We start from the raw sequence: 98,365 nt of genomic DNA on the forward strand, positions 1-98,365 counted from the left end.
AATTATCGTTTGTTGGCTAGTGGCTAATTAATAATGGCTAAGCACGATTAAAAAGAGCCGCTTTTATACAATGTATAAATACCCTCAGCCTACCTCACCATCCAGCCAGTGAGGACGCACTGTTTTGAGTAATAAATCCATCTGGCGTTTGACCATTATCTGCTTGCCAACGCTGGAATGCCATACGAGTATTGGTACCCACGATACCATCAGCGCCTTTGGTATCGTAACCCATACTAGTCAAACGACGTTGTAGGTTAGTCACTTGCGTGGTCGATAATGGACGCTCATAACGAGGCCAAGACTTTTGCAACCCGCTTTGTCCATTAATCGTTTTGCCTAGCAGACTAACACCCAACGCATAACTTGATGAGTTGTTATAGACTTTAATCACATCAAAGTTTGGGCTCAGCAATAATACTGGACCGTCTTTACCAGCAGGTAACCATAGCTCCATCTGAGTATTGGCATCTAAGTAAACGTCCGCTATCGTATCGACGCCCATCGCCGCCCATCTAGCCGCAGGTTGTTTGCTACCAACCACTGAGTAATCAAACGAGGCTGGCACCGTTGCCTCGTAAAATGGCGCTAAGCCACGAACCCAACCTGAGTTACTCAGATAGTTGGCTGTCGAGGCTAGTGCATCACCAGTCGCCCAAGGATTGCGATGTCCATTGCCATCACCATCGACCCCTTGTTTGAGCCAAGTCTCAGGGATAAACTGGGTTTGTCCCATACCACCTGCCCAAGAACCGTCCAACTGTGACCATGATACATCACCGCGTTGTAGCAGTGTCGCTAACGATAGCAACTGCGTTTCAGCAAACTCTTGACGACGACCATCATAGGCAAGGCTGGCAAGCGAACTTGGCAAATCACTATTACCGGTCACAGCGCCATACGATGACTCCATGCCCCATATCGCAGCGATAATCTCTGCATTGACCCCATACTGAGACTCTAGCTGAGACAAATAAGCACGCTGTTCGGCAAATTTACGCTTCCCTACACTGACGCGTCCACTTGATACCGCAGAATCTACGTATTCCCACGGCATCTTGGAAAACTCGGGCTGACCTGAATCTAATGAGATGACTTGCTGGTTTAGATAAGCAGAATCAAGCAATCGACCAATCACTTGGGCATCATAGCCTGACGATATGGCCCGCATAGAAAAGTCTGACTTCCAATCAGAAAAGCTACTATAGCTAGGCTTTGGCGCAGGCTGCGGTTTTACGACTGGTGCAGGTGTTGGTTTGACCTGAACGGTTTGGGTTTGAGTAATCTCAACGCCGCCTTGACGAACAGGCTTACTTTGCATTGCCTGCTGGCTTGTACACCCAACCATCACTAATGCTGGCATAAGGGTGAGGTATTGCTTTTTTAATCTCATAAAAAATCTCAAACATGAATAAATAAAATGGCTCACAGTGGCCAAGCTATCCGTAGCTATTATTTAAGTCTAACGCCCAAGTACGCTACGTGGGTCAATAGGATTACCATTTAAGCGAACTTGAAACTCTAAGCCTACCTCATTGGTCTGACCACTGCTGCCCATACTGGCAATACGTTGACCACGCTGTACTGTATCGCCCTCTTGCACCAATAATTGGCTATTGTGCGCGTAGGCTGTGATGTAGTTATCACTATGACGAATCATAATTAGATTGCCATACTCTGGCAGACCGTTGCCTGAGTAAAGCACAGTTCCTGATTGGCTGGCAAGTACTGGATCACCAACTTTGCCTGCAAACCACATTCCCATATTGCCCGCAGCAGGGTCAATGTTACGAGTTACTGGGTTGCGCGTAGGGTAATCATAACCAGAGGTCGAGTTGGCAGTGGCTTCATAGGCTGGTATTTGAGATTGGGTCACAGGTGGCGTATAAGTTGGTTGCGTTTGAACTGGAGCACTGTAGCTATTGTTACTTGCAGTGGTTGCCACATTGCCTTGCCATAGTTTGAGCCATTGGCCACTATAGATGGTGTATTTACTATCTAGATTGTTCATCGCTCCGATTTGGCGGTAGTTCAGACGATAGCGCGCTGCAATCTGGCTGACCGTATCGCCGCGTTGTACACGGTGATAGTTAGGGACGCCTTGCGCGTTAGTAATAATCTTAGGACCTGCTTGGTTTGCTGATTGATAGGTAGGCTTCGTTGCACAGCCGACGACAGATAGAGTAGCGACTGCCATAGTACCAATCAACGCGGCTTTAACAAGGTGCGATCCAGCTATGATTTTTTTCATACAAGGTTCCTATTCTTTGTGTTGCTCATTCATTGTTTAATCATTCAAAAGATCTTAATGCCATACAAGAGTCTTCTGATATTCTCATAACACGTCAGTGTTTAATAAGCCGGTATGGATTATATCTTATAGAATTTATAGCGCGAGTGTTGATAATCTATCCAGCGCTGCCGTTGGCGTATGATGTAGGCGTACTGGTGACAAACTGACATACCCTGCCGCTACAGCTTGATAATCTATCATCATATCCTGCTTTGCTTGTACCGCATTGATTGATGTTTCTAATGGTCGCTCATTTTTACCTTTTCGTAGAGACAACCAATACGCATCTCGACCGCGTGGGTCTATCATATGGCGTACTGGCTGAGCAGCCTGCTTATGGCCTAGCGAGGTTATTTTTCGACCCTTGATATCATCGGCATGCTGCACATCAGGAATATTAACGTTTAATACATGATAGGGCAAACTTTTGAGCATCTCTAAAACCGAAGTTTCAGTAAGCAGCTTGACGATTTCATGTGCGGCCACTTGATAATCACTGGCTGATTCTTGCCCGCCGTTTTTGACACCTCCGCCTACCAAAGACGTTGCTATAGCAGGAATACCAGATAGTTGCGCAGTCAATGCAGCACCGAACGTACCAGAGAACATCACATCCTGTCCCAAGTTAGCCCCTGAGTTAATGCCTGTAATCACGCAGTCAAAGTCAGTATCACGATACAACTCATGGATTGCTAGATAAACACAATCAGCTGGTGAACCATTTACCGCTACAAATCCAGAAGGCAACTGATGCGTGTGCAGTGGTCTTGAAACACTTAACGCACTGGCATAACCGCTTTGTTCATCGTTCGGGGCGACGACCATCACTTCACCAATAGTCGATAATGCTTGAGATAGTGCCAATAATCCTGGCGCATATACACCGTCATCATTACTAATTAAAAATCTCATTTCTGCTCAGTATGTGGTTAATATTTTATTGCCGATTTTTCTACATCTCTATTTGATCATTCTGCTATCGTGCCATGTCTGTTCAAGATAGCCATCAAAGAACGATGCTCATATTTAAAATGAAAACATGATACTCTAATTCTTCAATGACATGACATCTCAGTCTAACGAAAAAGTATCATTTTGATAGCATGGGCGATTATAACTGAATAATATATAGACACGAACCCTGTCATTAGCAAAGTATCATGTTCTTCTTATGCTAATGATTATATGAGAAAAATAACGTGACCAATATTTGTATAGAGCGGATGACAACCAGTAGATTCAGCATCGCGTTACAATACGCAACACCCCACAACAATACAAACTGATGTACTGATACTGAAGTAACGTCATTAGGGTATGCTACTGATATGTTGCTAAAAAATGGTTTTGGCTCACAAGATATCTACACATAAATCAATATTTTATGTGACTTTTGTTTTTTTACCGATTAACATATGACCATTAAATAAAGACGAGCGAGTGTAATACTGAATGAATAAACAATCGATATTATCTATAGCTTCTGTGATAGCAAATACTGCCTCAAAAGTTGGGATTGCAGGACTGATAACGTCTGTTGCTATGCTGTCTCAAGCTTCTAATGCTGCGAATAACTCTGGCACTACCATTCCGCTAGACATGTCTGGCATCAATATCACTAAGCACGAAATTGCGGTGATGCAGGTACTATCAGAGATATGCCCACCAATGCTAAATGGTAAGCAAAAACAGCGGTTCTATAAGTCGTACACCGTACAGCTACATGAGCTAATGCCTTCTCTAGAAGATCCAAAAGCGGCTATTCAATACTTATCTACACAGCAAGACTACCGCCAGATACTACAAGGTATTCGTAGTTGGACGATGGGATTCTCAAAGCAAGAAAACAAAGCACTATGTGAAGATTTGGCAAACGCGGATTATTAGACAACTAGCTAGTTTAATTCAATAACTAGCGTCCTCTGCTTAATGTGTTAATAATATTGGTATCAATGATAATAAAATAAAAGCTATGTACTCTTTATAACATCAATTAAGCAAATATTATCAACTGATTGTCTAGATATCTGTAGCATCAAAGCTTGCTGTCACTTTACTTGTTATTCACAAGCAGTGGAGCAGGCTTTTTTGTGAGCGTTAAATTTTTATTACAGAGACTGGTCAGATGATAGACACGACAAATATATGATAGGCCTTCATTTTTCTTTTCAAACTTGCCTTATTTTTGCATTTATCGATTCCCCATCGGTAGTCATTTTGCTAAGATAAGGCGTTAATTTTATGTCTATTGTGTAGGCGTTACTATTTTCATCGATACATTATTTTAAACACTGCATTTAAGACATGCTGCTTAAAATAATGTATGGAAATAGGTACAAAACATAAGCGATAGATACATTTGGTTCCATGATGCGGTGTAATGATATATGACAGTAAAGCGTGTAAAAAATCAGCTGATACAGCTGGTAGTTGGTGTAAGTATCTCGATGAGTGCAGTAGTGGCAAACGCAGCCATTCAACCACCTGAAATGGACAATACTGCCTATGTGTTGATGGACTATAACACTGGCGAAATTTTGGCTCAAAAGAACGCCAATGAGGCGCTGCCGCCAGCATCTCTGACTAAGATGATGACCAGTTATATCATTGAGCAACGCTTAGCATCAGGCGACCTGAAAGAAGATGAACAGGTATTGATGAGTCCAAACGCATGGTGCCGTGGTAGCAGCAGCCAATCTTGTATGTATGTGCCTGTGAACAAAACCGCCAGCGTCATCGATATGCTACGCGGTATTATTATTCAATCAGGTAATGATGCATCGAAAGCCATGGCTGAACATATTGCTGGTAGCGAAGCCTCATTTGCAATATTGATGAACGAACAAGCACAAAAGATTGGCATGGAGAACTCTAACTTTGTCAATGCTACGGGTATGCCTGATGAAGGTCATTTAGCGTCTGCTTTAGATTTGTCTAAACTTGCTCGCGCTATTATCAAAAACAGCGGCGACTACTATAGTATCTACGCAGAAAAAGAGTTCACTTATAACGGTATTACCCAAGGTAACCGTAATGCTCTGCTGATTACCGACCCTACTGTTGATGGCCTGAAAACTGGCCACACTGATGCGGCAGGCTACTGCTTGGTTGCATCAAGCAACCGTGAAGGCATGCGTCTAATCTCTGTCATTATGGGTACCAAGAGCCAACAGGCTCGCGCTGATCAGTCACGCGAACTACTTAACTGGGGTTTCGGTCACTTTACAACGGTTACCAAGGCGCCTGCTGGGCAGTTCGTTAGTAAGCTTCCAGTATGGTTTGGAGAAGCTGACGAGGTAGAGCTTGCAACTGGCGACAACTTGCAAATCCTAACCAGTAAAACCCAGAAAAACAAAATTACCACAGTGGTGGATATTCCTGAGAGTTTAGAAGCACCGATTAAAAAAGGTCAGGAAGTTGGTAAAATGATGGCTGTCATTGATGGTAAAGCGGTAGCCTCAGTTCCTATCATTGCAACCAACGATATCGAACAGTCAGGCTTTATGAGCCGTACTTGGGAACATATCGTACGCTGGGTAAAGAATCTTCTCTAAGAGAAACCTTTAAAAAGCAATTCCAGCTAAAAACTGTTTAAAAAAAGACGCCTCAAAATGGGCGTCTTTTTTCTTTTTATGCTTACTTTAATTCAACAGTGCTTCGATAGTAAAAAATATGAAAAATGCTACCTAGTAAATTAAATAAGCCTAACTAGGAACACCGATTTAATAGAACCGTACTACGTCCAAACCAACCATTGTTTTAATAAGTCGCTTAACGCTTTGTCCTTATAAGTAGCAATATGACAATAGTCAATACCAGCTGCTTTTAAACCATACTCAAAGCTGCCTACATAGCGCGCCCGATGCTGTGGATACCAATATACCAATAACGCACGATGCTCGCTCTTACTGCCCTCATCGCTTTCATGCTTACGGATACGTTTGGCTACCATCGCAGCTTTTTCCGGGAAAACATCTTCACCAAACATCACCATGTCAACTTTCTGCTTACGCATCTCCTCTATGACGAGTTGGTTACCTTGGCAACAAATAATCGTAGCCCCTAGATATTCCAGTTCATTTAATAAGGAGCCTGTCTCATGATAGTAATAATAAATAATCGTTAGACCAGACAATAAGCGCTGCTGTTTTGATTGCTGTTGATTGGGCATCGCTATGGTCAGCGTAAACTGTGTACCTACACCAAGCACACTATCAACATCAATCGTAGCACCCATAAGCTGCGCCATTTGTCTAACAATCGGTAAGCCAACCCCTGAGCCTTCGTACTGGCGAGTTTGCGACGAATCTACCTGAAAGAACGGATTAAATATATCGTCTAGGTGCTCATTATTGATACCAATACCCGTATCTTTCACGCTAATCTGCCAACGATTACTTTTATTAAAATGTGTCAGTTGCGACGTAATCGTAACTTTCCCGACAGGCGTGAACTTAATCGCATTATTGAGCAGTATCGATAGTATCTGATATATTTTTTCTGAATCACCATATAGGCTATAGTCTATATGATGAATATTACTGATTAACTCTAACCCTTTTTGCGTAGCCATATTTTCAAACTTAGCTAACAGATCAGCGATTAGCTGTAATGGGTTAAACTCATTTTTATGAATTCTTATCTGGCCTTTTTGGATCTGGTTCAACTGTATAATATGATCTAACGACAATACCAATTTATCACTACCACTACTGATAATCTCTACCGCGTCTTTTTGCTCTCTGCTGAGAGTCTCATAATCTAACAGTTGTAAACCGCCTACAATTGCATTCAACGACGTTTTTAACTCATGAGAAATCATGCTTTGAAAATTGTGCAATTGCACATCAAGTGACATATCTTTATTGTGCAATTGCTGTTCAAAAGCTGCAAGGGTTTCATAACCTTGCCGTGCTTCTTGTAAACGATTGAATAAAACAATTAATGCTTTTTTGATTTGGGTCAGTTCTTGAAAATTGAATTGCTGCGGAATGACGGGTAGTTGCTCTAGATTTGTGTTGTTTATGACAATATCACAAACATCAGTTAACACTTCAATATCTTTAACTGGCCAATTAAGTTTTCGGAAAATGTAAAAAGCAAAAATAATAATCAGCACAACTGTTGTTAGCCATAACCACAGGATATTTTGGAACCACTGTAAACGTAGCAACTTTACATCTATCGTAATATTAATATAACCAATCAATGTGCTATTTTCGGTAACTGTATCAGTCACCTCATCTGGCGCTGACGATTCGCTCATAATGTTTGATAAAGTCAGTGCTAACTGTTGATTGGAATCGGACTTATTGGACGCGATACTACTGGCATCAAGGTCTTTACTAATCACTGGATAGTTGAAACTGACCGTATGCGCAAATAAAGCATTTTTCCAATCAGCAAGCGACTGGTCTATATCTTCAATTGGCTCAGAAGTTGAATAGAAAACAATACTCTGAATAGTCGGCTCATTCTCTAACAAGATATTGACTTGTTCAGCCACAACATCTGCCCCATCTGCAGTCGATGCGCTAGTCGTTAGTAGCGATGCCAATTGCTGAATATGCTGTTCTTTTTCTTGATAGTGATGCACTAAACCATAAAGAAAAGGCAACAAAAAACCTGCCAGCACTGCCAATACGACAGCTTGTATGACAGAACGCCAGATAAGTACGGGGATGGTTTGAGACGAACGGTTGTTCATATCACTCTACTGAGTCGCGTGCAGCTTTCATTTATAGTACAGGTATTTTAAAGATGTGATAAGTAAGACATTTGAGTATTTTTTGAAACTAAGATAGCTATTTATAAGCCCAAACTATAGCGTATTAATAGAAAAATGTCATCGCGCTATCGAACGCGATGACATTAATCATAAAGCTAAAGATATAACGCCTAAAATACGAGAATTAACGAGGCTTTTTATCTTTGGTAGTAAATTTCTGTGATCTATTACGCTCACGTTGACGCAATTGCTGAGCTTTAGCTTTAGTCGGCGTGTCGCTCTTGTTAGCATATGGATTGTCGTTTTGCTTCAAGATAACGTTAAGCGGTGTGCCTTCTAGCTTAAATACCTGACGGAACTGATTCTCCAGATAACGCTGATAGCTCTTAGGAAGCGCACTGGTTTGGTTACCATGAATAACAATAACAGGTGGATTGTGGCCACCAATATGCGCATAACGCAACTTGATACGACGACCAGCAACGGTCGGTGGCGGATTGGCCGTTACCGCATCTTGCAAAATCTGAGTCAAACGGTTGGTTGATACTTCAAACATCGAAGATTTATACGCACGTAAGATAGACGGATATAAATTACCGACGCCTGTACCATGCAATGCTGAAATCAAATGTATTTTTACATAAGGAATAAAGCTAAAACGGCGATCCATTTCAAGCTTGATATAGTCTCTTTGATCTTGCGTTAGACCATCCCATTTATTGATCGCAACGACTAACGCTCGTCCAGCGTCAAGTGCATAACCAATCATATGCAAATCTTGGTCCACGATACCTTCATGAGCATCAATGACAATCACGGTTACGTTAGAATCTTCAATCGCTTGCAAGGTCTTGATGACAGAGAACTTTTCTACTTTTTCATCGATTTTACCGCGGCGACGTACACCAGCGGTGTCAATCAAGACATAGTCTCTGCCTTCACGCTGATAAGGAATATAAATACTGTCGCGTGTCGTGCCTGGCATATCGAATACCACTACTCGATCTTCGCCAAGCAGGCGGTTCACGAGCGTTGATTTACCAACATTTGGGCGACCGATAATGGCAAGCTTTAAGCCTCTTGGCTCTACTATGTTTTCTTGCTCAGGCATATCAGCCGTTAGCACTTCAAGCAAGTTGCCCACACCGCGACCATGACTGGCTGCCATCGGATACGGCTCGCCCAATCCTAATGCATAAAACTCAGCAGGCGCTGCATCATGTACACCGTCGACTTTATTGGCGACAACATACACAGGCTTGCCTAACGTATGCAAAAATTTACCAATTTCAGCGTCTGCGCCAATCATACCGGCACGAGCGTCAACGACGAATACGATGATGTCTGCTTCATGAATTGCTGTATGCGACTGCTCAGACATATAGTCATCGATATTGCCGCTACCGTCGTCAGCTTCACCGATACCACCCGTATCTACAACGATAAAGGATTTGTCTTCATAAGTTGCATCACCGTACTGACGGTCACGAGTCAATCCCGAAAGGTCAGCGACCAATGCCTGCCGACTTTTTGTGAACTGATTAAATAAGGTGGATTTACCGACGTTTGGACGACCAATTAAGGCGACCACAGGCTTGATACTCATGGGTTACTCTCAGTGAAAGGCACAATGACGGGCAGTACAGTTAGTCTTATAACCAGTGACATAACAATAGTAATAGATATGCTGCAATTGACCGTGAATTAAAATGAATGATAGAACAATAGCAAAAATAATAGATGGCTATTTTACGATTAAAAATAGTATATAGGATGGCTTCATTATACCTATTATACATAAATAAATAGTATATATGGATAGCACATCGGTCGCATAGAGTACGCGAAAGCCTGTGTTTAAACAAGCAATTTACACAAGGCACTAAACGCTGACTAAGCAGCGTTTGTGTTTTATAAATGACAATCAAGAATAGGCTTAAGGGCTATAGTGAAATATTACACTTCATTAGTCATCGATAAGCACCTATCTACATAGTTATTAGCGAACTAACTGCCAAATAGCAACTTGTCCTGACGTACTTTGAGTCATTAAACGGCTACCTTGAACTTGCAAGTTGGTCAACGCACCTTTTGTCTCTACACGACTAACGATGCTACCCGTAGCAGGGTTAAACAAATGCACTACGCCATCGAAATCACCAATGGCGATATAGTTGCCAATCATCACAGGATTGGTAAGATCACGATAAGCCAATTCGTCACTTTCCCAGAGTGTCTCGCCACTGTTGCGATCATAAGCAACTACTTTGCCATCTAGACTGGTAGCGATAACTTGCTGAGTATTTACCGCCAATGATTTGAGACTCGCAATTTCATTGACGAACATCACCTGACGTGAGGCCAAATCAATACCTAATAGCTGACCACTATAGCTGATCGCAAATAACTGATTTTTATCTACGATAGGTTTGCCATCGACATCACTCATGCGCTCAACTTCACTACTACCAGCGCCTACGCCAACACGTCTTGACCATAGCGGAAGACCGTTATCGACAGTAATTGCGTGCAAACGACCATCAGCTGTCGCCAAAAGTGCCGTCTCATTGTCTAATAAAGTCGGCGCAGCGCTACCGCGAACGCTGATAGCAGGTACTTGAGTGGCGAACTGCCATACTGACTGTCCAGTTTGCAGCGACAGACCATGTAAGAAACCATCATTCGCTGATAATACCACACGATTATTGGTAATCAGTGCTGGCGTCAAAACTGAGCCTGATAACTGCTGCTGCCAACGCTTTGCCCCAGTCGTGCTATCAAACGCCATGACCTTGCCACCACGAGTACTAACGATAGCTGTCTGGCTCAATGCATCTACTGCAACACCGCCAGTAATTTGATCGTCAACATTGATGGACCATACGCGCTCGCCTGCGCTATTAAACCCTGACAGCTCACCACCGCGTGATGCAGTAACGATTTGACCATTAGCATAGCCAACTTGCAAATCTAGCGGATCCTTTTTGCTGGCTTTTTTGTTGCCAACATCGGTAATAAATACAGGCTGTAGTACGCTAATCGGCTGAGCGATTTGTACCAATTTTACCGGATCATTAACGACAGGCTTAATACCGCGATTACATCCAATCACTGCCGTGCTCATTACTGCCAGTACGGCCACATGCATGACTGTCTTTTTGATAATCTTGGTGTTTAACATTTTGCTAGAGCGAATAGATTGAGTCATTGTATGTTCTCATTACAGATAAATTATTATTAATTGGTAAATTGGCCAACGGCAAATTAGTAATCATTAGGTTATATTAAAAAAGAGCTTTGGATGATTACCAACTTTCAATACTATCCTACTGACTTACTGCCCTGCTTCGACAGCGACTTCATTCGAGGTATCCATCACTAACGATGGCTCAGGAGCAGATGGCTCTTGAATAAGACTGGTTTGCTCAGCAATCGGCTCAGCCGTGATACCTAAGCTTTCCATCTTTAATGCCAATACTGCACGCGTTTCTTGACGGCTACGTAATAGCTCCCACGCATTGCTATAAGATTTAATCGCTGAATCTTTATTGTCTTGTGCTAAATAAATATCTCCTAGCAGCTCCTGCTGACTTGCTTCAAACGAGCTTGGCATGTCATTGTTTGCTTCTGATAGTGCAGCATCTGTATCACCTGCGGCCAACAGCGTTTTTGCATAGCGTAAACGAGTAATCGCTTCTAGACCAGCATCACCCAAATCAATGGCCAATGCTTTTTTGAATGTCTCAGTCGCTGCTGCAAAGTCATCATTGTCTACTTGTTGACGTGCCTTTATCATTAGCGCTTGCCATGCATAAACCGACTCACCGTGCGTACTGACCAAAGTATCAATATCTTTGTCTAGCTGGCTACGACTTTGGGTAAGTGCTTCTTGAGCCTCTGCCTCTAAATCTGGGTTTTGCGAGGCCAATTTAACCTCTTCGTTTAGCTGCTGAATATCAGCATATTGATCGGCGGCAACGGTATCTACTCGCGCATGGTTGTTTTGCCAGTACGTCCAACCAAAGTAGGCGGCCAGTGCTAACAAAATCGCAGTGACGATATAACTACCATATTGCTTTAGCGCTTGCATGGAGTTATCTGCATTCGGCGAATTAGGTGTCAGAGCCATATATATTTACCTGATAAAATTTACATTAAATTGCTAGTGCCACAAACAAAGCTGATTAGTCAAAGTCGGTTAGCGACGAGAGAAGTTATCTTTATTTGATAGCCAATCTTGGACGACCGTCTTTTGCTCACCTGTCTGCATATCTTTAATACTAATCGTATTATCATCTAGCTCTTGCTGGGCGATGATGACTGTCAATGCCGCGCCTGACTTGTCTGCCTTCTTCATTTGCGCTTTTAGACTCGTGGCACTGGCCATCTTTACTCGTACATCTGGACGACTGTGACGTAAGTTCTGTGCATAGCTTATACCAGCACTATATACCTCAGGATGAGCCACAACGAATACATCACAAGCAGGTATATCAGCAATCGGCGCAACCGCTTCTATCAGTAGCAATAAACGCTCAAGCCCCATTGCAAAACCAACACCAGGCTCAGATTTGACTGGTTTACTGCCACCTGTACCGATTGATTTTAATTGCCCTACTAGCCCATCATAACGACCACCTGCACAAACAGTGGCTTGGCTTCCAAGCTTATCCGTTACCCACTCAAATACCGTTTTATTGTAATAATCGAGGCCACGTACTAAGTGCGGATTGATTTCAAAATCGATATTAAGCGCAGTCAGATAGGCTTTGACCTGCTCAAAATGCGCCACACTCTCTTCACCCAAGAAGTCAGCAAGCTTTGGCGCATCTGCTAATACTGCTTGCGTACTCGCCTCTTTGCTGTCCAAGATACGTAAAGGGTTAGTCGTTAGACGGCGTTTGCTATCTTCGTCTAGCTGGTCTTTTTTATCAGTTAAATAGGCAACCAATGCTTCGCGATAAGCATAGCGCTCATCCAGCTCACCCAAACTGTTTAATTGCAAACGCATCTCATTGTTGAGACCTAGCTCTTGCCACATCAGATGAGTCATCGCAATCAGCTCAGCATCAGCATCTGGTAATGCACTACCGAAGCTCTCGACACCTAACTGATGAAACTGGCGATAGCGGCCTTTTTGCGGGCGCTCGTAGCGGAACATTGGACCGATGTACCAAAGCTTGGGCGTGTCACCGCGTAGCAAGTTGTGCTCGATAACTGCGCGCACTGCTCCAGCTGTGCCTTCAGGACGTAACGCTAACGGCGTTGGCGGCTCAGATTTATCCGTAAAGCTATACATCTCTTTTTCGACAATGTCAGTCGCGCCGCCAATAGCACGCGCAAATAGATCCGTTTGTTCAACGATAGGCAAGCGAATATGCTCGTAACCGTACCTACCAAGTACATCAGCCAATATCGCTTCTAAATGCAGCCACTTTGCTGATTGGTCAGGCAAAATATCATTAAAACCTTTGATAGCTTTGATCATGGTACGGTCGTATCCTTAAATGTTTAACAGGTATTCTATTATTGTTTTCTATGTACTTAAATAAGCGTTGTATGTGATTAATACTGTGACGGTATAGCCTAACGTATCAATCTATTCTATGGCTTATTTTACGCGAATGATTTCATTCTCACGTTTTTTTGCCAAATCTTCTGCATGGGCGCGAACCATACCTTCTATTTCATCAACCAGATTGTCTGTGTCGATAAGGTGGCTTTTCTCACCCATACGATAGACCAGTGATCGAGGGGCAGCACCAACGATGCCAATATCGGCCTCTTTTGCCTCTCCTGGACCATTCACCTTACAGCCGATCACAGATAGATTCATCGGTTCACGAATATCTTCTAGGCGCGACTCTAACGCTGTCATTACCTTAATCACATCAAACTCTTGACGCGAGCAGCTTGGACAGGCGATAAAGTTTACACCGTTCGAACGAATATTAAGCGACTTTAAGATATCAAAACCAATCTTAATCTCTTCTTCAGGCTCAGCTGCTAACGAGATACGAATGGTATCGCCAATACCATCTAGCAATAATCCACCTAATGCAATAGCAGATTTGACAGCGCCCGTACGGTAGACACCCGCTTCCGTCACGCCCAAATGTAATGGATTATCAATTTGCGCTGATATTAAGCGATAAGCATCCAATGTCAAAAACACGTTGCTGGCTTTGACAGATACTTTATATTGGTCAAAATTAAGACGCTCTAAAATATCAATATGGCGCATTGCCGATTCTAGCATTGCCTCGCCAGTTGGCTCAGTATACTTACGCTGTATGTCTTTTTCTAAAGAGCCAGCGTTGACGCCAATACGAATCGGAATATTATGATACTTGGCACAAGCGACTACTTCACGTACTTTGGCATCGCTACCAATGTTACCGGGATTGATACGTAAGCAGTCAGCGCCCGCTTCAGCAACGGCCAAAGCGATTTTATGATCAAAATGCACATCAGCGATCAAAGGCACGCTTACCAGTTTGCGAATTTCACCAAAGGCTTTGACCGTATCCATCGTTGGCGTTGATACGCGCATCAAATCTGCACCTGCTTCGACACAACGCTCGATTTGAGCGACCGTTGCTGCTACATCACAGGTGTCAGTGTTGGTCATGCTCTGTACGCTAATTGGTGCATCACCACCAACCGCGACATCACCGACATAGATTTTTTTGGTCAGACGACGATTAATAGGCGATGGCATTGACATACATAAATCCTTGAATCAAAAATAGAAAAGCCCTAGGCCTTTGTACATATAATATAAACCAGCTAAATCAGCCTACACATATTCGCTTTATTCAAACACATGGATGCTTCATCCAAACATATGAGTGCTTTATTTAAATTTGGCGCTTATGCAACTGACTATGGTGCCAATTCAAAAGTAGCTTGCTTATCTGTTGCATACGTATCTAACGCAACTGGTTGTTGATTGAGCATCAAGCTAACATTGTCGATATTATCAATTTGCACATTAAACGGTGGCATACCTGACAAGTCATAGTTACCTGCAGACTGAGAACCGTTTATTAAGCTGTTTCCAGAAGCATCCGTGATACTAACCACAGCGTCGCTTGTCAATACAAGGTTTAAGGTAGCAGTCGTTGCAGCAGTACCTAAATTCAATGCAGAGCCAGAAGCACCCACGCCACTTGCATCACTATTGATGGCGGCACCTTGGGCTTGCTCTATCGCTGACATGTCTTCAACAGCTGATACAGGCTCTTGCGTGTTTTCTTTGCTAGCGTTACTCACCATACGGAATAGGAACACCGCCAAGATAATCAATCCGATAACGCCTATGATCAATAGCGGGTTAAAGCGGATACGGTTATGAGTATCACGCTGCAAAGTCCCCATTGGACGCAGTGGCGTATCGATATTGCTGGCTGATTTGGCCTTTAGCTCATTAGGATAGGCGGCATCGAAGCTACTAGCGATTTTTGCTGAATCTAAGCCCAAATATTTGGCATAGTTAATCGCAAAACCACGAGCAAATGCAGCCTGTGGTAGCTCAGCGAAGTTTTCGCTTTCTAAGGCCTCCAAATGACGCTTTAGAATGAACAGCTCAGCCGCCGCTGCTTCTAAAGTTACTTGCTTGTTTTTACGGGCTTGCTGCAACACGGCACCAAATGATCCCTGAGCGTTAGATTGAGTGTTAGATGATGGGGTGATCATTTCCATGGTGCCTCTGGATTGTTAAGCCAAGTCTTAAGTTGTTTTGCTTCATCACTTAGCGGATAAGCGGATAAAAGCTGCTGTGCCAATTGCTGGCGCGTTGTTATATTATTTTGTGCTGCTGCAAGCTTGATACCTTGTAAGAGCAAGCGCGGGCTAATACCCTGCCCCTGCACCAATATCAGCGTCTCATCATACAGTCTCTGTGCCTGCGGTACACGCTGTTGGTCGAGCAGCAAATCTACCAGTTCAATATGAGCAATAATACTATTACGATTGCCATCGAGTGCCCGTAAAAATGCTTTTGAAGCGGCACTATTATCGCCTAACTGCAGATAAGTACGACCTAGGTTTTCTAGCGCGCCAATACGGCCTTCATAGCCTAGCGTCGCCCCTGCAATCTCAAACTGTTCTGCTGCTTCACGATAGCGCTTTGTCTGTGACAGATACACGCCATAATTATTGTGTGCTTGTACAAAGTCTTTATCTAGTGCGATTGCTTTTTTGAAGTACTCATCAGCTTTGGCTAGATTGATACGGCTGCCTTCTTGCTGCAACAAAACGCCCATCATATCATAGGCTGGCGCATAACGGCTATCGGCAGCAAAGGCTTTTTCGAGCTGCTGCTGCGCGGTATCAAGCTCATTTTTTCGGATGTATTGCGCGGCAAGTGAGGTACGTACACGGGCGATTTCCTGCTGATCTAAATTTCGATCATTGCTAGCGCGCGTAGATGTTTGGTAAGGAGAGTTACCTAGCAAATCATTAGTCGGGGTAGTCTGACAGCCACTTAATACAAGAACGCCAAATACTGCCAACAGGACTGCACGCTTTGGCAAAGCGGTTTGGGCAGCACTGATACTCGACTGCTTATAAAATTTAGAAAATGATTTTTGATATTTGAACTGACAAGAATTTTTAGAAGTCATCATGGCCGCCATCATAAAACTGGGATTCAATGCGTTCGATCTTCGAGGCCTCAGTTTAATAGATTTAACCCCTATAAGTACAATTTAGTTGTTATTAATTGCCACGTTCTGCAATCTTGACAGTCATTGCTACATTTTCTTACCATTGCGACAGACAAAAGACAGCTAAAACGCTATACCAGTCGAATATAACGTTTATCTTCTAGAGAACGTGCTAAACGCTTTCACGATCTTTAATGCTCTGCTGCCACGCGGCTGAGCGTCTGGTACGATCGGCAACTTGTCCAACCAACTGACCACAAGCGGCATCGATGTCATCACCACGTGTTTGACGAATCGTACAAACAAAACCCGCTTCGCTCAATATATTACTAAACGCATGGATGCGGTTGTTGCTTGATTTATCATACGGTGCATGTGGGAATGGGTTGAACGGAATAAGGTTAATCTTACTTGGTAACCCTTCTAATAAAGCAACTAACTGATGGGCATGCTCATTACTGTCATTGACGCCATCAAGCATCACATATTCAATCGTAACGTGCTTCTTATGACGTGGATTGACATCATAGACATAGTTTTTTGCCGCTGCAATCAGCTCTTCTAACGGATATTTCTTGTTAATTGGTACTAACTCATTACGCAGCTCATCATTTGGCGCATGCAGTGAAATGGCCAATGCCACATCGATGTCTTGTGCTAGCTGATACATTTTCGGGACGACACCAGAAGTTGATAACGTGACGCGGCGCTTTGATAATCCATAAGCATGATCGCTTAGCATCAGCTCCATTGAGCCTACTACAGGCTTGTAGTTCAATAGCGGCTCACCCATGCCCATCATCACCACGTTGGTGACGTTATTTTCCCATAGGCTATGGTCGACGTTTTCTAAACTTTCATTTTCATCTGTCATATATGACGCATTAGCGACCCATAACTGACCGATAATCTCAGCCGCACTCAAGTCACGCTCAAACCCTTGCTTACCTGTACTACAGAAGCTACAGTCTAGTGCACAGCCTACTTGCGAAGACACGCATAATGTCTTACGGCCATTTAACTTGCTATCATCTGCAGGGATAAGCACCGTCTCAACCAACGAGCCGCCAGTGACTTCAAATACCCACTTACGCGTACCATCATCACTATATTGACGATGAATCACTTTGGGCGGTACCACACAAGCATTAAGCGATAATTTGTCTCGCAATGACTTACTCAAATTGGTCATTTGCTCAAAATCTGTCACGCCATGCTGATAAATCCACTTAATCACCTGAGTAGATCGAAATGGCTTTTCACCAATACTCTTGAAGTAATCAGCCAGTTGCGCTTGCGTCATACCCAATAGATTGGTTTTGGCATGTGCCTCATCTACTAGCTTGATGCTATCAGTAATCTTAGCAGGTACGTGCTGAGTAGGTGCTTGAACAGTTGACATAATAGGTAACCTTTTTGCAGGAGCTTAGATAAGCGGTGCAATTATTTATATGGGCTTTGCCATACATACGTGAGTGCATGAGCAATCCGCTATGAGCGCAGTTCTTCGAATTAACAAAAACATGCTGATAAGGGATTGATAACGCTAAGTAAAATCAATAATGAGGCAAGTCATTAAGAATTTCAATGAATAATATAATTACAGAACTCTAAAGCAGATACAAGGCTGCAGATTGTACAAATAGTACATCTGATGAGGGTAATACCGTCGCAGTTTAGTAATTCTTGGACTATAGGATTATTATAATAGCTAAAACGGCCTATACCCATAAGATATAAGCCGTCTCGCAAACCAATTATAAACAATCAATGTTGTAAATAATTCGTCCATAGTCCATCAAGTATAAAACTCATACAGGTAAGATCAGTTTAAATCGTAGCTGTCTTATTATAGCAGTTACCTCAAACAAATCGAATGCCCTAAAAGCTTATAGCTGGTTTACTATATTAGCGTGTACGTGCACAAACTTCATCATCGCTGAAGAAGTAGCTGATTTCACGTGCTGCTGATTCAGCTGAATCTGAACCATGTACTGCGTTTTCGTCGATGCTGCTAGCGAAGTCAGCACGGATAGTGCCTTCAGCAGCTTCTTTTGGGTTAGTTGCACCCATGATTTCACGATGCTGAGCGATAGCGTTTTCGCCTTCTAGTACTGATACCAATACTGGACCTGACATCATGAAAGATTTTAGGTCGTTGTAAAATGGACGCTCAGCGTGCTCAGCGTAAAAACCGCCTGCTTTTTCATCATCAAGTTGTAGCATTTTAGCTGCAACGATTTTTAGACCAGCTTGTTCAAAACGGCTATAGATAGCGCCAATGTGGTTGCCAGCAACTGCGTCAGGTTTGATGATAGATAAAGTACGTTCGTTAGCCATGAGAAGCTCCTAATAAATGATAAATTCAATAAAATATGAAAAATTAATGCGTTGTTTTAGCTTTAGCCACAATGTTGACTTGGACTGTTTTACACAACTCATGGTATATCAGTGTATAACCATAAGCGCCAACATCGGATTGCTGCCTATTATAATGATTAAGGCCATAAATGATAGGGTTAATTTATGACCATACCTTGCATAAAAGTAAATTTATAACAGTATCTTACTTACATCCAAGTTAAGTACTCATCAACAACAGATGCATGAGCTATCGACTTACTTACCTTATCGCTACTCATATTTATCACTTATAGCTACCAGACTGATTTTATAGAGTATTTATATCATTATTAATGATTAGAAAACCCTCAACACACCTTGCTAAGAGTTTTGCTAATACATACTACCAATCAAAACATTTAATCATCTAAGCGACTGTCTCGACAACTACCTGCATTGCATTCACGCACACGTTCATTCAAAAAATTAACTCGATTAGCTGTCTTATTGGTGGCACAGCTCATATTGACAAAGAAACCATCACCATCGTTATAACTACATTGGTCGTTGCGCTCGCGCATCCACGCTAATTGTCCGCGTTTAAGCGTGGCTTTTTGCTGTTTGTTTAGGAGTTTACTCAATTTACTGTAAGAGTTGTTAAGCTCTTTATCTGCTTCTAAGTATACTTTCGTCAGGCAATATAGCCCATCAAAGTCATTGTTTGGTTTGTCACAGTTTTCTGCACCCCAAGCAAACATAGGCAACATGAAAGCTGCGGATGTAACTATTGCTATAGAGGTATTGCGAATCGTGGATTTAAGCGTATTCGTTGTCATAGCAAATTCCTTTTTGTATGTTGATAAAACCAAATCCGTCTATAATATCTTACACTTAATTAAGCCAAAATAATGTCAGTATATCCATTATTTATGATATTTTTAGATGATATTATAGCTAGTAGCCCTACTCTTACACTGTTGAAATTCAAGGTAATCAATCAATTTCTTGAAGTAGCACACACAAAAAACCCCAACGCTTAGCGTTGAGGTTTTTTATTAATACTAAAAACTATTTAATCAAGTTTGTAGTAAAAACTAAGCGTCGTACGGATCACGCAATACGATAGTCTCTTCGCGATCAGGACCAGTTGAGATAATATCAACTGGGCAACCGATCAATGCTTCGATACGTTTGATGTATTTTTTAGCGTTTTCTGGAAGCTCATCATAGTTCGTAATGCCAACGGTAGACTCGCTCCAGCCTTGCATTGTTTCGTACTTAGGTGTGACTGACTCGTAGAATTCAGCATCATGCGCGCCTGCACACTCAGTTTCAGGTAGGTTGTAACCTACACCGATTAGCAACTCTTCAAGACCATCTAGTACGTCAAGCTTGGTCAAGCAGATACCTGACATAGAGTTAAGTACTACTGCACGGCGTAATGCTTCTGCATCGAACCAACCACAGCGACGGGCACGGCCAGTCGTCGCACCAAATTCATGACCGACTTTGGCTAAGTGAGCACCAACATCATCGAACAATTCAGTTGGGAACGGACCACTACCAACGCGCGTAGTATACGCTTTGGTGATACCAAGTACATAGTCTAAATACAATGGACCGATACCTGTACCCGTTGATACACCGCCAGCCGTTACACTTGAGCTGGTTACAAACGGATAAGTACCGTGGTCGATATCAAGTAGCGTACCTTGAGCACCTTCAAACATTAGGTTTTTGCCAGCTAGACGTAATTGATTTAGGTCTTCAGTTACATCAGTAACCATACCTTTAATCTCTTCTTTCCACTCTTTACAAAGCTTAAGTGTCTCATCAAAATCAATCGCTTCAACTTTATAATACTCAGTCAGTTGGAAGTTGTGATATTCGATTAGGTTACGTAGTTTTTCTTCTAGATCTTCACGGAACAAATCAGCAAGTTTAATCGCACGGCGTGCTACTTTATCTTCGTATGCAGGACCAATGCCGCGACCTGTTGTACCGATTTTACCAGAACCACGCTTGGCTTCACGAGCTTGATCAAGTGCCACGTGATAAGGCATGATAAGTGGGCAATTAGGAGAGATACGTAGACGCTCACGTACTGGTACGTTGTTATCTTCTAGCTCTTTCATTTCCTTTAGTAGTGCATCAGGCGCTAACACCACGCCATTACCGATAAAGCAAGTGACGCCTTCACGCAAGATACCTGATGGAATCAAATGCAAGACAGTGGTTTTGCCATCGACAACCAACGTGTGACCAGCATTATGACCGCCTTGGAAGCGGGCTACTGCTGAGGCTTTTTCGGTAAGTAAATCAACGATTTTACCCTTACCTTCGTCGCCCCATTGGCTACCCAAAACTACAACATTCTTACCCATGATCAATCCTTACCTTTATGTATTGAGGTGTGTGCAATAAAAGCTGAAAATTAAAATGATTTTCTTAGCTATATCTTTTTATCTCAGTGATTTATGAAATAGAAACACTGAGATATCTAACGAATAATTTTGCGTTCTCATAATTTGTACTGAACACTTTTGGCTGCGTGAGCCATTCAATAGCCTACTATTAGACAATTAAACAGTTTGTAGCTGCCATTGGCTGTCATCAGCCATGCTCAAACGATGCGTAACATCATCTGGACTGTCCTGTGCATCTAACGGCATAGTGACGCGATAGCCTTGCTGACGTAGACTTTCTACTTGTTGCAGTAGCGTCTGCATCTCATCTGTATTTGCATTAGACAAAGCGGCAAAATCAACCAAGACAACGGTTGGCGCATCTAACTGTGTATGAGCCAGCAATCGGCTGACATCCATACTAAACCCCGTAGCCGCACGTAACGCTTGCGTCTGACTTTGCATACCATCAAAACGACCACCACGTACGAGTGGCTGCGTTTCACTATTGATATAACCATTGAAGACGATGCCAGTGTGATAGTGGTAACCTGATAGCTCAGTCACATCAATACTCACTGGGCACTGCCATTGGTCTTGTAGATAGTTTTTCAGACGCTGTAGCTCATCAATTGCCGTTGCGATTTGGCTGTCTTGTTGTGCTGCATCTGATAATTTGGCTAATAGGTTTGCAATATCATGACCAAAGCGTGCCAACACATAAAAATCATCCCCCATTGGCAAAGCACGGCAAACACGCTTGAGCTCTGGTAGATTTTTATTGGCATATAAGTACATCAATTGCTCAGTATCATTGTCTGATAACTCAGCCAACTCAGCCAAACGTTTGAATATCGCTACGTGACCCAAATCGATATGGAGCGCTGCACTCATATTGAGTTTATTCACCATCGTAAACAGCACATCTATCAGCTCAATATCTGCCGCTAGTGACGCACAGCCAAATATCTCAGCACCCAACTGTAGCGGCGTACGTGAACCAAACAGACCTGATGGCAAGGTATGAATCACATCGCCCACATAGCAATAACGCGCAATACCCGTACCGCCATGATGCGCATCTATACGCAAAATCTGCGGGGTAATGTCAGCGCGTACGCCCATTAAGCGACCAGTCAACTGATCGATAATCTTAAAGGTTTGGCGTTTTAGATCTTCTGATGCATCACTTAGCAAAGACTCAGTAAACTCGATCATCGGTGGACAAACCAGCTGATAACCATGAGTAATAAGCTGCTCGATTAACTGATGTCTAAGCACTTCTTGCTTATGCGCATCTTCAAACAGGACATCAACCACCCCATCAGGCAATAGCCAACTATTGGCAACATCACTGCCAAAGTTACTCAAATATGGCATGCGATTGGGTGCAGCATTATTTTCAGCAGGCTGAGACACTGTTTCGTTGGTAGAATTTGGCTGGGCAGGTTTTGCAGAATCAGAACTAACAGACACAATAAATCCTTGTTTGGCGTATCGCTTACCAAAAACGCGGTACTGATGCGGTACTTAAAGGGTGATTTGCCGGGTATTGACGCTGTGTGTGTTTATTTTTAACGCGCAACATCATTGACCCAATTATTTATAAACAAACCAGGTAACCGCAAAAGGGTGAATAATAAGTATAATTTAGAATGATAAGACGAGTATCTTTATGCGCTAAAAAATTGCGACAAATAATCAAGGCACTTTATGCTTTAGTTTAGCATAGCACTCAAGGTTCGCCTAGTGACAATTAGCCACAATCACTATCTAATTACAGTTCAATTGCCGCTTATTAGCTTAGCAGGTGTGACAGTCATCATTGATGTATTTGGCTTAATATTGGGCGAATAGCCGAGAGGTTTATTTTTTGTTAACCATAAGATAATGAGCGTGATTACGGCAGCGTCTTCGGCACAGACTCATGATACACTAACACATATTTTTATCTCGGAAGCCTTATGTCATCTGATTACCACCCAAACCCTGCCATCAACCAAACCAATGTCTTAGGCACCGCACTTGCCAGCTGTTGTTTCGATCCAATTACTGGCTATTATCGCAATGGTTTTTGTCATACTGGCAACCATGATGTCGGTCAACATACCGTCTGCGCCAAGATGACCAGCGAGTTTTTAAACTTCTCTGCCAGTCGCGGTAACGACCTAATTACCCCACTACCTGAATACAACTTTCCTGGTCTCAAACCTGGTGACTACTGGTGCATCTGCGCGCTACGTTGGGTTGAAGCATTGGACTTCGATATTGCACCGCAAATTAAACTAGAAGCGTGTCACGAGAGCCTATTGGCATTGGTAGATATCGATACGCTAAAAAGCTATGCCCTATAGATAATATTGGCACACGATAAAACCGTAGCAGCTTTCACAGCATATTTGGATTATTGAATTTTTTTATTATATGACAGGAAAGTATATGGAAAATGATAATAATCAATTGATTAAAAAAACGGCACATATTGCGCCTGATTCCAATATGAATCATATTTACGCCAATATGAATGACAAGCATCTCTATTTGGACGATGATGATAGTTATATCTATGGTGATGTGGACGCCACTACTGAAGATACTATCGAGACCATGACGGTCTACGATCCTGACTCTGAACGCTATGAAGATATTGATTCATCAAGCGCAGGTGAAGTGGTCAATTGCTACGCTTACTCACGTAAAACAGGTGAAAACCTTAATAGAGTGGCGCTCAATGATGTGAGTCGTACGCTAGGAAACAACGGTCAATTTATTTGGCTTGGGCTATATGATCCAAGCTTAGAAACGATGGTCAAAGTAAAAGAAGCCTTTGACCTGCATGAGCTAGCGATTGAAGATGCCTTTGCTGATCATCAACGTGCTAAGGTCGAAAACTACGATAATGATATGGTCTTTGTGGTGCTACGTACGGCCAAGCTAGAAGACAATGTCATTCGTTATGGTACGACTGCAATATTTATGGGTAAAAACTACCTGATTACGATTCGCAATGGCCCGTCAAACTCTTATGCGCCAGTACGTGAACACTGCCATCGTCGCCCTGAGAAGTTACGCATGGGCCCTATCTTTGTATTGCACGCTATCCTCGATTTTATCGTTGATAACTACATGCCCATCACTGACCGATTGGGTCGCTATTTGCGTGAGCAGGAGCACAAAGTCTTCACCTATGAGTTTGATAAAGGCACCCTAAAAAACCTTTACGAGCTAAAGTCACAACTGGTACATATGCGCGCCATTATCTTACCTGTGCAAGACATCTGTAGCTTTTTTATCAATCATAAAAAAAGTGAGATTGTCTCTGGATTTTCTCAAGCCGCTAAGCCGTACTTTCGCGATGTGAACGATCACCTGTTGCACTCACTAGATGCTATTAATGGCCTCAATGAAATGCTGAGCGTGGTGATGAATACCTATATGGCGATGGTCAATATGGGTCAGAATGAAGTCGTGCGTAAGCTCGCTGCATGGGCGGGTATTCTGGCAGTGCCGACAGCTATCGCTGGTATCTATGGCATGAACTTTGATTTTATGCCTGAGCTACATTGGAAATACTCTTACCTTGTCATCATGACCATTATTATCACCTTATGTAGCTATCTGTACTATAACTTCAAGAGATTGAAATGGTTGTAATACCAAACGCTAGGCATAAAAAAAGAGCAACCACTGGTCGCTCTTTTTTTATGTTGCTATCTTTTTGTAACGCTATCTAATTATTCACGGCGATGCTTAGTATGACTATCAGGTGCTTGAGCATTATCAGGCAATAGCGCCTTAACTGTTAGATTTGCATGCTGCTTATCAAGATTATCCTCTGGGCGACCAAATGTTTTGGCCGTCCAAGTCAGGATTACAATAGAGCCGCTCAGTAGCATGATGGCCACGGAAATTGTCGCAAGCAGCCATAAATGGAAATAGTCTGAAACCGCCTGCACATCAACCACCAAATGTCGTGACAATGCTGTTATGGCAATAAATATCAAAAACTGTACTGGCAGTCGGTGGGTTTTAAAGTAAATACCTATCATAGCCAGTAGCTCAAGGTAAATAAATAACATCAATATGTCTTTTAGATCTGCTGAGCCTTTTTGGACAATATAAATAAACTCTTTACCTGCGGTCCAAACAACAACCACACTGATTAGAAATAAAATAACGTAATGACAGACATCGACAAACTCTCTACCAATACCTTGTAGTCGCTCATGAACACCTACGTTTTTTTTAGCCATGTTTAGGTCCTATCAACTGAAATGTGGTTGATTTAGCCTGAGTTTATGTTACCTCAGGCCCCTTATGTATCGGCAATCAGTATTCGTATGACTATCTTTTTAGCCGTTATTCAAACCCGCTGATTTTTCAGCAGCATCGACCGTTTGGCGAATAAGCGTGTTGATAGTCATCGGTCCAACGCCGCCTGGTACTGGCGTATAAGCGCTGGCAATGTTTTCCATGCCTTGCATTTCGATATCACCAACACCGCCATCATCTGTCGGATGGAAACCTGCGTCAATGACAACCGCTCCTGATTTGATCCACTCCGCTTTAATAAGCTCAGGTACGCCTACGGCACCAACCACGATATCTGCACGCTTGATATGCGCTGCCAAATCTTGAGTTCTTGAATGGCAGATAGTCACTGTACAGTTGGCATTCAATAGCATCATCGCCATTGGCTTACCTAAGATAGCACTACGTCCTACGACTACGGCTTCTTTACCTGATAGCTCGATATTATAATGCTCTAACAAATGCATAATGCCCTGCGGTGTGCATGAGCCATAAGCTGACTGCTGCATCGCCATACGACCAAAACCAAGACAAGTCACGCCATCGACGTCTTTTGCTAAGTCAATCTGCTCAAAACAAGCACGCTCATCAATATGCTCAGGAACCGGATGCTGTAGCAAAATGCCGTGTACATCTGGATTGCTATTTAACTCATCTATTTTTGCCATGAGCTGCTCAGTGGTCGTGGCACTCGGCATCTCAACGCGTATAGAGTCCATGCCAACACGCTTACAGGCGTTGCCTTTCATACGAACATAAGTGGCAGAGGCTGGATCGTCACCAACCAATATCGTCGCTAAGCTTGGGGTGCGGCCAGTCTTTTCCTTAATCGTATCTACGCGCGTGCGCAGATCCTGTTCTATTTGTTTGGCAAGTGCTTTGCCGTCCAAAACGGTAGCGGATTCTTGGGCAGTAGACATAGTAACTCCAATAGAGGGTACGATATAAAAAAATAAAGACAGCGCGCGCAAATACTTTGCATGCCTGTCCTTTGGTTCGTCAATCTTTGACTAAGAGTAATATTGTACCTGTGTACGCTACAAAATCCTAGCGTAAGATAAAGCCTGCGCACTGATAAATTTTCATAATAAGTCAATTAAACAGTATTGCTTATTTATGGGTGAATACATCATTAACCAGTAAGGTATTGGTTTACGTGCTAAATTTGTTAAAATAGCGTAGAATAGTCAATCCAATTTTTTACATTGAGAAATGTAAACCCACCGACTCAAGGATATTATGATGAAAGATGAAAAATTACAGAAAGCACTCGCCCGTATGGGACTTGGTTCACGCCGTCAAATGGAAGAAGTTATTAAATCTGGCCGCGTAACGGTTAACAATGGTCCTGCGACCATCGGTGATCGCGTCTCGCAAGGTGATGAGATTCGCGTTGATGGCCGTCAAATCAAATACACTTCTGAAAACGAGAAGCGTCGCCGTGTTATCGCTTACTACAAGCCTGAAGGCGAAGTTTGCTCTGCTAAAGATCCAGAAGGTCGCCCAACTGTCTTTGAGCGTTTGCCAAAGCTGACTCATGACCGCTGGGTAATGGTTGGACGTTTGGACATCAACTCAACTGGCCTATTGTTATTTACTAATGATGGCGAAATGGCGCATCGCTTGATGCATCCATCTGGTGAAGTCACTCGTGAATATGCGGTACGTGTATTGGGTGAAGTAACGCCTGATATCGCCCGTGCATTGACCGCTGGCGTCATGCTAGAAGATGGCCTTGCAAAATTTGAAGACATCAAAGAAGGCGGCGGCGAAGGCGTCAACAAGTGGTATCACGTCCAGCTAAAAGAAGGCCGTAACCGCGAAGTACGTCGTTTGTTTGAATCACAAGGTCTAAAAGTTAGTCGTCTACTACGTACACGCTATGGCACGATTGTTCTACCAAAAGAGCTACGTACTGGTCGTTTCTTAGAGCTTGATAAAAAAGAAATCAATACGTTGACGGATTTGGTCAGCTTACGCCCACGTTATGGCACGGGTCTACATGGCGCAGCCAAAGAAAAACAAGAACGTATCAGAAACAAGCCGCTTAAAGCGCGTCGCACTGATACTCGTAGCGATAACCGCAACAGCAGCGCGAAACCTAAAAGTAGCGCTAGCCCTGCCAGCCGCGGTACACGTAACACCCGTAATCGCAATGATAAGCGCTAGTTAAATTGGGTTAACATTATTCTAAGTCTTGAATAGATTTAGAATAAACATAAAAAAGCGGTCAATGATAAATAGTCATTGACCGCTTTTTTATGTCTTTTTATAGGCGTCACAGTTTACAGAGGTCACAGTCGCTTAGTATAAAAATAGCGGCTCAGCTATCGTGACTATTAATATAGTGTTTCATGACTCGCAGCTCTTTTAGCTGCTCCTCGTCCATTTGTGCCAGTAATCTATCCAAACGCTGTTCGATATTATCTAAAACACTCTGCAATAACTCACTAGCCTCTAACCTCTTTTCGCTATTCTCATTAGTGACGTTTATATTTGTTAATTGATAGTGAGTAGCTAGCATCTCGGGTAACCGTGTTTGCAGCATTTTACTTAATACAAACTGTGCTTCTGTTATCGCTGGTGTCTTATATTGAGCGTGTAGGGCTGCTTGATAAGCGTGATAGCTGCTTACTTTCTCATCGATATCTTTTAACTGGCGTAGTTGTTGCTCTGACAAGTTTTTTAAGTGCTGTTTATTTAACTTTAGCTGCTGCAAGCTTAATGTGGCTAATGACAAGGGCGCATCATAATCCTGATAAGTGAGCACACCAGGTGAGATACCGACGGCTTTATGAAAAGCCTGCCAGCCTTTTCTACCTAGATAAAAGGTAGTGACGGTCGTTACAATACCGATGCCTATTAAGATACTCATATACGCTTGCTCTTTACCCTTTCACCGTTCAACTTTGTATTTACAGCTTAATGTCTTTAGCACTCACATTTTCACCAGTTGGGCTTTCAATCGCTTGAATATTTACATCACTACTAACACCACTACTAACACCACTACTAACACCACTACTAACATCACTACTAACATCACTACTAACATCACTACTGGCATTGCTATCGGGCTTTAGAATATCTGTATTGCTAGCAAGATTGTTAAAACGTTTTTGGAGATAGCGATTGGTTGCAAGTAGTTTTTGACCGTCTTGATGATATGACGCGTTGAGCAGGTCATCAAACTGTGTGTTAATTGTCTTAAGCACGTCTAACAAGGCTTCTTTACCAGTAACATTAGAATGTTTAATTTTGGTAGTGTCAGCAAGCGCACTATCCGTCACATCTAAATCATGCAAGCGGCGATAGTCAGCGACGGCTTGCGGCACATGCCTATCCATTAGGTTTTGAATCATAATATAAGTTTCGTTGACAGTATCTTTATCATCAATTTTGCCATCGTTATTGGTATCGCCATACATGACACGCAGCTTTTCACCCTTTGTATTAATTTGCTCCAGAGCAGTTTTAACGTCGTCAGGTAGGCTTTTTTCAGGTATATAACCCAGTTGCGGCATCGCCTTATATTCGAGCATTTTGGGTGCTGTGACTTTTTTAATGCCACGATAACCTAGATATAACCCAGCCGCTGGCAACAGCCCATACAAAACAAACATTACGAACATCGCAGTCATTTGGGTCATTATATTGTCCTTATTACTTATCAGAATGTCGTGGCTGATTTCTTATGATTGTTATTATTAAACAAAAAAATAAGGCTCTATTAAAGCCCTATATTGTTATGCACTGGGTCGATTGTGTTTTTTGATAATACTTAACCTTTGCCAGTGTTCAAAAAAACATCATCAAAGAACATTTAACTTTGCGTACGGCTCTTAACATAGCGATGGGTTGAGGCAAGGCGGTTCAAAACTGTCTGATGCAATTCATCCAATAATTCGTCCAGCTCGTAGTCAATCTCTAAGAACAAGTCTGTCAGCATATCACCGGCTGTCATCTTACCCTGCACCATATTATTTTTGGTGCGATGCGGACTAAAGCGTTGTAGCTGCTCATAATGATGTAATGCTTCAGGGATACTTTCGGATACTAGCTTGTCGATAACGAACTGACGCTCATTATGTTGCTGCTGTTGCTGTTCGTTCAGCTCACTACTCCACTCACGGTAACGCTTTAGCTTACCGTTGATACGATCTAATATCGCAACGGCTTCAATAGGCATGGCATTTAGGGTGGCCTCATCAACCACATCAACAAGCTCAGTCATAATCGGACAACGTCCATGTTTGAGATACCACAAGGTATCTGGGTCAAAAGGCGGTCTATTGGTTGGGCGCATTTGAGCACGATTACTCAGATATCGATCAGTCAAAGGCGTGGATGATTGGCTATCACTCACTTGTGCCAACGCATCACATATACGGTTTACACGTTCAGGCGGAGTTAGTGGAGAACGCTCTTGTACTGCGTGATTGCTATCATTATCGGCAGCAGCATCCTGTTCATGATTGACGCTCATCTCCTGAGCATTCTTTGCTGCCAATGTTGGTAGGTCATCTTGAGCTTGCCCAAATGACTGTAGCATTCTTGTCAAACTGACTACCATGACTTGTTCTGCCCCTCGTCTATTACACTCACATTGTGCGCATATTGCATACATTCATTCAATAGCGTATCTTAGCAGGTTTTTGCTGGCCTGCCAGTAAGCAAAATGTCACCATTCCTACACTCCAACCGTTAAGCGCCGTATTATGAATGCTCCCGATTATATTTCTGGCTTCCTACTTGGGCTATCTCTCATCATTGCTATTGGCTCCCAAAACGCCTTTGTACTCAAACAAGGGCTCAAACGCGAGCACATATTTTTTGTTTGTTTATTTTGTGCGGTGAGCGATGCGTTTTTAATATCAGCAGGTGTTGGTGGTTTTGGTGCAGTTACGGCCCGCTATCCTCACGTTATAGATATCGCAAAAATAGCAGGCGTTATATTTTTATTAGGATATGGCTTACAGAGTTTGTATGCCAGCGTACGTGTGTCACATGCTTTGACTGTCGAAGGACAAGTCGTGACTAGCTTAAAAAAAGCCTTGTTACTATGCTTTGGTTTTACTTGGCTAAACCCGCACGTCTATCTAGACACATTGGTACTCGTCGGCATGGTCTCTACGGGTGCAAGCAGTAAATTGACGTTTGCCGCAGGTGCAATTAGCGCTTCGTTCTTTTTCTTCTTTGCGCTTGGGTATGGTGCACGATTACTCAGGCCTCTATTTGAGAAGCCTAAGGCATGGAACATACTGGATGCTTTGGTAGGGTTACTGATGCTCTATCTAGCTTGGCATTTGTATCAAAGCTGATAGAAGTATAACTAGGAAATGATAGATAAGCTGAGTGTTGAATAAACTGAATATTAAGTAAACGACGTATTGGATAAACTAAATTACGTCGATATCCGATATCCGCTAACCACTGTATAAATATATATGGTTAGCAATATTGTATTGATCATTTACATCAAGCTAGGAAAGAGCGTACGCAGTCCATTAACGATAATTTCGATAGAAACGGCTGCCAATAGCATACCCATGATTCGACTCATGATGTTCAAGCCAGTATCGCCTAGTAAGCGACTGATACGACCTGCCGCCATCAATGCCAAATAGCAAAACAGACTGATGAATAAGCCAGCAATCAAGATAGCGGATACCTGCAAAATACCTGATACTTGTGAAGAGTAAATGATAACCGTGGAGATACCACCAGGCCCAATCATCATTGGAATCGCGAGGGGAACCACGGCAGCTGCCATCGAGACTGGCGCGTCTTTCACATGATCAACATCGAAGTTCTCTTGATCAGGTTTAACAGGGTTACCCTCTCCATTCATCATATTTAGCGCAATTAAAAATACCAATATACCGCCTGCCAACTGGAACGAGCCGATAGAAATACCAAGGGTTTTTAGTAGCGTTTCACCTGCAATCGTGAAAAAGCTGATGGTGATAAAAATGGTCAAACAAGCAACGCGCGCGACCTTACGTCGATTGTTCATCGAATAGCCGCGAGTCAAATCTAAAAATAACGTCAATGCGCTAAATGGATTGATCAATACCATAAAGGCTAGGATTATCTTGATAATTTCAGTATTCACTGAGCGCTCGCTTGTCTATTGATACCGCTTGTGCAAAAAGATAAGGTCATCGTGCGAGTGCAACGATGACCCAATAGGCAACTAAAAATAGCATTGTAGCATAGGCAGATAAGCTAAGAAAATCATTAACTTTGCGCCGTTACGCCTACATGTCACCTTAGTAAAGCTTCAGTGTAAAAACAAGCATTTAACCGATTATCAGTACAAGCTGTCAGTATAAATTGCCATTCTATTAACTCGGTGATAGTCCTTTCGCTAAAATCTAGCGTATATAATGATATTAGCCTTTATTACGCCTGCACTTATGCACTAAAATCTAGCCCAATATCCAAGGCTGTCGTACTGTGCGTCAAATAGCCCATCGCGATAAAATCAACCCCTGTACTTGCCGCCGCTTGTACCGTTTCAGGCGTAATACCACCTGAGGCTTCAGTCTTTGCTCGACCCTGACACATAGTAACCGCTTGCGATAATGTTTCAGGCGACATGTTGTCTAATAGCACTAAACTCACACCTGCATCGAGCGCTTGCTCTAATTGCTCTAGTGTATCGACTTCGACCTCAATAGGAATCAGATGCCCAGCAAATTTCTGGGCTTGCTGAATGGCCGTTTTGATGTCACCAGCAATGGCGATATGATTGTCTTTAATTAAAATCGCATCATCCAATCCCAAGCGATGGTTGCGTCCGCCGCCGCAGCGTACGGCGTATTTTTGTACAATACGTAAGCCTGGAATGGTCTTGCGTGTACAAGTAATCTGCGCAGGATATTGGGCCACACTATCGACAATCTGACGGGTCGCTGTCGCAATACCGCTGAGATGGGTCATAAAGTTCAGTGCCGTGCGTTCTGCTGTCAACAAGTGACGCGCGTTACCTTTTACGGTCGCTAACACTGCGCCAGCCTCTACTGTTTCGCCATCCTGTACTTGTGCAATAAACTCAATTTGTGCATCGACTAAGGCAAAAGACAAACGTGCCAAATCGATACCACATATCACGCCTGCTTGCCGCGCCTTGATCTGTAGCTGCGCTTGCATATCGGCTGGGATAGTAGCTTGCGACGTTACATCACCACGCCTACCCAAATCTTCAGTTAGTGCATTCTCAACCAATGGTTTAAGCAATACGTCATCCAATGCTGGCGCTTTTTCAATTGTCATCTTTGACCCTTATCTAGGCATGATATTGATAGAAACTGCTCGTCATTTAAACTCAAAATGAGCATAAATATAGCGTAAAGTTAGCGACCCTGCAAGGAAAGGTGACAGATTTTTCGTTTTGCTAGCTATGTTAAGTACGAGATATTATTGGATGCTCATCGTTATTTGCGCTTAGGAAGTTTGCTGTCCATCAATAAACTCTGTAATTCAATATCATGGCGGAAGCGATATAACTTGGCAGGACGACCGCGCTGAGCAGTACTACTCTCTCCTGTCTCCATTACTAGATTTTGCGAATCAAGCAATCGACGAAAGTTTTGCTTGTGCAAGCGCACTCCTGATAATGCCTCAACACTCTGCTGCAACTGCGATAAGGTAAAGACGTCTGGCATCAGACCAAAAATAAGCGGTCTATATTCAATCTTCGCGCGCAGTCTTGAGATAGCAGTAGCAATCACGCGACGGTGATCATAATACATGGGGACGCCTATGCGTTGTGACCAGTCCTCTGGCAAAGCAACAGCCTGATAGTTGGGCGGATAATTAGGGGCTTCGGGTATCAGACCTGCTTCATAAAGCATCTCATAGCGTAGTAATACATGCTCTGCAATCCATTCTCTACTTTCATTATCGTGTTCGTTGAATGATTGACTGTCAGTGAGTTTGCCACTTGCCAAAAACGCTTCGTCCAGCCCCCAACACAGGCCAACTCGCTGACGCCTGCGCTGTTGGACAATCGAGTCGTTGGCAGTATTGGCCCATTCAAGTAGCGCAGGCACGATAAAGTCCATAATAATACTGGGCATACCGTCCAAATGATTTTCCCATGGGAAATAATCATACCAATCTCGCCAGAGTGCTTTGCTTTGGAGTGCCTGCGTTTGCGTCTCTTGCACCAAACCTAAATAACTCACATACACCAACGCATGGCCATCAATATTACGCCTGTTAGTATCGACAAAGGTATATAACTGCTCCAAATATCCAAGCGGTTGCTGCGTTTGCTCCTCTACCCATTGACGCACACCTGCTTGTAACGAGCGATGTAGCGGCATAAGTGGCCCATTTGGCAACAGCTTGCCTTGGTCAACGGTTAGAACGCGCGCGATATGCTCTGTGATAGCGACCAATACGGCGACTACTTCTGTCGTGCCGCTACCTTGCTGGTGCGCATGTGAATAAGACAACGTCATGGCTTTGGGAATTATCCTTTTTCTCTGAAATGTAAAAGGCTATTGGGGTTAATAGCTATGGTATTGCTTAGTATAGCTCGAATCTAAAACTATCATAGTCTGTGGTTGTAAGTATGAAAAATCAATATAGATAAATAGTTATAAGGGGCATGAATTAGCACTGTTTTTAAGCTCAGTACGGCTTAATTACACATCACTTTGAGCACTAAAACCTAATCTTTTGACTTATTAAGTATAAAAAACCACTTGTAATTATGCTCAAAATGAGCATAATTAAGACAACTTATAAATTTATTATGTCCAATTACCTATTTTTTAGCTCATACATTTATCGTTATTGCACCAACAAAGGCTGCCATTATGAAAAAATATCCTTACGACGCACCTATCATGAGTACAGACAATCGCATCGCCACTCAGATGAACATTGAATATGCCAAGGCTAAAATGCCAGCAAACTTGCCTCGCGCTGAACGCATCGTGGTTGAAGAAAATATCAAGCAGCTGCTGAAAGAGAATAATGCCGTACTGGTAGCACATTACTATGTCGACCCTTTTATCCAAGACTTGGCATTGGCAACCGGTGGCTGCGTCGGTGACTCACTTGAAATGGCACGCTTTGGACAAGCTCATAGCGCCCAAACATTGGTCGTCGCTGGTGTGCGCTTTATGGGTGAATCGGCAAAAATATTGAGCATGGAAAAGACCGTCCTCATGCCAGATTTAGAAGCCGAATGCTCGCTCGATTTAGGCTGTCCTGCTGACGAGTTTTCAGCATTTTGTGATGCCCATCCTGAGCGTACTGTTGTCGTCTACGCCAATACCAGCGCCGCAGTAAAAGCGAGAGCTGATTGGGTAGTGACCTCATCTGTCGGTATCGACATCGTTCGTCATTTACATGCCCAAGGTGAGCCGATTATTTGGGGACCTGACCGTCATTTGGGTAAATATATCGCTCGTGAGACTGGCGCAGACATGTTGCTCTGGCAAGGGTCTTGTTTGGTACATAACGAATTTAAAGCCACTGAACTCCTGCAATTAAAACAGGAGCACCCAGAGGCCAAAGTCTTGGTACATCCTGAGTCACCTGATAGCGTGGTGGCACTCGCTGATGTGGTCGGCTCGACTAGCAAACTTTTGCAATCAACGTATGAGGTGGATGCTGATACCTTTATCGTCGCTACTGATTTGGGTATATTGCACGAGATGCAAAAACGCTCACCAAACAAGCGATTCTTGGCCGCACCAACTGCTGGTGAGAGTGCAAGCTGTAAGAGCTGTGCGTTTTGTCCTTGGATGGCCATGAACGGTCTAAAAGGGATTGAACAGTGCTTAACCAATCAAAGCGGTGAAGTGCTAATGACACCTGAGCTAGCAGTAGCAGCTAAGAAACCTTTACAACGGATGCTCGATTTTGCTGAAGTACAAAAGCAACGCGTGGCCGCTAGTGGCGACATTGTAAAAGACCGTACACTGTTTGCTAACGTTGGGGCAGCCTAGCATGAGTCAGTCGCATTCAGTTGATCGTTCCAGCACCACTCGCTATATAAATAACAGGAGCAGCAGTGATATGAGTCATATTATAAAAACTGATGTTTTTATTATTGGAGCTGGTCTGGCAGGTTTGAGCACCGCGCTATCTCTGCCGAAATCGCTGAATATCACTGTTTTAAGCAAAGCGGCACTTGAAGTGTGCTCAAGTCATTACGCTCAAGGTGGTATCGCAGCTAGCTTAGACAAAGCAGACTCTGTGACTGAGCATGTCGCTGATACTTTAATCGCTGGCGCAGGATTGTGTGCGATGGACAATACTGCCCGTATCTTGGGTGCAGGACAGCAAGCGGTGCAGTGGCTATGCGAGCAAGGTGTGCCATTTACTCAATCTACTTTAACTAAAAAAATTGATAATACACCTGATTTTGCAGTCTTAAAAACCAGTGACTTACACTTGACCAAAGAAGGCGGTCATGGCTGTAGACGTGTGGCTCATGCGGATGATGCAACGGGTCGGCACGTGATGGACGCATTAAACATCAAAGCACAGACTGCCGCCAATATCACTATCTTGCCTTATCATGAAGCATTAGAGTTACTGACCTCACCTATGATTAGCAGCTCTTCTTTTAGCATAAACGATAGCGAGATTAGACATTGCCGAGGGGCGCTGGTCTTTGATCATATCAATGAGCGTCAACTCATCATTCATAGTTCAGCTGTCGTACTCGCTAGTGGTGGCTTGGGTCAACTATTTAAGCGTGCCAGCGCACCTAACGTCTGTGTTGGTGATGGCATCATGATGGCATGGCAAGCAGGCTGTCGCTTGGCAAATTTAGAATTTATTCAATTTCACCCAACGGGTCTGGCATTAGATGACAGCAGCTTTTTGATATCTGAAGCATTACGCGGTGAAGGTGGACGACTGTATTGTCCGCAGACTGGCGCGCGCTTTATGTTAGATATTGATGAGCGCGCTGAATTGGCGCCACGCGATATCGTCGCTCGAGCAATAGCCAATCAGATTAGTAGTAACGGACTTGGCTATGTTCACCTTGATGTCAGTCACTTGCCAGCTGCATTCATACAAGCGCATTTCCCGCAGATTTATCAGACGCTGCTAGCACTCGGCATAGATATGACCACAGACCCTATTCCGGTCGCTCCGACTGCCCATTATAGTTGTGGCGGCGTGGTGACTGATGCCAATGGATTGACCGATATTGCAGGGCTGTATGCAGCAGGTGAAGTTGCTTATACAGGGCTGCATGGAGCCAACCGCTTAGCAAGCAATTCATTGTTGGAGTGTGTGGTGGTTGGTCGCAACATCGCCGCCAACTTACCTCATTACTTAATAAAATTGGAACGCTTAAAGAACTTAGAAGCTTTAGAGAAAACGGCTGAAGTTTTAGAAAAAATGGCACAGCCACATACGACTGCCTATTATGGACTACATCAGTTAGCTGCCGGTATTTGGCAATATCCGACATTAGAAAACACTCAATTTGTCATCTTGCCATCTTCCAAGCAGTCATCACTCCCAGCTTATAAGGCTGATAAAGCATTTCATTCTGACGTAGATATTGCAGAGATAACTATAGCGTTGAAAGCTCTTTTGACAGCCAATATGGGCATCACACGTAGCGATGAAAAATTAGAGCAAGCATTGCGACAAATTGAGCAGTGGCAAGAGTCAATCGAACATACTGAGATCATGCTATCTGATACGAGCAGTAGAACTCCTACTACTAACAGTGAGCTTGCCATTTTTCAATTGGTGAGGCAATTAGCGTTAGCAACGATGATTGTTCAATCGGCTTATCAGCGCTTTGAGAGTCGCGGTGGGCATTATCGTGAGGATTATCCTAACTTAGCTGAAACGCCTTTAACCAGTATCATTTTGCCACGGAGAAACGCTACGCTTGGTTCCATGAATCGCATTACAGAAAACGAGCGGCTACCAATACTTGTTACTGACCATATTTAAACCTACGACAGATAACAGATAATAGCCAAACCCATCAAGAGGATATCTAACACTATAGTTAAAGAAGCATTTAAGCTATCATTATGGATAGGCTTAAAATATTACTTCTTCTTTGAGTGTCCACGGTATGGCTTCTGATATTGTGTTTGTGATTGCCCTGATGATAATTGTCAGCTTGGCTTGGAGTATGCTTGCCGTACCTCGTCTGCGCAAACGCTTGCCAAAAATCTACTTGATAGCCCGCTCGTGGTGGTTGATGCTCGCCGCGCTCTGCACTTGCTATGTGATTGCAAAAATAACGAACGATACGCAAGGTTCTCATTCGCAAGTATATCCCTATCAATGGCTGCTCATTTTATTCTTTATATTAATTGGTATACGCGGCAGCTACGAGATTAAACGCCTATGGTGTTTACGCAGTAAAGCCGTACTCATTAATAAACTCCAAGCGCAAGGCTTACAGCCAAATACTTCCCTACTAGCGAAAACCTCTCTCAATCTGACTCAACACTATACGCGGCTCAATTCCTTAGATCTGCTACTGAGTGTTGCATTCATCTCACTCATCATTAGCCTTATTGTCTTGCAGCAATTGACCTGGCAACGCGAACAATATGGCGTTTTACTCTTCGTATTATTTGCCAGTCAGTTCAACGATATTGCTCAATATCTATGTGGAAGACTGCTTGGACGTAAGCTGTTTAAACGAGGTCTAGCGCCGACTATTAGCCCGAATAAAAGCATTGAAGGTGCTATCTTTGGCAGTTTAGTTGCGGCAATGTTGGCAGCAGTATTAGGTTTTTGGCTCACCCCTTTTGATTGGTGGGTCTGTCTATTAGCTACCTATGGCTTGGCTGTAAGCGGTATATTTGGAGACTTGTTGGAATCAGCATTTAAGCGTCAACATGGGGTGAAAGACACCGGAACGATGCTCGCTGGTCATGGTGGGGTATTAGATCGGATAGACAGTTTGCTGATTGGAGTGCCAGTATTTACCCTACTGTACTGGTTATTTGGTTAAATACAATCAAAGCACAGATAGCATAGTCATCTATGCTTTATCTAGTTTACTGCGCAATATCCAATTGAGCACAGGCTTTGGTAAATGGTTTAAAACACTTGTGATATAGCGCATCGAGCGTGGAAATATCGCCAGCTCTACATCATCGTCAATCGCTTGCATAATATGATCAACCGCCGCTTGCGTGCTCATGATAAATGGCTTATGGCTAGCATCGCCATCGTTTAAATCACGCAATGCTTGAGTATTGATATAGCCTGAAGCAATACAGTTCACTTGGATGTTGTAAGGCGCAAGTGCTGCTCGATAAGCGCTAGCCGTAGCAATCATTGCACGTTTGCTTTTTGCATAAAGGCTAGCATAAGGATAATCCATCGTACCTGCGATAGAGGCAATACAGATGAGGCTAGTTCTGTCACTTCCAGTCAAATCCAACGCCTGATGTGATTGTTTTAACTGCTGCTTTAACTGATCACTTGCCCATCTAAAAACCTGCTCAAATGCCTGTAAATTAATTGCTAGCATTTGGTCGCTATCTGCTTGATTTAAGTGATGGATACGCTCATTGGTATAGCTACCAGCACTATAGATCAGCCTTTGAAATGGAATACCTGACAAATTGTCTAATAACGTTTGCGTTTGATTTGGTTCAGTTAAATCACACACATAAGTTACGATAGCAGGATGCTGGCTATTGATATCGGCTATCTTTGCTGCGCTACTACCAACAACGCTCACCTGCCAGCCAAGCATCTGATGATGCAACGCCAATGCCAAGCCAATGCCACTCGTACCACCAACGATAATAATATGCGGCGCATGGTTTCTAGTGATACCTTTTGCGATGTTTTTCATAATTTATGTTGCTGTATATAGTTGACCGTACGCTGATAGCCATATTGCCATTGCGCCTGCATTTGCTGCACAAAACCGTCATAGTCGCTGTGTATTAGCTCAACAGTCATTTGCTTTAGGTTAAACCGCTTTTGCACATTTTGACCTGCTAACTGCTGTTCATTATCGGCAAATGGTAACCAATGTAGCTGACGGTTTTTATTAATGGTTTCAGTGAGCGCCGACACACTGACTGGTTGATAACTGTGTACTGCTGCCAAGCGCTCATTGGGATCAAAACCAAAAACACGCTGAATCGCGGGAGCAGCTAGCCATGCGTCATAACCTGCCTTGGTCTCTGCAAATACGCTGTCGCCCAACTGACAGGCTAGCTCAATCGGTGTCAGATTGATCACACCTCCCAAGCACCAGCCAAGCTCTGTGATATGTGTTGGCGGTAGATAGTACATGTCAGCCATAGAAGCGCGGATCACTGGGGCAAAATCCCATTGCGTCTGCACCTTTACAGAAGGGTGTATGCGTCCGTTTGCGAATGTGTGCGCCGGTGATGTCATTTGCCCGTCGGCCAGACCTGATGCGAAATTTGGCAAATTTGCTAAGCACGGCGGCGCAAATAACAACTCTTGCAGTGTGGTTTTTTCATTATATAAGCCATCAGTAGATGCTTGATACAATCGACTGGCAATGATAGCTATCTCTGGCGTTGTTTTATCAGCAGCGCTACCATTATCACTAACAGCAAACCTCGACAGCTCATCTAGCCAGTACTGCTCGTTATCAATACGAAACATTGCCAACTGCTGTAGCTCATTTAACAGTCGCTCGTAGCTGTCTGCTTGCCGTTGGCCTTGTCCGTTATCCCTTTGCTTTGATAACCGCCAACGTTTGAGTGCATGGGTCATATAACGCAGCTTTAGACGTTTATTGGCTTCATCTGGCGCGACATGTCTGATGGCAGTGATGACACGATACAACTCACGACTACACATCAGCGCTTGCAAATCCTTGGGGTCAGGCGCAAGTTGTACTAAGTAAGCAGACAAACTACCACCGCAAGTACCAACGATAATGTCTGGCGTCAAATCATGCGCTGCTAGGGCTGCATAACTGCCCAAATAGTAACCAAAGCGTGAGCCGCCCCCTGAAAACAGCTGAACACGCTCATAAGGTTTAACCTGCTCATTGTTCATCTATCACTCGTCATCAGTTGATACAGTTTTAATCGCTAACGAAACAGTAAATATCCCAAAGCGATCGATACGCATCGTGACTTTCTTAAAGCCTGCACGCTCAACCAGTTGGTCCATTTCTGCTTGCGAACGACAACGCATCACCCAACTATTACCACGGTGATTGTTTAATGTTTTACTAATAAATTCCTGCTCAGGGTGCCACGGTTGGTTGGTATAAATCAGATAACCGCCCGATTTTAAACTGTTATAAATACCAGCCAATGCCGTCGCCGGTAGCGCATTATCAGAGAACAATTCAAATAACCCAGAAGCAATAGCAAGATCTGCTTTTTTAGTATCGGTACTAGTATCATTCGTATCTGCATCAATATAACTGGCAGGATCAAAGGCATCCTTTTGACTGGTCATTACTCGATTGCTTATGGCTAAATGCTCTGCCTTTGCTTGCAATGCTTGGATATTATGCATCTCATAATCACGCAACTCAGCATGCAAATCTGCAAACTCTGTTAGCAGATCAAATGCATAAAAACCATGTCCACTAGCGATATCTAACAGTTTTGGTTGGTATGATTTATTGCTGCTTTGGTTTTTATCTTCGATATCTACAAGTGCTAAACGTGCCAACTCCAATATATGCTCACGGCGAATACGAATACCTTGCCAGCCGATATTGTTTAAATAAAACCTATCAACTGCTTGTCCAAATTTGTTCTGACCGCTAGGCTTGTTGTAATAGATATGATCTAGCGAATGACCAGAATCAAATCCATGCTCGAGCCCTGTCGCAATCGCATCGCTGACGTGACCAAATTTCTGCATCACAAAACGGGTAATGGCAAAACTTGGATTAAATGGTTTAATCGCTAAGCGGTCTACCTTGTCTTTACTGGCACTATTAAGATGAGCGGTACTCAAATCAGGTGCTTGGACGTGTGTGCTAAATACTTGCTCAGCAAACTCAATGCAGTCGGCAAATACATCAGCTTTATTGGTCTCATGAAAAATTGCATGATAGCTGTCTGGATACAACTGCCAACGTTTAATCGGTGTGTTAATCGCTTCATAAAACGCGCGTTCAGCCTGCTTATCGACCACATAATCCTTACCTGCACATAAAACAAACGTCGGTACAGTGATAGCCCCTGCATCGTCGAGCAAGCGTTGACCCGTCGCATGCGTATCAATGAGTAAGTCGGTCGAGATACTGTTGGATATTAACGGATCAGCATTATAGGCTTGCTGCGCGTCTTTATCATGGGTCAATACTTGTGCTTTAACATAGCTGCTGACACGGGACATCAGACCCAGCGTACGTGCCACTTTTAGTGACGGTATGGCAAAGGGCATGTACAAGCGAATACTGAGCGCAGGCGTGCCAAGTACCATGCCGCGTATATTTGGCGCATAATCATGTACCCATGCTGCTGCCAACACTGCGCCGATACTGCTAGCGACAATCAGTGTATCTTCGATAGCAATGCCTGTTTGCCCAATCACCAGTTGTACAAAACCCTCTAAATCTCGCTCAAGCTCGGTAACGCTCTCAGCATGATCTTTGATACCCCCTGAGCGCCCATTGCCGCGCGCATCCCAAGCAAACACTTGATAGCCAGCTGTTGCAAACTGCTCTCCTAGCTCTACCAATCGTCCGGAATGCTCATGCCCTCGGTGTAATAAGATAACTTGGCGCAACGGTTGGTTGGCTTGCTTGATAGCTAATTTTTTCATGTCTTCTAAAGGCGTTGTTAGCCAATAGCGATAATAAATAGCTGTGCCGTCGTAAGCGTTATAACAGCTTTCACCATTGATGGTTTCAGATGCAGGTAAGTCAAAACCCGTATCATTTTTTGCGATTGTTTTTTGATCACGGCGTTGATCATTAGGTTGATCGTTGCTAGGTATGACAGGCATCGTATTGGACTCCGAAAAGGAATTTTGAATAGCAGAATTTGATACTGACACATTCAATATTGGAACATTGAATAGAGAACTATCGCGGGCTAGCTTATTAAGCTTACTAGGCTCAGTATGATGACCAATGACAGAAACAGTTTTATCTGACCGCAGCTGAGGTGGGTTACGCATCAAGTATAACTCTGCCATATAACGTAGTCGATTGAGACAAGTCTTTAATAACATCATCTCTGTTAGTATAAATAATTGACTCATTCTGATAGCAGGTAAAGCCACCTGCGTTTTAATACCTACTGGCGCTTTGGCCCTAATACCCATAAAGGCACCAAGCACCCCTAGTATGAAGGCGCGATCGCTTTTGCCTAAAGGCCCTTGGTTAGCACGAACACCTAACATGGTATTACTAGTAACGCCTAACAGCTCGGTGCCTATACTAAGGGCGATGAGAGCAGTGATATGATGCTGAGAAGTTGATATATTCGTTGGCAAATTAACTATTAACGTTTGCCGTTCTTTATTATTGATATGATGGGTCAGAATATGAGGACTCAAGCTCGCTAATAGCGCCGTATCGGCAACCATATCACCTACCTCGTTTAACACTGCTCCTAGCCTTGAGGCCTGTCCATGTTCACGCGCCATCATGCCGTCGATAGCATTGAGTGCCATACGTCCAAACAATGATGAAGGCAATAAAAGCCACAGCCTCTGCTGTTCAGCTGCTGGTTTGGCAATGATATAAGCAGTACCGATACTTAATAAAACAGCGGATACCGTCACTTGGTTAGCGGTAATATTTTGCTCAACCAGCGTATTGCTTATCGGACGTAATTGATTTTGAAACTGAGTTTTGAGCTGATATAGCGACATGAGTCTAGCCAAATATTTTCAGTACTTTACTGTAGCAACAAAAGTTTGTAAGGTAAAGAATTACAAAGCGCTCAAAAACGTTCAAACATTTTGAAAAAGATATTTATTAACATCATTATAATCGTCCAGTTTTTTCTATTTTAATTAACAACGACCAATGATTTGCACTAAATCTTAGTGGCTCATATCAGTATTACTAACCTTATATGGTACAATCTTCAGCTTCTTAAAAACGCCTTATTAAAAATGCTGCGAGCCCTTTATCATGGAAAGCCTAGTCACCCTTGTTCTGGTATTAATGCCAATGTTTATTGGCTTTGCCATTCCGTCTAACCCTACTATGACAAAATTGGCCGACAAAGGTCTATCATACTTGGTATTTATTATCCTAGCGTTGATCGGTATTGAGCTGTCTCAGGTAGAAGGTCTAGGTAATCAGTTGGGTGAAATTGCCTTATATGTCACTGTATTATCGATACTGACGATTGGTTCAGGTTTATTTGGGCTGATGTTGTTCGACCATATACGCCCGTGGCATGCCAAAAAACCAAGCGTAAAATCTAAAGAGCATCGTGTCAGTATTCGAGGCAGCTTAGCACAGGTCGTTTGTGTAGTGATTGGAATGGTGATTGGCTATTTCTTGCCTGCTGATTATATGCCGCCTGAAAACTCTATGACCGTCATGCTGATGATTTTGATTTTACTGGTTGGCATAGGCTTAAAAGGCTCGGGCATCACCTTAAAAGAAGTATTACTGAATAAACGCGGCGTAGAAATGAGTGTCATCTTTACGCTAGCGGTATTGGCAGGCGGGCTTATTTTTGCGCTACTATTTACGGATGTGTCATGGACGAAAGGCTTAGCACTATCGTCAGGGTTTGGTTGGTACTCACTGTCAGCGATTGTCATGACCGATGCTTATGGCGCTGTCTGGGGCAGTGTCGCGTTGTTTAATGACTTGGTACGTGAGTTCTTTGCATTAATCTTTATTCCGGTATTTATGCGCAAATACCCTTCTGCCGCGGTTGGGCTTGGCGGCGCGACCAGCTTAGACTTTACCTTGCCTATCATTCAACAGTCAGGTGGTCTAAAAGTCGTGCCACTAGCGATTAGCTTTGGCTTCTTGATCAATATTATCTCGCCAGTACTAATGGTGTTTTTCTCGGCGTTTGGCTAAGCTATATTTTGTAGATCAGCTTATTCGTATTTGATATTACGATTATTTTATTACTAACCATCTGTTTAACTAGCTTATCAATTGCTTTAGTGTCCTCATTACGTAGATAGCTTTTAAGATAGTTTATTAAACTTGACTTTTTGGATGGTCGAGTACCTGCTGGTCTACTTTTTAGCTGTGCTATTGCACGTTGATATGTTGTAGCAGAGTCTTTGCTATTCTTATTATCATCTTGTGAAACTTTACTCGAATTTCCTTTGATATTATCGAAAGGTGAGTAATAGATAGCTTTATTATCTTGTTTTATTATGTCCTTCTTTTTGAGGTACGTTACAACTAAATCAATTTGATCCTGACTATTTGCTTGGCGATAACTTGCAAGTTTTTGCTTTATAGTCAGTCCAAAATAGAAAAGGTACAATGCTTTTAAACCAAGCAAAGAGAAATATAAAAGATGACCTACTCAGCAGATTTTCGAGCACAAGTTATCAAAAACATTGAGCAAAAAGACATGAGCATCCGTCAGGCCTGTATTTTTTATAATATCAGCAAGAGTACACTACAGCGCTGGCTTATAGACCCAAGCATCCAAACGACCAGAGTCAAAACGCCAAGCAGTATACCCAATGAAGCCCTTCTACAAGACGTTAATCAATACCCAGATGACTACCTGTATGAGCGAGCTCGTCGTTTAAACTGTAGTAAATCAGGTATTGGCTATGCCTTAAAAAGATTAAATATTAGCCAAAAAAAAGACCTTAGCACATCCAAAAGCGTGTCCAATAAAAAGAGCGGTATATAAGAATAAGCTTGATCATTTTAAGCAGCAAGGCTATCCCGTTGTCTATATGGATGAGAGTGGCTTTGAGGCTGAAACTATTCGTCCTTATGGCTACGCACCGATAGGTAAACCTTGTATTGATAGCTACAATTGGCAAGCTAAAAAACGTACCAATGTCATCGGTGCTCTGTATGAAAAGATGCTTTTTGCGCTTGATTACTTTGAGAAAAACATCAATGGCGATATATTCTATGACTGGTGCAAATACACGCTCATTCCAAGCCTTAAAACTAAATGCGTGATCGTCATGGATAATGCCAGTTTTCATAAACGAGTGAAAAGTCTTCTGAATAGGCATGGTCACAGGCTTTTATTTCTACCATCCTATAGTCCTGACTTAAATCCTATTGAAAAGAAATGGGCACAAGCTAAGTTTCTACGACAAGGTTGGATGGAGAATAATCTACCTAAACTATTTCATAATATGGGTTGTACTTCTTTTATTTTGGATTGACTATATCACATTATTCAATCCATCAATTTCTTTGGCCTTACTTCGTAAAACTTGATCAGTGACTAAATCTAATATTCCTTGACTGTCTACTTTATAACTTAGTTTTTCTCCATTTTCATCAAGTCTAATAAGTCCTGCTTTGATAAATTTTCCAAAAACCTGTTCAAAAATATAATCTTGCTCAGTACTATTGAATCTCTTTAGTACTGTCACTGGAACGTACTTCTTTATCGAGTACAATAGGTTGGATTTATAGCTCGGTAAAAAAACCTTACGATTGACAATGCTATCAAAAACCAATACATAACACTCATGTATAACCGATTTGGGAACGCTCTCTTCAAGGCTTTGCGCTAAAGATTTCTTATTGTCCATGGCAACGCTAGTAACGTCATCACACAAAACATGATGACTATCTTCGATGACAAGTTGGCTTTTTTTTATATCTGATGCACTTTCTATGTTTGACTCGTAAGCCACAGTTAGCTGATTAGCATTTTCTAACCGCATGATGTTCATACCATCATAAGCACTATTGAGATGCTCAACCAAGATATCATAACCACTATCTCTTGCTAAAATACAAACATCAGCACTAGGCTCAATTTCAGAGATTTTGCCAAGATAAAAAGACAAGTAAAAATCTAGCGCATTCTTCCCTGCATGTTGCATCTTAATAATGTGCACATTTTCATTATCAAACCTGAGCAAGTTTTCAACCAATTCAAGAGGTAAACTCTTCTGCTGATTGATACCCAAAAACAGCCATACATAGCATTTATCCACCTCTACATTATCGAAGCTTTTAGGCTGAATGTTTTCATAATCAATTAAAATATGCTTCATCAAAATATTCTTATCATTTAATAAAAGTTACGATTACTTATACCCCACTCGCCTGCTTAGCAAATAAGCGCATCAATGGCTTGATTTTACCAACGCGGTACATGCCTTCATTACGAATTTGCTGCACAGGACGCATTTGGGCAAGCGACCCTGCAAATAACCAGTTAAGCGCAGAAAAGCTATGCATCATTAGGCTATTATGCGGACGACGCGAACGCTCATAATGACGTAGCGTTTGATTGCTGCCCCAAAGCGTACCGCCACTACGGGTAAAGTCATGCGTTAACTGCTCAGACAATGCTTGCACATCCAGCATACCGAGGTTCAACCCTTGGCCTGCTAACGGATGTACGCCATGAGCAGCGTCACCGATCAGCACCAAGTTATCAGCGACGTAGCTTTTCGCTTGCTGTGCTGCTAATGGAAAACTAGCGATAGACTCAATCTGATTAATCGCACCCAACTCGTAATTGCTAGCAGCTGCTAACTTATCAGCGATAAAACGATCTTCTTCCTCTATCAACGCCAATGCTTGATTGCGCGGCAATGTCCATACTATCGACTGCCAATGCTGCGGGCTTGCCTTATCAACATCGGTTATATCAGCTAGCGGCAATAGTGCCAGTGTACCCGTCGGTAGCATAGCTTGGCGTGCAGTTGCCTGATGCGGTTTCTCAGTCTGAATCGCACAGCAAATTGCGGTTTGATTATAATCAAGCGTATCTACGCCAATCCCTGCTTGCTGACGGACAAATGAACCGCGCCCATCAGCGCCAACTAATAGACGCGTATCAATCGCTTCGCCATTGTCCAGAGTGATACGGTAGCCTTGCTGCACCCCTAGCCAATCCATATTGACAACTTTATGACCAGCGATAAGGGTCAGATAGTCACTAACATCAGCTTCATGCAAGCGTTGCCATAATGCGTACTCGATAACAGCAGGCTCGACCATACTGCCTAATAATATAGGCTCATGAGTTTCACTACTATTATCCTCAGCGCCGCTATCTTCACTTTCGCCAAATAATAGCTCACCCATCCCATTGAGCTGCCATACCTGCATTTGCGAATAATCAGCCTTACGCTCAGAGCTAGCAATCTTTTGCCACGCGCCAATATCTTTAAGCAAATTAATACTAGCCATACTAAGTGCATAGACACGTGCATCACGTTTGCTAAGTACATCTTGCCAAGCCGATTCATCACGTGCAGGACGAGCATCGATCAACGTCACTGGCATTTTGTCTTGTGCCAACTTTAGAGCAAGCGTTGCCCCAACGATACCGCTACCGATAATCAGCGTATGGTTTTTTTTCATAAGGTGTCTCTCAATATTGCTCAATATTAGAATGCTTATTATCAATCTTAATTACAGTTAGTTGATTCAGTTTAAAACTGAGAGACAAGGCAACCGAGTGCAGATGTATAGGCAATACTTCAAGCGAGGTTAACGCTGTCACTCTTTTAAAGAGGATTAATATAGCGCTATGATTTTAGACCCATCGCATAAGTGGCGACTAGTGGCTTGATATTTGGCAATTTATCAAAGGCCAATAGCGCCATATTTCGCGCTAGCTTAATCGCGGGGTTAGGATGCGTGAAGCCATGTACTACCGCATCACAAAAACGAATAACTCGCTTCTGGTCGGTTTGACGTGCTTTTTCATAACGTTTTAATAACTGTGCATCACCGATATCTGCGCCTTTGAGCACTTGTGCACTTAGCATTTGCGCCAGCACATGTGCATCTCGCATACAGAGATTAAAGCCTTGGCCAGCGACAGGATGTAAGGTGTGAGCAGCATTGCCCATAATGACGCACCGTCCTTCTACTTGCTTATTCGCTAGTACGCGGGTCAATGGATAGGCGCCGCGGCGACCAGCAGCGATAAACTTGCCAGCGCGTTGGCCAAAGGCTTGCTGTAGGGTCTGCAAGAAATGGGCGTCGTCTTCTAAGTATCTGGTTTCTTCACCTGTTGGGCATACCCACACCACAGAGCGCCTGTAGCCGTGTTGATACTCATCATTGCCATCACCCTCTGGATCGGTCAGTGGGAGCACGGCAAGTGGGCCAGCTGGACTGAAACGCTCAATCGCTGCATGCTCGTGTGGCGTATCTGTCTCTACTACGCCGACGATGGCTGTTTGCTGATAATTATACGTAGTTGTACCGATATCTAGCAATTGGCGTACTGTAGAGTCGCGTCCATCACAAGCGACTAATACGCTAGCTTGCAGCTGCTGCTCGTTTTCGGCTTCGTCATTGTAATTAAAGCTAATCGTCACACTATCGGCCTGCTGCTGGACAGTCGTCACATTGGCATTATCTATCAAGGTAATTAATGGCGCTTGCTGCGCGGCTAATAAAAGCTTACGACCCAGCCAAGCGTTTTCGATGATTTGCCCAAATGACTCAACGCGCTCTTCTGCTTTATTCAGCTGCGCGCGCCCAAAACTGCCTTGCTCACTAATCTGTACGGTATCGATACGGCAGGCATGGCTTTGTAATTCATCCCACAGTCCAATCTCTTGATATATCTGTACCGTGCGCCGTGATAACGCTGTATTGCGACTATCTAAATAATGGCTGCGAGTACTGTCATCCGTTGGACTGATGGTTGGATAGCTGTTTTTTTCTAATAAGGTGCTCGCAATACCGTGATGAGCCAATAGCAATGCAAAGGACAAACCAACATGACCACCACCTGCGATAAGCACTTGCTGGTCAGTTATCGCTTCTTTGTTTTTAGAGATGCTGTCGAACTTTTTAGGTATGCTGTCAGCATTGGATAAATGTGAATCAGTATCTTGCATCGTTATTTTCCTATTATAATTTTTTGGACAAGCAATTTATTAATGATAGATAGCCACTCGTCACTGACGTTATTTTATAATTTTTATCATGTCGCTGCTGTTGTTAGATAGCTTACAGCAACCTATGGTATCGCCCATAGATTACCACAAATTGTCTATTATGCCGTGGTCTTAACCGTAGACAAATCGTTTCTTTACTCTCATCATAAACGAGGTTTATTTTTATAAAAATCAAAAATATTAATATGATTAAAGCGCTATCACATGGTGGGTAGCGATGAATTATATAGAACTGACAGCAACATCGAATCAATCTATAGAAAATCGCTGTAGAGTTGCAATCCGCATACAAAAACAGCGTTATCTATCTGATGTATGGCTTGAAATTTAAAAATTCTCTACCATAATGAAGGCAAGACTTTCATTACTTTCATTCACGACCTTCCACAAAAACAACAATAATATCGCCGTCATTTTTATCATCTACAATTTTTTACCACCTAAATACTGTAACGCCACTGACTATTTTATCTCTGCAACCCGTCACGCAATTAAAACCAAATCATAGCGTCGGGTACACAATAAAAGGATAATCGCTTGACTGATTCCATGAGCCGCCGTATAAAGTTTGAATCATTGACCCCAGCACAGCTAAAAACCGTGCTTGGTGAATACAACAATCACATGAAATATATCCAAGAACGCCTCGATATTAAAATCATGCAGCGCCAAGGCGATTTTTGCCTGAGTGGCGATGTGACCAATGTCGAACGCGGTGAACGTATTATCTACAAAATGGTAGATGAAGCACAGAACACCAAAGACATCAGTGCAGAAGAGCTGCATCTCATCATCCAATCTAGCCTCTCTCGTGATGAAGACATCGAAGAAGACGAGCAAGACCATGATGATATGGAATATGATGAAGATTTGGATGAGGCTAGCGAGTTTACGCCCATCAGTTTGCGTACGCGTAAGGGTCGCATCGTTCCGCGTGGGGGCAATCAACAGCGTTACGTAAAAAACGTCCTGAGCTCTGATGTGTCGTTTGGTATTGGGCCAGCTGGTACGGGTAAAACGTATCTAGCAGTAGCATGTGCCGTCGACATGCTTGAGCGTAATGAGATTGAGCGTATTTTGCTAGTGCGTCCAGCGGTAGAAGCTGGCGAAAAGCTAGGCTTCTTGCCAGGTGATTTGACCCAAAAAATCGATCCTTACTTACGCCCATTATATGATGCGCTCTATGAGATGATAGGCTTTGAGAAAGTCGGTAAAATGATTGAGCGTCAGATTATCGAAGTGGCACCGCTGGCCTATATGCGCGGTCGTACTTTGAATAACTCGTTTGTCATTCTAGATGAAGCGCAAAACACCACGCCTGAACAGATGAAAATGTTTTTGACCCGCTTGGGCTTTGGCTCACGTGCCGTCATTACTGGGGATATTACTCAGGTGGATTTGCCACGTGGTCACAAGTCAGGCTTGGCCCAAGCAATGGATATTTTAAAAGATATCGAAGAGATTCATATCACAAAGTTTGATTCAAAAGACGTTGTACGACATCAATTGGTACAACAAATTGTTGAAGCCTATGACGTATTTGATGAAGAGCAAATGGCTTTAGAAGAAAAACGTAAGTTTGAACGTATTAAAGAACAAGAGCGTAGACAAGCCGTCGCTAATGCAGCAGCCAATCTTTAATAATTAAGCTAATTATTGAATTACAATCATTTGCTATAAGCATTTATCTTGCATCAGAAAACCGGATTACTCAAAGTAGTCCGGTTTTTTCTTACTGACAGTTTATTGAATTTAGCTCTTTCGCTACTAGTCGCCCACCAGTAACTTAGCTATAGTAGCCTTTATACATTTTATACATTGGCCTCTATTTATTAGCCAACAATTTAGCGATGAGATAAACAGTGATTGAGCTGCTTTTATGGTAAAAAACTGGCAAATAAATCACCTAGACGATGCAGCATTAGAAACGCATTTATTTATAATAAAAAGGACAGCAATATGAGCCAACCTGACAATACTAATGTCGATGACAAGATCGCTAGCAACCATGCCAGCTTAGCAGCACTTGATATCAGTGCGACCGACAGTATTGATGATGAAATATTAGATACTTTTTATAATCGCGAGCATTTACTATCAGTCATGATGGCGACTTTAGATTATATAGATGGTCGTATTAATACTGGTCTGACCCTACCCTATTTTGCAGATATTGATCCTGAGCTTTGGCAGGAAAAGTCTAAAACACTAGATATATATATCACTGATGAATTCGAAGGCCGTGCTTTAAATCTAGAAGCACGCGGCAAGGACTATGCGACCAATATTTTGTCTTATCCAAGCGAATTACCTGCTGCCGTCATTGAGCTAATGCCAACATTGCCTCTTGGAGAGTTAATTATCTGTCATGAAGTGATGGTACGTGAAGCGGCTGAACAGGACAAAACCGTGGCGCAGCACATCAGCCATTTGCTAGTGCATGGCGTGCTACACCTACTGGGGTTTGATCACGAGCTCGGACAAGCTGAGCAAGATGAGATGGAGTACTTTGAAATTGAGATTTTGGCAGGTCTAAACCTACCAAATCCTTATATCTAAACTAGCACTGCTTTAATAAACAGTCTTCTAACTATTAAGCAGCTATCAATCAATCTTTAGATAGTGGTAGCTTTTGCGCTTGACCCATTTGGTTGATCATATGATCTAAGCCTTTAACATGGACACTGCGCTGCGGGAATGGAATCTCGATTTTCTCATCATCTAAAGCTTGCTTGAATTGCTCCAATAGCTCGCATTGCATCGACCACCAGTCGGCATTGGTTGTCCAAACGTTTAAGGTAAGATCTACTGAGTTATCGCCTAGATTGGTCACTCGCACGATAGGCTCAGGATCAGTAAAAGCCAATGGGTTATTTCTTGCCAGACTTAACATCACGTCTTTAGCCGTTTTGATATCAGCATCATAGCCAATACCGACAGTGATATCGACGCGGCGATTGGGTAGCGCTGTATAATTGACCACAGGTGAAGTCGTGATATCGCTATTAGGAATGATGATATCGTGATTGTTAATGGTCGTCAGATGGGTATTAACCAAGGTAATCTCTGTCACTGTACCTGTGTAGCTACTAATCTGTACGTAATCGCCGCGTACAAACGGGCGAAACGTCACAATCATAATACCAGCGGCAAAATTTGATAACTGGTCTTTTAGTGACAAACCAACGGCAACAGCGGCACCACCTAAGATTGCGACGACCGACGTAGTCTGTACACCGACTTTGCTAAGTGCAGCTAAAATCACCACGACCAGTAGCACGCCATACAATAGGCGACTTAAAAAACTAGCAACTGTCTCGTCCAGATGGCTACGCGTCATCAAGCGATCGGAAAAAGCGACTGCCTTTTTGGCAAGCCAACGTCCAACGATAAATATAAGTATTGCTAAAGCGACTTTAATGACCAGCTCTAGGGCATTGCTCGTTAAGGTAGCGACATCGACGGTAAAACCTAAAAATTCCATACTGACTCTTTATTTTATAGCTGTGTGTTATGAACTTGGATATCTGTGATTATAAAAAATAGTGCGTTAAGCGTTATTCTTAACAGTTGTGTTTTCAGTGACATTTTTTCAGTAACTTTAATTTCAGTAACTTTAATTTCAGTAGCTTTTTTCTTAGTGCTTGTCTTCTTAGCACCTATCTTCTTAGTGCATGAATACATTAACCTTAGTACGTTACTTCGACTGTATCACTATAGCGGTAAGTACGTATCAAGCGCAGCTCGACGATATCGTTCATGTCTTCGGTGAATTTACCAAAGGGTGCAGCTTGTCGTACCGACTGCTTGGCCGCTTCATCCAATATCGTAGAGTTCGAGCTTTCAAGCAGTCGAATGGCTTTGATATTGCCGTCGTTACTGATGATAACCATTAGCCGTACTTCACCCGTAATGCCTTGAGCACGCGCTTGTACGGGATAATGCAAGTTGCCCACTCGCTCGACATGCTCACGGAATGTATTGATATAGTCTGCTGCCGCACCCCGTGTGGTCGAATTACTATCCATCGTCACGACTTTGGATTTGGTTGCGTAGACCTGCTGACGCTGAGATAGCTGAGCTTCTAAGGTGGCAATCTGCTTACGTAGCCGCTCTTCTTGCGCCATTGCATCATCTTGCGCTTGCTCGCTGTCATTATCCGACTCTACAGTGGCCTGACGCCAACTTAACGTCGTACGCAGATAACTCTCTTGATAACGCTGCTGACGTACTTTACGCTGTAAATTAACGATATCTTGAGTCTCACTCATTTGCTCAGCAGACATTGCACTTAACTGATTGTTCTCTTGTCTGAGCTGCTCTTCTATTGTACCGCCGCCCTCTTGTGAAGCGTTGGCAATAAAGTGTGCATCTTCATTGGGCTGCATATTGTCGGTCAGCGCCTTTGCCACATCTTGCATCATAGCAGCTGGGTCTTTTCCCATAGAGAAGCTAATTCCGAAAATAATCAGCACATGAACAGCCACTGCAATAACAATAGCAACAGGCAAGCTTATATCGCGCTTGGGCGCTTGCGCGGAAAAATGATAGCTCTGTGAGTCTTTTATATAGGCCACAATGAATCTCAGCTTGTGAGCACATCAGTACAAAGCACTATTTAACAAGTGTTGTAACGATGGGCATGATTTATACTGGCGCTATCATAACATGACATAGAATTATGTCGCCAGTATAAGCACTGAGACGGCATTTTGACATTTGCCATACAGTATTGGTAACCTTATCCGCTGATTGAAAAACATGCATTTGAGAATATATAAGGCAGACGAAACACTGTCTATACCAAATGAATTGCTATAAAACGCATGTGTTCATTTTGAAGCCACTGTATTTGTTATATACTGCTTTAGCATTAGTAGCACGATACTTTGCAACAATCAGAACTGTGCATCGTGTTGATTAGGCACGGCAGATTATCAAGCAGCACAGTAAATGTAGATTCACTATAGCACTAGTATCAGAGGTCAGTTTTTCGCTTTTGCTACCTATCAGTATAAAAATTACTAATGGTCGTAGATATTTAGAAATTATAGATGATTAGCTTTCGTTCAAATTAACGATAGCATGCAAAGTTTGTTTAGCCATTTTTACGTCACCGATTGAATGACGCGCCCTATAAGGATAATAAGTTTGAGTGACTTTGATAACGTGAATAATTCAGACAATTTTGATGAGTTCTTCGAGAGTATTGGCTATCGTTTTGACGAGTCATTCGGCAGTGGTTGGGAGCGTATCGCCCAATCGGTTAAAGATATCTATAATAAGACGACGGACAAGTTCGAAGATGAGTTGTCATTGCCAGTGGCACAGACTTACGTTAATGATGCACTACAAAAATTCGTCACCGACAATGTAAAAGCCATTTTAGAGCTACGTGTCGAGATGCATGAGGATTGGTTTCGTTTGTACTGCACTGTCAATGCAGGCGGCATCTATGCCGAGGTGGCAAGTAACTTTAGCTTAGTTCACGTCCAACTCGATCGCAATGTGCAACGCTTTGTATTTGGTCAGCAAACTTATACCGATATATTGAATCTGCGCTGCGAATCTTTCGTGAAACGTCAAGGCGTCAAACTGGCGATTTGGTTTTATCATAGCGTCCTCAAAAAAGACCCTTTAGGCTTTATTCTGTCGTACGTCAATATTGCTCGCGCAAAAGACGAAGTGATTTATCTCGATATCCATCGTTGGTTAAAAAACAACAAGAAAATCATGAGTACCTTGCATAAGGTACAGATAAATTATGGCGAGCTAGAAGAAGAGCAAATGATTTTGAAGGCTCAGATTAATTATCGTGATTTACTGGCGGCCAGCAGTAACGAAGATATCATCGGTGATGATGATGATCCTGAATTGATGCAAGGCCCTATTAACCCTGTAGACGATGCGACTGAACCAAGCCAAGAGTAAGTCGCTAATGTTTTATCCCATAAAAAAACGCTGCATCTTAAAGGTTATTGGCCTTATAGATACAGCGTTTTTTTATTAAAGTCGATAACTACCAGTAGTTCTCTACGGCAATATTACCCTCACCGCGACGATTCATTACCAGTCCCAATGTCTTTAATGCTTCTTTGGTATCTTCTACCATATCTGGATTACCGCATAGCATGACATGCGTACTATCAATATCTAATGCGATACCTGCGCGCGCTTGTAACGTACCCTCTAGCAGTAGCTTCGGCAAACGCTCTGACAACGCGCCTTCGACAGGCTCACGAGTGACGATTGGGATAAAGATAAGCTTTGCTGGATTATCAACCAGCATGCCGAAGTCTTCTTGTAGGCTTTCGATTTTCTCAACGTACGCAAGTTCATCGAGCGAGCGTGCGCTATAAGCCAATACAATGTGCTCGTAATCTTCCCATGTCTTTAAATCTTGTAGCATTGACAAAAACGGTGCTAAGCCAGTGCCTGTTGCTAGCAGCCATAAGTCTTTGGGCAATGGTTTTTGGTAACGTGCTAACGTCAAAAACCCAAATGGCATGGTATTAAGCAGTAGCTCATCACCCACTTGTAAATGCTGCAATTGCGAGGTAAATGCACCGTCAGGAATTACGATAGAGAAGAATTCTATCACCTCATCAAAGGGCGAAGAGACAATCGAATACGCGCGAAAGACATCTTCATCCAATGCGGTATCAGCAGTTTCATCACTTACCTCAGTCTGTTGATAATATTTTAATTGACTGGGATTGACGCCCAAGCGTACAAACTGCCCCGCTGTAAACTTAAAACTATCGGGACGGCTGACGGTAAAGCTAAATAAGTTCGGCGTCCATGTAGTTTTACTGAGCACCGTTACTGTTTGAATATTATCACTCATAATTATTCGTCACTTATACTTTATTAAACTGTATTTTTATAAGATACCTTTGATAGGCAAAAGAAAATAAATACCAAAAAGGTAAGCATAAAAAAAGATGCGCCAAGCTTATCATAAAGCTGGCGCATCTTGGTTTTTTAACCGTAACAACAGATAGATCGCAGCGACTTATCTGTTGTATTAACTCAGCGACATTACCAAATGCGAGCCAAACTTGCCCACTCAATCATACTATTTGGCAAGATACCAAAGAATAGAATAATCGCCGTCACAGCAATGACCATGATACCACCGGTACGAATACCCCATTGCCCAGACACGTCAAACTCGATGAACTGCTTAGGACGTTTGAACAGCGTGAGTAACACACGTAAGTAGTAGAATAGACCAATCGCACTGCCCAAGATAATCATCGCAGCCAAGAACCAGTTGGTGCCTTGTACCGCAGCTAAGATAGCAAATAGCTTAGTGATAAAGCCTGCCGTCAACGGAATACCAGCCAATGACAACATCATGATAGTCATGACAGCGGTCAATAATGGACGACGCCAGAATAGCCCTTGATAATGCGTCAACTCATCAGCTTCACCAGATAAGCGATACGGACTCGACATTAATGTCACGACACCAAAGGCACCGATAGAGGTAAAGGCATAAACCGCCATATACATACTAGAGATACTATCAGCGGCCGAGCCAATGCTGACAATCACGATCATCACATAACCCATATGGGCAATAGATGAGTAACCGAGTAGACGTTTGAGGCTGGTTTGACGTACTGCCAACAAGTTACCTACCAAGATAGATAATGTTGCCATAACCATCAATAGCATCTGCACTGATGGCAATGCCAGCAAAGCAGTATCGATTAAGAAACGCACGGCTAGTGCCATCATCGCCACTTTTGATACTGATGCTAAAAAGGTAGCGATAGGCGCTGGTGCACCTTCGTAAACATCTGGCGTCCACATATGGAAAGGAGCAGCTGAGAGTTTAAAGGCGATACCAAACATCATCATTGCCGCGCCCAGTATCAGTAGTGGCGACTCAAAGATATTGCCCAGCACCATGCTGATTGGCTTAAATGCTAGTGAGCCTACTTCTGCATAGATAAAGGCCATACCCATAAGCAATGTCGCTGATGCAGTCGCCGACAATACCAAATACTTCAATCCCGACTCAAGTGACTGGTTGCGCATATAAGTATAAGCAAGCAAACCATATAACGGTACTGATAGCATCTCTAGGCTCATAAAGAATGACGCCATATGCTGCGCGCTTACCATGAGTAATGCACCAATGGTCGATAGCAGCATGAGTAAATACAGCTCTTCTTTATTGTCTTTTAGGTTGGCCAGATACGCATAAGACAGCGTACAACAAGCCAAGGCACAGATAAAAATCACCACCATATTAAACTGAGCAAAGTTATCAATAACAAATAACTGCTCAGCATTTGGCGCGATAGATCCGCTGTCAATCACACCGATCATCTGACCGATCAGGGTAAATAGACCAATGTTCAAGCCTGCTACTGTAATCGTACCAGTGACCATGTGCGAGCGTTTAAAGGTAATCGCGATCATAACCGTCAGTACCGTAATCACTACGGCGATAATCGGCGCGTAAGGCAACAATCCTATCAAATCATTCATCGTAATATCATTCATGACTTAACGTGCCTCCATTACATCAAGCAGCTGCGATGCATCTACCTGTGTCACTTGACTGTATATATATGCGTTATTGATCCACTGCATAGCGTGACTTGAGGTATCAAGGAACGGCTGTGGGTACAGTCCGAGCCATACCAAACCAGCAGCTAATATCAGTAGTAATGACAGCTCGCGCTTGCCCAAATCTTTTAGTTTACGTGCAGGTAAGCCATGTGACTTAGTCTCTCGCTCTGCCAATGCAGCGATGTTGTTTTCACCAAATAACGCGCGATGAATCAAAATCAGTGAATAAAGACCTGCTAGTACTAAACTGAATGTTGCAAAAACAACGAATACTGGATACTGAGCAAATGAGCCGAATAAAATCATGAACTCGCCAATGAAGTTACCTGTGCCTGGAATACCAAGCAATGCTGCACAGAAGAACATCAGTATCGGTGCGTAGTAACGGAACTGTCCCCACATACCACCCATCAAGGTCAAATCACGCGTATGCAGACGCTCATATAGCTGTCCTGCCATGATGAATAGTGCGGCTGAACTCAAGCCATGAGCAAGCATCTGAATCATCAGACCTTGTAAGCTGAGTAATGTACCAGCATAGATTGCCAGTACCACAAAGCCCATATGCGAGATACTGGTATACGCTAGCAAACGCTTCATATCGGTCTGCATAAACGCAAGCCATGCACCGTAGAAGATACCAATCGTACCTAATGTTATCGCTATCGGCGCAAACTCTTGTGACGCTACTGGAAATAGCGGTAACACAAAACGAATCAAACCATAGGCGGCAGTCTTAATGAGCACACCTGCCAAATCCACCGAACCTGCCGTTGGTGCTTGCGCATGCGCATCTGGCAACCAGCCATGAAAAGGTACAATAGGCAACTTCACCGCAAAACCAATGAAGAAGCACAGCATGATGGGATATTCCCAGCCGCCAAGTGACGTACCGAGCAAGTCATTATAGTTAAAGCTGACCACCCCAGTTTGGGCGTAGCTGATAATGACCAATACCAAAATACCGATGAGCATGATAAGCCCAGACGCTTGGGTATAAATAAAGAACTTGGTGGCTGCGTACTCTTTGGTTTTGCCTACCACGTCATGACCCCAGATAGCGATCAAGAAGTAGATAGGAACCAGCATCATCTCCCAAAAGAAGAAGAATAAGAATAAGTCAATGGCCAAGAAAACACCGATGACGCCGCCCAAACTCCATAGCAAGTTTAAATGGAAGAAACCAACACGGCGCTGAATCTCATTCCACGAACAAGCAACGGCTGCCACACCAAGCAACCCTGTTAGGGCCACCATCATCAATGACAAACCATCTAGCGCTAAGTGAAAGCTAATACCAAAACTTGGTATCCATGGCACACTGAACTCCGCGACCCAAGGCACGGTAGCATCTGGTGCAATGACCTGCTTACTCATACCGCTAAAATCGCCCTGCTGCCAAAGTACCAATGACAACACAAAGGTCAACGTCATACCGATCAAGGCAATCCAGCGCGGCAGACGTTTATTAAATCGCTCTACCAACCAGCATAGCAATCCTGCAATAAAAGGAATTGCGATTAATGCTGGTAGCATCCACGTTTGTTGTAACTCAATCATCTTTTACACCACCGTCATCATTACCAGCACCAGCAATACAGCCATACCCAAGCCAAAGCTTGTGGCATAACCTCGAAGAGACCCTGTTTGCGTCGCAGACAATACTTTATTACCTGCTGAGGCCAGCTTAGGTAACAGCAACCACGTTTTATCGATAGGGTCGGCTTTTAATAAGCGGCCGATGAATAAAAAGGGTTTTACAAAAATTACATCATATAGCGCGTCGAAACCTAGGCCATGGTAGCACCAGTGGTATAGTGCCCCACCAATACGTGAGCGCTTAAAGCTAGTGAGCATGCGACCTTTATTGACCACATATAACAGTGCTGCCAATATCAAACCTGCTGCCATGGCACCCATCGCGATATACTCTGCGGTGTGTTTAGCATGCGCTTGACCTGCGACTTCTAATAGATGACCAACGCTCTCTGGCAATACCCCATCTAATGGTGGCGTAATCCAAGCACCAACGGCTGTAGATAACACTAGCAATACGGTTAAAGGTAACCAGTACGACACCCCTGATAGCTTATGGGCATGGGTTTTCTCTTCACCAAAGAATATGATCCAAATCATACGGAACGTATAAATCGCGGTTAAGAATGCACCGAATACACCCATGTAGAATAGTACTAAGTGACCTGTGGCATAAGTTTCCCAAAGAATCGCTTCTTTAGAATAGAAACCAACGGTAACCCAAGGTATGGCAGCGAGTGCACCGCCACCGACGATATAACACCAAAATACCAATGGTATCTTTTTGCGCAGACCGCCCATCTTAAAGATGTCTTGCTCGTGATGTACCGCAAGGATGACCGCACCGGATGATAAGAATAGCAATGCTTTAAAGAAAGCATGGGTCATCAGATGGAAGATAGCCCCTTGCCACGCGCCCACGCCAAGTGCTAAGAACATATAGCCAATTTGACTCATGGTCGAATACGCAAGAATACGTTTGATGTCTGTTTGCGCGAGCGCACAGAATCCAGCAACGACCAATGTCAACGCCCCTACGCCGCCAACCCAATACAACAGAATACCTGGAGTCAGCTCAAACAAAGGATGTAAACGAGCAATCAGATAAACACCTGCTGTCACCATCGTTGCAGCGTGAATCAATGCCGATACTGGTGTCGGGCCTGCCATCGCATCAGCAAGCCATGTATGTAGTGGCAACTGCGCTGACTTACCCATCGCGCCGCCGACCAACATCATCGTGGTCAGCATCATCGTTGGGTTATTGATATCGAATACTTCTGGTGCGCGCGTAATAATCTCTTGAATATTAAGCGTACCGAATTCGCGGAATAATAAAAACAAACCGAAGGCTAAGAACACATCACCGACACGCGTGACGGTAAAGGCTTTCATCGCGGCACGGCCGTTGGCTCTATCATGGTAATAATAACCAATCAATAGGTACGAACAGATACCCACGCCTTCCCAACCGAGATATAGCAAGAACAGATCATCTGCGAGTACCAGTAACAACATACTGGCCACGAACAAGTTCATATAGCTAAAGAAACGAGCAAAGCCAGTGTCGCCTTTCATATACCAAGAGGCAAACAGATGAATTAAAAAGCCAATCCCAGTGATAACACCTGTCATGGTCAATGCAAGACCATCAAAGCTCAAACCGAAATGTGGCGCAAAATCGCCAACTTGGAACCACGTCCATAGCGGAACTTCAATTACCGTTCCAGTTGGATTGGTGGTCAAAAAGGTATAGCTAACCACTAGCGTGCATAGTGCTGATAACAGCATGCTACCCACGCCAACAATCGCTGCGACCATCTCTGATAATTTGTCGCGCATAAAGGCTAAAATCAAAAAGCCAATGAGCGGGAATATAAAGGTTAATGGTAATAAACTCATGACATCATCCTTTCATCTCATTGGCGCTATCGACATCGAGATGCCCACGCTGATGATAAAAACGCAATAATATTGCCAGACCAATTGACGCTTCAGCCGCAGCCAAGGTCAAAATAAAGATAAACATAATCTGTCCGTCTGGATCGACCCAGCGACTACCTGCCACTACAAATGCCAATGCTGCCGCATTCATCATGATCTCAAGACTCATTAGCATAAATAGGAAGTTACGTCGTACCATGACGCCGCACAGACCGATGGCAAATAAAATGCCTGCCAAAATCAGTCCATGGCTCATGGGTATCATACCCAGTACATTTTGCGCCTCAGCAACTGGCTGTACTAAGCCTGCCACCTCGTGGGCAAACGGCACGTTTGACACATCTTGTGCCACGCTTGCTGCTAGTACCATTAGTCTGACTCCTTGCGCGTAACTTTATTCGCACCTGCTTTCGTGCCAACCTTCATACCTACATAGTCATGCGGGTCAACATCTTTATATTCGTAAGGCTTAGCCATTTCTACGCCATCATGCTGTGTAAGCGTACTATCATTGTCGTATTGTTTGATACTACCTACGCTTGGCTTGAAATTTTGGCTATCGTTACCGATGACCTCATCGTCGACTGTCTCTTTACCTAAATGATAAGCGGCGACCAAGGCTGCCAATAATAGCAATGCTGCTACTTCAACCAGCATAATGTATTTGGTAAATAACACTGTACCGACTGCTTTGGCAGAGATAGTCGTGCCACCCATCATGACAGCTTCATCGTGATTAAGACCAATCATTGCATAGAGCACAACGGCAATGATTATCGTCAATCCTGTCGGTATCGCCCAAGTACCAGCATCGAGCCAACGCTCTTCGCGCTCATCATTGCTCATGCCCAAATTAAGCATCATGATAACGAAAACAAATAGCACCATAATGGCACCAGCATAAACAACAATCTCTAGCGCACCCGCAAACGGCGCACCTAATACAAAAAATATCCCAGCAATTGCCAACAACGACACAATCATCGATAAAATAGCATGCACTGGATTGGCCTGAGTCACTACGCGCAGACTGGCAAATATCGCCACGGCCGCAAGCGAATAAAACCCAGCCAGTTCAGGATGGTTCAAAATATTCATCATGGTAGCAAGCTCCTTAGATCAATCGGTGCAGACTCATTTTGTGCTGCGCCTTTTGGTTTATCTGCTACCGCCATACCTGTCACACGATAATAGTTATAATCAGGGTATTTACCTGGTCCTGAAATGAGCAAATGCTCTTTTTCGTAGACCAAATCTTGGCGCTTATATTCACCCAGCTCAAAATCTGGGGTCATTTGAATCGCTGTCGTTGGACAGGCTTCTTCACACAATCCACAAAAAATACAGCGTGAGAAGTTAATACGGAAAAACTCTGGATACCAGCGTCCATCTTCACGCTCGGCTTTTTGTAATGAGATACACCCTACCGGACATGCCACCGCACACAAGTTACAAGCGACACAGCGCTCGTCTCCATCAGGATCACGCGTTAGGACAATACGTCCACGAAAACGCGGCGGTACAGGTACCGGCTCTTCAGGATAAAGGATGGTGTCACGCGGTCTGAGCGCATGACTATTGACCATCCACATGCTGCGGACAATGGTAAATATACCAATGACGGTCTTTTTTATGGTAGTAAACATGGGATTATTATCCTTATCAGCTTTACCCTAGTTCATCAGTAATGGCTAGTGATGGCTACTAGTAATGACTATAACGTTGGGGAAAAGATCAAAATGACCGCAGCAGTAATCAATAGATTGATTAAGGTTACGGGCAGACATACTTTCCAGCCAAAGTTCATCACCTGATCATAACGCGGACGCATGAGTGAGCCTCGAGCCAAAACAAACATGGTCATAAAGAACAGCGTTTTAATCATGAACCAAAAAGCTGGTGGAATAAATGGAATATCTAAATTGAACGGCGCAAGCCAACCGCCAAAGAACAAGCAAGTCATCAAGGCAGAAATTAAGACAACATTGACATACTCACCAATGAAGAACATACCGAACTTCATGCCAGAATATTCGACATGATAACCTTCGGCTAGCTCTTGCTCTGCTTCTGGTTGGTCAAATGGATGTCTATGCGTCACGGCCACACCAGCCACCACAAAGGTCAAAAATCCGAAGAACTGCGGAATGATATACCAGCCGTCCGCTTGCGCTTCAACAATGGCACGTAGGTTAAATGAACCTGTTAGCGCAACAACGCCCATCAACGACAAACCCAAAAACACTTCGTAACTGATCGTCTGTGCAGCTGAGCGCAAACCACCGAGTAGCGAGAATTTGTTGGCAGAGGCCCAACCGCCGAACATCACCGCATAGACAGCAATACCCGCCATGGCAAAGAAAAACAGAATACCAATATCCCAATCAACGACGCCAAGCGTTGGCGAGATAGGAATAATGGCAAATGAAGCCAAGGCAGTAAACATTGCGACTGCAGGTGCCAAGGTGAACATAAACTTATCGGTAAAGTTCGGTGTCCAATCTTCCTTAAAGAAGATTTTGAGCATATCGGCGACTAACTGCAACGAACCAAAAGGCCCAACACGGTTTGGACCATAACGATCTTGCCATAAGGCCAACATACGGCGCTCATAGATAATCATCATCGCGGCAACCAATACCACGACCAAAAAGATAACTAGCGATTGACCCACCAAAAACAGGATAGACCAAGTATCAAAACTCATGCTATTGGCCAAAAAGCTTGGCACATCAGGGATAATACGGGTAACTTGCATATTACACCTCCTGTGTGATGGTCGGCGCTGCGTTAATTTGCGCTGTATCGTTATTGTTCATCATGTCGTTAGCCATGCTACCCATCATCGTTACTGGTGCATCTACTTTACGCACCGATGCTGGCATTGATGGGTGAATGATACTCACCTGTCCAACTGGGTAACCGATACAGCCTTCTGCCAAATAACCGACCAGCTGTACTGGCAAGGTGATTTGTTGCTTATCGATTTCTATCGCCAAGTAATCACCAGCCACAATATTCCAGTCTTTGGCATCATCTATACCGATACGCCATGCAGCAACGGGTAGTTGCTCTGCGACGATTGGGCTGCGTGATGCCATCATTGAGCTGGCATAGATATTATGAATCGGTACCAGTTTCGCTTGGCCTTGCTGCAAGTCAGTTGTATTCGAAGACATCGCTTCTGGCGCCACATATTGACGAGTGGCTAGGCGCTCTAGCTGATCGAACAAACGCACACCTGGATCACCATTTTTCAGATGACCACCGACTTTGTCTTGATATTTGTTCCACGCTTGCGGTGAGTTCCAACCTGCTGCATTGGCAAAAGGAATCATCGAGCTTGGCGTTTCTTTACCGCTATAACCTTCCATTGAGAAAGTCAGACCAGTGTCCAAATCTTTTGGCTGCATTGGCTCGTGCACTGAGATTGGCGCACGCATAGCAGTACGACCTGAATAACGACGCGGTTGACGCGCGATTTTCAGACCCGTTATACGGTAGTCAGCATCAGGCGCAGCGCCTTTGATACCCGCAAGTTTAGGATGGGTTACGATCAACGCATTAATGACATCATCTAGCTGCGTCCAATCAACATCACGACCTTCAATGCTGCTATGCACAGCATGTATCCAGCGCCAACCTTCTTTAATACTGCTCATCGGATGGTAGTATTCGTTATCGTAAACTTGGAAGAAACGCTGCGCACGGCCTTCAGCTGATATCAATGTACCATCTGCTTCTGCAAAGCTAGCCGCTGGCAATACAATATCGACGTCTTTATGCCAATCAAGGAGCTGATGATCTAACGCGATGACCGTTTTATCAGTCAGTAGCTGCGTCAATTTATTGGCATCAATCGCATCAGTCAACTGATTTTCTGCTACCACAACCACGTCATAATCGGTGGCGAGTAGCTCTTCAACTGAGTGACCGCCAAGCATACAGACACCCATGCTATTGGCATCAGGAACCGTTAGATAGATGCCTGCTTGTGCTTGGTATTCGGCATTAACTTCTTTCAGCTCAAGGTTTTCAGCAGGTTCGCGCTCTATATCGTCCTGTACTTCTGTATCTACACCCGTTTCAGGCTTGTTCGGTTTGGCTGATAGCTCTTTATCTTCTTCAGGCTGATCATTAGCAGACTGGGCTTTGACTTTGGCATTATGAGCGTCAACTTGCTGCTGCTCAGTGGACTTTATCGCCTCACGTTTTCGGGTCAACGCTTGGGTAATCTGTGCCGCTGCTTCTATCAATGCGGTAGACGACAGGCTACTACCTGACACAACCAATGGCTTATCGGCTTGGATCAAGTCATAAGCGATTTGCTGAGCTAAGGCTTGCATACCATCAGTATCAGTATCAGTGTCTTGCTCAGCCGCTTGCGGATCTGCTATATCTGCTAAATCATCAGCGAAATTAGCAATCTCATCAGCAACCTTGAAGCCAAGCTTAGTGATGTCTTCAGGGGTCGCCACTACGCTCACTTTACTGATATCTTCTAGCTTAGTTTGCGTTACATCGATGACATAGACTGGGCTTAGCGCATCTTGAGCAATACGCTTAACAGGTTCAGCAAGCCACGGTTGCGTTTGCAGCGCCGCTGCCATTTTCAAGCCTTCATTTTTTGCCGCTTGACGTACTGACAGCGCGACACGTGATGAAGTTTGAGTGATATCTTCACCCAATACCAACACTGCATCATGCGTTTCGATATCGGTCATGCTAGGGTTATAAATGCCTTCAGTGCTAAGCACTTCGATGCATTTATTGACCAGTGCTTGCTGCTGATGATTCAGACCTGTTGAAAAGTTATCAAAGCCAACGAGATTTTTTAGCGCAAAGTTAGTCTCTAAACTGGCACGTGGTGAGCCAATCCCGATAACTTTTTTATCTTTGATACGTTTGATGGTTTCATCTAATGCATAATCAATATTGATTTTGACATGCTTATCATTGATACGTTCAAGCGCTTGGGTTGGACGATCATCACGATTGACATAGCCATAACCAAAGCGACCACGGTCACATAAGAAATAGCGGTTTACTTCGCCGTTATAGCGGTTTTCGATACGGCGCAATTCACCATATCGCTCGCCCGGTGAGATATTACAACCAGCTGAGCAACCATGACAGATGCTTGGCGCATACTGCATGTCCCATTTACGGTTGTAGCGCTCAGAGTGGGTTTTATCAGTAAACACACCCGTTGGACAGACTTCGGTTAAGTTGCCTGAAAACTCGCTTTCAAACTGACCATCTTTATCACGGCCAAAGTAAACACGATTATTTGAGCCATAAACGCCCAAATCTTCACCACCCGCATAGTCTTTATAAAAACGTACACAACGATAGCAAGCGATACAACGGTTCATTTCATGCGCGATGAACGGGCCAAGCTCTTGGTTATGATGTGTGCGTTTGGTAAAGCGATAGCGACGACGGCTGTGACCTGACATATACGTCATGTCCTGCAAATGACAATGCCCACCTTCTTCACAGGTTGGACAGTCATGTGGATGGTTGGTCATGAGTAGCTCAACCATCGACTTGCGGAATGCTTTGGCTTCATCGTCAGTGACCGAGATGTACATATCATCGCCAGGAGCGACCATACAAGACATCACAAGGCGACCGCGACCCGCTTCCATATCTTCTTTATTTTGGAATTGTTTGACCGCGCACTGACGGCACGAGCCTACTGAGCCAAGGGCTGGATGATAACAAAAATACGGCACATCAATGCCGAGTGATAAGCAGGCTTGTAGCAAGTTATCTGCGCTATCTACTTCGACAGTGGTTCCATCAATATGTATGACTGCCATGCCGCTCTCCTTATTTCACTACTGGCTGTTGGTTGGCTGCAGCATCAATAACATCGACACCAACCGCCTGCGCGATTTTTTGATCAAACTCTGGACGGAAATATTTAATCGCACTCATTAGTGGTTCCATCGCACCTGGGGCATGCGCACAGAACGTTTTACCAATCCATAAATCACGCGTCAGGCCTTCTAGTTTTTCTACATCGCCCACTTGCCCTTCACCATCATTGATGGCGGTAAGCAGCTTGACACCCCACGGTAGACCATCACGGCATGGTGTACACCAACCACATGATTCGCGCTGAAAGAAAATCTCAAGGTTACGCAGTAATGGCACCATGTCTTGTGATTCATCAACAACCATAATCAGACCAGTACCCATACGGCTACCCGCATTTTGAATGGTGTCAAAATCTACCACTACATCTAAATGCTCTGCGGTCAAAAAGTCGGTCGAGGCACCGCCCGGCAGCCATGCTTTAAGCTTTTTACCATCTTTCATACCACCCGCTAAATCTTCGATGATTTCACGAGCGGTATAGCCAAATGGTAGCTCCCACAGACCGGGATCATTGACTAAGCCTGAACACCCAAACAGTTTCGTGCCTGGCGTTTTACTTTTGCCTTTGATTTCAGATAACGACTGATACCACTCAACGCCATGATTCAAAATCGCTGGCATATTACACAAAGTCTCAACGTTGTTAACAACGGTTGGACGACCCCATGCACCAGAAATTTGTGGAAATGGTGGCTTAGTACGTGGGTTAGCACGGCGGCCTTCTAGACAATTAATTAGCGCTGTTTCTTCACCGCAGATATAACGTCCAGCGCCCGTATGCACATGCAGATTAAAACTAAAATCTGAGCCAAGAATGTTAGCGCCCAATAGATTATTGGCCAAGCACTCTTCGATAGCAGCGACCAAACGCTCAGCGGCCAAGATATACTCTCCACGGATAAAGATATAACCGTCAGTGGCGCCAATCGCATGAGCGGTAATTAGCATACCTTCGATAAGCTGAAACGGTAGACGCTCCATGAGCAAACGGTCTTTAAACGTGCCTGGCTCCATTTCATCCGCATTACAGATGAGGTAGCGCGGCAAACCATCCGGCGGCGACATAAACGACCATTTTAGACCCGCGTTAAAGCCTGCACCCCCGCGACCTCGGACATTGGCGGCTTTAATCATATTGCCGACGTCTTTAGGCGACTTAGATAGTGCTTCTTTTAGACCCGTAAAGCCTTTTAGAGATTCATAAGTAGCTAAATCAAGCACGGCATCATGATGGGCTAAACGCCAAGTCAATGGCTTGGTTTCGCTATTGGCTGTCGCTTTATCACCGTAAATTGGAACACGCTGTGCATTTAGCTGGCTTGGCGCTTGGCCTTGACCGCGACGAGCAATTTGCCCTGAAATCGTTAAACTCATGCGTATAGCTCCAATAATTGCGCGACCTCAGATGGCTGGACAGGGCCGTAAGTGTCTTCATCAATCAGTACCGCTGGCCCCTTATCACAGTTGCCCAAGCAGCAAATTGGCAACAGCGTAAAACGTCCATCAGTAGTGGTCTGACCATACTCAATACCCAGCTGTGATCTAATCTCAGCTGACAGCGCTTCGTAACCTGTCAAATAACAGGCCACAGAATCACATATGAGGATCACATGACGACCGACAGGCTGACGATATATACGGTTAAAGAAAGTCGCAACCCCATCCATGTCTGACATTGGAATATCTAAAATATTGGCAATAGCATTTGCTTGCGCATCATCGACCCAGCCGTTGCGCTTTTGCACGATTTTTAGCGCGTCTAACGAGGCAGCACGTGCTTGTGGGTAATGGTGCATAAACTCATGAATGGCAGCGATTTCATCACTGGTGAGAATGCTTTCCACATCTACTTTTGGCATTTTGTCGGAAACAATTTTCATAATCTTCTGTCTTTCCTCACTCATCCTGCTCTATCACAAGCCAATATCAGTCTGATTAAAACTGTGGTTATATTGGCAAGTGACAGCATTTTGGTGTGCCATCAGGCAATAATATATTGATGAACAAATACTTTTGAAGCAGCGGCTCTAACGATCACAATCCGCCATCACAATATCGATCGATGCCAAATACATAATGGCATCAGAAACCAGCGAGCCATTAATGACCGATGGCATCTGCTGTAAGTGCGCAAATGTGGGCGTACGAATACGGGTACGATAGCTCATCGTGGCCTTGTCTGAGGTGATGTAATAACTGTTCAGACCTTTAGTCGCCTCGACGATCGTTGTACATTCGCCCGCTGGCATCACAGGACCCCAAGATACTGAGATAAAGTGATTAATAAGCGTTTCGATATCATTTAATGTACGGTCTTTCGGCGGTGGTACGGCCAGTGGATGATCGGCTTTATAAGGGCCTTGTGGCATATTGTCCATACATTGACGAATGATACGTAATGACTGACGCATCTCTTCAACTTTGACCATACAGCGATCATAAGCGTCACCGTTGTAACCAACTGGCACTTCAAAATCGTAATTCTCATAACCCATGTATGGACGTGCTTTACGCAGATCAAAGTCAACGCCTGTCGCTCGCAGACCTGCACCAGTCACGCCCCAAGCAAGTGCTTGCTTAGCATTGTACTGAGCAACCCCTTGGGTACGGCCTTTTAGCACACTGTTTTGCAATGCCGCTTTGACATATTCGTCCAAGCGTTTTGGCATCCAATCTAAGAACTCACGAACCAGACGCTGCCAACCACGTGGCAGATCAGCAGCTGTACCGCCAATGCGGAACCAAGCGGGATGCATACGATAGCCAGTCACGGCTTCGATAACGTCATAGGCTTTTTGGCGATCGGTAAACATATAGAATACAGGGGTCATACCGCCCGCATCCTGAATGAACGTACCGACGAATAGTAAGTTATTGGTAATACGGAAGAACTCGCTCATCATCACGCGGATAGTTTCAGCGCGCGGTGGAATGGTAATTCCAGCCAACTTTTCGACCGACATGATGTACGGCAGCTCATTCATTACGCCGCCAAGATAATCAATACGGTCGGTGTATGGAATAAATGAATGCCATGTTTGACGCTCAGCCATCTTTTCTGCGCCGCGATGGTGATAGCCGATATCAGGGATACAATCGACGACTTCTTCGCCATCAAGCTGTAGCACCAAACGGAATGCACCATGAGCAGAGGGATGGTTAGGACCAATGTTCAAGAACATAAAGTCTTCATCACGACCCGAACGCTTCATGCCCCACTCTTCTGGGACGAAACGCAGGTTTTCTTGCTCGTATTGTTGCTTAGCAGTATTCAGAAAGTACGGGGTAAATTCCGTCGCACGCGCATGATACTCTTTACGCAGTGGATGACCTTCCCAGTATTTTGGTAATAAAATACGGGTCAAATGCGGATGGCCCGTAAAGACAATACCGAACATGTCCCATACTTCACGCTCATACCAGTTGGCGTTTGGCCAAATATTGGTGGCGCTCGGTACATTGACATCATCTTCGCTCAGCGCGACCTTGATACGTACATCACTATTACGCTCAAGCGACATCAAGTGATAAAACACTGTAAAGTCACTGTCAGGTAAGCCTTGGCGATGTTGGCGTAAACGCTCATCTATCGCTGACAAGTCAAATAGCATGACATACGGCTGGGGCAATTTACGCAGAAATAAGAGGACATCGAGCAAATCCGCACGCGCAACCCACACTGTTGGAATCTCATCAACAGTGTGCTGCACGACAAACTTACCGGCATATTTCTGCTCCAGCTCTTTGATAACCGCTGGGACAGGCTTAATCTTAGGATCTATGTTTTCGACTACCGTGACCATGAATGATGTATTCCTTCATTAATCATAACTGAACTATGATAAGCGCATAAAATATTGAAACGAATGCTACAAGTCTAGATGCTGTCTAGAACTTAAATACTGTCTGGACTGCGCAAGTTTTTGACAGCGATACGATCTGCCTGCTTGCGGTCACGCTCAGGCGTCATTTGCGGCTGATAGATACCCTGCTCATTGACATGGATACCCAGCGGACGACGCTCTTTAGTAATAGATTCTTGTAACAACATCAAACCCTGAATAAGCGCTTCTGGACGCGGCGGACAACCTGGTACATAGACATCAACAGGGATAATCTTATCGACGCCTTGTACGACAGAATAAATATCGTACATGCCGCCCGAGTTGGCACAGGCACCCATAGAGATAACCCATTTTGGCTCAAGCATCTGCTCATATAGGCGCTGGATGACAGGGGCCATCTTGACGAAGCAAGTACCAGCGACGATCATGACATCCGCCTGACGAGGCGAGGCACGAATAACCTCTGCCCCAAAACGTGACAAATCATGGACGGCGGTTAAGGTAGTAGCGTATTCAACATAACAGCAAGAGGTACCAAAGTTAAATGGCCAAAGTGAGTTCTTACGCCCCCAGTTTGCTGTTGAATGAACGAGGTCTTCGAGACGACCCATAAAGACGTTTTTATTTACTTCATCTTCGATAGGATCATTGACCGTTTGACTGGTCTGTGCAGGATAGGTATCTGCATCGGGGTTGGCTTTTGTTAATGTGTATTTCATAACATACAACCTTCATATTAGGCTTTGCGTGGCAATCATCTTGCTCGCGCTGTCGCCATAATTTTATTATTAATAAGTGGCTAATCATCAGCGATCATTAATACAAACAAAACTGACGCTTTCATGCTTTGCTGCTCGTTTTTGCAAACGCCCTAAGCTGAGCATCAACTGCTATTAACGTTCAGTTTTGTCCTGCTGAGCAGACGTCGCAAAATCCACAGAAGTAACGTTACCCGTGGTATTAATATGATCGATGTTTTGTAGATGACGACGATTGGTCTCAATGTTGTTTGAGACATTGATTTGACCGGATGACTGCGCGGGTACTTTACCTGTCGGATCGACCATTAGCTCATGAGCACCATCAAACTTGGTGATGTCTGCTAAGTTAAAGCCTGCAGGCGCCGCATATAAGCGTGCTTTTTTGCGTAGCTTGTCAGCAGGTGCCCAGTTCATCGCACCCAAGCTCAGCTCATAAATCAAACCGATAATTAGAATAGTGATAAACGTACCAGCGGCGGCAAAGCCAAGCCAGCCAGCCTCTCGTACTGACACAGCATAAGCGTAGAGATATAGCGCCTCTAAATCAAAAATCACAAAGAAGATTGCGACCAAATAAAATTTGGCAGACAAACGAATACGGGCGTTGCCAGATCCGACAACACCCGCTTCAAACACTTCTTCCTTTTGTGAGCCTTGAGAGCGACCGCCAAGTAAGCGCGGTACGACCAGCATAAAGACAACTAGCCCAATGGCGGCTAAGATAAAAGCAATGGCTGACCAATTAAAAGCAGACATGATAATACGTGCTCCTCACCCAATCGAGTGTTAGACACAGCGCAAGCACTGACCCACTCAGGCCATGTTGCGACAGGTATAACGCAGACGAAAACACAAAGTGACTTTATTTAAAAAGTGACTTTATTTAAGTAATTGTCACTGCACTTCAGCAACTGTCACTGTGTTTAAGTAACTGTCATTGAGTCACATGTTAGGTATTTTGCTGGTAACAACCAATTATCAAGCTTATTGACGACGATGTCAGACGTGACCAACTGTAGAGATTCCGGTATGCGCGCGGATAAAGGCTGGTCGCCCAACGCATCTTCTAACAACGTAAGATCAACGTATTAAATCAATATCATATCTGACTGCTTACTTAATTGATTTAATAGCTCATTACACGTGGTCAACAATGACGTGACAACTGGCATAAATTATTTACGTACTATACGCATATCAGTGCCTAAAAGCTAGTTTTTAACTGTATTGAACGGTCACTTTCTGTGTAAAAAAAATGTGTTTTTTTTACTATGAATTATGATATAGACCTTACCTTATTTTAACCCCAAATCCGTACTTTTGGCTACGAACAAACACTGCCACGCTATTTGTCAAAAATCAAGTGTTCGAATACCCCACTTTCATCACCCAAGTCCTCCCCCAAAGTGAGCATTTTTGCTTTATAATGACCCACCAGATTTTTATGATATGGCATCATCAAACCTTAAATTCTATTATTCTTATAATAAAGATTATTAAAATATCGCAACGATACGAATTTTGATGATGCGCGCTGCGTTTATCTATCTTTGTCATATCAGCGCTACCCTCTTTTTTGCTTTTGTCTTACAGGTCACGTTATGAGTCAACTCAATCCCAAACAACAAGAAGCCATGCTCTACGTATCTGGTCCATTACTTGTCCTTGCAGGTGCGGGCTCCGGCAAAACCTCTGTGATCACGCGTAAGATTGCTTACTTAATCCAAGAATGTGACATGCCAGCTGAGCGCATCACCGCCGTAACCTTTACCAATAAAGCGGCACGTGAGATGAAAGCGCGGGTAAGCAAACTGCTACCAAGCGAAAAAATGCGCGGGTTGACGGTGTCGACGTTTCACCAATTTGGTCTACAGTTTTTGCGATATGAGCTGATTCATACTCCGTTAAAAGGCAATTTTTCCATCATGGACAGCGATGACAGTAAGCGTTTGCTGATGGAGCTGATGATGCGCGACAACTTGAGTGGCGCTGAAAGTCGCGAGTTGGTCGGTAAAGCCATCAAAATGATTTCGGATTGGAAAAATGACTTGGTCGAGCCTGATAAGGCGATGGAAACGCTAGACGATCCAGAAGACATGATTTTTGCCACGTTATATGCGCTTTATGAGCGTAACTTGCGCGCTTATAATGCCGTCGATTTTGATGACTTGATTGTCTTGCCAACCAAGATATTGCGTGAAAATAGAGAATTGCGAGACAAATGGCAGAACCGTATTCGCTATCTATTGGTCGATGAGTATCAAGATACCAATACAGCGCAGTATGAGATGATTAAATATCTGGTTGGCCCGCAAGGTCGCTTTACTGTGGTAGGAGATGATGACCAATCTATCTATGCATGGCGCGGAGCAAAGCCTGAAAACATGGCTCTGCTAAAAGAAGATTTTCCAAAGCTGAAAATCGTTATGCTTGAGCAAAATTACCGCTCAACCACGCGTATTTTGACTTCGGCCAACGCCGTTATTCTAAATAACGAGCATTTATTCGAGAAAAAACTGTGGTCAGATAAAGGTCAAGGCGAAAAAATCCGCATCATTAACTGCCGTAATGACGATGATGAATCGGAGCGCGTGGCCAAAGAAATCGTCACTCATAAGCTGCGTTTTGGCAATGAGTGGGAACAGTATGCGGTGCTGTACCGCAGTAACTTTCAGGCACGTATGCTAGAGGCACAATTACGTCAACTGCAAGTGCCTTATAAATTATCAGGCGGTCAGTCATTCTTTGCGCGTAGTGAAATCAAAGACATCATGGGGTATTTGCGTCTGATTTTGAACCCTGAGGATGACAGTGCGTTTTTGCGTATTATCAATACACCTAAGCGCGGTATGGGACCAGCCACGCTAGAAAAACTTGGTTTGTTTGCGCAAGAGCACAGCATATCGTTACTGGCCTCTTGTACCCATGCTGGCCTGACTCATGTATTGCCGTCAAAGGCTTATGGTACGATAAAAGAGTTTGGTGAATTCATCGAGCACTATACGCGTGAGCTGGATCAACACCCAGACCCTGTGCCGATCGTACGCCAGATGATTGATGAGACAGGTTATATTGACTTTGTCCGTAGCGATGCCAAAACGCCGCAACAAGAAAAAAACCGTATTGATAATATCGATATGCTGTACACCAGTATTCAGTCCTTGATTAATCGCGCTGAAGAAGATGAAGACCGAACGATTGATACCATCATTCGTAAGCTGGTTCTGCTTGATATGCTTGAGCAACAGCAAGAAGAAGAGAACACTAACAAAGTCAACTTGATGACCTTGCATGCGGCAAAGGGCTTGGAGTTTGATTTTGTTTATATCATGGGGCTTGAGGAAGAGATGCTGCCGCATCGCAACTCTATCATGAGTGAAACGGTCGAAGAAGAGCGCCGTCTGATGTACGTGGGCATTACCCGTGCGCGTCGTGAGCTGACATTGACGCTCGCGACCCAGCGCCGTGCTGGTGGTCAGATGCGAGTTACCTCAGAATCAAGATTTTTGGATGAGCTACCTGAAGATCATATTGACTGGCCTGCCAAAGCGAAAAAGAAAAAAGCGACCAAAGACCCAGAAGCTGTTGCTGATGAATATTTGGCCAATATTCGAGCGTTACTGGGCAAGCGTTGATCTTAACCAAAACATTTAAGCACCTGAGTAATAAACACCTAAGTAAAACGCTTGCAAGAACACGCTTTAGACTGTGCAAAAAACGATTGTTATAATCGTTATTGTTCTTTATATACTGTAAAAATTTGACTGTAAAAACTTGGAACACTTATGCCTACCCCGATGCCAAATCAGGAACGAACCGCCATGCTGTCAGGAGATTATAACTCGGCTGAATATAGTGCCGAATATAAGCTTCTGTATCTGCAGGGGTTGGTTGCTGATAAAGCATACGAGGCCATTACAGAGTTTTTGGAAAAGCAGTCCGAATATGAGATTGCCAACCTACTAGAATCCTTCCCAACTCAAAACCGTCTGTTGATTTGGGCGCAGGTGCCAGAGCATATCAAAGGTGAAGTGCTTGCCGAGCTAGATGTCGATACACGCCAACCATTAATGGAGAACATTTCTTCTCAAGAAATCTCTTTGTTCACCCAAGATCTTGATGCTCAAGATATCTCTGAGATTTTGGACACTGTCACTGAGAGCGTACGTACCTCAGTCATGGCAACGCTAGACGAAGAGACGCGGGTCCAAGTCAACAAACTTGATACTTATGCTGATTGGGAAGTTGGTAGCTATATGGATCCTGATATTATTCAGATAAGGGATGATATCTATTTGGCGGATGTGCAAGAGTGGCTGCGTGAAAACGACGACCTGCTCGATGACGAGAGCCAAGAGCTGCTCGTTGTCGATCAAAGCCAGCAATTGCTAGGGCTACTGAGTCTAGTAGATTTAATTAAGCATAAACAGAATACATTAGTCTCGGAGCTGATTGATACTGCCATTACAATTAATGATCGCTTGGATATTCAAGATGCAGCCGCGATTTTTCGTTCAGAAGACATTCGTTTTGCCCCCGTCATCAATAGCCATGGTGAGCTGGTTGGTCAACTAAACGGTGAAGACATCATGGAGATTATCCAAGATGATGTCGACAGCACCATGAAAAACCTCGCTGGTGTTAGCCAAGATGAAGAACTGTTTGCCCCTATCCTGACCAGTGCTAAAAGCCGTAGCGTTTGGCTAGGTATCAATTTATGTACCGCCCTATTGGCCGCAGCAGTGATTGGACAGTTTGAAGAAGTACTAGCACAAGTCGTGGCGCTAGCGATATTGATGCCAGTAGTCGCCAGTATGGGCGGTATTGCTGGCTCGCAAACGCTGACGGTCGTTATCCGCGGGATGGCGATGGGTCAAATCGGTGGTTCTAACCGTGTCTGGCTATTAAATAAAGAGCTGTGGGTGGGCGCGATAAACGGTATCATCTGGGCAATAATTATGGCGTTTATTGCTCAGTTATGGTTTCATGATATTAAGATCAGTGCCGTCATTGGTTTTGCCATTGCGATCAACATGACTGCGGCTAATGTCTCGGGGATCAGCATACCGCTGATGCTAAAACGAATGAATATCGACCCTGCTCTATCTGCTTCGGTTATCCTAACGACCGTCACAGATATTGTCGGCTTTATGTCGTTTTTGGGATTGGCCAGCGTGCTGATACTTTAGTTAAGTACTGAATTATCAATGACTCGATCAAAATATAGAATTGCTATTTTTTTAAAACCCTAGTTCCAAGCTCGAGTTTAAAATCATAATTTAAAAATCATCAAATCGTTAAGTGAGTGTGTTATGCAAGCTGTACAAGTTAAAGTGGTAAACCCTAAAATTACTGAAGACGAAGCGTTTTCTCTACCAACTCGCGCCACCGATGGCAGTGCAGGTATTGATTTGCGTGCTTGCATCGATGAGCCATTAACGATTAAAGCAGGTGAAACCCATTTAATAGGTACAGGCCTTGCGGTTTATATCCAAGATCCTAATTATGCAGGTATGATTTTACCGCGTTCAGGTCTTGGTCATAAGCACGGTATCGTCTTGGGTAACTTAGTTGGGCTAATCGATGCCGATTATCAAGGCGAGCTGATGGTTAGTATTTGGAACCGCAGTAGCGAAGACTTTGTTCTTAATGTAGCTGAGCGTATGGCACAGTACATCGTGGTACCTGTTGCCCGTCCTGAGTTTGAAATGGTTGCAGAATTCAGTGATGAAAGCGTACGCGGTGCGGGCGGGTTTGGACACTCAGGTCGCCAATAGTAGCTATTTTGTTGGTCAATTTTTCTGACAACTTTTTAGATAGCGTTTAAGGTTTTCATTAAGCTATATCTAACACCTTGTGCTATTCGTTTTTATTTATCATTGAACATCTATCACGGTTATAAGGAGAGTAAGCAATGCCACCTTTTGCGGCGCAGCAATCCTTATTCCGTGCTTATGATATTCGTGGTGCCAACCAGTATTTTACTAGCAGTTTTATACAAGCGTTAGGCGATGCTTTTGCTATTCTCTATAATGCGCAAAATAGCCAACCGACTCAAGACATCAATGCTAATGCCACTGTTGAGACTAAGCAGAATGTTGTCGTTGTTGGTTATGATATGCGTATTGGCAGTGAGGCCATTGCATCCACACTTTCTACTGTACTAGCTCAGCATGGTTTACGCGTAATTCAATTAGGTCTGGTTACCACGCCGATGATGGCATTCTGGGCAGCGCAATATCAAGGTCATGGCATTGTTGTAACAGCTAGCCATTCTGCTAAGGACATACTAGGCATCAAATGGTTGGTGAATAACAAGTCCCCTAGTAGTTCAGAGATACAGACGCTCTATCATCAGCTCACCGCCCATCATGGTCATCACACCTACCCCGGTGGTCAAGCCAACAGTTCTGTCTTGCATTTAGGAAGTTTTAATCGTAATCATGATTCAGAATTACCAATTGATTTGCTTGAGAAACTACCTACTAATCAAGTAGGTAATGTATATATCGATGCTATTGCGCAGGTATTTGAACAGTTATTTCAGCATAATCACTCGGCAACTGCAGCCAATCAGAAAAGCGCTTATAAACTTGATTTGGTCATAGTTATTGACTGTATGCATGGCGCAACTGGGAGCATTGCTCAGCGCCTGTTTGAACGTTTTTGCCAACAGGTCATTTTTCTCAATGACACACCTAATGGTAATTTCCCCCTTGGTAATCCAGACCCCACCGAACCAAACCGCTTAAACGAATTGCAACGAGCCGTTATTTCGAATGCAGCAGATATAGGCTTGGCATTTGATGGCGATGGCGATCGTTTGATGATCGTTGATAACAACGGCAAGATAGTTACGCCCGATCATTTGCTCTACCTATTGGCACGTATTGCTATTACTGAACACCCTAACTCTCTTAGCGACTCTTTATTAGCATCTGAAGTTCTTTTCGATATTAAGTGCGCCCATCATTTGCCAAGACTGTTATCTGAGCTTGGTACTACACCTGTGATTAGCAAGACTGGCAGCAGCTTTATGCGCCAGCAGGTGCAGCATCCTGACAATCAGATTGTCTTCGCTGGTGAATTATCAGGGCATTTCATCTTTAATGACAGCCGCTTTATCCCTTATGATGATGCGATGTATGCTGCATTACGGTTGCTGCATTGGCTTGGCCAAACTCATAATGATACTAATGATAAAAAACCGCTAGCAGATATCATCCAAAGCTTACCCACTATAGTCAGTACTGCTGACCATTACTTACCGATGCCGCAGACCGCTACTACCGACTGCTCACTTGTAGAGCAATTAACGAGATTTTGTCATTACTTGCAGTATCTAGTAGATATGTCTACTCATACTGATTCTTCATCTAATCAGCAATTAAAAGATACTTGCCTGCCTGCCACAACATGCAAGTCATCAGTGTGTACTTGCGCTACTGCGAAGGCGCAAATAGCATTAAAACAGACGTATGAGTTATTACCTGTAGGAACCAAGCTGAGCTGTATCGATGGTGTACGCTTGGACTTTGCGCATGGCTTTGGCGTACTGCGTCAATCAAATACCAGCAATAGCCTGACCGCGCGCTTTGCGGGTGACAGTATAGATGACCTAAAAGACATTCAGGCGACATTTGCCGCTTTATGTCGACCATTTAACGCAGCTTTGGCAGAACAGATTCTTGCTATTCCTGCGGAGTAGTCTCATAAAACACATAACTGTCTCATTAGACATAGTAGAAAAACAACCAATTTAAAACCGGCCCTTAGGAGTTTGTTATGACGCTTAATTTAGATGATGCCAAAAACACCGCTGAAGTATTGACCACTGCTCTGCCCTATATCCAGCGTTTTGTTGATAAACTCATCGTCGTAAAATACGGCGGCAACGCCATGACCGACCCTGAGCTTGAGAGCTCATTTGCTCGCGATATTGTTTTGTTAAAAACCGTCGGTATGCATCCAGTAGTCGTACATGGTGGTGGCCCGCAAGTTGACAACCTCCTAAAAGAGCTCGGCCGTCAATCAGACCGTATCGATGGCATGCGTGTCACTGACAAAAGCACCATGGATATCGTAGAAATGGTCTTGGGCGGTAGCGTTAACAAATCGATTGTTAGCTTGATTAACAAACATGGCGGGCGCGCGATTGGTCTTACAGGTAAAGATGCCAACTTGATTCAAGCAAAAAAACTGATGATGGAAAAAATTGGCGCAGACGGTATCGCTGTACCAGTTGATTTAGGATTCGTCGGTGATGTGGTCAGCGTCAATAAAGACGTGATCAATATGTTGATTGCCTCTGATTTTATCCCTGTAATCGCGCCACTTGGCGTTGACGCTGAAGGCAATACCTATAATATCAATGCGGATCTCGTTGCGGGCAAAGTAGCAGAGTTTTTACAAGCAGAGAAACTGATGCTATTAACCAATATCAAAGGTGTATTGGGCCGTGATGGCGAAGTGGTCACTGGGCTAACACCCAAGAAAGTCGATAGCTTAATCGAAGATGGCACTATCTCAGGCGGCATGATTCCTAAAATTCAATGTGCACTTGATGCGGTACGTAGTGGCGTCAAAAGTGCGGTAATCGTTGATGGCCGTGTCCCTCATGCGACTTTGCTTGAGATTTTCACTAACGAAGGGGTTGGTACACTTATCAGTCGAGAAATAGACTCATCATTAAGCTAGCAAAATCCAGCAATACTAAATGTAAAAAAGCCCGAGTGAATATAAATGCTCGGGCTTTCTTATGTATTTTTATACTTAACAAATAAGCCTAGCTTAATTTTTATAGCTCAATGTTACGAAAAAACTTTATAAAACTCCGCTTCATCGAAGCCGCATAGTAATACTGCTTGATCTTTATCTGCCAACTGACCTTCTACAATTGGACGTTTAATCATGCTGGGATTTTCCACGAGTAAATCTATCGCGGTGTCCACACTAGCATCAGCCGCTTGCTTTTGACTGTCGTCTAGCTTGCGCCATGTTGTACCACGCTTATTAAGTACTTTTTCGATACCTAGCTCATTTACCCAGCGCTGTACTGTATCTTTCTCAATACCTTGTTTCTTATAATCGTGAAAATCGTAGCTGACACCTAGATCGTTTAGCTTAGTAAACGATTTTTTCATCGTGCTGCATGATTTGATACCGTAAATGGTGATGGTCATAGTGATTCCTCATAAATATTCATTAATTTGTCTATTATACCTAAGGCTGACTAGATATAGAGAATGCATTACTTTTAATCGTCAAACCTATTAAGCAACTGCATCATATCGTCGCAATTTTCGCCAAATTACGCTATGCTATGGCATTGTCAAATTCCACCTATTTTGATCAGTATTAAACAAATCCGTATTAAATAAATCAGTATCAACCAATTTCGAGCCGACTATGAGCAACGCCGTGACAGCAGACCAAGCAGAAAACAATTATTATAACCCGCAAGCGATAGAAGCCGCGCAGCAAACCAAATGGGCCACTGACAAGCGCTTTGAAGTAAGCAACGAGCCAAGCGACAAGCCAAGTCGTTACATGCTGTCGATGTTCCCTTATCCAAGTGGCAAGCTGCATATGGGCCACGTCCGTAACTATACGATTTCTGACGTATTGAGCCGTTATTATCGGCTCAAAGGCTATGAAGTCATGCAACCAATGGGCTGGGATGGTTTTGGCTTGCCAGCAGAAAACGCAGCAATTGCTAACCAGACGCCACCCGCTGCATGGACATTTGCCAATATTGACAGTATGCGCGCGCAGCTTAAATTGCTAGGCCTGTCTATTGACTGGTCACGTGAATTTGCCACTTGTAGCCCTGAGTATTATCAATGGGAGCAGTGGTTATTCTTGCAATTGTACAAAAAAGGCTTGGTCTACAAAAAGCTATCGACGGTCAACTGGGATCCTGTTGACAACACTGTCTTAGCAAACGAGCAAGTCATCGATGGCAAAGGCTGGCGTAGTGGTGCTGCGGTCGAAAAACGTGACATACCTATGTACTACTTCAACATCACTGACTATGCTGATGAGCTATTAGATGATTTGGATCAGCTAGAAGGTCATTGGCCATCTGAAGTACTAACCATGCAGCGTAACTGGATTGGTCGTAGTGCCGGTATGGAAGTGCACTTCCCTTATGAGCTTGCTGGTGAAGCAAACACCTTAGATGTGTTCACCACTCGTCCTGACACCTTGATGGGTGTGACTTATGTCGCTGTTGCCGCAGAGCATCCACTTGCACAGTATGCCTCTGAGCAAGATGACGCTATCGCCCAATTCTGTGCCCTTTGCAAAAAAGGCTCAGTAGCTGAAGCGGATTTGGCCAAAGCTGAAAAAATCGGTATGGATACAGGCCTCACTGTGACGCATCCTCTGACTGGTGAAGAAGTGCCAGTGTGGGTTGCCAACTACGTATTGATGAGCTACGGCTCAGGCGCAGTCATGGCGGTACCTGCTCATGATGAGCGTGATTATGAGTTTGCGATGAAGTACGACCTACCAATCAAGCAAGTCATCAATACCCCTGATGGCTATTTTGATGAGCTAAAAGCAGATGCCAGAGCGAACGATAGTGAAGTGAATCTTGCTTATACTGAACGCAACACTTTGGTTAATTCAGGTGAGTTTGACGGTCTAGACTTTGAGCAAGCATTTGAAGCAATGCTAGCCAAACTTGAGCCAAAAGAGCTTGCTAAGAAAAAAATTCAATACCGCCTACGTGATTGGGGTGTCTCTCGCCAGCGCTATTGGGGTTGCCCTATCCCAATGATCAACTGTGAGCATTGTGGTACGGTACCTGTTGAAGAGCAAGACTTACCCGTTGTGTTGCCAACTGACGTCGTACCTGATGGTCGCGGTAACCCACTTAAAAATATACCAGAGTTTGTCAATACCACTTGCCCTAAATGTGGCAACCCTGCTGAACGCGAGACCGATACCTTTGATACCTTTGTAGAGTCAAGCTGGTACTATGCACGCTTTGCTAGCCCAAATGATGCGCAAAACATGGTCAACAAGTCTGCTGCCAATAAATGGTTGCCTGTTGATCAATATGTTGGCGGTGTCGAGCATGCGGTAATGCATCTGTTGTATGCGCGTTTTTTCCATAAGCTGATGCGCGACGAAAATTTAGTCACAGGCGACGAGCCATTTGCCAATCTAATGACCCAAGGCATGGTGCTTGCTGGTACGTTCTACCGCGTCAATGCAGATGGCAGTACGACCTATTACTTTGCAGAAGACATCGATATTGACTTCAACGAACGCGGTCAACCAATCAAAGCAATCTTAAAATCTGACGGCCAGCCAGTGACGATTGGTAAAATCGAAAAAATGTCTAAATCAAAGAACAATGGCGTAGATCCACAGCTAACCATTGATAAATATGGTGCTGATACGGTTCGTCTATATACGCTATTTACTGCGCCTGCTGATCAAACGCTTGAATGGTCAGACGACGCGCTAAAAGGCCCTTATAACTTTGTGAAAAAAGTATGGCGCATTGCAACCGATCATATGCAAGCACTAACGGCCGCCAACATCAATATTGATACACTTAACAGTGCTACCTTGAACACAGACGGTCTAAGCAAAGAAGCCAAAAATTTACGCCGTAAAACGCACGAAACGATTGCTAAGATTGACAGTGATTTGGGTGATCGTCTGGCACTGAACACGCCAGTATCAAGCCTGATGGAACTTGCTAATGAGCTGACTGGCTTTAACGCAAGTAATGAGCAAGAGCTACACGTCAAACACGAAGCATTGACCAATCTGCTGATTATGTTATCTGTATATGCGCCGCACGTTGGTGAGCATCTGCTTGAGCAGTTAGGTCTTGATACCTTAACGTTGGACTACCCAACCGTTGATGAAAGTGCTCTGGTACAGGACATGATCACGATGGTGGTACAGGTCAATGGTAAGATGCGTGGTAAAATGGATGTGGCACCAAACAGCGATCCTGAGCAGCTAAAAGAGCAAGCTCGTACCATGGAAAGCGTGGCAAAATTCATCACTGGCGAAATCAAAAAAGAAATCGTTGTTCCTAACAAACTGGTTAACATCGTGGTTGTAGGCTGAGGTATCTTGAGCTAAGTATTTTAGGCTTAGTGCTCTAAGCCTTCTTATCATATGAGGATAGCGTTTATGTCATACAAGCATCGAGCTGAGCAGCCGCAACCAGAATTAAGCGCACACAGCCTAACTAATAAAAAGTCCCATGGCCAAAAGCTCGGAGCAGTCTTACTTGCTACGCTGCCAATGTTCGCCGTGGTAGGTGCAGCCGCTGCTCTTAGCGGCTGTGGCTTCCAGCTACGCGGCTACGACTCAGCGATGCTGCTTGACGTCGAAAAAACAGCGGTCATTATCGAAGACAATCGCACCTCATTCCCGCTGAAACTACCATTGACGCGTCGCCTAAAAACGTTAGGTGTCGACGTTATTGGTAATATGAGCTCAGAAGAAGTTGCTCGTAATAACCAACAAGCAGGGGCTGAGTCTATTGCCGCTATCGACATTCGTAATGTACGTTTTAAGCGTTACGAATTGGTTGGTGTATTAACAGAGATTCGCTTGGTACTATCTGCAGATGTCAGCTATCAAACGATGGAAAATGGTAAGCCTGTAACACTGAGCAACCCCATTCAGGTCGAGCGAAGCTATCAGTACAACGAAGCCTCTGTTAGTACTGACGATCAGCAAGGCGATCAGACTCGCGATTGGCTCTATGATACTTTAGCTCGCCGTATCACTGACCAGTACGTTGCTATCTCGCTTCCTAAAGTCGCACCCGCTGCCAAACAATCTCTGCAAATAAATAAAGGCATGACACCAACCGTTGTCGTCGTACCACAACCGTAAGAGTTAGTCGTTCTGATTATCAAACGATACCATTTCTAGAAGTATGAGTAGCAAACTAAGCGAGCGTAAGTACTAGTAAACTCGGCTAGCTTGACACTGCTGATCATATTTTTGGAATTGATATTACCTGCTCATCAACCTGTGTAACACCACGCTATGCAAGATACTTTCATAAAAGCCTACCCAAAACTACTGCAGCCTTCCGTTGGAGTAGCAGGGCTATGGCTGGCGCACGGTGACGAGCCACTGCTGAGTCAATGGTTGATAGATGCGCTGCGTCCACACTGGCGCGCACAGAACTATGCAATCAAACGTATAGAGCTAATTTCTGTCAAAAGCTGGCAAGAAGTACTGTCTGAGCTTGGCAGCCAGTCTCTATTCGATGATGCCAGCGCTTTAATCGTGACGGGCAATCATAAACCTGACAAAGCAGTTATCACCGAGCTGGAACGTTTTGCGATCGAGGCACAAGCGGGCACACACGGTCATAGTGTATTGTGGCTTACACCTAAGCAAGACAAACGCAGCCAGAGCAGCAAATGGTTTGCTCCTTTTGCGCAATATGGCAATGTCATTGATTGCAATTTATACAATGAGCAGCAGCGCCAACAGCTACTACAAATACAAGCTCAGAAGTTTGGCTTACGACTGTCTCAAGAGGCCTGGCAGCTACTCATGTCACACACTGAGCATCATCTATTGAGTGCTTATCAAACCCTATGGCGGCTGTCCTATTTGTTTGCACCGCAGCTAGTTGCTAATAACAGTACTAGTGAAGATAGTGCTACTGACAACAGTACCGAACAATCTAATAGCTTTTCACAACCTGTGAATAATGTGGCATTGGATATTGCAGACCTACAAGCAGCGTTGGTCAGCGATGCGCAGTTTAGTGTGTTTGATTTGTCTGATGCGATGCTCGCGGGTAATAGTACGCAGGTCGCCAAAATCATGTTCCAGCTAAAATCGACCGATGAGCCCACTACTTTAGTGCTCTGGGCTATCAGCAAAGACATGCGTCAAATCATTCAACTTATGGACGGTCAAGACCCTCAAGCATTAGGCATTTGGCGTAGTAAACAAGGGTTGTACCAACAAGCCTGCCGCCGTCAGTCAAAAACGCACACGGCCGAATGGCCTGCCCTGCTTTACCGCTGTGACCAAGCTATCAAAGGACTTATTCGTCAGCCAGCATGGGAGCTATTATTACAAGCGGCATTGGAGCTTGCAGGTAAGCGTTTATTTGCGATGCGCTAAGACAGACCCGCTTGTCACCACCTTTTATTGTTTTTCTTATTAACAAGTTATCCATCTCTTCTCTTACTGATTTATACATTTAAACGCTGTAAATTCAGATTCTACTACCCTATATTGTTCTCCTATAATCTCCGTTTTATTGATTTTTAGTAAGCATTTCTTTTCTGTACCTGTCTCTGTTCTTCTACCTTAACCTTTCGTAAACTAATTTCCATTCCCTTTTGTAGATGAAGTCTCTACTATAGCTACACTTGATTTCATTGTGATTGGATAGTTGTCATGCGCAAAATAAGCAAAAAGTCTGCTATTAAATGGGCGGTTATCGCCTTAATTATCGTAGCATTAGGGGCTTTGGCCTATACTTTTTTAAAACCAGAAGAAACCACACCTAACTACCTAACTGCAACCGTTGAAGTCGGTGATATTGAAAACAATGTCATGGCATCCGGTAAAGTAAAAGCGTTAAATACCGTCGATGTAGGGGCACAGGTATCTGGTGAAGTCAAACGCCTGTACGTCGAAGTCGGTGACGAAGTGAAACAAGGCGATTTGATTGCGCAGATTGATCAAGTCACGCAAAAAAACAGTCTGAGCAATGAACAAGCCAGTCTTGAACAAAGCGAAGCCGCGCTACAAAGTGCGCAAGCAGAATCATTGAGCAAACAAGCCAGCCTAAAAAGTGCGTATGCTGACCTTGCCAGCCGTCAGTCTGAGCTCAAACAAGCACAGTCTGATTTTGCGCGTTTGCAAGACTTAGTCGCTATCGATGCTATCTCACAGCAAGAATACGACACACAAGCGACCAGTGTTGAGACGGCAAAAGCAGCCGTTGCCAATGCACAAGCGGCTATCGATACAGCAAAAGCCGCGATTGCGACCACCGAAGCCAATATCAACAGTCAGCAAGCAGCATTACGCAAATCACGAACCAACGTCAGTACTGCTGAAGAAGATCTAAGCTATACCACGATTCGTGCACCAATATCAGGTACAGTCGTTTCTATTACGACTGAGCAAGGTACTACGGTCAATGCTAACCAAACGGCGCCCACATTGGTGACGTTAGCAGATTTATCGACCGTACGTATCAACGCGCAAATCTCAGAAGCTGATGTCATTAACGTCAGTGCTGGTATGCCTGCTTATTTCAATATTATCGGTAATCCAGACCAACAGTATGATGCGACATTAACCGCTATCGAACCTGCCCCAGAGCAGATCAGTAGCACCAGCTCGACAGACGCTGCTATCTATTACGTCGGCTACGTAGAAGTACCAAACCCTGACCGCTTATTCCGAATCGATATGACGGCACAGATATATATCATCGTCAACGAAGCCAAAAATACTCTATTAGTACCATCAACAGTGATACAAGAAAAGCGAGCTAAAGAAAAAGGCAAATCAACAACGGGCAAGTTTGTACGTGTATTAAAAGAGGACGGAACTGTAGAAGAGCGTACTGTAGAAGTCGGTATCGACAACCGAGTAAACGCGCAAATCTTAAGTGGTTTGAAAGAAGGGGAAGAAGTAATCATCAGTGAAGAGAGCGGTAAGAAATCAGATAGCGGCCGCGTACCTGGTGGACCTCAAATGTAACTTGTGCTTTGACTATGTTGAATAAAAAAGGGCTTGTTAAACATAGCAGCCCTTTCATAACAACACTATAACGCTTATTAGCCTTTATTAAAGACACTGCTATGACTATATCTCAATCTCCTAAACCGTCGAGTGAAGATAGCTCTGAAAGTAGCACGGCTCAAAACTTAGGGTCACACACTACTGCTAACCCTTCAAACAGCTCAGATAACTTAAGTAATCCGGCAAAAACCAATACCGCTAACCATCCTGCATCAGGCAAGCCCATTATGGAGCTGTCTGGCATTATCAGAGAGTTCCCTGCTGGTGAGCAAACCATTCGCGTCTTGCATGATATCAATCTGACGATTCACCAAGGTGAGATGGTTGCCATCATTGGACAATCAGGCTCTGGTAAGTCCACCTTGATGAATATCTTAGGTTGTCTAGATCAAGCCACTGCTGGTGATTATAAGATTTATGGTCAATCCGCCCGTAAGCTTGATGCCGATCAGCTAGCAGAACTGCGCCGTGAGCACTTTGGTTTTATTTTTCAGCGCTATCATTTGCTTGGTGATATCAGTGCCAAAGACAACGTCGCCGTCCCTGCCGTGTATGCGGGCATGGATACCGAGGCACGCACCAATCGTGCTGAGAAGCTACTAACTGACCTCGGCCTTGGCAATAAGGTCAATAACCGTCCCAATCAGCTCTCAGGTGGACAGCAGCAGCGTGTTTCTGTCGCTCGTGCACTGATGAATGGTGGCGACGTTATCTTGGCAGATGAGCCCACAGGGGCACTCGATAGCAAATCTGGCGAAGACGTCATGGCGATTTTGCATGACCTCAGCGCACAAGGTCATACCATTATCATGGTCACTCATGATCCAAAACTAGCAGCACAAGCGGAGCGTGTGATTGAGCTCAAAGATGGCCATGTCATCGCTGACTATCAAACTGAGCATTATAAGCACACAGACAAAAAACCAGAATCTATCCTTGGCGAGCATCGAAAAAGTGCCTTTGGTAGTTTTATTGATCGACTGCTTGAAGCTTTCAAAATGTCTTTGCTTGCCATGCGCGCGCATAAGATGCGTACTCTACTAACTATGCTCGGCATTATTATCGGTATTGCCGCAGTCGTATCTATCGTAGGCCTTGGACAAGGCTCTCAGCAGCAAATCCTTGCCAATATCAGCTCGTTAGGTACCAATACCATTACCGTCAATGATGGCTACCCTAGAGGCGATCCTAGACGCCGCTATAATGATGACAATTTGACACCAGAAGATGCAGAGGCGGTCGGCAATCAGCCCTATATTATCAGTGTCAGCCCTCAGGTAAATGCCAGCTCTAGCGTGCGCTATCGTAGTATACAAGAGGATGCTACCGTCAATGGCGTTGGTGAAGACTATCTAAACGTCACTGGTGAGACATTAACATTGGGCCAAGGGTTTGATGCAAAAAGCATTACATTACGTAGTCAAGATATCATCATCGATGACAACGCTAAACAGACCTTTTTCTCAGATATTGATAATCCTGTTGGTGAGGTGATACTGGTTGGTAGTGTACCTGGACGCGTAATTGGCGTCCTCGAAGAGAGCGATGGTGGCTTTGGTCCCAGTGTGACGACGCCTACCATCTATATGCCTTATACAACGGTGATGTCGCGTGTCACTGGTAGTACCAATATCGACCGCTTTGTGGCGTTGTTAGATGACAGTATCTCTTCTAGTGCCGCAGAGACGGCCATCTCTGATTTAATAGAGAGTCGCCATGGTAAAGATGACTTTGAGCTGCGTAATTCAGACTCTATTCGTCAAACAATCGAGTCGACGACAGGAACGATGACTCTACTTATTTCATCAGTCGCTGTTATTTCATTGATCGTCGGCGGTATTGGGGTGATGAATATTATGCTAGTCTCTGTCACCGAGCGCACCAACGAGATTGGCGTACGTATGGCAGTAGGCGCACGTCAGAGCGATATCATGCAGCAGTTCCTTATTGAGGCCGTTCTGGTCTGTATTTTAGGAGGGCTGATTGGTATTGGACTGGCCTTTGCCATTGGTGAATTAATTAATAGTGTGGGCGGTGATAATTTCAAAGTTATCTATTCATCAACCTCTATTATTGCTGCTTTTGTTTGTTCGACGTTAATTGGCGTAGTATTTGGATTCTTGCCAGCACGTAATGCCGCCAAATTAGATCCTGTTGAAGCACTTTCTCGAGACTAATAATCGATTATTGACTCGCTTTAGCCAAAAATAGAGCAGTCAATATCAATATAATGGCAAAAATTTAAAGAAACTGGAATAAATTGGCAATTTTATAAGAGAATTACACTTTTTTTATCATGTGGGGTTGTAATTGTCATAATAATATATATAATGTGCTCTCACGTTTAGGGATACAAACACTTTAAACGTTAGGGCTGTTAGCTCAGTTGGTAGAGCAGTTGACTTTTAATCAATTGGTCCCGCGTTCGAGTCGCGGACAGCCCACCATATTTAGTTTAATCTTTATTAATCGTTCTACCCTATCCGGTAGTAGACTGATAAAGGTAAGTTTAAAAGACATCGTTAAGATGTTTAGTTTTAGAAAGTTCTTTAGTTAGAATTTTCTCTTGCAGAGTTAAAAAGCATCGCTTTTTTATATACTCTTCAGGGCTGTTAGCTCAGTTGGTAGAGCAGTTGACTTTTAATCAATTGGTCCCGCGTTCGAGTCGCGGACAGCCCACCATATTTAGAAAGCCCAGTTACTATCTTAGTAACTGGGCTTTTTTTCGTCTGGGCTTTTTAAATGTTGTTTTTTAGCTATTAGTTTCTTAACTTTTATATACCTCTATTTATTATGCTTACGTTTAAACAGTCGAAAGTTATCTCTCTTGCGCCATAGTAGTTTATGTCTGATCGTATCTTTGATAGTACGTGGGTGCTTGGGCGCATGAGCGATAAACTCATCAAACTCTGCCTTACTCATCGCCAGCTCTCGACCATGTGCCATCATCACCATTGACGGTTGTAATGCTTTGATTTTTTTTAACGATTGAACATAGTCTTTAGGATAATAAACAGGAAATGGTGCTACGAACTTGTGTCGCAACTTAATGATTAAATCAGCAGTGTATACTTCGCGACTGGGCAGATGAAACAAAGACAAATCACGATCCGTATGACCTGGCGTCTCTAGTACTTGCCATTCATCAAAATGTGGCACAAGCTCACCATCTGTGACGGTGATATCCGGTTTCAGACTTGCCGAATAGTATAGGTTTTTAAATGGCCTACCTTGACGTCTGGCCACATAATATCCTAGATGTATATCTACGAAGTGCATCGTGCGCCCACCAATACCGCTATACCACTGCTTTTTCTTATCAGCTGAGACAATCAGACAGCCTGTCTTTTCTCGAAACTTATTCGCACCGCCTGCATGATCCGGATGCATATGCGTGACCACTACTACTTTTAGGTCAGTAATGGGTCGTTTTAACGTTGTCTTAATATAGTCAAGCACCATCGGCACATCAGCACGGCAGCAGCCATCTAACAGCATTATTTTATCTGGATATACTGCCAGATAACTACTCTGGATATATCCTTCTAAGCGTACAATTTCACATAGACTCATTGGTGTTCCCTACCTCATTCGTCATTATTATTGTGAGGCTTTTGTTCAGTTTTATAGCCAATCTTTAGTATAGCGCCCGTCACCACAAATAAAACGACTTTGAGTGAACGCTTGTGACTATATACAAAGGCTAGGCGGTATACAGAGACAATGCGACTAATAACGATTAATAACGATTAATAACGATTAATAACGATTAATAACGAATGATTAGCACCTATAACATGACTTTTATCTGTGAAAATTCTCACCTTATTAGCAAAAAGCAAAAACCCAGCGCTTAGGCTGGGTTTAAGGAAACACTTAATATCTTATTTGTTATCTTAGATAATTTGTAAATTACCTACTCATCGACTATGCAAGATCACGAACCTTTGGCTCACGTTCCCATAGACGAGACTTAGCATTACTGATAAAGGCATCTAACTCAGCCAATGGCGTCACAAACTCGTCTTTTTCAACTGGTAGTTTACTTAGGATAAATTCATCAGTCGCACCACAATAGGCGATGGCTTTGCAATGATTGTACGCATCATTGAACCAATCTAACGCAGAGCTGTCTTTTGCGAGCTTTTTAGCTTGATCAGGCATGATGATACTAACGACGGCATCAAACATCACTGATGGACCACCAGCAAGGCGCTCATCAGCTTGTATGCGTGTACCATCATCCAATACGACTTCTTTATTAGGCGCTACGATTTTGACACTAGCACCCTGCGCTTTAGCAGCATCTTCGAACTTTTTAACTTCACTACTATTAGAACCTTCTGCAACTAAGATACCAATCATACGACCTTTTAGGCTATCAGGCGTTAGGCCAATAGTTTGTACCGCTTTAGAGATTCCCAAGTCTTGAACAGGTGCAGCCGCGTCAGCTGGCTCTGGTAGCTCCATACCCAAGGCCGTTGCTACGCGATTGGCCAAGTCTTCATCGATATGAATCAAATGGCTAAGCATACGCGTACGTACATGGGCTGTGTCTACTTTACCTAGCTCAAACGCATAAGCGGTTGCGATATGTGCTTGCTCAGTTGCTGTCTGACTACGGTAGAACATACGTGGCTGACTATAGTGATCTGCAAAGCTCTCGTCACGTACGCGACCTTTTACGCCATCATCTAGTTGCTCATGGAATGAGTTGAAACCACGTTTAGCGCTTTCACGAGGACGAGTTGGATCTAGGCTTTGTGGCTCATAGAGTACACGTGTCTTAGGCACCTGCATTTGCATATGACCATCTTGCTGATTATTAGCAAACGGGCATTTCGGTGCATTAATAGGAATCTGGGCAAAGTTTGGCGAGCCTAGACGTGATAGCTGCGTGTCCAAGTAACTGAATAGACGACCTTGCAATAGTGGATCATTACTAAAATCAACACCCGGTGGCATGTGCGATGGGCAGAATGCTACCTGCTCAGTCTCTGCAAAGAAATTATCAGGATAGCGGTTCAGTACCATCTTACCCACGACTTTCACTGGTACTAATTCTTCTGGAATCAGCTTGGTCGCATCTAGATGGTCAAATGGGAATTCATTGGCTTCTTCTTCAGTAAATAACTGTACGCCAAACTCCCACTCAGGATAGTCACCGTTGTTGATCGACTCAAACAGGTCGCGGCGATGGTAATCAGGATCAGCACCTGAAATTTTCACTGCCTCATCCCATGTAGTTGACTGTACGCCCAATACTGGCTTCCAGTGGAAACGTACAAAGGTGCTCTTACCGTCTTTATTGATTAAGCGATAGCTATGAATACCAAAACCTTCCATCATGCGTAGGCTACGTGGTAGACCACGATCACTCATCAGCCAGATTAAGTTGTGCATGGTTTCAGGACTTAGTGAGACAAAATCCCAGAACGTATCATGAGCAGAGGCCGCTTGTGGGAAACCGCGATCTGGTTCTGGTTTTACCGCATGGATCAAATCTGGAAACTTCATCGCATCTTGGATAAAGAAGATTGGCATATTGTTACCAACGATATCCCAGTTACCTTCTTCTGTATACATTTTCACAGCAAAACCGCGCACATCACGTGGTGTATCTTTTGAGCCTTTGTTACCGGCTACCGTTGAGAAACGCGTGAATAATGGCGTTTGCTTACCTGTTTCGGTCAATACTTTGGCAGTCGTATATTCTTCTAGAGACTCTGTCAGCTCAAAATAACCGTGTGCGGCACTACCACGAGCATGGACGATACGCTCAGGGATACGCTCATGGTCAAAATGATTGATTTTTTCACGTAATACAAAATCCTCCAATAGCGTCGGTCCACGTGAGCCTGCTTTTAGAGAGTTTTGGTTGTCAGCGATGGCCACACCTTGTTGCGTGGTTAATACTTTAGTGTCGTCACCTGCGCGCTGATGTGTTTCACCACCATTGCCACGTTCCGTATTCATGTCTTTGGCGGGGTCCGTATGATCGATATTATTATTCATAAAAAGTCCTAGCTAATAGATTGAGAGTGCTCTTTAAAATCATTAAAAGAGTGCCTACACAGGTTTGATATCCTTTGAGGTAGTGGTGACTTCATCTGTCATTTATTTATCTGTGTTTTCAGCATTGCCGAGCGTTAAACTGATACCGCACTAAAATTCGTAAAGGAATAATAGGCTTAGGACTTATACTACCCAAAAAATAAGTCAAATATAGTTGCGTATATAGTAAACCTTGTTGATATTTAGTTAACGTTTATAGATGCTATAAAGCGACTACTTTAGATGGTCTTAAAGGCGCATAAACGTTAACAATAGAATCTTGTAATGTAGTTATTCTTTAAGGTATGCTTTTTATGAAGTACCAAGGACTATTGATAAATAAATTGGCAGGGTTTTAGCCTTATATTTATCTTCTTTATATCGTTGAATTCAAATGATTTCGTTACAAGAGAACCGAGCGCAAGCTATACCTTAGTATGGTTAGCGAGGATGATAATGTAGCGGATTTGTAGGGATTTGATGATGCGACTATTTTTTATATAACTATAAGGCTACCTACCATGTTACCAACTCTAAGCTCCCCGATTAAAAAACCTTATCACTCATTGCTAGTAGGCGCGTCAATGGTTCTAATGGCATTAACGTTCAGTCAAACGGCTGCTGCTATCACGACCAAAAACGTAACTTATACGGTCGATGACCAAGCATACGAAGGCTATTACGCCAAGGCAGATAAGCCAAATGCACCTTTTATCTTATTGATTCATGATTGGGATGGTCTAACTGACTATGAGCGCAAACGTGCTGACATGTTAGCGGCTGAAGGCTACAACGTATTGGCGGCCGATATGTTTGGACAAGGCATTCGCCCCACTTCTATCGAAGAAAACAAACGCCTAACTGGGGAGCTATATGATGATCGTAATAAAATGCGTCGCATATTGGCAGGGGCATTAACAGCAGGACAACTACAAGGCAATGATGTGCGCAAAGGCACGACTATGGGCTATTGTTTTGGCGGTACGGTCGCGTTAGAGTTAGCACGCTCAGGCTTTGAGCAAAAAGCCTTTGTACCTTTCCACGGTGCATTCGATATTCCAACTGGTCAAAGCTATGACAAAACTACGGGAGAAATCCTAGTATTCCATGGCTCTGCTGACCAATCTGTCTCGCTAGAGAGCTTTGCGACTTTGGGCAAGACCTTAGAAGCAGCCAAAGTACCTCATGAGATGGTTACCTACAGCGGCGCGCCACACGCCTTTAGCGTGTTCGGTAGTGATAGATACGATGCACGTGCAGATCAGCGCTCTTGGAAGCGTTACTTAGATTTTTTAGCAGAAGAATATAAATAATCCAGTGGCACAAGTCGAATAAGTAATAATATAAGCAAGCCCAAACAAAAAGACACCTCAATTAAGATCCGATAACGATCCATTGAGGTGTCTTTTTATTTATTTAATTTTTGCTCACGCTTTAAAACTTAGCGCTTATAAAATATCAATAGCTGATTATTAGCAGGCATTGCATATGTTTTAGAGAGTTGTATATGGTGAGCATTTGCTAGACTGACGATGTCTTCTTTATCACGAATACCGCTGTCAGGATTACCTGCTCTCAACATCGCATCAAATCGCTGATTGCCCTCACTGGTATATTTACCACCTTCATTAAATGGGCCGTATATAATCAGCTTACCGTCAACAGGTAGCGCATCACCAACTAATGCAAATAACTGCTCCACCAAAGCCCAGCTGATGATATGCAAAGTATTAGCCGTAAATATCACATCATAAGGTTTGTCTACATGATTGCTATCTAAATGACTACTAACAGGTACTGAGTCATGCGCTAAATCAAACGCTAATGGCGAATATAGATTGGGTGCAGGATACGCATTGTGCCAAGCGATTATATGGCGATGATTACCAGTCACATCGCTAGTTTGCCATTTTAAATGTGACAAATGAGGCGCAAAGTAAACACTATGCTGCCCCGTTCCAGAACCAATCTCCAATACATGATTAGAGCCTTGTAGCTCTGTTTGCAGTACTTCTAAAATAGGCTGTTTATTATTCTCACACGCTTGGGAAAACGGCAATGCAGAAATATCTACTTTATTGTTTGGATTATCACTCTCCAAATTATCGTCATGCATTACTATTCTCCCAGACCGTCTATTGTACTCTCAGCATTGATAGCAGTAGATGAACAAGCACTGTCTAATACTGCCCTAGTGACTACCAAACAACTTATACTAGTAAATACCCGCTTCTACCCCAGCGGCCAACGTCATGGCAAGCTCTTCTACTTGCTCAGCAAAGCTATCTTGCCAATCGCCTTGTAGTATCAGCGCCTCTTGAATCCATGACCAACGTAGCCCCATTGTAATCGTTTTGAGCGCAAGTTTGGTGCTTGTACCATCATGCCCTGCCCGTATATATACCGCAAATGGCATACCCTGCTTCTCTTCTAGCACGGGATAATAGCAACGATCAAAAAAGTCCTTGGTCAGCCCTGCCATATACGCCAGATTCTCAGTCGTACCTAGCAGTAACGCATCAGCAGCCAACACGTCTTCAGGCTGCGTATCCTGCGGTGATTTCAAAATGACAGTGATATCTATATCAGGATGATTGGCACCGTCATAAGCTGCCTGCGCCAATTTCTGAGTATTGGGCGATGGCGTATGAGCGACGATGAGTAAAGTCTTAGTAGACATATTAGGCGTCTGTGCCATTGTTAAACACTAGATTTTGAGTGATAGCAGGATCCAAGCTATTGCCTACTGGACAGGTCAACGCGGTTTTATAAAACCGTTTTAAGGTACTCTCGTCCAATGCTTTCGAAAAATTAACCACAACGTGTATTTCACTTACACGTCTTGGTTTGGCAGCCATGACTTTGGTAACTTCTGCGGTCGTACCTGAGATATCGATGTCCATCGCTTCGGCTTTGATACCAATAATTGTTAAGATACAACTACCCAAACTGGTCGCTAGTAAATCAGTCGGTGAAAACGCTTCGCCCTTACCATGATTGTCTGTCGGCGCATCAGTGATGATTTGATTATTCGACTGTAGGTGAATAGCTTGGGTGCGTAAATTGCCTTGGTAGGTTACTTTTGAGGTGGTCATAATCTTACCTTAGTTTATTAAACTAGCTGCCTGAGAAATAAAGATGCTGTGATAGTTATTTGATAGATGCTAAGATGGCGAGCATTTGTGCAAACATTAGTTCTGTAAAGGAAATTGTAATATGTATGTGTATGAGCTCTCAGAATACCAAGTTTATCAATTAAAATCGATAGACCCAGCATTAGGTGGTAACTGGAAAACCATTCTTATCAGTATTTTGCCGCAGCTCGATATACCCAGTCGTAAAAGTGTGTACGAAAAAATATTATCAAAAAGGAACATTAGCCCAAATTTTACTTATATCATTCCAGATGATTTGAGAAGTTTGTTATCTAAAACAGCAATTCGTCATCGAGAGCTAAAAGCAATTGCTATACAGATGTTGAAATTTATTGAGTCCAAGCCGGATTCATATGATGCTATTGAACTTGCTGATAAAGTAGAGGCGATGATCGATTATCTTAACCGTATTGATATAGGTGATCATATTTTAGACCAAAAAAGTCGTGAAAGTATAAAAAAAGCATTTTTATACGATTTAGCATTTTGGATCGATAATGTAAATCTTATAGTACAACCTGGTATAAGGCACTTAAATACTGATATCGTAAAAACATACTTTAAAGAAGTATTTATTAAGCAAAAGATTCAGGGGCGAGACTTTCGCGCATGGGATTCTACTGATATAGACTTTCAGGAACAAGATAACTTACCCGATATTATAAAAAGAGAGGCAAAGCGTAAAAAATTCTTTGTCATTGAAAGTGAGCGTTACTGGTTTTTAATAGGTATTGCCGATAAATCAAGACAAAATCCTTATTCTATTAAACGTTTTTTGCATGAAGATGGCGGTAGTAATGATCTATTTGTATATCTGACACACGTTGTCATTAGAAAAGAGCTTATAGATGAAGAAAGTTATATACGACATGTTAAATACTGTACAAGTCGACTATATACTTTGGATGCTGGTGTATCGGACACAATTATCAAATTTATAGCAGAAGCACAACATCTTTGTAAGACACAAATTATACCTCTACTCAAAAAAGAATTGAAAAAAGACGGCGAAGAGACAGAATATCATATCAGTAAGCGTATGAATGACTATGAGCACCAAATCACAATT

79 protein-coding genes and 2 tRNA genes are annotated in these 98,365 nt (G+C 43.6%); 29 read left to right on the forward strand and 52 right to left on the reverse strand.

Translation table 11 applies throughout. The features are described from left to right. Nucleotides 1-94: 94 nt before the first annotated feature. From CXF61_RS05280 to surE, 3 genes are all read right to left on the reverse strand, one after another. On the reverse strand, nucleotides 95-1,393 hold the full coding sequence (locus tag CXF61_RS05280) for a lytic murein transglycosylase (protein WP_101206205.1): 1,299 nt from the start codon (nucleotides 1,391-1,393) through the stop codon (nucleotides 95-97). Nucleotides 1,394-1,462: 69 nt separating this feature from the next. Continuing rightward, nucleotides 1,463-2,251, reverse strand: a complete 789-nt coding sequence (locus CXF61_RS05285; RefSeq protein WP_101206206.1) for a M23 family metallopeptidase — start codon at nucleotides 2,249-2,251, stop codon at nucleotides 1,463-1,465. A gap of 135 nt (nucleotides 2,252-2,386) precedes the next feature. Then, nucleotides 2,387-3,205 carry a 5'/3'-nucleotidase SurE gene (gene surE / locus CXF61_RS05290; RefSeq protein WP_165597437.1) on the reverse strand — a complete coding sequence of 273 codons (819 nt, stop codon included), beginning with the start codon at nucleotides 3,203-3,205 and terminating at the stop codon, nucleotides 2,387-2,389. 540 nt (nucleotides 3,206-3,745) lie between these two features. On the opposite strand from surE, the gene CXF61_RS05295 reads away from it, so the two are divergent. Together CXF61_RS05295 and CXF61_RS05300 are read left to right on the forward strand one after the other, a co-directional pair. Beyond that, nucleotides 3,746-4,180, forward strand: coding sequence for an MCR_0457 family protein (locus tag CXF61_RS05295; protein ID WP_057759051.1), 435 nt, complete (start codon nucleotides 3,746-3,748; stop codon nucleotides 4,178-4,180). A 500-nt stretch (nucleotides 4,181-4,680) separates the two neighbouring features. Next, entirely contained in the window at nucleotides 4,681-5,847 is a 1,167-nt protein-coding gene (locus CXF61_RS05300) for a D-alanyl-D-alanine carboxypeptidase family protein (protein WP_160021596.1), read from the forward strand. Nucleotides 5,848-6,029: 182 nt separating this feature from the next. Here CXF61_RS05300 and CXF61_RS05305 read toward each other — a convergent pair whose 3' ends face one another. From CXF61_RS05305 to CXF61_RS05365, 13 genes are all read right to left on the reverse strand, one after another. Next, nucleotides 6,030-8,000, reverse strand: coding sequence for a sensor histidine kinase (locus CXF61_RS05305; RefSeq protein WP_165597438.1), 1,971 nt, complete (start codon nucleotides 7,998-8,000; stop codon nucleotides 6,030-6,032). Between the two features lie 205 nt (nucleotides 8,001-8,205). Then, on the reverse strand, nucleotides 8,206-9,627 hold the full coding sequence (gene der / locus CXF61_RS05310; RefSeq protein ID WP_057759046.1) for a ribosome biogenesis GTPase Der: 1,422 nt from the start codon (nucleotides 9,625-9,627) through the stop codon (nucleotides 8,206-8,208). 393 nt (nucleotides 9,628-10,020) lie between these two features. Continuing rightward, nucleotides 10,021-11,229, reverse strand: coding sequence for an outer membrane protein assembly factor BamB (bamB, locus tag CXF61_RS05315; RefSeq protein WP_165597439.1), 1,209 nt, complete (start codon nucleotides 11,227-11,229; stop codon nucleotides 10,021-10,023). Nucleotides 11,230-11,355: 126 nt separating this feature from the next. Beyond that, a complete protein-coding gene (locus CXF61_RS05320; RefSeq protein ID WP_102078151.1) occupies nucleotides 11,356-12,150 on the reverse strand; it encodes a YfgM family protein in 795 nt (264 codons plus the stop codon). A 69-nt stretch (nucleotides 12,151-12,219) separates the two neighbouring features. Continuing rightward, nucleotides 12,220-13,509: a histidine--tRNA ligase gene (hisS, locus tag CXF61_RS05325; protein WP_165597440.1), complete on the reverse strand. Its 1,290-nt coding sequence runs from the start codon at nucleotides 13,507-13,509 to the stop codon at nucleotides 12,220-12,222. A gap of 123 nt (nucleotides 13,510-13,632) precedes the next feature. Further along, the gene (gene ispG, locus CXF61_RS05330) at nucleotides 13,633-14,748 is read right to left on the reverse strand and encodes a flavodoxin-dependent (E)-4-hydroxy-3-methylbut-2-enyl-diphosphate synthase (RefSeq protein ID WP_165597441.1); all 1,116 of its coding nucleotides are present in this window, start codon (nucleotides 14,746-14,748) and stop codon (nucleotides 13,633-13,635) included. Nucleotides 14,749-14,906: 158 nt separating this feature from the next. Next, a complete protein-coding gene (locus tag CXF61_RS05335) occupies nucleotides 14,907-15,719 on the reverse strand; it encodes a helix-turn-helix domain-containing protein (protein ID WP_165597483.1) in 813 nt (270 codons plus the stop codon). Next, entirely contained in the window at nucleotides 15,716-16,651 is a 936-nt protein-coding gene (gene pilW, locus CXF61_RS05340) for a type IV pilus biogenesis/stability protein PilW (protein WP_227526612.1), read from the reverse strand. The genes CXF61_RS05335 and pilW overlap by 4 nt, the downstream gene beginning before the upstream one ends. A gap of 211 nt (nucleotides 16,652-16,862) precedes the next feature. After that, the gene (rlmN, locus tag CXF61_RS05345; protein ID WP_057759033.1) at nucleotides 16,863-18,092 is read right to left on the reverse strand and encodes a dual-specificity RNA methyltransferase RlmN; all 1,230 of its coding nucleotides are present in this window, start codon (nucleotides 18,090-18,092) and stop codon (nucleotides 16,863-16,865) included. Nucleotides 18,093-18,598: 506 nt separating this feature from the next. After that, on the reverse strand, nucleotides 18,599-19,030 hold the full coding sequence (gene ndk / locus CXF61_RS05350; protein ID WP_057759031.1) for a nucleoside-diphosphate kinase: 432 nt from the start codon (nucleotides 19,028-19,030) through the stop codon (nucleotides 18,599-18,601). A 422-nt stretch (nucleotides 19,031-19,452) separates the two neighbouring features. Next, complete coding sequence (locus CXF61_RS05355; protein WP_101206216.1) at nucleotides 19,453-19,869, reverse strand: lysozyme inhibitor LprI family protein; 417 nt, start codon at nucleotides 19,867-19,869, stop codon at nucleotides 19,453-19,455. Between the two features lie 258 nt (nucleotides 19,870-20,127). Further along, on the reverse strand, nucleotides 20,128-21,417 hold the full coding sequence (locus CXF61_RS05360; RefSeq protein ID WP_057759029.1) for an adenylosuccinate synthase: 1,290 nt from the start codon (nucleotides 21,415-21,417) through the stop codon (nucleotides 20,128-20,130). A gap of 198 nt (nucleotides 21,418-21,615) precedes the next feature. Continuing rightward, nucleotides 21,616-22,914 carry an ATP phosphoribosyltransferase regulatory subunit gene (locus CXF61_RS05365; protein ID WP_165597442.1) on the reverse strand — a complete coding sequence of 433 codons (1,299 nt, stop codon included), beginning with the start codon at nucleotides 22,912-22,914 and terminating at the stop codon, nucleotides 21,616-21,618. A gap of 488 nt (nucleotides 22,915-23,402) precedes the next feature. Between CXF61_RS05365 and CXF61_RS05370 the strand changes: the two genes are divergently transcribed. Both CXF61_RS05370 and corA read left to right on the forward strand, forming a co-directional pair. Beyond that, nucleotides 23,403-23,792: a DUF2237 family protein gene (locus tag CXF61_RS05370; protein ID WP_057759025.1), complete on the forward strand. Its 390-nt coding sequence runs from the start codon at nucleotides 23,403-23,405 to the stop codon at nucleotides 23,790-23,792. A gap of 145 nt (nucleotides 23,793-23,937) precedes the next feature. Further along, the gene (corA, locus tag CXF61_RS05375) at nucleotides 23,938-25,092 is read left to right on the forward strand and encodes a magnesium/cobalt transporter CorA (protein ID WP_413775328.1); all 1,155 of its coding nucleotides are present in this window, start codon (nucleotides 23,938-23,940) and stop codon (nucleotides 25,090-25,092) included. Between the two features lie 80 nt (nucleotides 25,093-25,172). On the opposite strand, the gene CXF61_RS05380 is transcribed toward corA, so the two are convergent. Together CXF61_RS05380 and folD are read right to left on the reverse strand one after the other, a co-directional pair. After that, on the reverse strand, nucleotides 25,173-25,691 hold the full coding sequence (locus tag CXF61_RS05380) for a phosphate-starvation-inducible protein PsiE (protein ID WP_165597444.1): 519 nt from the start codon (nucleotides 25,689-25,691) through the stop codon (nucleotides 25,173-25,175). A 99-nt stretch (nucleotides 25,692-25,790) separates the two neighbouring features. Next, the gene (gene folD / locus CXF61_RS05385; RefSeq protein WP_165597445.1) at nucleotides 25,791-26,669 is read right to left on the reverse strand and encodes a bifunctional methylenetetrahydrofolate dehydrogenase/methenyltetrahydrofolate cyclohydrolase FolD; all 879 of its coding nucleotides are present in this window, start codon (nucleotides 26,667-26,669) and stop codon (nucleotides 25,791-25,793) included. Nucleotides 26,670-26,991: 322 nt separating this feature from the next. Between folD and rluB the strand changes: the two genes are divergently transcribed. Next, nucleotides 26,992-27,918, forward strand: coding sequence for a 23S rRNA pseudouridine(2605) synthase RluB (gene rluB / locus CXF61_RS05390; RefSeq protein ID WP_102092948.1), 927 nt, complete (start codon nucleotides 26,992-26,994; stop codon nucleotides 27,916-27,918). A gap of 154 nt (nucleotides 27,919-28,072) precedes the next feature. On the opposite strand, the gene CXF61_RS05395 is transcribed toward rluB, so the two are convergent. The 3 genes from CXF61_RS05395 to CXF61_RS05405 all read right to left on the reverse strand — a co-directional run bounded on the left by CXF61_RS05395 (nucleotide 28,073) and on the right by CXF61_RS05405 (nucleotide 30,301). Beyond that, complete coding sequence (locus CXF61_RS05395; protein ID WP_102092949.1) at nucleotides 28,073-28,624, reverse strand: hypothetical protein; 552 nt, start codon at nucleotides 28,622-28,624, stop codon at nucleotides 28,073-28,075. Nucleotides 28,625-28,664: 40 nt separating this feature from the next. Next, nucleotides 28,665-29,399, reverse strand: a complete 735-nt coding sequence (locus CXF61_RS05400; protein ID WP_165597446.1) for a hypothetical protein — start codon at nucleotides 29,397-29,399, stop codon at nucleotides 28,665-28,667. 173 nt (nucleotides 29,400-29,572) lie between these two features. Then, on the reverse strand, nucleotides 29,573-30,301 hold the full coding sequence (locus CXF61_RS05405; RefSeq protein ID WP_165597484.1) for a hypothetical protein: 729 nt from the start codon (nucleotides 30,299-30,301) through the stop codon (nucleotides 29,573-29,575). 166 nt (nucleotides 30,302-30,467) lie between these two features. Here CXF61_RS05405 and CXF61_RS05410 point away from each other — a divergent pair, with 166 nt between their 5' ends. Then, complete coding sequence (locus CXF61_RS05410; RefSeq protein ID WP_101206238.1) at nucleotides 30,468-31,070, forward strand: LysE/ArgO family amino acid transporter; 603 nt, start codon at nucleotides 30,468-30,470, stop codon at nucleotides 31,068-31,070. 152 nt (nucleotides 31,071-31,222) lie between these two features. Here the strand turns inward: CXF61_RS05410 and CXF61_RS05415 are convergent, their stop codons facing one another. From CXF61_RS05415 to CXF61_RS05425, 3 genes are all read right to left on the reverse strand, one after another. Continuing rightward, nucleotides 31,223-31,864 carry a MarC family protein gene (locus tag CXF61_RS05415; protein ID WP_082624565.1) on the reverse strand — a complete coding sequence of 214 codons (642 nt, stop codon included), beginning with the start codon at nucleotides 31,862-31,864 and terminating at the stop codon, nucleotides 31,223-31,225. Nucleotides 31,865-32,166: 302 nt separating this feature from the next. Beyond that, nucleotides 32,167-33,027, reverse strand: coding sequence for a carboxylating nicotinate-nucleotide diphosphorylase (gene nadC / locus CXF61_RS05420; RefSeq protein ID WP_165597447.1), 861 nt, complete (start codon nucleotides 33,025-33,027; stop codon nucleotides 32,167-32,169). 161 nt (nucleotides 33,028-33,188) lie between these two features. Next, nucleotides 33,189-34,220, reverse strand: coding sequence for an NUDIX hydrolase (locus CXF61_RS05425; protein WP_165597448.1), 1,032 nt, complete (start codon nucleotides 34,218-34,220; stop codon nucleotides 33,189-33,191). Between the two features lie 360 nt (nucleotides 34,221-34,580). Between CXF61_RS05425 and nadA the strand changes: the two genes are divergently transcribed. The 3 genes from nadA (at nucleotide 34,581) to CXF61_RS05440 (ending at nucleotide 38,722) form a co-directional block, all read left to right on the forward strand. After that, nucleotides 34,581-35,720, forward strand: coding sequence for a quinolinate synthase NadA (gene nadA, locus CXF61_RS05430; protein ID WP_165597449.1), 1,140 nt, complete (start codon nucleotides 34,581-34,583; stop codon nucleotides 35,718-35,720). Nucleotides 35,721-35,790: 70 nt separating this feature from the next. After that, the gene (gene nadB, locus CXF61_RS05435; RefSeq protein ID WP_165597450.1) at nucleotides 35,791-37,701 is read left to right on the forward strand and encodes an L-aspartate oxidase; all 1,911 of its coding nucleotides are present in this window, start codon (nucleotides 35,791-35,793) and stop codon (nucleotides 37,699-37,701) included. 127 nt (nucleotides 37,702-37,828) lie between these two features. Next, nucleotides 37,829-38,722: a phosphatidate cytidylyltransferase gene (locus CXF61_RS05440; protein WP_165597451.1), complete on the forward strand. Its 894-nt coding sequence runs from the start codon at nucleotides 37,829-37,831 to the stop codon at nucleotides 38,720-38,722. Nucleotides 38,723-38,752: 30 nt separating this feature from the next. Here CXF61_RS05440 and CXF61_RS05445 read toward each other — a convergent pair whose 3' ends face one another. Genes CXF61_RS05445 through CXF61_RS05455 form a run of 3 tightly spaced genes read right to left on the reverse strand, consistent with a single transcriptional unit; the run spans nucleotide 38,753 to nucleotide 43,557 of the window. Then, nucleotides 38,753-39,577 carry an SDR family NAD(P)-dependent oxidoreductase gene (locus CXF61_RS05445; protein WP_165597452.1) on the reverse strand — a complete coding sequence of 275 codons (825 nt, stop codon included), beginning with the start codon at nucleotides 39,575-39,577 and terminating at the stop codon, nucleotides 38,753-38,755. Next, the gene (locus CXF61_RS05450) at nucleotides 39,574-40,767 is read right to left on the reverse strand and encodes a patatin-like phospholipase family protein (RefSeq protein WP_165597453.1); all 1,194 of its coding nucleotides are present in this window, start codon (nucleotides 40,765-40,767) and stop codon (nucleotides 39,574-39,576) included. The genes CXF61_RS05445 and CXF61_RS05450 overlap by 4 nt, the downstream gene beginning before the upstream one ends. Before the next feature lie 3 nt (nucleotides 40,768-40,770). After that, a complete protein-coding gene (locus CXF61_RS05455; RefSeq protein WP_165597454.1) occupies nucleotides 40,771-43,557 on the reverse strand; it encodes an alpha/beta fold hydrolase in 2,787 nt (928 codons plus the stop codon). Nucleotides 43,558-43,822: 265 nt separating this feature from the next. Between CXF61_RS05455 and CXF61_RS05460 the strand changes: the two genes are divergently transcribed. The 3 genes from CXF61_RS05460 (at nucleotide 43,823) to CXF61_RS05470 (ending at nucleotide 46,029) form a co-directional block, all read left to right on the forward strand. Beyond that, the gene (locus CXF61_RS05460) at nucleotides 43,823-44,734 is read left to right on the forward strand and encodes a LysO family transporter (RefSeq protein ID WP_165597455.1); all 912 of its coding nucleotides are present in this window, start codon (nucleotides 43,823-43,825) and stop codon (nucleotides 44,732-44,734) included. 454 nt (nucleotides 44,735-45,188) lie between these two features. Continuing rightward, nucleotides 45,189-45,536, forward strand: a complete 348-nt coding sequence (locus CXF61_RS05465; RefSeq protein WP_165597456.1) for an IS630 transposase-related protein — start codon at nucleotides 45,189-45,191, stop codon at nucleotides 45,534-45,536. Further along, on the forward strand, nucleotides 45,517-46,029 hold the full coding sequence (locus CXF61_RS05470; RefSeq protein ID WP_240990771.1) for an IS630 family transposase: 513 nt from the start codon (nucleotides 45,517-45,519) through the stop codon (nucleotides 46,027-46,029). The genes CXF61_RS05465 and CXF61_RS05470 overlap by 20 nt, the downstream gene beginning before the upstream one ends. Here CXF61_RS05470 and CXF61_RS05475 read toward each other — a convergent pair whose 3' ends face one another. The 3 genes from CXF61_RS05475 to CXF61_RS05485 form a co-directional block, all read right to left on the reverse strand. Further along, nucleotides 46,030-46,875 (reverse strand): PIN domain-containing protein, encoded by an 846-nt coding sequence (locus CXF61_RS05475; protein ID WP_165597458.1) that lies wholly within the window; start codon nucleotides 46,873-46,875, stop codon nucleotides 46,030-46,032. 37 nt (nucleotides 46,876-46,912) lie between these two features. Further along, nucleotides 46,913-48,196: an FAD-dependent monooxygenase gene (locus CXF61_RS05480; protein ID WP_165597459.1), complete on the reverse strand. Its 1,284-nt coding sequence runs from the start codon at nucleotides 48,194-48,196 to the stop codon at nucleotides 46,913-46,915. A 167-nt stretch (nucleotides 48,197-48,363) separates the two neighbouring features. Beyond that, nucleotides 48,364-49,692 carry a UbiH/UbiF/VisC/COQ6 family ubiquinone biosynthesis hydroxylase gene (locus tag CXF61_RS05485; protein ID WP_165597460.1) on the reverse strand — a complete coding sequence of 443 codons (1,329 nt, stop codon included), beginning with the start codon at nucleotides 49,690-49,692 and terminating at the stop codon, nucleotides 48,364-48,366. 597 nt (nucleotides 49,693-50,289) lie between these two features. Between CXF61_RS05485 and CXF61_RS05490 the strand changes: the two genes are divergently transcribed. Both CXF61_RS05490 and ybeY read left to right on the forward strand, forming a co-directional pair. Beyond that, nucleotides 50,290-51,393 carry a PhoH family protein gene (locus tag CXF61_RS05490; RefSeq protein WP_179798643.1) on the forward strand — a complete coding sequence of 368 codons (1,104 nt, stop codon included), beginning with the start codon at nucleotides 50,290-50,292 and terminating at the stop codon, nucleotides 51,391-51,393. Nucleotides 51,394-51,711: 318 nt separating this feature from the next. Then, complete coding sequence (gene ybeY / locus CXF61_RS05495; RefSeq protein ID WP_165597461.1) at nucleotides 51,712-52,311, forward strand: rRNA maturation RNase YbeY; 600 nt, start codon at nucleotides 51,712-51,714, stop codon at nucleotides 52,309-52,311. Between the two features lie 49 nt (nucleotides 52,312-52,360). Here the strand turns inward: ybeY and CXF61_RS05500 are convergent, their stop codons facing one another. Together CXF61_RS05500 and CXF61_RS05505 are read right to left on the reverse strand one after the other, a co-directional pair. Next, nucleotides 52,361-53,236, reverse strand: a complete 876-nt coding sequence (locus CXF61_RS05500; RefSeq protein ID WP_102092965.1) for a mechanosensitive ion channel family protein — start codon at nucleotides 53,234-53,236, stop codon at nucleotides 52,361-52,363. A 205-nt stretch (nucleotides 53,237-53,441) separates the two neighbouring features. Beyond that, nucleotides 53,442-54,329: a TonB family protein gene (locus CXF61_RS05505; protein ID WP_165597462.1), complete on the reverse strand. Its 888-nt coding sequence runs from the start codon at nucleotides 54,327-54,329 to the stop codon at nucleotides 53,442-53,444. Nucleotides 54,330-54,903: 574 nt separating this feature from the next. Between CXF61_RS05505 and CXF61_RS05510 the strand changes: the two genes are divergently transcribed. Then, a complete protein-coding gene (locus CXF61_RS05510; RefSeq protein ID WP_224737876.1) occupies nucleotides 54,904-55,683 on the forward strand; it encodes a hypothetical protein in 780 nt (259 codons plus the stop codon). A gap of 88 nt (nucleotides 55,684-55,771) precedes the next feature. On the opposite strand, the gene CXF61_RS05515 is transcribed toward CXF61_RS05510, so the two are convergent. The 14 genes from CXF61_RS05515 to ndhC all read right to left on the reverse strand — a co-directional run bounded on the left by CXF61_RS05515 (nucleotide 55,772) and on the right by ndhC (nucleotide 73,069). Then, the gene (locus tag CXF61_RS05515) at nucleotides 55,772-56,599 is read right to left on the reverse strand and encodes a ferredoxin--NADP reductase (protein WP_160021574.1); all 828 of its coding nucleotides are present in this window, start codon (nucleotides 56,597-56,599) and stop codon (nucleotides 55,772-55,774) included. Nucleotides 56,600-56,793: 194 nt separating this feature from the next. Continuing rightward, nucleotides 56,794-58,272, reverse strand: coding sequence for an NADH-quinone oxidoreductase subunit N (locus CXF61_RS05520; protein ID WP_160021573.1), 1,479 nt, complete (start codon nucleotides 58,270-58,272; stop codon nucleotides 56,794-56,796). Between the two features lie 3 nt (nucleotides 58,273-58,275). Then, nucleotides 58,276-59,901, reverse strand: coding sequence for an NADH-quinone oxidoreductase subunit M (gene nuoM, locus CXF61_RS05525; RefSeq protein WP_160021572.1), 1,626 nt, complete (start codon nucleotides 59,899-59,901; stop codon nucleotides 58,276-58,278). A gap of 3 nt (nucleotides 59,902-59,904) precedes the next feature. Next, a complete protein-coding gene (gene nuoL / locus CXF61_RS05530) occupies nucleotides 59,905-61,779 on the reverse strand; it encodes an NADH-quinone oxidoreductase subunit L (RefSeq protein WP_160021571.1) in 1,875 nt (624 codons plus the stop codon). A 4-nt stretch (nucleotides 61,780-61,783) separates the two neighbouring features. Beyond that, entirely contained in the window at nucleotides 61,784-62,092 is a 309-nt protein-coding gene (gene nuoK / locus CXF61_RS05535; RefSeq protein WP_025653102.1) for an NADH-quinone oxidoreductase subunit NuoK, read from the reverse strand. Nucleotides 62,093-62,190: 98 nt separating this feature from the next. After that, nucleotides 62,191-62,922, reverse strand: coding sequence for an NADH-quinone oxidoreductase subunit J (nuoJ, locus tag CXF61_RS05540; RefSeq protein ID WP_160021570.1), 732 nt, complete (start codon nucleotides 62,920-62,922; stop codon nucleotides 62,191-62,193). Then, nucleotides 62,919-63,467, reverse strand: a complete 549-nt coding sequence (gene nuoI / locus CXF61_RS05545; RefSeq protein WP_010198902.1) for an NADH-quinone oxidoreductase subunit NuoI — start codon at nucleotides 63,465-63,467, stop codon at nucleotides 62,919-62,921. The genes nuoJ and nuoI overlap by 4 nt, the downstream gene beginning before the upstream one ends. A 68-nt stretch (nucleotides 63,468-63,535) precedes the next feature. After that, a complete protein-coding gene (gene nuoH / locus CXF61_RS05550; RefSeq protein WP_179798733.1) occupies nucleotides 63,536-64,528 on the reverse strand; it encodes an NADH-quinone oxidoreductase subunit NuoH in 993 nt (330 codons plus the stop codon). Nucleotides 64,529-64,580: 52 nt separating this feature from the next. Further along, complete coding sequence (gene nuoG / locus CXF61_RS05555) at nucleotides 64,581-67,646, reverse strand: NADH-quinone oxidoreductase subunit NuoG (RefSeq protein ID WP_165597463.1); 3,066 nt, start codon at nucleotides 67,644-67,646, stop codon at nucleotides 64,581-64,583. 10 nt (nucleotides 67,647-67,656) lie between these two features. Next, nucleotides 67,657-69,081, reverse strand: a complete 1,425-nt coding sequence (nuoF, locus tag CXF61_RS05560; protein ID WP_165597464.1) for an NADH-quinone oxidoreductase subunit NuoF — start codon at nucleotides 69,079-69,081, stop codon at nucleotides 67,657-67,659. Further along, entirely contained in the window at nucleotides 69,078-69,587 is a 510-nt protein-coding gene (nuoE, locus tag CXF61_RS05565) for an NADH-quinone oxidoreductase subunit NuoE (protein WP_165597465.1), read from the reverse strand. The genes nuoF and nuoE overlap by 4 nt, the downstream gene beginning before the upstream one ends. A gap of 147 nt (nucleotides 69,588-69,734) precedes the next feature. Beyond that, nucleotides 69,735-71,510: an NADH-quinone oxidoreductase subunit C/D gene (nuoC, locus tag CXF61_RS05570; protein ID WP_102092975.1), complete on the reverse strand. Its 1,776-nt coding sequence runs from the start codon at nucleotides 71,508-71,510 to the stop codon at nucleotides 69,735-69,737. A gap of 92 nt (nucleotides 71,511-71,602) precedes the next feature. Continuing rightward, nucleotides 71,603-72,271, reverse strand: a complete 669-nt coding sequence (locus CXF61_RS05575) for a NuoB/complex I 20 kDa subunit family protein (protein WP_101206265.1) — start codon at nucleotides 72,269-72,271, stop codon at nucleotides 71,603-71,605. Nucleotides 72,272-72,445: 174 nt separating this feature from the next. Beyond that, nucleotides 72,446-73,069, reverse strand: a complete 624-nt coding sequence (gene ndhC, locus CXF61_RS05580; RefSeq protein WP_102091044.1) for an NADH-quinone oxidoreductase subunit A — start codon at nucleotides 73,067-73,069, stop codon at nucleotides 72,446-72,448. Between the two features lie 845 nt (nucleotides 73,070-73,914). On the opposite strand from ndhC, the gene CXF61_RS05585 reads away from it, so the two are divergent. The 5 genes from CXF61_RS05585 to argB all read left to right on the forward strand — a co-directional run bounded on the left by CXF61_RS05585 (nucleotide 73,915) and on the right by argB (nucleotide 81,010). Further along, nucleotides 73,915-75,948: a UvrD-helicase domain-containing protein gene (locus CXF61_RS05585; protein WP_114700718.1), complete on the forward strand. Its 2,034-nt coding sequence runs from the start codon at nucleotides 73,915-73,917 to the stop codon at nucleotides 75,946-75,948. Between the two features lie 150 nt (nucleotides 75,949-76,098). Further along, a complete protein-coding gene (gene mgtE / locus CXF61_RS05590) occupies nucleotides 76,099-77,502 on the forward strand; it encodes a magnesium transporter (protein WP_165597466.1) in 1,404 nt (467 codons plus the stop codon). Between the two features lie 123 nt (nucleotides 77,503-77,625). Beyond that, nucleotides 77,626-78,090: a dUTP diphosphatase gene (gene dut / locus CXF61_RS05595; RefSeq protein ID WP_165597467.1), complete on the forward strand. Its 465-nt coding sequence runs from the start codon at nucleotides 77,626-77,628 to the stop codon at nucleotides 78,088-78,090. A 137-nt stretch (nucleotides 78,091-78,227) separates the two neighbouring features. Beyond that, nucleotides 78,228-80,021, forward strand: coding sequence for a phosphohexomutase domain-containing protein (locus CXF61_RS05600; RefSeq protein ID WP_165597468.1), 1,794 nt, complete (start codon nucleotides 78,228-78,230; stop codon nucleotides 80,019-80,021). Nucleotides 80,022-80,098: 77 nt separating this feature from the next. Beyond that, entirely contained in the window at nucleotides 80,099-81,010 is a 912-nt protein-coding gene (gene argB / locus CXF61_RS05605) for an acetylglutamate kinase (RefSeq protein WP_057758912.1), read from the forward strand. Nucleotides 81,011-81,123: 113 nt separating this feature from the next. Here the strand turns inward: argB and CXF61_RS05610 are convergent, their stop codons facing one another. Further along, on the reverse strand, nucleotides 81,124-81,495 hold the full coding sequence (locus CXF61_RS05610; RefSeq protein ID WP_165597469.1) for an arsenate reductase: 372 nt from the start codon (nucleotides 81,493-81,495) through the stop codon (nucleotides 81,124-81,126). A 226-nt stretch (nucleotides 81,496-81,721) separates the two neighbouring features. Between CXF61_RS05610 and leuS the strand changes: the two genes are divergently transcribed. The 7 genes from leuS to CXF61_RS05645 all read left to right on the forward strand — a co-directional run bounded on the left by leuS (nucleotide 81,722) and on the right by CXF61_RS05645 (nucleotide 90,769). Further along, nucleotides 81,722-84,409, forward strand: a complete 2,688-nt coding sequence (gene leuS / locus CXF61_RS05615; protein ID WP_165597470.1) for a leucine--tRNA ligase — start codon at nucleotides 81,722-81,724, stop codon at nucleotides 84,407-84,409. Nucleotides 84,410-84,475: 66 nt separating this feature from the next. Next, nucleotides 84,476-85,189, forward strand: coding sequence for an LPS-assembly lipoprotein LptE (locus CXF61_RS05620; protein ID WP_165597471.1), 714 nt, complete (start codon nucleotides 84,476-84,478; stop codon nucleotides 85,187-85,189). Nucleotides 85,190-85,345: 156 nt separating this feature from the next. Continuing rightward, a complete protein-coding gene (locus CXF61_RS05625) occupies nucleotides 85,346-86,446 on the forward strand; it encodes a DNA polymerase III subunit delta (RefSeq protein ID WP_165597472.1) in 1,101 nt (366 codons plus the stop codon). 279 nt (nucleotides 86,447-86,725) lie between these two features. Next, nucleotides 86,726-88,045 carry an efflux RND transporter periplasmic adaptor subunit gene (locus CXF61_RS05630; protein ID WP_165597473.1) on the forward strand — a complete coding sequence of 440 codons (1,320 nt, stop codon included), beginning with the start codon at nucleotides 86,726-86,728 and terminating at the stop codon, nucleotides 88,043-88,045. A 269-nt stretch (nucleotides 88,046-88,314) separates the two neighbouring features. Next, the gene (locus CXF61_RS05635; RefSeq protein WP_227526613.1) at nucleotides 88,315-90,264 is read left to right on the forward strand and encodes a MacB family efflux pump subunit; all 1,950 of its coding nucleotides are present in this window, start codon (nucleotides 88,315-88,317) and stop codon (nucleotides 90,262-90,264) included. 194 nt (nucleotides 90,265-90,458) lie between these two features. Further along, a tRNA-Lys gene (locus CXF61_RS05640) sits at nucleotides 90,459-90,534 on the forward strand. A 159-nt stretch (nucleotides 90,535-90,693) separates the two neighbouring features. Continuing rightward, a tRNA-Lys gene (locus CXF61_RS05645) sits at nucleotides 90,694-90,769 on the forward strand. 102 nt (nucleotides 90,770-90,871) lie between these two features. On the opposite strand, the gene CXF61_RS05650 is transcribed toward CXF61_RS05645, so the two are convergent. After that, nucleotides 90,872-91,660 (reverse strand): MBL fold metallo-hydrolase, encoded by a 789-nt coding sequence (locus CXF61_RS05650; RefSeq protein ID WP_165597475.1) that lies wholly within the window; start codon nucleotides 91,658-91,660, stop codon nucleotides 90,872-90,874. A 354-nt stretch (nucleotides 91,661-92,014) separates the two neighbouring features. Next, nucleotides 92,015-94,102: a catalase gene (locus CXF61_RS05655; protein ID WP_165597476.1), complete on the reverse strand. Its 2,088-nt coding sequence runs from the start codon at nucleotides 94,100-94,102 to the stop codon at nucleotides 92,015-92,017. Nucleotides 94,103-94,662: 560 nt separating this feature from the next. Between CXF61_RS05655 and CXF61_RS05660 the strand changes: the two genes are divergently transcribed. Beyond that, the gene (locus CXF61_RS05660; RefSeq protein ID WP_165597477.1) at nucleotides 94,663-95,454 is read left to right on the forward strand and encodes a dienelactone hydrolase family protein; all 792 of its coding nucleotides are present in this window, start codon (nucleotides 94,663-94,665) and stop codon (nucleotides 95,452-95,454) included. A gap of 128 nt (nucleotides 95,455-95,582) precedes the next feature. On the opposite strand, the gene CXF61_RS05665 is transcribed toward CXF61_RS05660, so the two are convergent. The 3 genes from CXF61_RS05665 to CXF61_RS05675 all read right to left on the reverse strand — a co-directional run bounded on the left by CXF61_RS05665 (nucleotide 95,583) and on the right by CXF61_RS05675 (nucleotide 97,236). Continuing rightward, complete coding sequence (locus CXF61_RS05665; protein WP_165597478.1) at nucleotides 95,583-96,257, reverse strand: DUF938 domain-containing protein; 675 nt, start codon at nucleotides 96,255-96,257, stop codon at nucleotides 95,583-95,585. Between the two features lie 99 nt (nucleotides 96,258-96,356). After that, on the reverse strand, nucleotides 96,357-96,821 hold the full coding sequence (locus CXF61_RS05670; RefSeq protein ID WP_165597479.1) for a flavodoxin family protein: 465 nt from the start codon (nucleotides 96,819-96,821) through the stop codon (nucleotides 96,357-96,359). A gap of 1 nt (nucleotide 96,822) precedes the next feature. Then, nucleotides 96,823-97,236, reverse strand: a complete 414-nt coding sequence (locus CXF61_RS05675) for an OsmC family protein (protein WP_165597480.1) — start codon at nucleotides 97,234-97,236, stop codon at nucleotides 96,823-96,825. 121 nt (nucleotides 97,237-97,357) lie between these two features. Between CXF61_RS05675 and CXF61_RS05680 the strand changes: the two genes are divergently transcribed. Beyond that, a partial coding sequence (locus tag CXF61_RS05680) for a hypothetical protein (RefSeq protein ID WP_165597481.1) occupies nucleotides 97,358-98,365 on the forward strand: 1,008 nt, incomplete at its 3' end.

It is taken from the genome of Psychrobacter sp. 4Dc (assembly GCF_002836715.1).
GTDB lineage: Bacteria > Pseudomonadota > Gammaproteobacteria > Pseudomonadales > Moraxellaceae > Psychrobacter.

Bases quoted from the DNA above. Each gene is read 5' to 3' on its own strand.
- CXF61_RS05515 (WP_160021574.1), bottom strand. From the start codon at position 56,599: ATGAGTGATAATATTCAAACAGTAACGGTGCTCAGTAAAACTACATGG.
- CXF61_RS05665 (WP_165597478.1), bottom strand. From the start codon at position 96,257: ATGCATGACGATAATTTGGAGAGTGATAATCCAAACAATAAAGTAGAT.
- CXF61_RS05635 (WP_227526613.1), top strand. From the start codon at position 88,315: ATGGAGCTGTCTGGCATTATCAGAGAGTTCCCTGCTGGTGAGCAAACC.
- CXF61_RS05620 (WP_165597471.1), top strand. From the start codon at position 84,476: ATGTCATACAAGCATCGAGCTGAGCAGCCGCAACCAGAATTAAGCGCA.
- ispG (WP_165597441.1), bottom strand. From the start codon at position 14,748: ATGTCAATGCCATCGCCTATTAATCGTCGTCTGACCAAAAAAATCTAT.
- CXF61_RS05460 (WP_165597455.1), top strand. From the start codon at position 43,823: ATGGAAAGCCTAGTCACCCTTGTTCTGGTATTAATGCCAATGTTTATT.
- CXF61_RS05445 (WP_165597452.1), bottom strand. From the start codon at position 39,577: ATGAAAAACATCGCAAAAGGTATCACTAGAAACCATGCGCCGCATATT.
- CXF61_RS05305 (WP_165597438.1), bottom strand. From the start codon at position 8,000: ATGAACAACCGTTCGTCTCAAACCATCCCCGTACTTATCTGGCGTTCT.
- CXF61_RS05380 (WP_165597444.1), bottom strand. From the start codon at position 25,691: ATGGCTAAAAAAAACGTAGGTGTTCATGAGCGACTACAAGGTATTGGT.
- CXF61_RS05650 (WP_165597475.1), bottom strand. From the start codon at position 91,660: ATGAGTCTATGTGAAATTGTACGCTTAGAAGGATATATCCAGAGTAGT.
- CXF61_RS05520 (WP_160021573.1), bottom strand. From the start codon at position 58,272: ATGAATGATATTACGATGAATGATTTGATAGGATTGTTGCCTTACGCG.
- leuS (WP_165597470.1), top strand. From the start codon at position 81,722: ATGAGCAACGCCGTGACAGCAGACCAAGCAGAAAACAATTATTATAAC.
- hisS (WP_165597440.1), bottom strand. From the start codon at position 13,509: ATGATCAAAGCTATCAAAGGTTTTAATGATATTTTGCCTGACCAATCA.
- rlmN (WP_057759033.1), bottom strand. From the start codon at position 18,092: ATGTCAACTGTTCAAGCACCTACTCAGCACGTACCTGCTAAGATTACT.
- CXF61_RS05335 (WP_165597483.1), bottom strand. From the start codon at position 15,719: ATGATCACCCCATCATCTAACACTCAATCTAACGCTCAGGGATCATTT.
- CXF61_RS05400 (WP_165597446.1), bottom strand. From the start codon at position 29,399: ATGACCCAAATGACTGCGATGTTCGTAATGTTTGTTTTGTATGGGCTG.
- argB (WP_057758912.1), top strand. From the start codon at position 80,099: ATGACGCTTAATTTAGATGATGCCAAAAACACCGCTGAAGTATTGACC.
- nadA (WP_165597449.1), top strand. From the start codon at position 34,581: ATGAAAAAATATCCTTACGACGCACCTATCATGAGTACAGACAATCGC.
- CXF61_RS05630 (WP_165597473.1), top strand. From the start codon at position 86,726: ATGCGCAAAATAAGCAAAAAGTCTGCTATTAAATGGGCGGTTATCGCC.
- nuoM (WP_160021572.1), bottom strand. From the start codon at position 59,901: ATGATTGAGTTACAACAAACGTGGATGCTACCAGCATTAATCGCAATT.
- der (WP_057759046.1), bottom strand. From the start codon at position 9,627: ATGAGTATCAAGCCTGTGGTCGCCTTAATTGGTCGTCCAAACGTCGGT.
- dut (WP_165597467.1), top strand. From the start codon at position 77,626: ATGCAAGCTGTACAAGTTAAAGTGGTAAACCCTAAAATTACTGAAGAC.
- surE (WP_165597437.1), bottom strand. From the start codon at position 3,205: ATGAGATTTTTAATTAGTAATGATGACGGTGTATATGCGCCAGGATTA.
- CXF61_RS05450 (WP_165597453.1), bottom strand. From the start codon at position 40,767: ATGAACAATGAGCAGGTTAAACCTTATGAGCGTGTTCAGCTGTTTTCA.
- CXF61_RS05675 (WP_165597480.1), bottom strand. From the start codon at position 97,236: ATGACCACCTCAAAAGTAACCTACCAAGGCAATTTACGCACCCAAGCT.
- CXF61_RS05300 (WP_160021596.1), top strand. From the start codon at position 4,681: ATGACAGTAAAGCGTGTAAAAAATCAGCTGATACAGCTGGTAGTTGGT.
- ybeY (WP_165597461.1), top strand. From the start codon at position 51,712: ATGAGCCAACCTGACAATACTAATGTCGATGACAAGATCGCTAGCAAC.
- CXF61_RS05575 (WP_101206265.1), bottom strand. From the start codon at position 72,271: ATGAAATACACATTAACAAAAGCCAACCCCGATGCAGATACCTATCCT.
- CXF61_RS05600 (WP_165597468.1), top strand. From the start codon at position 78,228: ATGCCACCTTTTGCGGCGCAGCAATCCTTATTCCGTGCTTATGATATT.
- nuoF (WP_165597464.1), bottom strand. From the start codon at position 69,081: ATGAGTTTAACGATTTCAGGGCAAATTGCTCGTCGCGGTCAAGGCCAA.
- CXF61_RS05295 (WP_057759051.1), top strand. From the start codon at position 3,746: ATGAATAAACAATCGATATTATCTATAGCTTCTGTGATAGCAAATACT.
- nadB (WP_165597450.1), top strand. From the start codon at position 35,791: ATGAGTCATATTATAAAAACTGATGTTTTTATTATTGGAGCTGGTCTG.
- CXF61_RS05360 (WP_057759029.1), bottom strand. From the start codon at position 21,417: ATGGGTAAGAATGTTGTAGTTTTGGGTAGCCAATGGGGCGACGAAGGT.
- CXF61_RS05440 (WP_165597451.1), top strand. From the start codon at position 37,829: ATGGCTTCTGATATTGTGTTTGTGATTGCCCTGATGATAATTGTCAGC.
- CXF61_RS05280 (WP_101206205.1), bottom strand. From the start codon at position 1,393: ATGAGATTAAAAAAGCAATACCTCACCCTTATGCCAGCATTAGTGATG.
- CXF61_RS05655 (WP_165597476.1), bottom strand. From the start codon at position 94,102: ATGAATAATAATATCGATCATACGGACCCCGCCAAAGACATGAATACG.
- nuoG (WP_165597463.1), bottom strand. From the start codon at position 67,646: ATGGCAGTCATACATATTGATGGAACCACTGTCGAAGTAGATAGCGCA.
- ndk (WP_057759031.1), bottom strand. From the start codon at position 19,030: ATGGCTAACGAACGTACTTTATCTATCATCAAACCTGACGCAGTTGCT.
- pilW (WP_227526612.1), bottom strand. From the start codon at position 16,651: ATGATGACTTCTAAAAATTCTTGTCAGTTCAAATATCAAAAATCATTT.
- CXF61_RS05395 (WP_102092949.1), bottom strand. From the start codon at position 28,624: ATGAGTATCTTAATAGGCATCGGTATTGTAACGACCGTCACTACCTTT.
- CXF61_RS05660 (WP_165597477.1), top strand. From the start codon at position 94,663: ATGTTACCAACTCTAAGCTCCCCGATTAAAAAACCTTATCACTCATTG.
- CXF61_RS05285 (WP_101206206.1), bottom strand. From the start codon at position 2,251: ATGAAAAAAATCATAGCTGGATCGCACCTTGTTAAAGCCGCGTTGATT.
- CXF61_RS05425 (WP_165597448.1), bottom strand. From the start codon at position 34,220: ATGACGTTGTCTTATTCACATGCGCACCAGCAAGGTAGCGGCACGACA.
- ndhC (WP_102091044.1), bottom strand. From the start codon at position 73,069: ATGTCTGCTTTTAATTGGTCAGCCATTGCTTTTATCTTAGCCGCCATT.
- CXF61_RS05500 (WP_102092965.1), bottom strand. From the start codon at position 53,236: ATGGAATTTTTAGGTTTTACCGTCGATGTCGCTACCTTAACGAGCAAT.
- CXF61_RS05465 (WP_165597456.1), top strand. From the start codon at position 45,189: ATGACCTACTCAGCAGATTTTCGAGCACAAGTTATCAAAAACATTGAG.
- CXF61_RS05670 (WP_165597479.1), bottom strand. From the start codon at position 96,821: ATGTCTACTAAGACTTTACTCATCGTCGCTCATACGCCATCGCCCAAT.
- nuoJ (WP_160021570.1), bottom strand. From the start codon at position 62,922: ATGATGAATATTTTGAACCATCCTGAACTGGCTGGGTTTTATTCGCTT.
- folD (WP_165597445.1), bottom strand. From the start codon at position 26,669: ATGTCTACTGCCCAAGAATCCGCTACCGTTTTGGACGGCAAAGCACTT.
- nuoL (WP_160021571.1), bottom strand. From the start codon at position 61,779: ATGAGTTTATTACCATTAACCTTTATATTCCCGCTCATTGGCTTTTTG.
- nuoC (WP_102092975.1), bottom strand. From the start codon at position 71,510: ATGGTCACGGTAGTCGAAAACATAGATCCTAAGATTAAGCCTGTCCCA.
- CXF61_RS05480 (WP_165597459.1), bottom strand. From the start codon at position 48,196: ATGAAAAAAAACCATACGCTGATTATCGGTAGCGGTATCGTTGGGGCA.
- CXF61_RS05455 (WP_165597454.1), bottom strand. From the start codon at position 43,557: ATGTCGCTATATCAGCTCAAAACTCAGTTTCAAAATCAATTACGTCCG.
- nadC (WP_165597447.1), bottom strand. From the start codon at position 33,027: ATGACAATTGAAAAAGCGCCAGCATTGGATGACGTATTGCTTAAACCA.
- CXF61_RS05485 (WP_165597460.1), bottom strand. From the start codon at position 49,692: ATGCAAGATACTGATTCACATTTATCCAATGCTGACAGCATACCTAAA.
- nuoE (WP_165597465.1), bottom strand. From the start codon at position 69,587: ATGAAAATTGTTTCCGACAAAATGCCAAAAGTAGATGTGGAAAGCATT.
- mgtE (WP_165597466.1), top strand. From the start codon at position 76,099: ATGCCTACCCCGATGCCAAATCAGGAACGAACCGCCATGCTGTCAGGA.
- CXF61_RS05320 (WP_102078151.1), bottom strand. From the start codon at position 12,150: ATGGCTCTGACACCTAATTCGCCGAATGCAGATAACTCCATGCAAGCG.
- CXF61_RS05475 (WP_165597458.1), bottom strand. From the start codon at position 46,875: ATGAAGCATATTTTAATTGATTATGAAAACATTCAGCCTAAAAGCTTC.
- CXF61_RS05410 (WP_101206238.1), top strand. From the start codon at position 30,468: ATGAATGCTCCCGATTATATTTCTGGCTTCCTACTTGGGCTATCTCTC.
- nuoH (WP_179798733.1), bottom strand. From the start codon at position 64,528: ATGAGTTTTGATACTTGGTCTATCCTGTTTTTGGTGGGTCAATCGCTA.
- bamB (WP_165597439.1), bottom strand. From the start codon at position 11,229: ATGACTCAATCTATTCGCTCTAGCAAAATGTTAAACACCAAGATTATC.
- CXF61_RS05585 (WP_114700718.1), top strand. From the start codon at position 73,915: ATGAGTCAACTCAATCCCAAACAACAAGAAGCCATGCTCTACGTATCT.
- CXF61_RS05405 (WP_165597484.1), bottom strand. From the start codon at position 30,301: ATGCTACAGTCATTTGGGCAAGCTCAAGATGACCTACCAACATTGGCA.
- corA (WP_413775328.1), top strand. From the start codon at position 23,938: ATGAATCATATTTACGCCAATATGAATGACAAGCATCTCTATTTGGAC.
- rluB (WP_102092948.1), top strand. From the start codon at position 26,992: ATGAAAGATGAAAAATTACAGAAAGCACTCGCCCGTATGGGACTTGGT.
- CXF61_RS05355 (WP_101206216.1), bottom strand. From the start codon at position 19,869: ATGACAACGAATACGCTTAAATCCACGATTCGCAATACCTCTATAGCA.
- CXF61_RS05625 (WP_165597472.1), top strand. From the start codon at position 85,346: ATGCAAGATACTTTCATAAAAGCCTACCCAAAACTACTGCAGCCTTCC.
- CXF61_RS05610 (WP_165597469.1), bottom strand. From the start codon at position 81,495: ATGACCATCACCATTTACGGTATCAAATCATGCAGCACGATGAAAAAA.
- CXF61_RS05370 (WP_057759025.1), top strand. From the start codon at position 23,403: ATGTCATCTGATTACCACCCAAACCCTGCCATCAACCAAACCAATGTC.
- nuoI (WP_010198902.1), bottom strand. From the start codon at position 63,467: ATGTTTACTACCATAAAAAAGACCGTCATTGGTATATTTACCATTGTC.